The sequence below is a fragment of the Pseudomonas sp. GW821-FHT01D09 genome (assembly GCF_059422465.1).
Genome location: NZ_JBWKWY010000002.1, coordinates 1 through 115343, shown reverse-complemented (window position 1 = coordinate 115343; position 115343 = coordinate 1). Strand labels below are relative to the sequence as shown.

Here is a 115343-nt window from a genome sequence, read left to right as displayed (position 1 = left end):
GGCGGTCGACACCCTCAAGGAAAAACTCACCGAACTGCGCGGTGAAGTCGGCGGTTTGATCGCCCAGCAAAAAGAATTCCTGCAACAGCAGGAGCAATTGGCGACCCAACTCCAGGCCCTGGCACCCAGCCTCGAAGCCCACCCCTTGAGCGCCGCGCTGTTCAACCAGGACCGCACCAAACGCAGCGCCTGGCTGGCGCAGCAACTGGGCCAGCTCAACCAGAGCATCACCCAGGACGAACAACGCCAGGGCGCCCTGCTCAACCTGCAACAAAATGCCGGGCGCCTGCAGCAACAGTTGCAAGCCGCCCAGGATGCCAGCCAACAGGCGCGCCAACAGCTGATCGACCAGCAACGGGAACTGGCCAGCGACCGCGAGCGCCTGGACGAAGAACTGGCGGCCTTCGCCAGCCTGCTACCGGCCGAGACCCTGGAAGGCCTGCGCACGCAGCCGGCCGCCACCTTTATGCAACTGGACCAGCAGATCAGCCAGCGCCTGGAGCAGCTTGGCCAGCAGAATGATGAACTGGCCGAGCAGCAACAGCGCCAGCAAGCCATCGAAAAAGAACAGGACCGCCAGCAGCATCGCCAGCAACAGTTGGCCGTGCTGCACCAGCAATTGGCCGACCTGACCACCCAGCAACAGGCCGCCCAAGAAAAACTCGGGGCCCTGCTGGGCGGGCACAGCAGCGCCGAGCACTGGCAGCAGCAGCTCGACCAGGCCGTGGAACAGGCGCGCCACAACGAGGCCCAGGCCAATCAACAGTTGCAGGACACCCGCAACCAACTGATCCAGCTGGCGGCCGACCTCATGGCCCGCCAGGAACGCCAGCAAGCCCTGGACAGCGAATTGCAGACGCTGCACAACCGCATCAGCGAGTGGCGCGCCCAGCATCCGCAACTGGACGACAGCGGCCTGGCGCATCTGCTGGCCTTCGACGAGGCAGGGGTCGGCGAACTGCGCCAGCAGGTGCAGCACAGCGAAAAAGCCATCGAACAGGCCAAGGTCCTGCTGCAAGAACGCGAGCAGCGCCTCAAGGAGCACCAGGCCCTGCACAACGGCAACCTCGACGCCGAACAGCTGGACAGCGCCCTGGCCGATCTCAACCTGCAACTGCACAGCGGCGAAACCCACTGCGCCGAACTGCGGGCGCGCCAAGCCGAAGACCAGCGGCGCCAGGACGCCAACCAGAGCCTGGCGCTCACCACCGCCAAGGCCTATGAGGAGTGGCAGCGCTGGGCGCGGCTCGATGCGCTGATCGGCTCGGCCACCGGCGACAAGTTCCGCAAGTTCGCCCAGGCCTACAACCTCGACCTGCTGGTGCACCACGCCAACGTGCAACTGCGCCAACTGGTACGCCGCTACCGCCTCAAGCGCGGCGGCAGCATGCTGGGCCTGCTGGTGCTGGACACGGAAATGGGCGATGAACTGCGCTCGGTGCATTCGCTGTCCGGCGGCGAGACGTTCCTGGTCTCCCTGGCCTTGGCCCTGGGGCTGGCGTCGATGGCCTCCAGCACGTTGAAGATCGAGTCGTTGTTTATCGATGAAGGCTTCGGCAGCCTGGACCCCGAATCCCTGCAACTGGCGATGGACGCCCTCGACGGCCTGCAGGCCCAGGGGCGCAAGGTGGCGGTGATTTCCCATGTGCAGGAAATGCACGAGCGGATACCGGTGCAGATCCAGGTCAGGCGCCAGGGCAATGGGTTGAGCACCCTGGAGGTGAAATGAGCGAAGCCGTGTTGTATTCGTTTCGTCGCTGCCCCTACGCCATGCGTGCGCGCATGGCCCTGCGCTATTGCGCGGTGGCGGTGCAGGTGGTCGAGGTCAGCCTCAAGGCCAAGCCGGCGCAGATGTTGGCGCTGTCGCCCAAGGGCACGGTGCCGGTGTTGAGTGTGGGCGGCCAGGTGCTCGACGAAAGCCTGGCGATCATGCGCTGGGCATTGGCACAGCATGATCCCGACGATTGGCTGCTCAAGGCTGATCCGGCGGCGCAGGAGCTGATGGCAGCGTTGATTGCCGAGAATGACCAGGCCTTCAAGGAGCATTTGAATCGTTACAAATACGCCGAGCGCTACCCGCAGCAGCCGATGGAACACTATCGGGCCGAGGGCGAGGTGTTTTTGCGCAAGCTGGAAGGATTGCTGACACAGCGCGACTGCCTGCTGGCCGATCACCTGAGCCTGGCGGATGTGGCACTGGCGCCGTTTGTGCGCCAGTTTGCCCATGTGGACCGGGAATGGTTTGCAACGACGCCTTATGTGCATTTACAGCAGTGGCTGGAGCGGTTTTTGGCGTCGCCGCTGTTTGTCCAATCCATGGCCAAAACTCCGTAGCCACGGTGCAGCCTTGGCGTGTCAGCCTTGGGTCTTGTGATCCAGGGCGGCATAGAAGTTGGCGCTCTGTTGCAGGTATTTCTGGGTGTAGGCGCTGGTGCTGGATTTTTTGCTGCTGATCTCCACGCTGGCGCTGGCAGGCAAGGCCACGGTGGCGGAAACAGCGGAAGCGGCGATGATCGAGAACAGATTAAAGTTCATGGCGGTAACCCTTGTGTTCAGTTGGCTGGATGGCCTGTGAAGGCCTTGGAGCAAACTTACGCCTGGGTTCCGGTTGGCTGAAATGCTTTGAAACAGTAGCCGTTATCACCGGGATTAATACAAGGAGTCAGGCCCCGCATGGCGGGGCCTGTGGCTTATTGACGCACCAGAAACTTGAGGTCGCTGGGGGCATCAATCGGCAGTTTTTGTACGGTTTTGCCCAGTTGACCGGTCTGGGTGTCGCGCTCGATCACCACAATCTGGTTGCTCTTCTGGTTGGCGATCAGCAGGAACTTGCCACTCGGGTCGAGGCTGAACTCACGGGGATGATCGCCCTCCACCGCCCGCCGCTGGACTTCCTTCAATTGCGCGGTGGCCGGGTCGATGGCAAACACCACGATCTGGTTGGCGGTGCCGCGGTTGCTGACGTAGAGGAACCTGCCGTCACTGGAAGCATGCAGCGCGGCGCCGGCCTTGCCCGACAGCGGTTGCCCGGCGGCAAAGTCCACCCGTTGGCGCTCGGTCAGCTTGCCGTCCTGGTAGTCGTACACCGCCACCTGCGCGCTCATCTCGGTGGTCAGCCAGGCATGCTTGCCGTCCGCGCTGAACAGCAGGTGGCGCGGGCCGCTGCCCGGCGGCAACTGTACGAAGGCCGGATTGGCCGGGGTCAGCGGTCGTTCGGGGTTGGCCTTGGGGTCGTAGCGGTAGGCAAAAATCCGGTCCGCCCCCAGGTCCTGTACGAACACGTACTGGCCATCGGGCGACGAGACCACCGAATGCACGTGGTTGGACGCCTGGCGCTCGGGGTTGACCCGGCTGGCCGGGTGCGCGCTCAGTTGCACCGGCGGCGATAGCTTGCCCGCCCCATCCACCGGCAGGACGGCCAGGCTGCCGCCCGGATCTTCCAGCACCGAATAGTTGGCGACAAACAGGTAACGCCCATCGGCGGCCAGGCTGGAATGGGTGGGTTCGTTGCCCAGGCTCTGCACCTGGTTGACCAGGGTCAGTTGCTGGTTGGCCGGGTCAATGCGGTAGCTGCTGACGCGCCCCACCGGGTCTGGTTGGCCGGGGCCGTTTTCATTGACCACGAACAGCTGTTGCTGGTCCTGGGACAGGGTCAGCCAGGACGGGTTCTGCGCCTTGGCCGCCAGCACGGGCGCGCCGCTGAACTGGCCGGTACGGCTGTCGAACTGCAGGCGGTAGATACCTTCGCTGGTGCCGGCGGTGTAGCTGCCCACCAGCAGGGCAAAGGTCTCGAGCGGCGCGGCCTGGGCCGACATCGCGCCGACACTGCCGGCCATCAGCAGGGGCCAGAATTTACGCATCAACATGCTCGTCGTCCTCATCGTTATTGTTGCCGGTGAAGGCGCTCATACACACCAGGCGGTGCTCGCCCGAGTCAGCGCTGAGGGTCCAGCTTTGCAGGGTGTCATCGAACGTTGCCGCCTGCACTTGCGCCGCGCTGAATGTCCAGCGCTTCTGGGCCCGTCCGTCCATGCAGACAATCGACAGCTGTTGATCGGCAAAGGTGAACTCAAAGGCATGCAGCCCATCGATTACGAGCATGTCGCTGGTGGCAAGTTCAGTAGACAGGGTGGCAACAGTCATCAGGATCATTCATCAGTGGAAAAACGTTGATGATAGGCCAAACCGTGGTCGCCGTCGTGTCGCGATAACGGGCTACCACACCGTGCCAGCCGCGCCTTGCCATTCTGCAGACGAACCCATCTTGCAGAACGGAATCGCTTATGCCCGACACTTTATCCGCCGCGCCGCCTGGCCCCGTGCTTTTCACCCACCACAGCAACACCCCGGCCCTGGCGGTCGCCCAGCAGTTCGCCGATCGCCCGACCTTGCGTCAGGTGGTCGAACAGCACCTGCAGGAACGCCTGCTGGAACAATTCCCGGCGCTGGTCCTGGACCTGTCCACCGTCAAGCTGGCGACCCCCAACCACCGGCGCGGCTGGGACCTCAGGCGCCTGGGCGATGTGGTCCTCGACCACCTGGGCAATGGCACGCCCCTGAACCTGACCCAGGTCATCGACGAACGCCGCTGCTTTCTCTCCCAGCGGCCGCCCTCACGCCTGACCTACGAGGCCAATGGCCCGCGCGAACCGGACATGGCAGTCATCGAACGGTTGATCGTGGACCTGCCCTTTACCCTGCCGATCGCTTTCCAGCAGGCCCTGACGAACTACTGGAACCTCAGCGCAGATACCCGCGCCAGCCGCTGGCAATGGCTCGGCGACCTGTTGGCCGACAACCTGAAAAGCACCGCAAGCCTGCTGCCGGCCGGTCCAACCCAGGACATGCTGTTTGACCTGACCCGCCAACCTGACCGGCGCGAGCGCCTGGCCGGGCCCGCAGGCTTGCTGTACGCCTACTGTCTGGAGGCCTGCGTCGTCGGCCCGGGCAGCGATGCCCGCCTGTTGAGCAGCGACCTGCTGTTGGTACAAGGCCCCCGAATCCTGCTGTGCCAGGCCTCGGGCAATGTTGAGCCTTATGACTCATTGGAGGCCTTCACCCAGGCCTGGGGCCAACGCCTGGCCAGCCGCTTACAGATCGACAAAGTGGTGGTCAAGCGCTACGAACCCGATGGCAATCTCTTCGATACCCAGGCCGCGCTGCTGCTCAACCAGCAACTGAACGACCTCGAAGCCATCCGGCTGCCGGCCGCCGGGGGCATACGCGCCCTGGAGCAGCAGTTTGCCGAGGCCAGCGACCCGTCGCCCCTCTTGCGCGCCGCCCCCGCGCCAGACCCGACGCACCAGCCCGTCCTCCAGGCGGCGTTGCCGCCCTGGCTGCAGGCGGCCAGCGCCGAACAGCGCTTTGCCTATCGCCAAGAGCTGCTGGAACAGGCACGCCTGCAACGCAAAACCGCCGGTGCGTCCTTTCTGGACGGCGTCGAGAACCTGCCGGCCTTTACCACCCGCACCCTGCGCGAGCAGATGCGCCGTGACCACCCCGAGTCCAGCGTGGAGCCGGACAACCTGGAACTGACCTTCCATGTCCCGGTGGGTGACATACACAGCGGCTACCTGGCCCCGGTGCGCATGAGCCTGACGGCACTGGCCATCAACAACCTGGCTGCGGCGCCACAGGGCCGCCTGACCCTGCGGGACACATCGGGGGTGGCCGTCCCGGGCTGGCTGACCGAGGACTACATACTCGGGGAAAAAAGCCTGTTCCATAGCACCCCCGGGCTGATCCGCCAGGTGGATGTTGGCCAACACTATCCGCAGAAAATCCGCGAGCTGCTGCTGGGGGACAGCCCCGAGGTACGCCGGCGCGAGGTGCTGTTCGGCGAGGAACTGGCGGTGCAACTGCCACGCCAGGCCCTGGAACTGGCAATACGCGGGCAACAGGGGTTCACCTTCCTCGGTTATCGCTACGTCAAGGCCGTGCTGCGCAGCAGCGCGCCGCAGCGGGTGGTGGAGGCCCAGGACATTGTGATCCGCCCGCTGGCCTTCGCCCGCAAGCCCGGGGCGCTGCCGGATATCGTCAGCAATATATTTATCATCGAGCCCCGGGATATCGACACCGGGCCAACGATTCTCTACCGCCCGCTGTACCAGGACGCGTTGCAGCAATTCAGCCAGCGCGCGGCCCTGTTCGACGCCATCGCCGCACCCGGGGCCTTGCAAGACAGCGTGCTGGCCTGGATGTCGGACAAGGCCCGGCCGATCTACAGCCACGGCGGTTTCCACAGCCCGCATATCCTGCGTTTCGGCCAGGGCGACGACACCGTGCAGTGGCCCGCGCCGCCCCCGGCACAGTTGGCGCAGGACACCAACGGCGGGCAAATCCCCGGGTCCCTGGCCCAGTCCCTGGCCACCGGCAACCTGGCTCAGTACCTGTACGGCAGCAATGCCCGGGCACTGGTGGACCTGGCCGACCGCGATGCGGTGTCCAATACCGAAAGCCGCTGGGCGGTGTTGCTCGAAGGGGGTTGGCTGCTGTTCAACGCCTTGCTGTTGCCATTGCTGCGCGGGCCGGCGATGGTGGCGGGCTGGATGGTGCAACTGGCGGTGAGCCTCCAGCGCGACCTAGCGGCCCTGCAAGGCGAGGGAGACGCCGCCCGGGAGTTGGCCTGGGTCGATGTGCTGCTCAATATCGGCCTGATCCTGTTGCATGTGGCCTCCCGCCCTCCTGAATGGCTGGCGCACGGCAGCGAGCCGGCCTTGCCGCTGACCCTCGCGGCGCTACGCCGCCCGCCGGGCGCGGCCCCGCCGGCCATCCCGATCGAGCTGGGCCCGGTGGGCCTGCCCGCCGAACCACCAGCCGGCGACCAGACCCTGGTGGATTTTGTCCACTCCAACGCGCGCGACAGCAGCCGCCGCCACCTGCTCGATGCCCTGCGCGAGCTGCATGTGCCCTGGCCGGTGCCGGCCCCGTTGCCCCTGGAGACCGGGGGGGTCAAAGGGTTGTACCGCATCGGGCAACAGTGGCATGCCTCGGTGGCCGGCCTGCTGTTTCGAGTGCAGGTGGTGCCCGAACTGGGCGAAGTATCGTTGATTCATCCACAAAAACCGCAACACCCAGGATTCGCGCTTACGCGTAATGCCCAAGGCCAATGGATCCTGGACCTGGGCCTGAAACTGCGGGGTGGCGGGCCGAAAAACCGGCTCAAGGTCAAGCTCGCGCAAATCGACCAGAAACGCACCCAGGCCTCGGATGAGATCAATCGCATCAGTGACGAGGTCAGCGCCCTGATCAAACGCCTGCAACCCATCGACCAGGTGCTGGATGCCGCCCGACTGAAGTTCGAGCACGCCCACAATGCCCTGGGCGAGGCCCGCAACCACTTGCGCAGGGCCCCTGACGACCCGGCGCGGGTGGCCGAACACCGCAACAGCGTGGCTCAACGCTCCCGGGCCAGGGCCGGGTTCCAGGCGTTTCAGGAGCGCTTTGACCAGGTCGCCGCCCAGTTGCTACAGCAACGTCGCCAACTGATCGAGGCCTATGGGCAGATGAAGGCCGTGGACAGCCGCTTCGACTATGAGGGGCAGTGCGTAGAGCAATACCAGTCGATGCTGGCCACCGATGAGATACGCGTCAGCCAACTGGCTTCCCTGTACCTGGCAACCTTTGTTTCCGAGCAGGGCGAATCGCTGATCGAACTGCAAGGCACGGCGCACGATGCGGCGGCGGTGCACTATGTCAAAGACCTGCTGGAGACCAATTTTGCGGTTTCCGAGCATCACGCCCAGGCAATGATTGCCATCGAGAACACCCTGGAAGAGATGGCCGCGCGCTTGAAGACCGGCCCGGCCCAGCGCCTGAATTACCTCAATGGCCACCCCAAGCGCCGGTTCTACAACCGCCTCAATGCCACCCTCGAATCCCTGGATGTGCTGACCGAGTTGAGCATTGACCAGACGGTTGCGGCCACCACTCCCCAGGAACACTATTTCCTGGCCCGCCATGACCACTTGCAATCCTCGTTGTCGTCCCTGGAAGACTCGCACCTGGACCTGCTGACCACCGAGGGGTTCACCGCCACCGAGCGCAAGGAGGTGCTGACCAACCTGATCCGGCACTACAACCGGCGCCTGCAGATTTATCAGAGCTTGCTGGAGCTCGACTCGCCCCTGGCCCACCCACGGTATATGCCGCTGTTGATCGAGCGGTTGTACACCGTGCGTGACAGCGCCGAGGCTGATCTGGCTGCGCTGTTGCGTGAAGATGAGTTCCTCCCGCCCCCACCGGGCGCCTTCAAGCCGGTACGGGCACCGTCAAGGACCAAACGCGTGTTCAAGTCACGGGACAAGGGGGCCCTGGTGGGCGATCTGGAACCGGCCCAACGCGACCAGCCCTTCCCCACCATCGTGACCCGCAACCCCATCACCCAGCAGATCAGTGGGCGTTTCATGGAGCACCCCCAGGAAGGCTGGGTGGAGATTATCGAGGCCAAGCCCACCCCACCCGCCGAGTCCGCCCAGGTGCCGGCGCTGGCGACCTTGCGCAGCCAGGCGCAACGGCTGCTGGAGGAAGTGCCGGCGATCGAGCGCTCCATCGAGTTCCAGAAAAAGAAACTCAGCGACCCTTCGCGCCGCGACGAACTCAACCCCCAGGACTGGCACGACATGCTCGCGCACCAGGCCGAACGCCTGGAAACGGTGGCGGCCGGGCTGGCCCAGCACCATGCAGACAAGCCCGACATGCTCCAGACCGTAGAACGCCTGCGCCTGCGGGCCGGCGAGCTGCGCGCACAAGGCACACAACACTGCATCGAGGGCTACAAGGCCCAACGCCCGCGCCAGGAGAATATCGAATTCCTGCGCGCCCACGCCGCGATCGATATCGGCCTGGTCCACGGCCCGCAACGCACGGCGGCCAAGGACTACGTGTCGGAGTTCGCCGTGCGCGAGAAGAACCGCCTCACGGTGCTGTGGTATGCCCACTTTCACTACCCCCAGGCCGACAGCCTGCCAGGCGCCTACACCGCCGCGCACCTCAAGCGCCCCGAACAGCGGTTTGTCACCCTCAGGGACTTGATCGCCGAGGCCGGGGCCGACAGCCGCAGCATCGTGCGCGACCTGTACCACCCGATCACCGCGCCGCTGGATCAACGCCTGTTCCTGAGTCTGTTGCCCGCCTAGCACCTGGACATAAATGGCATCACCCGCCCATAAAAGGATGTTTATGCAAGCCCCTAATGCCTCTTCTATCGCCCAGGCCGTCAGCGCACGCTTCGCGGATCGCCCGGCCCTGGAAACCGTGATCCGCCAGCAACTGGCCCAGGCCATCAGCGACCGCTACCCGTCCCTGATACTGGACCTGAGCCGCACCCGCCTGGCCCGGCCGCAACGCCGCAGCTGGCTGCTGCAACCCCTTATGCCTGTGGTGTACGACGCCCTGGCCCGTGGCGTAGCGCTGGATTTGAACGACATCGACGGCTCGCCCTGGTACCTCTCCGATGAGCCGCCCAAGCGGTTGAAATTGCCCGGCCTGACCCGGGAAAAACTCGACATGCAGGTCATCGCGACGCTGATCGACGAACTGCCCCAGACCCTGCCCATCGCCCTGCAAAATGCGCTGGCCGCCTATTGGGACACCGGTAACTGGCACTGGCTGGCCGAGATGCTGGCAGATACCTTGCGCGTCGGTGCCCTGCGCCAGGCGGGCCTGGATGAACAGGCCCGGCAGACCGTCGAACAACTGGTCGCCACCCCCGAGCGGGAGGCGCGGATCGCCCGCCATGGCCAGGGTGCGGTATTCGCCTATGGCCTGGAGGTCACCCTCAAGAGCGGCCAGCGCAGCGCCAGCCTGCTGGGCCCGGAACTGGTGCTGATCCGTGCCGTGAACGGCAAGGCCCCCGTGCTGCTGTGCAGCCCTCGGGGTGGGCTTGAGGTGTTCGCCTCCATCGATGCGCTGATCCAGGCCTTTGGCCAGCGCCTGGCTGAGCAGTATCAGGTCGATGACATCCTGGTCCAGCGCTACGAACCCGACGGCGATATCTTCGAGCATCAGGCCGCGATGCTCCTCAACCGCCAGTTGGAAGACCTCGGCAACCTGCGCCTGCCCACCGGCCAACCCTTCAGCGCCTGGCTCGCGCTGTATGGCGACATCACCGACCCGGGGCGGTTCTTTCTCGAGACGCCCCTCGCGGCGCCCCAGGCCCTGGACCTCTTGCGCCCGCATCTACCGGCCTGGCTGCAGCAGGCCAGTACCGACGACCGGGCCGCCTACCGGCGTTACCTGCTGGCCCTGGCCAGCCTCCAACGGCGCCACGCCGGGCACAAAGCCCTGCCGGAGATTGACGACCTGCGCAGCTTTACCGTCAAGCGCCTGCTGCAAGCCCTGCAACACGATGCCGTGGCCTTCGACACCCTGGCGCCAATGCCCCCCTCCGTTGCCGCACTGCACCCCGACGACCTGCAACTGACCTTCGCCGTCACGGCTGGCTACCCCGGCACCGCCGGCATCATCCGCCACGAACGCATGAGCCTGACGGACCTGGCGATCGACAACCTGTCCAGCCGCCCCAGCGGCAGTGTGGTGCTCGCCAATCGCCATGGCCTGCCGCTGCCGGCCTGGTTGACCGCCGACTACCTGATGGGCGCCGGTGGCCTGATTGAGCGGGTGGACATTGGCCAGCACTACCCGCGCTTGCTGGAGACGTGCCTGTTGGCAGACAACGCCGAGGCGCGCCAGCGTGAGGCGCTGTTTGCCGATCAGCAGGCGGTGCAATTACCGTTGCTGGCCCTGGAGCTGTGCCTGAAACAGCAATCGGGCCTGAGCCGCCAGGGGGCACGCATGGTCGCGGCCCTGATGGCCCACGATGCCAGTGACCAACGGGTCGATGAGCGTCAAGTGGTGATCCGTCACTTGGCCTTGCTGCGGGCGCCTGGCGCCCAGCCGGACTGTGTCAGCGCCATGTACCTGATCGAGGCCCAGGATGCCGGCGCAGGTCCCCACCTGCTGTATCGGCCGCTGTATGCCGAGGCGCTGTGCGAGTTTGCCAGCCGCGCCGCGCTGCTCGAAGCCATCGCCCAGCCCGGCGACTTGCAAGACAGTGTGCTGGCCTGGCTGGATGACAAGGCCCGGCCGATTTATGCCCATGGGGGGTTCCGCGAACCGCACTACCTGCGCTTCGGCCAGGGCGACGAGTTTGCGCCCCTGGACACGCCGGCACCGGCGAGCCTGGCCAGCGACGGCATCAACGACGAGCTGCAGCAATGCCTGGTGACCGGGCGCCTGATGCCATACTTGTTCAGCGACCATGCCCGGGCCCTGGTGGAGCAGGCGAACCGCGAGTCGGTGTCCAACAGCGAGAGCCGTTGGCGCGTGCTGCTGGAGGGTAGCAGCCTGTTGTTCGGCAATCTGCTGCTGCCACTGTTGCGCGGGCCGGCGATGCTCACGGGCTGGCTGCTGGGCCTGATGGCCAGCCTGGGCCAGGACATTCCGGCGCTGGCCGCCGAGGATCAGCAGCAGCGCGAGCTGGCAGCGGTTGATCTGCTGCTCAATCTCAGCCTGCTGCTGTTGGAGGCCGCCCCGCTGGTGACGGCATCGCCACCGGCCCTGGCCGCCGGGCTCAGGGAGCAGGCACTGCCCGCGCCCATGGCACCGAGGGTCGCCGAGCGCTGGCCCGTCCCCCCACCACCCGGCATCCGTGAAGGCGCCGTCACCCTGCCGGGCGTGCTGCCGGCCCCGGACAAAACCGCATTGGACTTCAGCTTCTCACGCACACGCCAACGGCTGACCCCCACCCAACGCACGCGCTTGGGCCGTTTCAAGGCAAACCGTCCAACGCCCCTGCCCCAGCAGGTACTCAATGGGCCGCGCCGCGGGCTTTACCTGGTCGATGGCACCTGGCATGCCTTGGCCCACGGCGAGTGGTTGCAACTGGTCCTGGAACCGGAAGGTGACATCCGGGTCGTCGCCCCAACCGATGCCACCGACCTGGGGCCTTACCTGCACAGCGATGCCAACGGCGTGTGGTCGATAGATATGCGCCTGCGCCTGCGGGGCGGCATGCCGCTCAAGCGGATTGCTGCCGAGCGCCAACGTCAGGCGCAACGCATCCGCGAGCTCAAACTCAGTTTTGAACAGTTCGTCCAAGGACAAGTGGCCCGTCAGAACCGGATCGAAGTTTTCTTCGCGGTGATGACCAAGAGTGCCGAGGACTCACGGTTCAGCGAGGCACAACTGGCCGACAGCCGCCAACAATTCGACAGTGCCCTGCTGGAGCAGACACAGGAATATCAGCAACAGCTGGACAGCCTCAAAGAGCGCAGCGAACTGGGGATTGCCCTACCGCCCCACTCGGTGGCGAGCCTCTTGGAAAATATGGTCAACAACACACGCAAACATGTGGTGATCTCCGAAAAAGACCGGGCAGCGCTGTACCGTAACAACCGTCGCTTCACGGCCAAGGGGGGGGCCCTGGCGGAAGCCGTTCTCAGCGACTTTGCGGCTTACCAGCAGTTCATCTACGCCATGATTGCCATCAATGAGCGCTCAATTCACTGGATCGAGCTGCGTGATCGCTACCTTGACCAGTTGTTCGCCATGGGCAACGCCGGCAGCGAGTATTACCGCCGCCTGACCTGGGAGCGCCCGCAGGAAATCAGTGCCTTGGCCATCAAGGACCTGCTGATGCGCAACTATGAGCTGATGACCCATAAACACCCGGCTCACCCCTTGGTTGCCGTGTTGATCGATATCCTTGAACCGCTGCAAGAGCACTTGCGTACCCACAGTGACCTGAACGACCTGGAGCTCAAGACTGAGGAGCGCATCAGCGTGCTGGAAAGCCTGGTAGAGCACTATGGCCGAGGCCTGGACTCGTTGCAGGGGCTCGGTATCGTCAATGCCGATGAGTTGGAAGGCGAGTATCTCGCCAAGTTGATCAAGCTGGTGGAGGGGCTATACCAGGATGCAGCCCAGCAACTGGCCAGCGAAATCAAACCCGTCGCCCAGCCGCCCAGGCGCGCGAGCCGACGCAACCCGGCAGCGGCCGGCAAACCGCTGAAAAAGGTCATTCGCACTCCGAAAAAAGGCACGTTTATCGGTGAAGTCAAACCGGTGGGCAACGTGGAAACCGTCGAGGTGCGCTCCCAGGTCAATAACGAGTTGCTGGGCCTGTATTCACAACGGGGCGAGCAGTGGATCGAATACAAGGAAGCGCCGCCGCCGCGCTCTCCGGCGGCATCGCGCGCGCTGAACCTGGTCAAGGGTGAGGCCCGCAAGCTGCTGGCCATGCTTGAAGAGCACCTCAAGCGTGGCGAGCAATACAAGAAGATTTCCCGGCACCCGGAAGAGGTCCAGGAGGTGCTGCAGTATGAGTCGACGCGCTATGACAAGCTGGCCACCGAGCTGCACCAGGCGATCCAGGCCCAGCCCGTCGAGGCCCGCACACTGGCTGACCAGACCCTGGAAAATGACATGCGCCAGGCCGCGGCCCGCCTGAGTGAACGCGGCCTGGCGCTACGCATTCAACTGTGCCTGGAACTGCCGCCAACCCACGGCAACCTGGAATACCTGATCGAGCAGAAACACGCCAATATGGCGTTGCTGGGCGAGCGTATCCAGTTAAGCGGCGAGCGCCGGGACTTCGTGCAGGAGTATGCCGTCAACGACCCGCACGGTTACCCGTTGTGGTACGCCCATTTCCACTACCCGGCAGCCGATACGCCCAAGGAACAGTACACCGCCGCCCACCTCAAGACACGCGAGCAACGCCGGGTCAGCTACTACTCGCAACTGGCCAGGGCACAAAGCCCCCAGGCCGTGGTGGATGTACACCGTGGGTTGATTGGCAAGGCGTTGGCCGAGCGGTGGTTCCTGCCATTGGCCACCTGACAGGGCACACACGCTCGCGGATTAAGGCTCAGTGGGCAAACAGCGAATTGCCCTTCTGCCCCGCCAGTTTCTCCGGCTTGATCAGGAACCGCGCCAGGGCCGGCAGCAGCCACAGTGCACCGAACATGTTCCACAGGAGCATGAAGGTCAGCATCAGGCCCATGTCGGCCTGGAACTTGATGGCCGAGAAGATCCAGGTGCAGACGCCGATCGCCAGGCACAGGCCGGTAAACAGCACGGCCTTACCGGTGGACTTGAGCGTTTGGTAATAGGCTTCCTGCAACGGCAACCCCGCACGCAGGAAGCTTTCCAGGCGGCTGTAGATGTAGATACCGTAGTCCACGCCAATCCCCACCCCCAGTGCCACCACCGGCAAGGTCGCGACCTTGACGCCGATGCCCATGAACGCCATCAGCGCGTTGCCCAGCACCGAGGTCAGCACCAGCGGCAGCACGATGCACAAGGTCGCCGCCCAGGAACGGAAGGTGATCATGCACATGGTCGCCACGCACAGGTAGACCAGGATCAGGATGGTCAGCTCGGCTTCCTTGATCACCTCGTTGGTGGCTGCTTCGATCCCGGCGTTACCGGCGGCGAGGATGAATTCCAGGCCGTCCTTGTTGTTTTCCTTGGCGAAGTCCTGCACCGCCCGTACCGCGCGGTCGAGGGTCTCGGCCTTGTGGTCGTTGAGGAACACCAGCACCGGCGCCAGGGAGCAGTTGTTGTTGTACAGGCCATCGGCGCGGGCGATGGAGTTGTTCAGCACATCCGGGTTACGCGACAGGGTTTCCCATTTCAGGTTGCCCTCGTTCATGCCCTTGATCATCTGCTTGGACACGGTCACCAGGGAGATCGCCGACTGCACGCCCTCGGTGTTCTGCATCTTCCACATCAACTGGTCGATGGGCGCCATGGCTTCGTAGCGCGAGCAGCCTTCGGCGCGGGTCTTGACCATCACCACCAACACATCGGAGCTGGTGGAATAGTTGCTGATGATGAAATTGTTGTCTTTGTTGTAGCGCGAGTCCGGGCGCAGTTCCGGGGCACCCTGGTCGAGGTCGCCGATCTTCAGGTTCTGGCTGTACCACAGGCCGCCACCGAAGGCGACCAGGGCCAGGGCAATGGAGATGGGTGCGACTTTGGCGCTGGCGAAGTTCGACAACAGGCGCCAGAACGGATGGTCGCGGTTGGCGTCCTTCTTGCTCTTGGCAATCGCGCGTTTGCTGATGCCCACATAGGAGATCGCGACCGGCAGCAGGATCAGGTTGGTGAACACGATCACCGCCACGCCGATGGAGGCGCCGATGGCCAGTTCCCGGATCACGCCGATGTCGATGATCAGCAGGGTGATAAAGCCCACGGCGTCGGCGAGAATCGCGATCATCCCCGGCAGGAACAGTTGCCGGAACGTACGGCGCGCGGCCGTCAGGGCGTTGTCGGCCTCACTGGATTGCAGGGCGATACCGTTGATCTTCTGCACCCCATGGGAGATGCCGATGGCGAAGATCAGGAACGGCACCAGCATCGAATACGGATCCAGGCCAAATCCGAAAAAGTGCATCAAGCCCAGTTGCCAGACCACCGCCACCAGGGTGGTGATCAAGACCGCGACGGTGCTGCGCAGGCAGTTGGTGAACCACAACAGCAGCACCAGGGTGATCACGAAGGCGATACCAAAGAACAGCACCACCATGATCAGGCCGTCGATCAGGTCGCCGACTTTCTTGGCGAAACCGACGATATGGATCTGGACGTTGGGGTTCTGCTCCTGGAACTTGCTGCGGATCTTGTCTTCCAGTTCATGGGAAAACTTCTGGTAGTCCAGGGCCAGCAATTTGCCCTGGTCCTGCGGGTCGGGGTAGGACTCCAGCAGCGGGATATCGACGATGCTCGACTTGAAGTCGTTGGCCACCAGGCGCCCGACCTGGCCGGACTTGAGCACGTTGTTGCGCAACTGGTCGAGGCTTTCCGGCGAGCCGTTGTAGCTCTGCGGGATCACTTCGCCGCCGGCAAAGCCTTCTTCGGTCACTTCGGTCCAGCGTACGCTGGGGCTCCACAGGGACTTGAGGCCAGAGCGGTCAACACCGGAGATGTAGAACACCTCGTCGTTGATCTGGCGTAGGGTCTCCATGTATTCCTTGCTGAAGATATCGCCATCCTTGGCCTCCACCGAGATACGCACGGTGTTGCCCAGGTTCGCCAGGTCGTTGCGGTGCTCCATCATTTTTTCGATGAAGGGGTGCTGCAGGGGGATCATTTTTTCAAAGCTGGTGGAGGGCCGGATCAAGGTGGCCTGCCAGAACAGGAAAATGCTCACCAGCAGGCAGATGACGATCACTGCCGGGCGGTTATTGAAAATCAGGCGCTCAAGAAAGGTCGCTTTATCGTTGTGATGACTGCTCATTCTATCCCCGCCTTCTTATTGTTTTTTGCGTTCGGCGCCGGTTGGCTCGGCGACGCGCACGCCACCCTGCCCCACCAGAATCAAGTCGCCATTGCCCGCCGCCGTCACCGCCGAAAGTGAAATGCGGTCCGGGCGGTTGAATACGCTGAAGGTCTGGCCATCGTCGTGGCTGACCACCACGCTGCCGCCGTTGCCGACCACCACCAGGCTGCCGTCGTCGAGCAGGGTCGCGCCCGACAGGCCAAACTCCAGGGCGCCCCGGGCGGCCTTGAGCTCCACCGGTTGCCAGGTGTCGCCAAAATCGGTGGAACGGAACAGGTTGCCGCGCAAGCCGTAGGCCAACAGGGTCTTGGGCTGGGCGGTGCCGATCACGCCAAACAGCGAGCCCTCGTAGGGGCCTTCGAGTTTTTCCCAGGTCTGCCCCTGGTCGCTGGAGCGGAACATGCTGCCCTGCTCGCCAACGATAAACAGGCCGGCGTCCTTGACCTGGGCGATGGCGTTGAGATGGTATTGGTCTTCGTTGTCGAGGCGGTCGCTGACATCCTCCCAGGTCTTGCCCGCGTCAGTGGTCTCGATCAGCGCACCGTAGGCGCCCACCGCAAAGCCGTGGTTGGGGTCGTTGAACAGCACATCCAGCAGCGGCGCCTCACGGCTCAAGTCTTTGAACTGCTCAGTCCAGGTAGCCCCGGCATCGCTGCTGGCGAGGATCTTGGCGTCATGCCCCACCGCCCAGCCATGCTGGCCGTCGATAAAAAACACCGCCGTAAGCAACTGCCGGGTCGGCACCTTGGCCTGCACCCAACTCGCGCCCTGATCATCGGAATAGAGGATATGCCCACGATCACCGACCGCCACCAGGCGCTTGCCGGCCTGCACGACGTCGATCATCAGGCCTTTTTCGGCCCTGGGCGATTCAATGGCAAATGCCGCAGGTTCTGCGGCGTCGGTTGCAGCCTGGGCAGCCGTCGACAACGCGACAACCCCCAGCAGCGAGAGCGCTGTAGCCAGCACCGCGACCTTGCGCGATGCGAGCGGGCGGCAAAAACCCACACCCATGACAGGCTCACTCATAGACCTTTCTCCCATTTATTATTGTTAGGTCGTAACACCTTGCAGGGTGTTCGCAGTGCGCAAACCTGCAATCTAGAGCCCCTTGAGGAAGCAGGGGCCATCCTATCGGGCTTTGGAATCGTCTGACAATCGGCGCTACGTTATCTTTTGTTAACTAGAGGCCTTTTGCCTTCGCGCTGAATATAGCTGCATTCGCTGGAATGATGAGTTGCCCACACCTGCTTGGCGGTATTTTTATTCCATGGATTGATAATTAGGAATTTTTATTCTATTAATTGCCTTCCTGAAAAAATAATTCAAAAAGGACCACCGCCATGCGCGCACTTGGAATCGGCCTGATCGGTACAGGCTTTATGGGCCGTGCCCACGCACTGGCGTTCAATAACGCCCGTGCGGTGTTTGACCTGCCCTGCCAACTGACGCTGGCGGCCCTGGCCGATGCCGACACCGAGCGCGCGCAACGCTGCGCCAGCGCCTGGGGCTTTGCCAAGGCCCATGGCGACTGGCAACAGTTGATTGATGACCCACACGTGGACCTGGTGGCCATCACCACCCCCAACCACCTGCACTACCCCATGGCCATGGCCGCCCTGGCGGCGGGCAAGGCGGTGTATTGCGAAAAACCCCTGGCGACCAGCCTGCAACAAGCCGACGCCATGCGCCGCGCCGCTCGCGAGGCCGGGGTGGTGACGCGGGTCGGCTACAACTACCAGCACAACCCGATGATCATCCTGGCGCGGCAGATGATCGAGGCCGGCGAGCTGGGGCAGATCATCAGTTTCCAGGGCGAGTTCAGTGAAGACTTTATGGCCGACCCGGCGTCGCCCTGGTCCTGGCGTTGTGAGGTAGAGCATGCCGGCGGCGCCCTGGCGGACCTGGGCAGTCATCTGCTGGCCATGGCGCGTTACTTGCTGGGCGATGTGAGCAAGGTGTGCGCCGACAGCCAGACCGTGCATGGCCAACGCCCGGCCAGCCCTGGCAGCGCCGAGATGCGCTCGATTGCGGTGGACGATCAGGTGCAGGCCCTGCTGCGTTTTACCAATGGCGCACGCGGCACCCTCAGCAGCAGTTGGCTCAAGCACGGCTATAAGAATCACCTGAGTTTCGAGATCAGCGGCACACGCGGCACCCTGGCCTTCGATCAGGAGCGCTTGAATGAGTTGCGCCTGTTTCGCACCGGTGACCCGGGTTTCCAGCGTTTACTGGCGGGCCCCGCCCTGCCCGGCTATGCCGCCTTCAGCCCGGCGGCGGGGCATCAGCTGGGGTACAACGAGTTGAAAACCCTGGAGGTGCAGGAGTTGATCATGGCCCTGGCCGGGCAAGGTGCGGCGGGGACTGATTTTGAGGCGGCGTGGGAGGTGGAGCGGTTGGCAGCGGCGATTCGTATCGCTGCACGGGAAGAGCGCTGGGTCAACCTCAATGAGGTCTAAAATGTGGGAGCGGGCTTGTGTGGGAGCGGGCTTGCTCGCGATAGCGGTGGGTCAGCCAACAAATCTGGTACTGATACACCGCCATCGCGGGCAAGCCCGCTCCCACACAAGCCCACTCCCACATTAGATCGCGTGCACCTCAGCGCAACGCCCGGCGCAGGACCTTGCCCACCGTGGTCTTGGGCAACTCTTCGACGCGGAACTCGACAAACTTGGGCACCTTGTACCCGGTCAGGTACTCCCGGCAATGGGCTAGCAGTTGTTCCTGGGTCAGGGTCGGGTCGCGGCGTACCACCACTATTTTCACCTTCTCCCCGGTCACCCCATCTTCCACGCCAATCGCCGCCACTTCAGCGACGCCCGGGTGCAAGGCCACCACGTCTTCGATTTCATTGGGGTACACGTTGAAGCCCGACACCAGGATCATGTCCTTCTTGCGATCCACCAGGCGGATAAAGCCCTGTTCATTCATCACCCCGATATCCCCGGTCGACAGCCAGCCCTCGGCGTCCAGCACCTCAGCGGTTTCCTTGGGGCGTTTCCAGTAGCCCTGCATCACTTGCGGGCCGCGCACCTGCAACTCACCCGGCTCACCGATGTCGGCGAGTTCACCGTCCTCGCGGATAAAGCGCACCCAGGTCGACGGCAAGGGCACGCCGATGCTGCCGGTAAATTCCATGTCGCGCATGCGTGAGATATCGATGGGGCTGATGCTCACCACCGGCGAGCATTCCGTGAGGCCGTAACCTTCGATGATCGGCAAACCGGTGACGTCTTTCCAGCGCTTGGCCACCGCCGTGTGGGTGGCCATGCCGCCGGCGATCACCAGGCGCAGGTCGGAAAAGTCCCGGGCGCGGAACTCGGCGTTCTCCAGCAAGCCGTTGAACAGGGTATTGACCCCGGCAATCCCGTTGAAGCGCTCCTTGCGCAGGATCATCTGCACCCGTTTCACATCCCGTGGGTTGGCGATCAGGATATTGCGCCCGCCCAGGCACATGAACATCAGGCAATTCACGGTCAGGGAAAAGATGTGGTACAGCGGCAGCAAGGTAACGTTGGTTTCCTGCTGGTTCTGGTCCAGTTGATCGCCCACCCAGGCCTTGGCCTGCAACAGGTTGGCGATGATATTGCGGTGGCTGAGCATCACGCCCTTGGCATCGCCGGTGGTGCCGCCGGTGTATTGCAGGAACGCCAACTCTTCACGCGCCAGCGGCACCGGGGTGTGGGTCAGGCCCCGGCCCTGCTTGAGCGTCTGGTTGAAGCGCAGCGCACCCGGCAGGTTGAAGGCCGGCACCTGTTTTTGCACGCGGCGCAGAATAAAGTTCATCGCCGCGCCCTTGAAGGTGCCCAGCAGGTCGCCAATGGCCGCAATGACCACGCGCTTGACCGTGCTGCCGGCCACGACTTTTTCCAGGGTGTGCGCGAAGTTCTCGAAGATCACCACGGTCTCGGCGCCGCTGTCCTTGAGCAGGTGCTTGAGTTCATGGGCGGTGTACAACGGGTTGACGTTGACCACCACCGCCCCGACAAGGAGGGTGCCCAGCAGGCAGATCGGGTACTGCAAGCAGTTAGGCATCATCAACGCCACGCGATCGCCCTTGCGCACGCCCTGGGCCTGCAGCCAGGCGGCAAAGGCGAGGCCCTGGGCCTGCCAGGTAGCGTAGGTCATTTCGGTGCCGATGCTGACGTAGGCCACACGGTCGCGGTACTTGTGCAAGTGCTCGAGGAAGACCTCGCGCAACGACGGGTATTCCTCGATGCCGGCATCGATGTCGCTGGGCACGCCAGGCAGGTAGGCGTCCAGCCAGATACGTTCGGTTTGGTCCAGGCTTACAGCATTCATCGCAGTCTCCTTATTGTTGTTGTACGGCTACTTTTCAACGATGGCGGTAATGCCCAGGCCGCCGGCGGCGCAGATGGAAATCAAACCGCGCCCGCCACCGCGCAGGTGGATGGCCTTGGCCAGCGCCGCCAACTGGCGGCCACCGGTGGCGGCAAAGGGATGACCGCAGCCGAGCGAGCCGCCATTGACGTTCATTTTGGCGCGGTCGATAGGCCCCAGCGGCGCGTCCAGCCCCAGGCGCTCCCGGCAGTAGTCGGCGTCTTCCCAGGCCTTGAGGGTGCACAGCACCTGGGCGGCAAAGGCTTCGTGGATCTCGAACAAATCAAAGTCGGCAAAACCCAGGCCTTCACGCGCCAGCATGCGGGGCACGGCATAGGCCGGGGCCATCAGCAGGCCCTCGCTGCCATCGACGAAGTTCACCGCCGCGGTCTCGCCGGTACGCAGGTAGGCCAGCACCGGCAGGCCACGGGCGGCGGCCCATGCCTCGCTGGCCAGCAGCACCACCGAGGCGCCGTCGGTCAGGGGCGTGGAGTTGCCGGCCGTGAGGGTGCCGTGCTGCCGGTCATAGGCCGGGGCCAGGCTGGCGAGCTGCTCCAGGCTGGCGTCGGCGCGCAGGTTGTTGTCGCGGGACAGGCCGCGATAGGGGCTGATCAGGTCGTCGAAAAAGCCGTTGTTATAGGCCGTATCGAGGCGCTGGTGGCTGCTGAGGGTCAACTCGTCCTGGGCCAGGCGCTTGATCTGCCAGCGCTTGGCCATTTCTTCGCAATGTTCGCCCATGGACAAGCCGGTGCGCGGCTCGCCATTGCGCGGCAGCAGCGGCTTGAAAAACATCGACGGGCGCACCTGCAACAGACTGCGCAATTTGTTGCCCGTGCCCTTGGCCCGGTTAGCCGCCAGCAGCGTGCGGCGCAGGGACTCATTGAGGCCGATGGGCGCGTCGGAGGTGGTATCGGCGCCCCCGGCAACCCCCACTTCAATCTGGCCGAGGGCGATTTTATTGGCCACCAGCAACGCCGCCTCCAGGCCAGTGCCGCAGGCTTGTTGCAGGTCGTAGGCCGGGGTCTCGGGGGACAGGGTGGTGGACAGCAGCGATTCGCGGGCCAGGTTGAAGTCCCGCGAGTGCTTGATCACCGCACCGGCGGCGAACTCGCCCAGGCGCAGGCCATGGAGGTGGTAGCGGTCCACCAGGCCTTGCAGCGCCGCCACCAGCAAATCCTGGTTGCTGTCGTGGGCATACACCGTGTTGGAACGGGCAAACGGGATGCGGTTGCCGCCGACAATCGCCACGCGGCGGGTGGGGGCCGGGTTGAAACTGTAGTCACTCATCGGTGGTTCTCATTCCAGATAAACAGGCCACGCATATGGGGTTTGTCACCGTCCAGGTTGCGCACCTCGAACGCACGGCGCGGGCCGTCTGCCGGGGCATTCCACAGGGCGACCTGGCCGGGCAGGAAGATCGGCAGCTTGAACTCGCAATGGGCCTCGGCCACATCCAGCCCGCCTGGGGGTTGCTGGGCGGCCAGGGCGCGGCCCAGGGTCCACATGCCATGGGCGATGGCCCGGCGAAAGCCGAACAGCCGCGCGCCGATCAGCGAGGTGTGGATCGGGTTGAAATCCCCCGACACCTTGGCAAAACGCCGCCCCAGATCGGCCGGCAACACCCAGCGCTGAGTGCGCCGCACGCCTTCTTCGGGCAATGCCAGGGTGTCGCCCCAAGGCTCGCCCACCGGATTGGCCACATCCCGGCGCAGGTACAGGCTGTCGCTGTGCCACACCAACTCGCCAGCGCTGTAGGCATGGGTGGCGATGCTCAAGGCCTGGCCCTTGGCATGGGCCACCCAGCGCTCGGCAAACACTTCCAGGCGCAGGGCCTGGCCTTCCTGCAGGCGCCGGTGCTGGCGGATGCGATTGGCCAGATGCACCATGCCGCTGGCCGGGTACGGGAAGCTCGGGCGCGTCAGCAGCATCAAATGCAAAGGGAACGCCAGCACATGGGGATAGGACAGCGGCACCCCTTGCTCGCGCCGAAAGCCACAGGCCCGGCCATAGGCGGCAATTTCCTTGGCGCTCAACGCCACCGCCGAGCGCACCAGGCGTTCCCGGGGCAACGTGGGAGCGCCTTGCAGCTTGGGTTTGCGCAGCGCCAACAGGCCGGCCAGCAGCAGGCGCTGGCGCGACGGTGGCGGGTCGATAATCTGCGTCACGTCGTCCATGCTCAGGCTCCCAACAGGCTTTGGCCGCACACGCGCACCACCTGGCCATTGACCCCGCCCGAGGCCGGGTGCGCCAGCCAGGCGATGGTTTCGGCCACATCAATCGGCTGCCCGCCCTGGGACAGGGAATTCATGCGCCGCCCCGCCTCGCGAATCAGCAGCGGGATTTTCGCGGTCATCTGGGTCTCGATAAACCCCGGCGCCACGCCGTTGACCGTGACCTGCTGCGACGCCGCCACTGGCGCCAGGCCCTGCACCAGGCCAATCACCCCGGCCTTGGAGGTGGCGTAATTGCTTTGCCCCAGGTTGCCGGCGATCCCGGAGATCGACGACACACAGACAATCCGCCCACCGGCCTTGAGCCCCTGCCCTTGCAACAAGGCTTCACTCAACTGCAACGGCGCTTCAAGGTTGACCGCCAGCACACTGCGCCAGGCGGTTTCGGTCATCTTGGCGATGGTCTTGTCGCGGGTGATCCCGGCGTTATGCACCACCACATCAAACGCACCGCGCTCGGCCACATAAGCCTGCAACTGCTGCACCGCATCGGCGGCGGTGATGTCCAGCGCCCAGGCCTGGCCGCCGACGCTGCTGGCCGCCTGCTCCAGGGCTGGCAACGCTTGCGGCACATCCACGCACACCACCTGCGCGCCGTCACGGGCCAGGACCTGGGCGATAGCCAGGCCGATGCCGCGGGAGGCGCCGGTGACCAGGGCGCGACGGCCGCTGAAGGGCTTGTCCCAGTTGATGGCGGGGGCGGTATCGACCGGTTGTTCCAGGCGCACCACCTGCCCCGAGACATAGGCCGAACGCCGCGACAGGAAGAAGCGCAGGCTGCTATCCAACGCCTGCTCGGCACCCGGCGCCACATAGATCAACTGCACCGTGATCGCCCGCCGCAGCTCCTTGGCCAGGGATCGCACCAGCCCCTCCAGGGCGCGCTGGGCGATGGCCTGGGGCAAGTCCTGGCAGTGTTCGGGCGCGGTGCCCAGCACCACCACCCGTGCGTGTTGCCCCAGGCGCCGGACGTTGGCATGGAAGAATGCGTAGAGTTCGTCCAGTTGCTTGAGGTCGAGCACGGCACTGGCATCGAACACCGCACCCTGGACCTTGACCGTGGACGGCGCCTTGAGCGTGGCGGCCTGGGCCGGCACGGTGTCGGTGGCCTTGAAGAGGCGCCGCACCTCGTCCGCCAGGCGCCCTGCCCCGGCGATGATCACCGGGTTGGCCAGGCCTGGCTGGCCGCTGCGGTGGCGTTGCAGGGGTAAGGGTTGCGGCAAGCCAATGGTCTGGGCCAGGCGACGGCCCCAGGCAGAATTAACAAAAGAGAGGTAGCTGTCGCTCATAAATCGATCCGTTTTCCTGACCTGCAAACCCAATCTCCTGTGGGAGCTGGCTTGCCTGCGATGGCGGTGTGTCAGATTGCATCTTTGGCACAGACACACCGCCATCGCAGGCAAGCCAGCTCCTACAGGGTGCGTGTTGGTCTTTAGTTCACCGGGGCGTTTTCACGTTTTTTGCTGCTGGGTTTGGCTGCTTGCTCCAACGCCTGCTGGCGTTTTTGCAAGGCCTCCAGCAACCCGAAGTCCTGCGGGAAGTCGTCCACCTGGATACCGTGGTCGGCGTACTCCACGTAGCGCGCCAGCAAGGCGTCTTCGTCGGCGCTGATCAAATCCAGGGCCCGGGCCTTGATGCGCCAGGTGGTAAAGGCCGTGGCGCTGATCGGCATCGGTTCGAGGGTGCCTTGCTTGACGGCCGCCTTGAGCCGCCCTTCGATCAACTCCACCTGGGGCAGCAGGCGGAACGCCAACTCGCCATAGGCCAGCTTGTCGACTTCCGGGCGCGGGATATAGGAATTGGCCAGCAAACGGTCGCGGCTTTCGCCCGGGGTCTGCACCAATTCGGCCACCTCGGCCAGCAGGCGGTCGGAGGGTTTGCGCTGGGGAATGCCCAACGGGAAGCTCAAGCCACGCATCACTGCCGCCGCCGACTTGGAGGGGTAGTTGTCGAGCACTTCGGCCAGGGCTTCATGGGCCCGCAACAGCGCATCCTGGGCCGACCAGTGAACCAAGGGCAGATCGGCCTGGGGCCGGCCATCGTCCTCAAAGCGCTTGAGCACGCAGGACAGGATGTAGAGCTGGGAAAGAATATCGCCCAGGCGCCCGGTGATGCTTTCCTTGCGCTTGAGCGCCCCGCCCAGCACGCCCATGGAAATATCGGAAATCAACGCCAGCACCACCGACAGCCGATTGGCCTGGCGGTAGTAGGACGCAAGCGAAGGGTCGGTCTTGGCCGGCACGCCAAGCAGCCGCCCGCCTGTCAGGGAATGCACCGCCGCACGTACGGTATTGGCCAGCACAAAGCTCAGGTGACCGAACAGAGCACTGTCGAACGCCAGCAACGCCTGGCGCTTATCCGGGTTGCGCGCCGCTTCCATTTCACGAAACACGTAGGGATGGCAACGGATCAGGCCCTGGCCATAGATGATCAGGCAGCGGGTCATGATGTTCGCGCCTTCCACCGTGATCGCGATGGGGCTTTGCTGATAGGCGCGGGCCAGGAAGTTGTTGGGGCCCATGCAGATGCCCTTGCCGGCGACGATATCCATGCCGTCGTTGACGATGATCCGCGCACGCTCGGTGACGTGGTATTTGGCAATTGCCGAGATCACCGAGGGCTTCTCGCCGGCATCCAACGACGCCACCGAGACCTTGCGCACTGCATCGCAGGCATACAGGTGCCCGGCCATGCGCGCCAACGGCGCCTGCACCCCTTCAAACTTGCCGATCGGCAGGCCGAACTGCTTGCGCATCGCCGCATAGGCCGTGGTGCCGCGTACCGCCACCTTGCCCAGGCCGACGTTGGCCGACGGCAAGGAAATCGCCCGCCCGGCCGCCAGGCATTCCATCAGCATGCGCCAGCCGTTGCCCACTTGTTCGCGGCCGCCGATCACCCATTCCAGGGGGATAAACACGTCCTTGCCGGTGGTCGGGCCGTTCTGGAACACCGCATTGAGGGGCCAGTGACGGCGACCACTGTTCACCCCGGGATGGGAGGTGGGGATCAACGCGCAGGTGATGCCCAGCGAACCGGGCTGGCCCAGCAGGCCGTCCGGGTCTTCGGCGCGAAAGGCCAGGCCCAGCACCGTGGCGATGGGGCCGAGGGTGATATAGCGCTTGTCCCAGGTCACGTTGAAACCCAGCACTTGCTGGCCTTCATGCATACCCTTGCAGACGATGCCCAGGTCGGGAATCGCCCCGGCGTCGGAACCGGCATAGGGGCTGGTCAGGGCAAAACACGGAATGTCTTCGCCACGGGCCAGGCGCGGTAGGTAGTAATTGCGCTGGGCGTCGGTGCCGTAATGCAGCAACAGCTCGGCCGGGCCCAGGGAGTTGGGGACCATCACCGAAATCGCCGCCGCCGAGCAACGGGTCGACAGCTTCATCACCACTTGCGAGTGGGCATAGTGGGAGAAGCCTTTGCCGCCGTATTGCTTGGGAATGATCATGCCGAGGAAGCCGGCATCCTTGGTGTACTGCCAGCCTTCGGGCGACAGGTCCTGCCAGACCTGGGTGGTTTCCCAGTCATTGGCCATGTCGCAGAGGGTTTCCACTTCGTTGTCGAGGAACGCCTGCTCTTCGGCGCTCAAGCGCGCCGGCGCGGCTTGCAACAGGCGCGGCCAATTGGGCTTGCCGCTGAACAGCTCGGCGTCCCACCACACGGTGCCAGACTCGATAGCCGCGCGCTCAGTGTCGGACATGGCCGGCATGATCGTACGAAACAGACCCAGGACCTTGCTGGTCAACAACGTACGGCGCAGGGGCTTGATGCTCAGCAGCAGCGCCGGCACCACCACCAGCAGCGCGGCAACGCCCAGGCCAAACCCTGCGACTACATTGAACAGATAACCCGCCGCCCACCACACCAGGCCAGCGCCCAGCCACAGGGTGGCTGCGGCTTGTCGATACGCCAGGGCAGTCGCCGCGGCAAGTCCCGCCAATAACCAGATAACCATCAAGATACCTCTACTTGTTCAGGGCGCGGCACGCCTATCAGCAGGTCGGTATGGCCTGCGACTGATCACCACACTACAAACTTGAAAAGACAAATTCAAATTTTGTTTTGAAATTTTTATTTAATTGGTTTGCGAAATAATTCTCGGCCGAACGCGTCAGCCGAAATGCCAATAAGGGAAGGAAATCACAAGGGGTCGCGTGGGCGACCCACCGGTGCAGCACCCGGTAAACGCAGTAGAAAGATGCGCTGACTACACGTTTACCCTGGGACTACGCAGAGACAACAACAGGTCAGAAAGCGTAGGTGGCCGACAGGCTGACCACTTCGCCCTTGGCCTCGGACTTGCCATCCAGCGACGCCGCGCCCAGACGATCAACGTTCTTGGTCTTGAGCTTGACAGTTTCCACAAACTGGCGGGAATACGCGCCGTCGATGCTCAGGCCAGGAATGGCGCGGATGTTGTAGCCAAAGCCCAGGGAAGCGAAGGTGCGGTCCCCATCCGGGATACGCGGGTCACGGGTGGAGTTGCGGGTTGGGGTCTGGTCGAAGGCCACACCGGCGCGCACGGTGAAATCATCCGTGAGTTTGTAGTCGCCGCCGAACGAATACATCCAGGTGTTCTTGTACTTGTACGGGATCGACACAATGGTGCTGCCATTGGACTTCAAGGTCAGCGCCTCAAAGGACGACCATTGGGTCCAGGTCACGCTGGCGCCCAGGGTCAGGCGGTCAGAGAAGTCGTGTACCCAGTCCAGGGACGCATTGGCAGGAATGTCCAGTTGCGTGGACGCATTGGCGCCGCCCGGATACAGCTTGAGCCCAGGGTACGCCAGTTCGACCAGGGTTTTACCGTCGAGTACAGGGGTAGTCATCAGCCCTTCCGAGCCCGGATCGGCGTACATGTTGTACTTGCCTTCCAGCTTGTTCTTGATCTTGGCGTGGTAATTCAAGCCCAGGGTGTCTTGCGCCGTGGGTTTCCAGGTCATACCTGCAAACCAGCCCAGGGAATTGTTGTCGACCTTGACGCGCATCAAGGCGAAGCCCTGGCCAGCCGGGAACGGAATCATCCCGAAGTCCGGCGACTGCGCGGCGGCTGCATACAGGTCGACGTTCTGGCTTACAAAACCTTTGGTGTGCTGGAGAATGGCACCGCCGCCGATGGAAAACTCATCATTGACCTTGAACGACAGGGAACCGGTCAAGCCAACGGTTTCGATGCGGGTATCCACTGCAAAATCGCGGCCTTTCCAGTCTTCATCCCAGGTTGTGCGGGCGCCCATGGGCACCACCTGGCTCAGGCCAAAGGCAAAACGGTCGTTGATCGGGATCACCATAAAGCCGGTGGGTACCCATGCCTCAAAGCCGCCTTGGCCACCGTCACCTGTGCGAGGTGTCGATGTTACTTCACCGGTATTGGGATCAAAGACCGTGGTGGAAGACGGATTACCCGCGTAGTCATACGCCGCCCCCTTGTATTTGATATCGATGTTTGCGTAGTTGATGGTGAACTGCGAAATAGTCTTGTCAATAAAGGCCATCGCAGCCGGGTTGTTGTAGGCGGCTGATGGATCGTTCTTAAACATCGACCCACCACCAAATGCACGTCCCCAGCCAGCAGTGTTGGCGGTTGGCGTCATGAAGCCTCCCGCCTGAACGGAGCCTGCTGAAGCTATCAGCCCGCCCAACAATGCCAGGCCTAACAACGCCTGGGCCTGCTGCTTCTTATTATTCATGCGTCACTCCTTATTGTTTTTATTTGTCACAGCCAGTTGGACCGAACGGCTTTACCTCAACAGATGCCTCTGACGAGGCACCTGTTTTTCACGGGTGATCAACCCTATTTAGGAAGTCCCAACCTCAAGGAATGATCGTGACGCCGGTAGCGCTCACGTTCAGCGTCACCACCGTGCAACTGCCGCTAAGCGGTTGGTTGTTCGCAGCGAGAGTAATGCTTGGAAATGGTGTTGGGGTTGATGCCAGCACTACATCAATAGATGAAGGGCCGCAGTTGGTTGGAGGGAACGAGGTGATCGTGTACCCCACGTTGTGAGCTTTCCCGGCGGTTGTGCTGGTGGCTTCCAGCAACCAAGGCAAACCAGTGATATTAGGCAGGTTGCACAGTGCACTTGATCCTGGAGAGATGGTTACTTTGGTGATGTCGGCCTTACCATCAGGACGCACCTTGCCTTCAAATACCGCCTTACAGGTCACCGGCTGCTGGAACGAGGACGGCGATTTAACAATGATAGTACCAGCGGCATCGGTGACGAACGTCGCTCCAATTGGACTAAAAGACGCCGCACTGGCCATCGAAGCCGCGCCAAAGCACAAAGCAAACGAACTTACACAAACGAGGGTTTTCAAACTTTTCATTATTTTTCCTCACATGTATGGCGAGTCATTTCGCCGGGGTAATGGCCATGATCGAGAGGTCACGGAGAAACAGCAGAACTTCCCTTTCCAGCCAAATTTCAATGCAATTACCACTACAAATTCGGGTACTTACTCGACAACTTTGAACGTCGGCGGCATCTTGATCGATACCGTTTTGATCTTGCAGTCTTCACCGATTGGCACATTGGCCGCTTCCAACTTGCCGGTGGCGTTATCCCAGGTGCCCTCGGCGGTAGACGGGCCGCACTTGCCGCCCAGGCCAAAGGCGTGCACATCGACGCTGATCTTCGACATGGAGCCGCTCTTGGCATCCTTGGCCACCAGGATCCACGGCAAGTTAGTGGCTTCGACGCGGCTGCACTTGAGGCCGCCGTCGAACTCGACCTTGTCGACATTGACGTGCGAACCATCCGCCGCGACCTTGCCCGCCACCTTGATGGTGCAGTCGGCGCTGATCAGCGCGCCCTTGGAAAAACTGATGGGGCCCTGGGCAGTGAAGGCGCTGCCGGCGGGTTCGATACGTGCGGCCTGGGCCTGGTGATAGGCAATAAGACCCAGTACAGCGAGCACGATATGCGTTGTGAACTTGGCAGGTGTGTGCATGGTGTACGCCCTTCCCTTGATTTTATTTTTGTTAGGGTCAAACAACTTTCTTGCAACTTAAAGCACTCGAAACCGGCAAACCGTGGGCGATGAAAACCTGCGCGATACACAGACCCCGAGTGCGCCTTACAGCAGTTGATTCACATTAGAAGGTGCTGGTCTTGCCGTACTTCTCCAGTATCTTCAAGCGTTTGGATGGCTGGATATTGGCCAGGGTGACATCCCCCGAATAATGCCGCAGTACCCGATGATCCATGCGTCGGCGCCACAAGTAAGGAACATAGGCCCAGACAATCATGCTCGCGTAGCCATACGGCAGTTGCGGCGATTCATCAAAGTGGCGCAACGACTGATAACTACGGGTCGGGTTAGCGTGATGATCGGAGTGGCGCTGCAACTGGAACAGAAAGATATTGGTGACAATACGGTTACTGTTCCAGGAGTGGCGCGGCGAGCAACGTTCATAACGGCCATTGGGCAACTTCTGGCGTTTAAGCCCGTAATGCTCGACATAGTTCACCACCTCCAGCAACGAGAAGCCGTAAATGCCCTGGATCAACAGGAAGGGAATCACCGCCGCACCCAGCCAGGCGATCATCGCGCCCCACAACACCACGCTGTACATCCAGGCGCTGAGTACGCCGTTCTTCCAGTGCCACGCCGGCAGGCCGAGCTTGCGCAGGCGTTCGCGTTCCAGGTTCCAGGCCGAGCGCGCACTGAACCACACCGAGCGCGGCAGGAAGGCCCAGAAACTCTCCCCCAACCGCGAGCTGGCCGGATCTTCCGGGGTGGCGACGCGCACGTGATGGCCACGGTTGTGTTCGGTGTAGAAGTGCCCGTAGAAGGTCGGCGCCAGGGTGATCTTGGCCAGCACGATCTCCAGCAGGCGCGGCTTGTGCCCCAACTCATGGGCAGTATTGATCGCGATGCCAGTGGCGGCGCCGGTGGACATGGCCATGCCCAGGTAGGTGAACCCACTCACCTCGCCATGCAGTTGCACCCGGGCGGTCAGGAAGCTGGCGGTTTGCGCCATCCAGCTCGATGGGTCCATGGACGCCGTGAGTTGCAGCAGCCCCCCGTTGATCATCCAGTCGATGCCGCTGACCGCCAGCCAGCCGGTCATCACCAGGGATGAAATAACCAACGACACCCCGGTGTAAACGATCCAGCGGTAGTACTGCTGCGATTCAAGACCGCTGACAGCGGATTCCGGCGGGTTGCTGACGTCTTCGCCGAGCAGGCCGTCGATCAACGGGATCAGCCCGAAAATCACCAGTACACCGACCCACCACAGTTGTTGTACACCGGTGGTGATGGCCAGGGCGCCAGACAGCAGCGGGGTTGCCAAAGGCATGATGCCGAGCCACCACAGGTGGCGCTTGCCGTCGGTCCAGACGTGCGGGGCGGCCAGGGTCTGACTCATGACAACCTCCGGCTGCACTGCGCGGCAGGGAGGGAGAGCGAAGCAAAAGAGACAGGAAACAGGTTCAGGCGGCACTGAAGGCCACTTGAAATAAACCATGCGATAAAAGGCGTTTTTTTCATTATTTTATTCGCTCTTAGGCATTTCAAAAATCATTTCAAAATAAATATTGAAATATTTTTTTAAATAAATAGCGCGGAACCAATAGGTCGTCAACTACTTTTTCGAGGCCTTTTTTACGTGACCGGACAGTCTCTTTTTCATCCGTTCGGTCAGGTGTCTAGGGCAAGCGTTACCGACTCTCGACCACGCCGTGGGGCCCACGATTATTTACTCGCCAACGCAAATGGCGGATGCAGGACGGTGGCGCTTGCCACCGGCTTGCTGCGCTTGGCCACCTGCTCGACCAAGGCGGCCACGCGCTCGGTGGCGGTGATGGGCAACATATGGCCACGGCCTTCGACCAGTTGCAGCTTCAGCCCCGGCACCTTGTCCGCCAGGGCCTGGCCATGCTTGCGAAAGTCCAGGACCTTGTCCCGCGAGCCATAGATCAGGCCGATGGGCAGGCGTAGTTGTGGATAGCGCTTGACCATCTCCGGCAGGTAATCGTTGACCAGGCCGATTTCGGTGGAGGCGGCATAGAAGTTGTCGGGGCGCATCCCCAGCAGGCCGCCGCCACGGCTGGCGAAGTCGGCCGGCGCCGGGTCAGGAGCGAACACGCCCTTGACCACCGCGCCGCTGGTGAGCAGGCCGATGGGCACCGTCAGCGTGCGCGACACCCAGCGCCGCAGCCAGGCCGGGCGCACCGCCAACGATAGAAACACCAGGGGAAGCATGCGCTGGGGATGGGTCAGGGGTGCCACCAACACCAGCCCGGAGACCGCATGGGGATGGTCCAGGGCCAGCGCCAGGGAGATCGCTCCGCCCAGGGAATGCCCCAGCACCAGGGGCTGGCCCAGGTCCAGGGTCTGGATAAAGGTCGCCACTTGCCGGGCCTGGCTTGGCAGGTCGGCGCCGGTGCCTGTGTGACGGGTGGAATAGCCTGAGCCGGGGCGGTCCAGGGTGATCACCCGAAAGTGCTCGCGCAATTGCGCGGACAAGGCATAGGTCAGGTTGCGACTGCTGCCCATCAGGCCGTGGATCATCACCAGCGGCGGGCCCTTGCCCTCGTCTACATAATGAAAGCGCTCGCCATCGACCTCCAGAAAGCGCCCGTTGCTTGGAACAACCGCTTCGATACGGCGCGTCATCCAGGCACTCAAGCCCCACAACAGCGCACTGACAGCAATAAACACAGCCGCAGCGACAACCCATTCGACAGCCATAGCTCGGTCCTCTGCTTCCCTGCTGCTGGCGATCCGACCGGTATTGGTCAAGACCTCAGCTATCGTCCACACCCTGGACTTCAACTGCGTGCGTAAAACGTTCGTCCGTCGGACAAATCGCACATAAAGGACAAGGTTCTAGCGTAGACGACATTTTCAGGTAGATTATTTAAAATCTTTTTTAAAATAATAAATACAATTTTTCTTTGCAATGGTGTTCTATCTAAAAGCCAAAAACAAAAAAAGGAGCACATCCGATGTCAATACCCGTCAGGCGCCTACAGCCCACGAGGGACACCCTATGAATGCCTCTACCCAGCCGGGCGGCCCGGCAGATTGCGTGGATATCGCGATCATCGGCTCAGGCTTTGCCGGCCTGTGCATGGCGATCAAACTCAAGCAGGCCGGGCTCGACGACTTTTTCATTGCCGAACAGGCCGACGCCCTGGGCGGCACCTGGCGCGACAACCACTACCCGGGCTGCGCCTGCGATGTGCAATCCCACGTCTATTCGTTTTCCTTTGCGCCCAACCCCGACTGGACCCGGCAGTTCGCCCCCCAGGCGGAAATCCGCGCCTACCTGGAACACTGTGCGCAGCGCTTTGAACTGGCGCCGTACCTGTGTTTTGGCATGGGGCTTACACGGGCGGTGTTCGATGAGCAACTGCAACGCTGGCAATTGCAGTTCAGCAATGGGCGCCAGGTCAGTGCGCGGGTCTTGGTGTCGGGGATGGGCGGCCTGTCCCGCCCGGCACTGCCGGATATTGCGGGGCTGGACAGTTTCAAGGGCAAGCGCTTTCACTCCCAGCAGTGGGACCATGACTATTCACTCAAGGGCAAACGCGTGGCGGTGATTGGCACTGGCGCCAGTGCCATCCAGTTCGTGCCGCAGATCGCCCCGCAGGTGGCGCACCTGGACCTGTTCCAGCGCACCCCGCCGTGGATCATGCCCAAGCCCGACCGCCCCATTTCACCGGTTGAACGCTGGGCCTTCAAACATCTGCCGTTCACCCAGCGCCTGGTGCGCGGGGCCCTCTATTGGGCCCTGGAAGGTCGGGTGGTGGGGTTTGCGCTGCACCCGCGCCTGATGAAAGTGGTGCAAAAAATCGCCCTGCGCCACCTGCACAAACAGGTGGCGCGCCCTTCCCTGCGCAAGGTGTTGCGGCCGGACTACACCATCGGCTGCAAGCGCGTGCTGATCTCCAATGACTACTACCCGGCGCTGTCGCGCAGTAATGTCGAGGTGGTCACCGAGCCTGTGCTGCGGGTCGAGGCCGATGGGGTGATCACCGCCGATGGCATCAAGCACCCGGCCGACTGCCTGATCTTCGGCACCGGGTTCCAGGCCGCCGATCCCCTGCCCCGCGACTGCATCATCGGGCGCGGCGGCATCGACTTGATGGACGCCTGGCACGACGGCGCCCATGCCTACAAGGGCACCACCGTGCCGGGCTACCCGAACCTGTTCCTGATCGTCGGGCCCAATACCGGCCTGGGCCACAACTCGATGATTCTGATGATCGAGGCGCAAGTCACCTACATCCTCGACGCGCTGCAACAGATGCGCCGCCAGCAAATCGCCACGGTAGAGGTCAAGCCAGCAGTAGAACGCGCCTACAACCAGCAAATCCAGGCAAAACTGCAGCGCACCATCTGGAACACCGGCGGCTGCCGCAGTTGGTACCTCGACCCGCGTACCGGCAAAAACACCACGTTGTGGCCCGGTTCGACCTGGCGCTTCAAACAAATCACCCGTCAGTTCGCCCTGCGTGATTATCAAGCCATCCCACAGGTAGCCGGCGCCACACTGCGCACCGTCACACCACCCCATGCCACCGCAGAAGGAAGCCTGTCATGAAGTCATTCAATGGCCGTGTGGCGGCCATCACCGGTGCCGCGTCCGGCATGGGCCGCGCCTTGGCCTTGGCCCTGGCCCGCGAGGGTTGCCACCTGGCCCTGGCAGACAAGAACCAGGCCGGGCTGCAACAAACCGTGGAGCTGATCCAGCGCAGCACCCTGGCGCCGATCCGCGTGACCTCCCGGGAGCTGGATGTTGCCGACCGCCAGGCCATGGAGGATTGGGCGGCCAGTTGCGCGGCCGAGCATGGCCAGGTCAATCTGATTTTCAACAATGCCGGGGTGGCCCTGTCGAGTACCGTGGAAGGCGTGGACTATGCCGACCTGGAGTGGATCGTCGGCATCAACTTCTGGGGCGTGGTCTACGGCACCAAGGCCTTCTTGCCCTACCTCAAGGCCAGCGGCGACGGGCATGTGGTCAACACCTCCAGTGTGTTCGGCCTGTTCGCCCAGCCCGGCATGAGCGGCTACAACGCCACCAAGTTCGCGGTGCGCGGCTTTACCGAAGCCCTGCGCCAGGAGCTGGATTTGCAGCGCAGCGGGGTCTCGGCCACCTGCGTGCACCCCGGCGGGATCCGTACCGACATCTGCCGCAGCAGCCGGATCGACGCGAACATGACCGGGTTCCTGATCCACAGCGAACAACAGGCCCGCGCCGACTTCGAGAAGCTGTTTATCACCGACGCCGACCAGGCCGCCAAGGTGATCCTGCAAGGCGTGCGCAAAAACAAACGCCGCGTGCTGATCGGCCGCGATGCCTACGCCCTGGACTGGCTGGCGCGCTGCCTGCCGGCGGCCTACCAGGCACTGGTGGTGTTTGCCAGCCGGCGCATGGCCCCCAAACAGCGCAAGGCCCCGCTGCCCAACCCCCTCTCTGAACAGGAGTCGCCATGATGCTGCCCATTCGCCGCGACCTGCATTTCACCCTGCCCGCCGAACGCATCAAGGACTGGCACGAGCAAGGCCCGTTTATCACGCATTTTTTCAATGCCCTGTCGCTGCTGTTTCCCCAGGGCGAGCTGTTCTTCATGGACAGCGTGCGCCACTATCGCCAGCGCATCGACGACCCGGCGTTGAAAAAGGAGATCCAGGGCTTTATCGGCCAGGAAGCCATGCACAGCCGTGAGCACGTGGCCTATAACGACCTGCTGCAAGCCGCCGGGCTGCCGGCCCATCTGCTCGACCGGCGCTTGAAAATGTTCCTCGACCTGCAAAAGAAGCACCTGCCGCCGGCCTTCAACCTGGCGGTGACCATCGCCCTGGAACACTACACGGCGATGCTCGCGGAAATCCTGCTCAGCGACCCCACCCGCTTTGGCGATTCGCTCAAGGGCTACCAGCAAATGTGGTACTGGCATGCCCTGGAGGAAACGGAACACAAGGCCGTGGCCTTCGATGTGTGGAACCGCGTGATCAAGCCCGGGCCCGGGCGATATCTGCTGCGCACCGGGGCCATGTTGTCCACGACGGTGATTTTCTGGTTGGTGGTGTTTGATTTCCACCTGCGCCTACTGATCGCCGACCGCCGTGCGGGCGGGCATCTGAAGGGGTTCTGGCGGATGCTGAAGTTTCTCTACGGACCCAAGGGTGTGTTCCCGCGCATGGCGCGGCCGTGGCTGCATTATTTCAAGCCGGGGTTTCATCCGTGGGATCACGATAACCGGGTGCGACTGGAAGGGATCGATAAACTGGTGGAAGAAGTGGAGCGCACCAACTCGGTTGCCGGAACGTAGCCTTGCAGGAGCCGGCTTGCCGGCTCCTGCAGCACGCCAACGGCTCAGACCGTACGCGAAAACTGCCCCTTCTGCTCCCCGCCCAAGTACGCATCAAACGCCATCGCCACACTGCGCACCATCAGTTGCCCCTGGGGCAACAGTTGCACCCCATCGTCCTGGATATGCAGCAAGCCATCCGCCACTTGCTCATCCAGGCGCGACAGGGCTTGGGCAAAGTACTCGCTAAAGCGGATCGCATGCCCGGCCTCGACCCCGGCAAAGTCGATGCGCCCATGGCACATCAAGCCGTTGATCACGTCGCGGCGCAGCACGTCATCGGCGTTCAGGCGGTAGCCGCGCTGCACCGGCAACAACCCGGCGTCGATCCGCGCGTAGTACTGGGACAACTCCTTGACGCTCTGGCTGTAGCTGTCGCCCACCTTGCCGATGGCCGACACGCCCAGGCCGATCAGGTCGCAATCGGCATGGGTCGAGTAGCCCTGGAAGTTGCGCTGCAAGGTGCCATTGGCCCGGGCCAGGGCCAGTTCGTCGTCGGGCAAGGCGAAGTGGTCCATGCCGATATACACATAACCGGCCTCGGTCAGCCGGCGAATAGTCAATTCCAGCAGTTCCAGCTTGCGCTCCGGCGGGGGCATGTCTTCGGGGCGGATCATGCGCTGGGCGCGGATTTGCGTGGGCAAATGCGCATAGCTGTAGGCCGCCACGCGATCCGGGCGCAGGGCAATCAGCTTGGCCAGGGTCACGTCGAAACTGGCCACGGTCTGCAATGGCAGGCCGTAGATCAAATCCACACTGATCGACTTGAACCGCGCCTCACGCGCCGCCCGGACCAATTGCACGATCTGCTCTTCGCTCTGCACGCGATTGACCGCCGCCTGCACAGCGGCATCAAAGTCCTGCACGCCAAAACTCAGGCGATTGAAGCCTAGCCCGCGTAGGTTGTGGATCCGTTCGACGCTGATGGTGCGCGGGTCCACTTCAATGGAAAACTCATGATTGTCACTGGTATCCAGGCTGAAGCCTTGGGCCAGGCAGTCCATCAATTCGGCCAGTTGCCCATCGTCGAGGTAGGTCGGCGTACCGCCGCCCAGGTGCAACTGGGTCAGGGGCCGCGCGCGGTCGAACAGCGCCGCCTGCATCTGGATTTCGCGCTTGAGGTAGCCCAGGTATTCCACGGCACGGTGGGTCTTGCGCGTGATGATCTTGTGGCAACCGCAGTAGTAGCAAAGGCTCTGGCAAAACGGCACGTGGATATACACCGACAACGCCTTGGGTGCCAACGCCTGGTTGCTGGCCGCCACCGCCTGCTGGTAATCGTCCAGGGCAAAGGCTGAGTGAAACTGCGGCGCGGTCGGGTACGAGGTGTAGCGCGGCCCCGGGCGGTCGTATTTCTGCACCAGGGCGCGGTTGAACTCAAACGCTTTCATGATCGATGGTCTCATCGTTGGAGCAAGGGGGAACCGCGCTGCCTGCCCGGTCAAACAGTGCGCATAGAGCTTCGACCCGCTGCCGGCCCGCTGGCAGTACACAGAGGAAGCGCTCGGACAGATCAATCAGGCCGTCCTGGTGCAGATGCTCCAGCAGCGGCCAGATCGCCGAAAAATAGCGGGGGAAAATCACCCCATAGCGGCGCTCCAGGGCCTGGATATCCAACTCCAGGTCACAGGCCAGGCGCTCCATGACGTGCTGGCGGATCTGGTCGCCGGCCTCGCAGCGCCAGCCGCGGGCGGTGGGCAGCAGGTCGCTGTCCAACTGCTGGCGATAGCGCGCCAGGTCCTCGGTGTTTTGCGCGTACAGGGTGTCGAGCTGGCTGATGGCGCCCAGGCCAAAGCCGATATGGTCGCAGTAGCCGTGCCGGGTAAAGCCCTGGCAATTGCGGCTCAGGCGCCCGCGTTCCTGGGCCAGTGCCAGGTCGTCATCGGGACGCACGAACTGGCCCAGGCCGATGTAGTGATAACCGGCGGCCTCCAGGCGCTGCCAGGCGATGCGGCGCATGCCATATTTGTCGGCATTCGACAACAGCGCACGCGGTGGCTGCTGCTGGTAGCGCCGGGGGGCCTGGGCATAATCGAACACTTGCAGGCGGTCCGGCTCCAGGGCGATCAGGCTGGCCAGCTTGGCTGCAAAGCTGTCGCAGGTCTGCCAGGCGTGGCCATAACCGAGGTCGACATTCACCGAGCGAAAGCCGAAGGTGCGCGCCGCGTCGATCAGCGACTGGATCGGCGCCGGGTCCTGGTAGCCGGCCACCGACGGCGCGGCTTCGGCACTGGCGTCCGGCACGCCGATATTGATGTGGTTGAACCCCAGGTCCCGCAGCAGGCCCATGGTCGCCCAGTCGGTGTGCAACGGGTCGAGGTCGAGGCTGTAGTCGCCCTGGTCGTGCTCCAGAAAGTGCAGGCGACTGCGCAAGTGCGCCATCAGCCGTTGCAGGTCGGCAATCGCCGGAGTGGTGCCGCCCAGATGGAATTGGTCCACCGGTTGCCGGCCGCCCACGTGGCAACCGACCAGGTGGATTTCCTGCTCCAGGGCGCGCAGGTAATCATCCGTCACCAGGCCTGCCGGCCATTGCAGGTTCAGCGCCAGGGGGCGCTGGCGCTGACGGCTGCTGCGCAAGGCGCGCAGCAGGTCGAGGGAGCCGATACCCGGATGGAATTTGCCGATGTCGACCTGGCCCTGGTCCAGCACGCTTTGGTCACGGCGCAGGCGCCACTCGCGGGCGGGATGAATGACAGTGAGCATGACGGCCTCCGGGTCTGGCTACGGTGGCCCATTGTGCGGTGCGACCGGACAGCGCACCTTGATATGCATCAAGCGCCGGCGTTTACCAGGTGATGTAGAACATGCTCTTGGCCAGCAACACAATGGCGACCATATGGCAGAACAGGCTCAGATGGACAAAGCGCAGATAGGCCGCGCTGACCTGCCCGCGGCGCATCAACCACACCGTCAGCAAAAAATGCATCAGCACACTGGCGGCGAGGATCAGTTTGAGGGTCAGCAAGGCACCGAATGCCGAGCTCGACGGCGCGGCCAGCACTGGCAGGTAACGCAACCAGACCATGCCGATACCGGCGCCAAACAGTACCAGCAGCACCCATGGCATCAAGGCCCTGGCGCGACGGCCAATGCCCTGCTCCACCAACAGCATGACGCGGGCCGGCAGTTGCTTGTGCACACTGGCAAGGATCAACACTTCAAAGAACACCGTGCCGATAAACACCAGCGCGGCGAACAGATGGGCCAGCAGGAACAGGAGATAGAGCATCAGCGCCTCACAGTGGGCCGGTCCGTGTAGCATGACTGTGCCCCAGGGCGGGGGGACGCTGCCTTGATACGGGTCAAGGGCCCTGATAATCGTTGAAACATTTGCCCCAAGCCTTGTGCCACGGGCCTTTCATGGTGTCTGCGACAGTGTGCCACAGACGCAATCAGCGCCCTGGCTGGTAAGGTGGCCATCGCCCCTGTGGCAGAACGTCGCAGATTATCAAGCGTGATCAAGGCCGGTAGACTACCCACCCTGCCTGTTCACCGCTTTTCAAAGCCTGACTGACCTGTTATGCGCAGCCGTCAGGCGCTTCACGGGACGCCCACTTCATGAGTACGTTATTTACCCGTCGCAAGGTCCTTACCGGGATGGGCCTGCTGGGCCTGGGTCTGTTGAGCGGCTGCGACACCGGCCCCAAGCTGAACTTCAAGTACGGCAAGGACCTGAGCAACAAGATCATGGGCCGCACGTTCAAGCTCAAGAACACCGCTGGCGAAACCGTGACCCTGAGTTCGTTCCGCGGCCTGATGCCGGTGGTGTTCTTCGGGTTCACCCAGTGCCCGGCCGTGTGCCCCACCACTCTGGCGCGCATGGCCCAAGCCAAGAAACTGATGGGCCGCGACGGCGAAATCATGCAGGTGATCTTTATCACCCTGGACCCGGAACGCGACACGCCCCAAGTGCTCGACGCCTACGTCAAGGCCTTCGACCCCAGCTTCGAGGCGCTCTATGGCACCCCGGAAGAAATCGCCGTGGCCGCCAAGGAATTCGGGATCTTTTATGAAAAAATCCCCGCCGGCGACACCTACACCCTGTCCCACACCGCCACCAGCTTTGTGTTCGACACCCGCAGCAACCTGCGCCTGGGCCTGTCGGCATCCCTTAACGCCAAAGAGTGCGCAGAAGACCTGCTCACCGTCATGGAGGTCTGCTAATGACTGCTGTCCACACCCTCAAGCGCATCGCCCTCGGCCTGTCCCTGCTGGGCCTGGCCGCCCACGCCAGCGCCCAGACCCAGGTCAGCGACGCCTGGGCCCGCGCCACCGTGCCGGGGCAGCATTCAAGCGGAGCGTTCATGACCCTTACCGCCGACAGCGATAGCAAGCTGCTGAGCGTCAAGTCGCCGGTGGCCAAGGATGTGCAGATTCATGAAATGAGCATGAAGGACGACGTCATGCGCATGGGCCCCGTGGACGCCGTGGCCCTGCCGGCCGGCCAGGCGGTGAAGCTCGACCCCGAGGGTTATCACGTGATGCTGATGGGCCTGACGGGGCAGATCAAGGAAGGCGACCAGGTGCCACTGACCCTGACCGTGGAAGATGCCAAGGGTGACAAGCAGACCATCGAAGTCCAGGCCCCGGCCCGCAGCCTGAACAGTGCTGACGGCCCTCATATGAACCACTGATCCTGAGGGTGGGAGCGGGCTTGTCGGATCGCCGCATCGCTGCGATGGCGGTGGGTCAGTCACCGAATGTGCAGGCTGAGCCACCGCTATCGCGGGCAAGCCCGCTCCCACAAGGGATCTTGGCCGGACGCGAGGTTTTGGCCACACCACACATCAAATGTGGGAGCTGGCTTGCCGGCGATGGCGGTGGATCAGTCACCGAATATGTTGCCTGAACCACCGCTATCGCGAGCAAGCCCGCTCCCACAGGGGGGCTTGGCCGGGCATAGAGTTTTGGCCACACCACAAACAGGGTCTGGCCGGACGTTCAAACAGTCAGGCGCTTGACCATCGGCACACACGCTAGCTCCAGCCCCGTCGGTGAATGATAGATGGACTGTTCACAGCCTTCATAACCCCGGCTGCGATAGAACTGCGCGGCATTCAACGTGGCGTCCAGCACCACCGCCTCAATCCCCAGCTCCAGCGCCACTTGCTCCAGGTGCTCAAGCATCTGCCCACCAAACCCGCGCCCGATAAAACCAGGCAGCACAAACAGTGCCCCCACTTCCCGAGGGCCCGGGTCGAGCATACCAGTGGCGACCGGCTCGCCATCGACGCACCCCAGGTAGAACGGCTTGGCCATCAGCGCGGTATAGCCGTCCTCGGCCGCGCCGCGGGTCCAGGTCAACATCTGCTCGGCGGTGTAGGCGCCGATGCATTGGCTGCGGATCGCCTGCAGGCGGATATCGAAGGCGATGGGGCCGTCGTCGAGGGTGGCGCGTCTGATTTGCAGCATGTGAATCTCCCTGAATAAACCTGTTTACCGTGACCTCAATATGCCATTAGCACACTTGTGCTAATCGACCCGACAGGCCCCCGGCGCTATATTCCCCGGCACCCCAATGCTCCCCGCCAGCACGTCGAACCCGCCGTGCAAGGGATCGTTGTGCGTTGAAAACACCCAAACAACCCCAAGGAAGACGCGCCATGAAACTGCACTCCCCTGTCACCCGCCTCGCTCTGCTGGGCGCCCTGATGATCGGCGTTGCCGGTTGCAGCAATATCAAGCCCACCGAAGACCACCTCAAGACCCTTTCAGAAACCAACCTCGGCGAGCCGGTCAAGCGTGTGTCCAATGTGCGCAGCGATTCCATGACCACCTATTACATCGCCAGTACCGCTTCCGGTGACTACAACTGCTCCGTGCCCAGCGGTGCCAGCGGCGGGATGTTTGCCGTGGCCAGCTTCGGCATGATGAAGCCCGCCGCCTACTGCCAACCCAAGGGTGCCCGGGGTAACGGGTTGACGCCGTTCAACCAGTAACAGCCCCCTGGCTGAGGTCGCGCAGGGTGCCCCGTAGTTCAGCGGGGCGCACTGGCTTGGACAAAATGGCGATCTGCCGGTCGTGCAGCGCCGCCTGGATCTTCTCCACATCATGCCCGGTCAGAATCAACGCCGGCACCGCCACGCCGCGCTGGGCGCGCAGTTGGTCAATGCACTCGATACCGGTGGCATGGTTGCCCAGGTCATAGTCGGCGACGATGATGTCGCAATCGCTGACCAGGTCATGCCCGCTCAATTGCGCCTGCACCTCGCACCCCCAACGCTCCAGCAAGGCCTGGGTGGCCAGCAGCACGTTGTGGTCATCTTCCACCAGGCACACTTTCAAGCCGGTCAACAACCCGGCCTGGCGTGCATCATCGCGCACCAGGGGTTGATGGGGCGCGGGCGCCAGGGGCAAGCCGCGCAGGCTGACGGAGGTGCCATGGCCCACCCGTGAGCGCAGAGCCACGTCCATGCCCATCAACAGTCCCAGGCGCTTGACGATGGACAAGCCCAGGCCGACGCCTTCAACGTCCTTGTCGCGCAACTGGCGCACGCGATAGAACTCCTCGAACACCCGGGGCAGATGCTCCTCGGCAATCCCCCGTCCCTGGTCGTGAATCTCCACCCTCACCTCGCCGCCCCGCTGGCGTACGCCGATCAGCACTGGGCGCTGACCGCCGTACTTGAAGCAATTGGAGAGCACGTTCTGCACCATGGTCGTGAGCAGTGCCGGATCCACCCGCACCCAGTGGGCACTGGGGCGCAGGCGCAGTTCCACCCCGGCCCAGCGGGCGGCTTCGGTGTTCTGGCGCAGCAAATCCGCCAGCAACTCCCCCAGGTGCACAACCTGGTATTTGGGCAGCAACTGGCCGTTGTCCAGGGTGTAAAGATCGAGGATCGAGCGGAACAACTGCGAGACGTTGAGCAACGAACGGTCGATATTGTCCACCAGGCGTCGTTCTTCATCGCCCAAGCGCGCTTCACGCAGGCAGGCGGTAAACAGGCCGATGGAGTGGATGGGCTGGCGCAGATCATGGCTGGCCTGGGCGAGGAAGCGCGACTTTTCCAGGTTGGCGGCGATGGCCTCTTCGGACGCCTTGCGCGTGCGCTCCAGCAACAGGTGGGCGTAGATCGGGATCACCGTGCTGGTGATCATCAGCATCAGCACCATAAACGGCTGCGCCTGCCACAGCGGGGTCAGCCGATACACAATCAACAGCGCCAGCAACGCCAGGCCCGTGGCAATCGCCAGGTAGCGCGAGCCATAGCGCATGCCATTGCCCAGGTTGACCCAGACCATCACCGCATACAGCGGCAACGCCGCCTCACCACCCACCACCAGGCCGAACGAAGTGCCGGTGTAGTCGTGGATCATGCCCAACACCCGGCGCGCCGGGTAATGCCCGGGCCAGCGGGCAATCACCTGGCGCAGCACGATGGAGGCCAACAGGAACAGTACGATATACAGGATCACCGGCAGGTAGGTGTCTAGCGACTGCCCTGGCAAAAAGCCCAGCAGGCTGATGTAAACAATGGCGATAGCGGCGACCACAATGCGCAGGTTGGCTTGGTCCAGTTCGGCGTCTTTCACGAACTTCATGGGCAACATCCTTGTACGGTCTTCGTCAGATCCGCCGCACCGGCAGGCAGGCGGCGAGCGGAGTGTTAAAGTAGCACGCCACAGGACAACCTGGCCCAAGGGAGCAACACACCATGACATGCCGGATCATCATCGCCGACGACCACCCCATGTTTCGCGAAGGTATGCTGCGCACCGTGCAACGCCTGCTGCCCGAAGCCCGCGTGGAGCAGGCCGGCGACCTGGATACAGTGCTGCAGATGCTCAAGAGCGGCAGCGAAGTCGACACCCTGATCCTCGACCTGCGCTTCCCCGGCCTGACCTGCATCAGCCAGTTGGGCGAACTGCGCCAGCAACTGCGGCGCACCACGCTGATCGTGGTGTCGATGGTCGATGACCCCGTGTTGATCGAACAGGTGATGGCCCTGGGCGCCGATGGGTTTATCGGCAAAAACATCGCCCCCGACGAAATCGGCCAGGCCCTGCTCGCCATCCGCCAGGGCGAAGTACTGGTCAAGTTCGCCCCCTCGGGGCTACTGCCCCTGGACACCAACACCCTGACCACGCGTCAGCAAGAGGTCTTGCGGCTGATCGCCCAAGGCAAGACCAACAAGGAAATCGCCAAGGCCCTGGATATTTCGCCGTTTACCGTGCGCATCCATGTGTCAGGGTTGTTGAAAAGCCTGAACGTGCCATCGCGGGCAGCGGCGGCCGTCAAATACAGCCCCCCTCTATAGGTACTGCATGAACACCCAAGTCAGAGTTGCCACCCCGGCAGACGCCGCCCGCTGCTATGCGATCGAAACCAGCGCCTACGAGGGCGATGAAGCCGCGACCCTGGAGAAGATCGCCACGCGGATCGCCCTGTACCCGGAGGGCTTCCTGATCCTGGAAGCGGACGGCCAAGTGGTGGGTTTTATCAACTGCGGTTGCGCCCATGAGGTGGTGATGTCGGATGAGGCCTTCAAGGAGTTGGTGGGGCATGTGGCGGATGCGCCGAATGTGGTGATCATGTCGGTGGTGGTGGACCCGGCGCACCAGGGCCAGGGCTACGCCACGCACTTGATGACGGCCTTTGTGCAGCGCATGCGCGGGATGGGCAAGCAGGCCCTCCACCTGATGTGCAAGGAGCAGCATGTGCCGTTGTATCAGCGGATGGGGTATGGGTATGTGCAACCTTCAACATCTGACCATGGCGGCATGGCCTGGCATGAGATGGTGATGCGGCTCCAGGGGCCTTACTGCCCGGGAAAGTCCGACTGATAGCACACGGGCGAACTCCCCTCCCCGCGCCGATCCAGCTCGTCTTCCAGCCATTGGGCAAGGACCACGGCGTTGTTGGCCACTTGGTCGTGGGCCGAGTAGACCAGCGTCAGCGTACCGGCCTGGGCGATATCCACCAGTTTCCACCAGGCGCCCGGCCGGGCTGCGAGTTCCTGGCGATAGGCCTTGGAAAACTGCGCGAAGTTCAGCCCGCCGGACTTGAATGCCTTGCGCAGCCCGGTACTGGGCGCCACGTCCGGCAGCCACTCATCCAGCACCAGGGAGTCCTTGCGACAGTTGCGCGGCCATAGGCGGTCCACCAGGATACGCGTACCGTCGTCCGGCCTGGCAGGGGTGTAGGCACGCTTGCACTGGATCATGGTGGGCGACTCATGGGCAACGACATCTGTTCAGCATAGCCTCACCAACTCCCCGAAGCCCCACCGCCGCCACTGGAGCCGCCGCCGCCGGAAAAACCGCCACCTGAGCTTGAGCTTGAGCTGGAACTGGAGCGGTCGCTGGAACTGGAGCCTGAGCTCGATCCGCCCGTCCCCTGACCATAGATGAACAGCGCCGCGAACGAGCTGATGGGCAAGGCGAACAGCCAGCCATCAAGCCCCATCTCCAGCATGTACCCCACCGCGCCATACGCCCCCAGTACCATCGCCGTCTGCACGCAAAAGCCCACGCGGCTTTTGCTCCAGGCGGCTTTCATCACCGCGAACAGGATCAGGTACAGGCCCAGCACCACCAGCACGGCCAGCGGCCAGGCCAGCCAGTTCATAAAGGACACTTGCGTCAGGTAGTGATCCACCAGCCCCAGGCCGACGCTGTAGGCCATCAGCCCCAAGACGCAATAAAACACCACCCTGGCCTGCCACAAGGCGCCGAAGATGGCCGCGCTGATGGACATGCAAAACGGCAGCGCCAGCAAATAAAAGGGCCAGGCCTTGCCATTGATCGCGGCCAGCGCCGTCAGCAGCACACTCAGCCCCAGGGCGGCGATCAGGCCGCGTCGCCAATGCAGCTTGCCCGAGGCCAGCAGCACGCCACCAACCGCGCCGAAGATCAACGCCAGCAACGCCGCCGACTCATCCACCGTTTCCCGGGTATCGTCCACGGCCGGCAAATCCCCCCCCTCGACCAGCACGCTCAGGGCATCCACAGCATGTTGCACACCGGCGGCGTAATCGCCCTGGCGAAACGCCGGGGTCATCTGCTCCGTGATAATCCGGTGGCTCAACAGGTCCGTGACCACCCCTTCCAGGCCGTAACCGACTTCGATCTTCACTGTGCGGTCGTTCTTGGCCACCAGCAGCAAAATACCGTCGTCGATGCCCTTGCGCCCCAGTTTCCAGGCGCGCAACAGTTGGGTGGCGAACGCTTCGATGTCAGTGTCCCCCGTGCTCGGCAGCAGCATCACGGCAATCTGCGCGCCCTTGCGCTGTTCGAGGTCGGCCAGTTGGGCGCTCAGGCGCTCCTGGGTCGCTGTGTCCAGGGTGTGGGTCAGGTCGATCACCCGCTGGTTCAGCGCCACGTTCGCCAGCTCTGGCGGCGCCGTTTCGGCCAGGGCCAGCGCGGTGAACACCATGACCAGCAGGCCCAAGGCCGATTGCCGTAAAAACTGCCGCATACTTTGTTACCTGACGTTTCATCCTGAAGGCGCCGACTTTACCCTATCAACGCTATATCGAGTGACCCCCTGCGGTTGACTCTCTAAACTGACGGCAAACCCTCATAGCAACACGCCATTACGAGTGCGCCCATGGACCTTCGCCATCGCAACAACGTCAACGTGATGGGCAATGGCGCCTCGACCCTGGTGTTTTCCCACGGTTTTGGCTGCAACCAGGCCATGTGGAATGACCTGCTACCCCATTTCGTCGAGCGTTTTCGCGTGGTGCTGTATGACCTGGTCGGGGCCGGCCTGTCAGACCCTGCGGCCTACGACAGGGACAAATATGCCACCCTGGGCGGTTACGCTGCGGATCTGAACCAGATCATCGATGAGTACGCCAGTGGCCCGGTGATTCTGGTGGGACACTCGGTCAGTGCCATGATCGGTACCCTGGCCGACCGCGCAGCGCCCGGGCGCATCGCCGCCCATGTGATGATCGGTCCCTCCCCCTGCTATATCGACACCGACAACTACGTGGGCGGGTTCAAGCCCGACGATATCCAGTCGCTGCTCGACACCCTCGACAGCAACTACCTGGGTTGGTCCAGCACCATGGCCCCGATGATCATGGGCGCGCCGGGGCAACCGGCGCTCAGTGAAGAGCTGACCAACAGCTTCTGCCGCACCGAGCCCGAGATCGCCAAGCACTTTGCGCGGGTGACGTTCCTCTCGGATAACCGCGCCGATATCGCGGGCCTGCCCACCCCCACGCTGATCCTGCAATCGACCGATGACCTGATCGCACCGGTGTGCGTGGGCGAGTACCTGCACCGCGTCTTGCCCCACAGCACCTACGGCCTGATCGACAATGTGGGCCATTGCCCCCATATGAGCGCGGCACCGGCCTGCGCGGCCGCGATGGAAAGCTTCCTGCAGCCATGGACCGTTGCCCATGCCGCTTGACGAACTGCCCGACTCCCAGGCGCTGTTCGACGGTGCCGCCTGTGCGCTGGCCGTCACCGCCGAAGATGGCACCCTCCTGCGGGTCAACCGCTGTTTCTGCGACTGGCTGGGCATGGCGGCGCACGAGTTGCACGGGCGGCGTTTCCAGGACCTGCTGACCATGGGCGGGCGGATTTTCCATCAAACCCACCTTGCACCGCTGATGCAGATGCAAGGCAGTATCGCCGAGGTCAAGCTCGACCTGCGCCATCGTGACGGCCATGCCGTGACAATCCTGCTCAACGCCGTCAAACGCGACCACCCCAGCGGCGTACGGCATGAACTGGCCCTGTTCGGCACCACCGACCGCGACAAGTACGAGCGCGAGCTGCTCAACGCACGCAAGCTGGCCGAAGCCCTGCTGCTGGAAAAGACCGCGGCCCAGACCGCCCTCCAGCAAGCCCAGGCCGAGCTCAACCAGGCCTATATCAAGGCACAGCGCCGGGCGCAGTTTGCCGAGCAGATGGTCGCCATCGTCAGCCATGACCTGAAAAACCCACTGACCGCGATCAAGATGGCCTCCGACTTTCTCGCCCGTGGCGAGCGCACCGCCAAAGAAACCCAATTGATTGGCCATATCGGCCAGTCATCGGAACGCGCGCAGCGGATGATCGCCGACCTGCTGGACTTCACCCAGGCGCGGGTCGGCGTTGGCATCGGCGTAAGCCCCATCCCGCTGGACCTGCATGAGGTCACCCAACGCGCGGTGGATGAGCTGCGGGTGGCCTTTCCCCGCGCCACCCTGGTGCATCACCCCATAGGCGCTGGCGCGACCTGCCTGGACGGTGACCGCCTGCAGCAAATCATCGGCAACCTGGTGGCCAATAGCGTGACCTATGGCGACCTGCAACAGCCGATCACCATTACCTCACAGTTGAACCACAATGGGCCGAGCCTCTCGATCCACAACCATGGGCCGGTGATTGCGGACTCGCTGATGGGCGTGCTGTTTGAGCCCATGACCCGAGGCACCGACCAGGACTGCGACGTACGCAGCGTCGGGCTGGGGTTGTTTATCGTGCGGGAAATCGCCAAGGCCCATGGTGGGGATGTGGCGGTCAGCTCCCAGGTGGGTAGCGGTACCACGTTTACTGTGTGCTTCCAGGCGCCTCATTTGCACAAGTGTTGACCGCGCGAAAAAACGCAATAATGGAGCACACCATGCGCAATGAAACCGCATTCGTTCATGTTTGCTTCAACCCCTCCTAATCTTCGTTATTTATTAGCGCATGTTCTCCTGAGTGCTTCAGACTTTCCTTATGCCGTCCATTCAAAATGGCACGTTATTATCCAAGACACTCTTAGACAGGATTAACTAAAAACCTAAATGGAAGTCGCATGCAACTACCAAAATCTTCCAGTGACAGTCATTCAGGCGCAAATCCAAAACACACAAAATTAATTGTGACTCTCGCCAGTACGCGGCAAGAAATACGGGAAATACAGCGCCTGCGCTACAGCGTATTCATCGATACTTTCCGCCTATCCAAACTGAGCAATACCGACGAATTAAATACCGACGAATTTGACGATTATTGCGACCATTTGATTGTACGCGATACTAAAACCTCACAAATAGTTGGCACCTATAGGCTGATGAGTCCGACTGTCGCCCAACGTATTGGATATTACTATTGCGAACAGGAATTTGACCTGAGTCGGATAAATCTTTTACAGCAGCGCATTATCGAATGCGAGCCATGCCTGCGTGCACCCGGATTACCGCAGCGGCAGCGTCATCATGTTGTTATGGTCAGGCCTGGCCACCTATATGCAACGTGAACGCTGTGATTACCTGGTGGGGTGCGCCAGTGTGAGCTTGGCGGACGGTGGCCACAATGCCTCGGCGTTATGTCACGCTTTCACTGCGCAAAACTTTGCCCCCAGCGAATATCGCGTCACCCCACACAATCCATTCCCCTTGCATGAGCGCAATGCCGGGCATGTGCCACAGATGCCGCCACTGTTAAAAGGCTATTTGCGTAGTGGCGCCTGGGTGTGCGGCGAACCCGCGTGGGACCCTGAGTTTAATACTGCGGACTTCTTTATGTTGTTGCCGCTGTCCAAGTTGGATAGCCGTTACGCGCGTCATTATTTAAAAACAGACAAGACAGCACAACTACCCTAAACCTTAAAGAGCCAAATCAATATGTTTTTACAAGAAGAAAGAACCACTGCCTTTGAGCTAATACCGGAAATGGCCCTGTGCCTTGAAACAACCTCGCTTCTTGATTTTGAGCGTGGAGAGTCGCAACGGTTAGCCGATATGTTGCGAAGAGTCGGCCAGCCCGCACTCACCATTGCCAAAGAACTCGGTGGAGCTGGCGCCAGCGCGCTGAGCATGGCGCAATTGCACACATGGGTCGGCGCACATTGCCCCTCCCTGGCAATTATGATGACCATGCATCACCACACTGTCGCCGGGATGATGGCTGCCAGGCATTTCTTTCCGGATATTCAGGGTCTGCTGGGCTTGATTGCGCGCGATAACTTACTAGTGGCCTCTGGGTTTGCCGAAGGGCGTACAAATACGCATATTTCAGAATCGACAATGGCCGTGGAAAAAACCCTCGACGGCTACCTTGTCAACGGCAGCAAGAAACCTTGCACAATGACCCATCACTTCGACGTCATTACTTTTGGCGTCAACTACCTGGACCCTCAAGGCCAGACCCAAATCGGCATCGGTGTGGGGTTTGCCGAAGACCCGAGTATCGAGCGGAAAAAATTCTGGTCCGTGCCGTATCTGCAAGCAGCAGACAGCCACGAAGTTACGTTCAATAACTTGCTGGTTCCTGAAGCCATGATGTGTTTCAGCACCGCCATCGATGATCAACTCGATGATGCGCAACAAGGAACCGGCAACCATTTGTTCGCCATCTGGTTTCAACTGCTGGCCAGCGCTTCCTATCTGGGGATGGCATCGGCCTTGGCAGCACGTGCATTGGCAGGCAATAAAGGCTCGCCAGATGATCGAGCCCTGCTGCTCATTGATCAGCAGGGCGCCACCATGGCGTTGCGTGGCCTGGCGGCTTCGATTGACGACAACCGGTTCTTGCGCAGTGACTTGGCGCGAGCGCAAGCAACCCGGTTCTCTATCCAGGAAGCCGTGAACCGCATCAGCACTCGCGCCTTTGAAATTCTGGGCGGCATGGCCTTTATGTCCAGCGAGGATGTCGCCTATCTAAGGGTTGCCACTGGTTTGCTGGCATTCCATCCGACATCCAGGCTTGCCAGCACACACTTCCTGTGTGAGCAGCTCGGCTAACCTGACTTATGGGTAAGTCAGCGTCACCAGGTAAGCCCCTGAGCGCAACGGCTTGCCCGCCCCATCGCTCAAGCGGTATTGGCGATTGTAGTAACCGCCGTTGCCGACCGTCTCGGTCACCAGCTTGACCTTGACGGGCGAGTGGTCCGGCGCACTGAGCGTACGCACCGGTTCAACGCTATAGGCGCTGATGTTGCCCGGGGATGCCGGCATCGGGCAGCCGCTCAGGGCCAATGTGGACCCCGTTCGGTCCCCTGCCTCGCAGGTTGCCTCGACGATACTGCCGCGAAACTGGATAACACCCTGGGCCAGGGGCGTCGCCGCCTGGCCGCCACCACTGGCGAGCGCAAGAAACAGGCTGATACCAACTGCCACATGTTGACTGCTCATATTGAACGCTCCTGGGTATGTACCCATCACGTCGGCAAGTCGGGTTGGTTTCTTGAATATTTAAGAAATAGCTGATGGCTATTCGTTCAGGGATGCCAACGGCGTCTCATCCTGGAGGGATCGATGGCCAGCCGACGCCTACAGGACCGCGCCCAGGGCCTTCAACAACACGCCATCGCGGCCATAAATATCCGGCGCGTACAGCAAGGCCCCCTGGCTATCCACCTGCACCGTCCAATACCCCAGCAACACCGGCACCGGCGTGGCCAGGCGGAACTCATGGGTCAGCCCGGTCGCCAGCAGCGCCTCGGTCCGCGCCTTTTCCTCCGGGCTCACCAACAGATCGCGTAATAACATCGGCTGTTCTACCCGCACACAACCCGAGCTGAACGCCCGCGGCCCCTTGCTGAACAGCGGCTGGCTGGGCGTGTCGTGCAGGTACACAGAAAACGGGTTGGGGAAGCGCAGGACAATCCTGCCCAGCGGGTTGCGCGGGCCGGCGTCCTGGCGCAGGAGGATATTGCCGGGGTGCGACCAGTCCACCTGCTCGGGCGACAGCGCGCGCCCCTCGCTGTCGAGCACTTTGAGGTTCTGTTGGCGCAAGTACTCCGGGTTCAGGCGGATGGCTGGCAGCTTGTCCTCGCGCATGATGGTCGGCGGGATGGTCCAGGTGGGGTTGAGGGTCAACCGCGTGATGCGCGACTTGAGCAGCGGCGTCTGCCGTTCGGCGCGGCCCACCTGCAAGCGGGTCTGCCACACGGGGATGCCGCCCTGGTAGACGCTCAACTGCGCGGCTGCGACGTTGACCAGGATGCCATCGGGCTCCAGGTCCTGGGCCAGCCAGCGAAAACGTTCGAGGTTGACCCGCAGTTGCTCGCGGCGCACCGCCGGGCTGACGTTGAGCTCGGCCACCGTGCCCGCGCCGATCACCCCGTCGGCTTGCAACGAATGGCTGGCCTGGAAGCGCTTCACGGCCGCCACCAGGTCATCGCCGTATTGATGGCCCTTGGGCACGCTCGCCAGGTAGCCGCCACTGACCAGGCGCCGCGCCAACGCTGGCACCCGCGGGTCTTCGCGGCCGGGGCGCAGCAATGGGCCGTCGGCAATCACGCCCCACTGGGGCAAGGGTTGTCGGCGTTGCGTGGCGTAGGCGGCGCGCAGGCTGCGGTACAGCTCGGCACTGGGCCGGGCCCGCTCGAAGGCTGCCGGCATGTCGGCAAGCCCGGCGGTGGCCAGGGCCAGCACGGCGACGGCCGGGTCCTCGCTGGGCGGCTGAGCATGCCACAACGGTTCGTAATGGGCCTGCTGCAAGCGGCCATAGTGCACGTCATGCAAGGCTTGCAGGTAGTGCTGGCTGGTTTCGAAGTCAGTGCACAGGACATTGCGGCTGGCCGCCACGTCGGGCAGCCGATAGTGCGCCGGGTCCAGGCCATCGTCGGCCAGCAACTGCAACTGGCCCTGCAACGCCGTGCGCCGTGCGTCCTCCGACCACAGGGCGATATTGCCCTGTTGCTGGTAAAAAGCCTGCAGCCGCAGTTCGGCCGGTGTATCCAGCTGGGTCGCCAAACCGGGGCAAACGCTCGACAACTGCCCAAGTGCCAGCTGTACTGGGTTTGACGGTTCGACCGGCACTTCATCGGCCATGGCGACCAATGGTGCTACGAGCAAGCAAAGGCTCAAGTAACATGCGTGTTTTTTGAACAAGGGCTTAGCTCCAATCTACGGCGGAGATGCTATATACATGCTGAATATTGACTGCCGACTCGGCCTGATCGCCGCCACCCTTGCCGCGTTCTGTACGGGTGCCTTCGCAGAGAATGCCAAACCTCATGCCTTGTATAGCAGCCTGGCGCGCTCGGCTCCAGAACTCAATCCCGCAGTCCTTAAAAGCGCCCTCGGTGCCATGCAGTGTGCCGTCAATAACGGCCAGGAACGCGCCGAACGCCTGGCCGTGATCGACTACTCGCAACCTTCAACCGCCCGTCGCCTGTGGATTTTCGACCTGCGCCAGAAAAAGCTGGTACTGCGCGACCTAGTGGCCCACGGGCAAAAATCCGGGGAAAACTTCGCCACCCAGTTCTCCAACAGCGAGGGCAGCCATCAATCCAGCCTCGGCCTGTTCCGCACCCAGGAAAGCTACCAGGGCACCCATGGCTACTCGCTGCGCATGGACGGCCTGGAGCCGGGCTTCAATGACCAGGCCCGCGACCGCGCCATCGTGATCCATGCCGCCGACTACGTCAGCCCCCTGTGGAGCAAGCGTGAAGGCCGCATTGGCCGCAGCCAGGGCTGCCCCGCCGTGCGCCCGCAAGTGGCACGCCAGGTGGTGGACAAGCTCAAGGATGGGCAGTTCATGTTCTCCTGGTACCCCGACCAGCGCTGGCTGAAGTCCTCGGCCTACCTCAATTGCAAGCCGCGCCAGATCGCCAGCGCCGGTTGAGGTAGTATCTGGAGGGCCGAGCCTGACCAGAGAGAGAACTTCAAATGCTTTTGCACCAGTCAACGTGGATCGAGATTGGCCAATTTCTCGACCGTAGCCGCACCGTGGTGATTCCCATCGGTTCCAACGAACAACATGGCCCTACCGGCCTGTTGGGCACCGATTGGATGTGCCCGGAAATCATTGCCCATCACGCGCAAAAAGGCGCCGACATCCTGGTCGGCCCCACCTTCAACATCGGCATGGCCCAGCACCACCTCGGGTTCCCCGGCACCCTCTCCCTGCGCCCGTCGACATTTATCGCCGCCATTGGTGACTGGACCCGTTCCCTGGCGGCCCATGGCTTTGAGAAAATCCTCTTTCTCAATGGCCATGGCGGCAATATCGCCACCATTGAAGCGGCCTTTTCCGAGCTGTACGCCGAAGCCAGCTTCGCCCGCCGCCCCGCCGGCTTCGCCTTGAAACTATGCAATTGGTGGGACCTGGAAGGCGTGGGCGAACTGGCCCGGGCGCAATTCCCCACAGGGCATGGCACCCATGCCACCCCTTCGGAGATCGCGATTACCCAGTGGGCTTACCCCGACTCGATCAAGACGGCGGACTACTCGCCAAAAATTGCCCCCTCCGGCCCGATCCGCGAGGCCCAGGACTTCCGCGCCCGCCACCCGGACGGGCGCATGGGCTCCGACCCGGCCCTGGCAACCCCGGAGAAAGGCGGTGAACTGGTGGCCCTGGCGGCCAGGGGGCTGGTAGCAGCGGTTGAAGCCTTCAGCCGTGAAGCCACGCCCAACTGACGCTTGCGACACAGGCACACAATAAAATCTATAAGAAGGACCTCTCCATGAAACCCCATCAGAAGACCTTTGATCGCATCCGCAACGCCGTCCTGCCGGAGTTTCGCGAGCGTGTTGCCGACTATTTGGTCGAGTACGAAAACATCCTGCAGGCCCCCGCTAACGACACCGACCAGGCCTGCGCCGCCGCCCAGCAACTCCGCGGTTACCTGCGCGGCCTGAACACCACCCGGGTGCTCGGCATGGAAGACTGGGAAGACCTCGACCGCCGGGTCGCACAGGCGTGGCCGCTGGGCGCTACAACGAAGGACGTGCCTGGTTGACCCAGGCCTGTACCGATGGCCGCTGCCACTGCCGCCGGGCATACGCCACCAGCCGTGCGGGCAGCGGATCGCCGTTGAGGATCAGCCGGTTGAGCATCACGGCCAGGTCCAGGTCAGCAATCGACCATTGGCCAAACAGATAGTCATCCCCCTCGGCCAACCACTGCTGCGCCGCCGCAATCAGTTTATCGGCCGCCACCTGGGCCTGGTGTGACAACGGACCATATTTGGCCGCGCAAAACACCACCAGCGTGGAGCGTTCCTGGCGGATCGGCAGCAAGTCACTGCGCAGCCACGCCTGGATCTGCCGCGCCCGCGCCCGTTGGCGCGGCTCCCTTGGATACACCGGCACCTGTGGGAATACATCCTCCAGGTACTCGGTAATCGCCGACGACTCGGACAACGCAAACCCACCCTGCTCCAGGGTCGGCACGCGCTGCGTCACGGACAGCCCGGCAAACACCGGCGCCTGCTGCTCCAGCGCGTCCAGGTCGAGGGTGCGCACCTCAAACGGCAGGCCTTTTTCCCGCAGGGTCACAAACACCGACATCGCATACGGGCTGGTGAACTGGGCATCGACATGCAAGCGCATCGGCAGGTTCGTCACAACGGCATCTCCTTGGGTGAGCAGCCACGCTACGAAATGTGCGGAGATAAAGACAATGCCGCTTTTTTATGGGGGCATTCCTCGGCGGAATACGGCCAGTTCCTACACCCTACCCGGAAAACCCACCACCGCTGAGGAACGCCTGCTCCTCCTCGGTCGTCACCCGGCCCAACGCCGCATTGCGATGGGGAAACCGGCCGAACCGCTGGATGATCTCGGCATGCTCCTTGGCCCAGTGGTAGGTATCGGCATCCAGCTGTTTGTTCAGTGCCAGGGAACGCTGCTGGTCCTCGGGCTGCTCGGAATGCTCGAAAGGCAAGTAGCAGAATGCGCGCAATGCCGGGTCGACCAGGCGGTCCATTCCCGCATCGACCATACGCCCGGCGTAAGCCCTGGCCAGTGGGTCGGTGGCAAACATATGGGCAGTGCCGCGGAAGCTATTGCGTGGGTATTGATCGAGCAGGATCAGCAGTGCCAACGCGCCTTCGGGCTCGTTCAGCCAGTGCTCCAACTCGCCCCTGGCCGCCTGGAAGTGGGCCTCCTGGAAACGTGCGCCGAACTCGGCATCGAACTGTGCATCTTTCTTGAACCAACGGGATGGGCCCGCCGCCGTCCAGAATTGCACGACAGCTTTGAAATCAATCGGGGCGCTCATAAGTGACTCCTGGGTCGTCAAGGTCTATGGCCTACCCTAGCATCTGAATGATCTGATTCCGACTGGGAAATCCATGGGCGCCAGCCAATACAAAACAAAGGTGGGAGCTGGCTTGCTGGCGATGGCGGTGTATCTGCCGCCAGAAATGTTGGCTGGGCTGGCGCTATCGCGGGCAAGCCCGCTCCCACAGGGGATTTTGGCTGGGCACAAGATCTGCGCCGCGCCACATAAGCCCGCTTCCACAATGGGATTTGTGTCAGCAGCCGTTACGCCAATTCAGCCCGCAATTGCCGCGCTGCCGCCACCATATGGATCAACGCCGCTTCCGTCTCCGGCCAGGCGCGGGTCTTCAGGCCGCAGTCGGGGTTGACCCACAGCCGTTCGGCCGGGATACGCCGGGCGGCCTTGCGCAGCAGGTTGGCCATTTCCGAGGCGTCCGGTACCCGTGGCGAGTGGATGTCGTAGACTCCCGGGCCGATGTCATTGGGGTAGTCGAACGCTTCAAACGCGTCCAGCAACTCCATATCCGAACGCGAAGTCTCGATGGTGATCACATCGGCATCCATCGCCGCAATGGACTCGATCACATCGTTGAATTCGCTGTAGCACATATGGGTATGGATCTGGGTTTCATCGCGCACACCCGAGGCGCACAGGCGGAAGACTTCGGTGGCCCAGTCCAGGTAGTGTTGCCACTGGTCCCGGCGCAGGGGCAGGCCTTCACGGAATGCCGCTTCATCGATCTGCACGATCTTGATGCCCGCCGCTTCCAGGTCCAGCACTTCATCGCGGATCGCCAGGGCCAGTTGCCGGGCCTGCACTTCGCGGCTCACGTCCTCGCGGGGGAATGACCACATCAGCATGGTCACCGGGCCTGTCAGCATGCCCTTCATCACCTTGTCGGTCAGGCCTTGGGCGTAGCGGATCCACTCCACGGTCATGGCGTTCGGGCGGCTCAAGTCGCCGAAGATCACTGCTGGTTTCACGCAGCGCGAGCCGTAGCTCTGCACCCAGCCAAAGCGGGTGAACACGTAGCCATCGAGTTGCTCGGCAAAGTACTCGACCATGTCGTTACGTTCGGCTTCACCGTGCACCAGCACGTCCAGGCCGAGGTTTTCCTGCACTTCAACGGCGTGCCTGATCTCGCTGTGCATCGCCTCGACATATTCGGCTTCGCTCAACTTGCCGGCCTTGAACGACTGGCGCGCCAGGCGGATCGATGCGGTCTGCGGGAACGAGCCAATGGTGGTGGTCGGGAACAGCGGCAGGTCGAGGCCGGCGCGCTGCTTGGCGATGCGCTGGGCAAACCGCGACTGGCGCTGACTGTGCTTGGCGGTGATGGCCGCAACACGAGCTTGGACCGCCGGCTTGTGGATGCGTGGCGAGGCTGCACGGGCCGCCTGCACGGCACGGCTTTGGGCCAGGGCATCCACCACGTTCGCGGCTTCTGGCTGGTTGATGGCCTGGGTCAGCACGGCCACTTCTTCACATTTTTGTACGGCGAAGGCCAGCCAGCTTTTCAATTCGGCGTCGAGCTTGTCTTCACGCCCCAGGTCAACCGGGCTGTGCAGCAGCGAGCAGGACGGCGCGATCCACAAGCGATCACCCAGGCGCTCTTGGGCGTGCTGCAAGGTGGCCAGGGCATTTTCCAGGTCGCAGCGCCAGACGTTGCGCCCGTTGACCACCCCCAACGACAACACTTTATAGGCCGGCAGGCGGTCGAGAATGGTCGGGTATTGTTGCGGCGCACGCACCAGGTCAATGTGCAGGCCATCGACCGGCAAGTTGGCCGCCAGGCCCAGGTTCTCTTCCAGGCCGCCAAAGTAGGTGGCGACCAGTTTTTTCAGCGGGTCACGCTGGATCAGGTTGTAGGCGCGCTCAAAGGCATTTTTCCAGGCCTGGGGCAGGTCAAGCACCAGGATCGGCTCATCGATCTGCACCCACTCCACCCCCAGCTCCGCCAGGCGCTGGAAGATCTGGCCGTACAGCGGCAGCAGGCGGTCGAGCAGGTCGAGCTTGTCGAAGTCGCCGCCCTTGGCCTTGCCCAGCCACAGATACGTCAGCGGCCCGATCACCACCGGCTTGACGGTGTGCCCCAGGTCGCGGGCTTCCTGGACTTCTTCAAACAGTTGGTCCCAGCCCAGGTGGAACTGCTGGTCCGCGCTCAATTCTGGCACCAGGTAGTGGTAGTTGGTGTCGAACCACTTGGTCATTTCCTGGGCGTGGGCGCCGCCGCAGCAGCTGTCGCTGACGCCACGGGCCATGGCAAACAGGGTATCGAGGGTGGCATGCCCATCGGCCGGGCGGAAACGCTCGGGGATCACGCCAAACATCAGCGAGTGGGTCAGCACCTGGTCGTACCAGGCAAAATCCCCGGCCGGCAGCAGCTCGATACCGGCCTGTTTCTGCAAGGCCCAGTGGGTTTTGCGCAGCTCACGGCCGACGGCGCGCAGGCCGGCTTCGTCCAACTCCCCCTTCCAAAACGCTTCCTGCGCTTTTTTCAGTTCACGATCGCGTCCAATGCGCGGAAATCCAAGGGAATGAGCGACAGCCATGACAAAAAACTCCAATGTGTGGGGATGGGAGCTATTGTCGGCAGCGCAGTATAGTGAGACAAACTCATTTTATTGCAGATGATCGCGAATTTAACTCATGATCGAAACGCCCCAGGCTTTTCAAGAAAACCGGTGAAGTCCAGCAGTGATGTATTGCCCATTACGTCGTACTTCGGCGCTATAGGTTCCACTGGGGCCATGACAAGAATTTACGGGTGGCCAGAGCACGACCTGAATACCGAGCAAGCCAAAGCCTGCAAATTCCGCTGACGAACCTTTCGATCCTGAGCAAGTGCGGGCACAATGCCTGTCCTTTTTTGGCAGGCTCCGCCACAGGCTCTGAAAAATGATCAAAACCCCGTATTACCTCATCGATAAACAGAAGCTTCTGACCAACATGCAGAAGATCGCCTACGTGCGCGAGCAGTCCGGCGCCAAGGCGCTGCTGGCACTCAAGTGCTTTGCCACCTGGTCGGTGTTCGACCTGATGCAGGAGTACATGGACGGCACCACGTCCTCGTCGCTGTATGAGCTCAAGCTCGGTCGCCAGAAGTTTGAAGGCGAAGCCCACGCCTACAGCGTGGCCTGGGCCGACGATGAGCTCGAAGAGATGCTCGACAACTGCGACAAGATCATCTTCAACTCCATCAGCCAGTTGCAGCGCTTTGCGCAGCGCAGCGAGGGCAAGACCCGCGGCCTGCGCGTCAACCCGCAAGTGAGCAGCTCCGACTACCTGCTGGCCGATCCGGCGCGCCCGTTCAGCCGCCTGGGCGAGTGGGACCCGGTGAAGATTGAAGAAGTGATCGGGCAGATCTCCGGTTTCATGTTCCACAACAACTGTGAGAACGGTGACTTCAGCCTGTTCGACCAGATGCTGAACACCATCGAAGAACGCTTTGGCGCACTGCTGTACAAGGTCAACTGGGTCAGCCTCGGCGGCGGCATCCACTTTACAGGTGAAGGCTATGCCATCGACGCCTTCTGCCAGCGCCTCAAGGCCTTCTCGCAGAAGTACGACGTGCAGGTGTACCTGGAACCCGGCGAAGCGGCGATCACCAACAGCGCTTCCCTGGAAGTGACTGTGCTCGACACCCTGTACAACGGCAAAAATCTCGCCGTGGTCGACAGCTCCATCGAAGCCCACCTGCTGGACCTGCTGATCTATCGCCTCAACGCCAAGCTGGCGCCGAGCACCGGCGAACACACCTACATGGTGTGCGGCAAATCCTGCCTGGCCGGGGATATCTTCGGTGAGTATCAATTTGATCAGCCGCTGGCCATCGGCGATCGACTGTCGTTCATCGACACGGCAGGCTACACCATGGTCAAGAAAAACTGGTTCAACGGCCTGAAAATGCCGTCCATCGTAGTGAAACAACTCGACGGTACAGTCGAGGTGGTTCGTGAATTTGGTTACGACGACTACCTGTCCAGCCTTTCGTAAAGCGGACAGATAAAGGAGAGATAAAGCAATTGAAAAAGAACGTTCTTATCATTGGTGCAGGAGGTGTCGCCAAGGTGGTGGCCCACAAGTGCGCGCAGCACAACGACGAGCTTGGTCGTATTGCTATCGCGTCGCGCAACATCTCCAAATGCCAGGCCATCATCGACAGCGTCAAGGCCAAGGGTAGCCTCAAGGTACCCGCCCAGATCCAGGCCTTTGCCCTGAACGCCCTGGACGTGGAAGCGACCAAGGCACTGATCCGCGAGACCGAATCGCAGATCGTCATCAACGTCGGCTCTGCCTTCCTCAACATGTCGGTACTGCGTGCCTGCATCGATACCGGCGTAGCTTACCTCGACACCGCCATCCACGAAGAGCCGGGCAAGGTCTGCGAGACCCCGCCGTGGTACGGCAACTACGAGTGGAACCACCTGGAGGAATGCAAGCAGAAGAACATCACTGCGATCCTCGGTGTGGGGTTTGACCCCGGTGTGGTCAACGCCTATGCGGCGCTGGCGCAACAACAGCATTTTGACCGCATTGATTCGATTGACATTCTCGACGTCAATGCCGGCAGCCACGGCAAATATTTCGCCACCAATTTCGACCCGGAAATCAACTTCCGCGAATTCACCGGACAGGTGTGGAGCTGGCAGGACAGCCAGTGGACCCGTAACACCATGTTCGAGGTCAAACGTACCGACGACCTACCGGTAGTGGGTTTGCAGAACCTGTACCTGACCGGCCACGATGAAGTGCACTCGTTGTCGAAAAACCTCGACGTGCCCAACGTGCGGTTCTGGATGAGCTTCGGCGAACACTACATCAATGTGTTCACCGTGCTGAACAACCTCGGCCTGCTCTCCGAAAAACCGGTCACCACTGCCGAAGGCCTGCAAGTGGTGCCTTTGAAACTGGTCAAGGCCGTGCTGCCTGACCCGTCCTCGCTGGCACCGGGCTACACCGGCAAGACCTGCATCGGCGACCTGGTCAAGGGCACCAAGGATGGCCAGCCACGCGAGCTGTTCATCTACAACGTGGCCTGCCACGAAGCAGCCTATGCCGAGACCGACAGCCAGGGCATCTCCTACACTGCCGGCGTACCGCCGGTCGCCGCTGCGCTGCTGGTGGCCCGTGGCGAGTGGGACGTGCAACGCATGGCCAACGTTGAAGAACTGCCCGCCGAGCCGTTCCTCAAGGCGCTGGACGTGATGGGCCTGCCGACCCGTATCAAGGACGAAAAAGGCGACCGCGCCTGGGATGCTATCGCCTGATAGCGTCTTGATTGACGGATCGCTCCCACGTCCTGTGGGAGCGATCAAAAACATTGCCCGGATCGTTGCGAGGGCGGATATCAATGTTGCCAGTGCCTACAACTCCTACATTAGATCTCCATGCCCGGTTGCATGCCCGTGCGGCATCTGAAATGCAATCCCCCAAACAATGAAGATCAAGGTGGGAGCTGTCTCGCCCGGCGAGGCTGCGATGGCGGCGGCACTGCTGGCATTGATGTTGGCTGAACCACCGCTATAGCAGCCTCGCCGGGGCTCGACAGCTCCCACAGGGTTTCTCGGTGTTTGCCGGATCTGCGCAGCTTAGCGCTGGCGCACCAGATGCTTCCTACATCTGTTTCAAGTTGTCCCTCGGAAAGGTGCTGACTAACCTTCCCGTTGCCGCTGCCAAATCAGCGGCCGGATTTGACCGTCCGACTAATTAAAGTACTGCTACGCCAAAACCTATTTCAGGCGTTTTTTTTGTGCCTGATGTATCGTGTCGCGGCGGCTGTGCGCGGGATACCCTCGGGTATGCCGGGTTTCTTTGATTACCGGTCGGTCAACCCGCGTACAGCTGCCACCCTAATTCGTTTGACCGCGGAAGGTGGCGGCTCCATTAATCAAAGGAGCTTCACCATGATCAAACACAGCCCCAACCCCCCACCCAGCTACGATGCCAGCCTGCTGCGCGATGCGGCGTATCGTGCGATCAACCACTATCTACACCCTGAAAACCCCGCCCCCAGCGACCCGGCCTCAGCCGCATTATTTACCGTACGCACCGACCTGGACGCCGAAACCCTGCTGATCAATGCCTCGCAAGACCTGGCGTCGATCAACGTGCTCGCCACGCACCTGGCCTTTGAAATCGACGGCACACCCCGCAGCATGGCCCTGGGTATTTGCCGGATGCTCGAAGGCGTGCAGATGCTGGTCGACCAGGCGCTGGATGGCTGCGTACAACCGGCCCTGTAGAGCTGTGCTTGATCGGCCGTGGCGTCCTGGCGGACGCCATCGCTGGCAAGCTGGCGCTACTTGCCCTGTTCGTTCGATCCGCCCTGCCCAAACCGATAAATCGACAGGCAATACACCCCCAACGCCGCCACCGCCAGCAAGCCCCCCGCCGCGCCGATCCAGGCAAAGCCAAAGTGCCCGCCGACCCAGCTGCCCAGCAAGGCCCCGCCGCCAATGCCGATGTTGTAGATCCCGGAGAACATCGCCATCGCCACATCCGTCGCGTCCGGCGCCAGGACCAGGACCTTGGACTGCAACGCCAAGCCAAAAGCCATGATCGCCATGCCCCAGAACACGCTCAGCACCACCAGGTACGACACGTCGCCACTCAAGGGCAACAGCAGCCCCAGGCACAGCGCCAGCACCGATACGGCCACCAGCAAAAAACGATAAGGGCTGAAACGGTGCAACAGGCTGAACAGCAACGAACCGATGATCCCCGCCCCGCCAAACACCAGCAGCACCAGGGTCACCGCATTGCCACCCAGGCCCGCAACGCGTTCGACAAAGGGTTCGATATAGCTGTAGGCCGTGAACTGGGCGGTGACCACCATGGCCGTCAACACATACAACGCCACCAGCGCCGGGCGCTTGAACAGTATGGGTAGGCTACGCAGCGAGCCGGAGTTCTGGCTCGGCAACAGCGGCAAGGTACGCGCCAGCCACAACACCAGGGCCGCGGCAAAACCGGCGATCACCAAAAAGGTGGTGCGCCAGCCCATGGCCTCCCCCAACAGGCGCCCCAGGGGAATGCCCAACACCATCGCCAGCGAGGTGCCGGTGGCCAGCAAGCCCAGGGCCTGCACCTGCTTGCCCGGGGGTGCCAGGCGTACCGCCAGGGAGGCGGTGATCGACCAGAACAACGCATGGGACAAGGCGATGCCGATACGGCTGACCATCAACAGACCAAAACTGTTGGCCACGCTGGAGAGGATATGGCTGGCGATAAACAGACCGAACAGCACAATCAGCAACTTGCGCCGTTCGACGTTACGGGTCAGCAACATCACCGGCAGCGACGTCAATGACACCACCCAGGCATAAATGGTGAGCATCAGGCCGACCCGGGCGATCGGCATGTCGAAACTGGCGCCGATGGCACTGAGCAGGCCGACCGGCACGAACTCGGTAGTGTTGAACACAAAGGCGGCCAGCGCCAGGGCGATGACCGGTTGCCAGTTGGCGGCGGGGGTTGCGGTGGAAGTGCTCATCGACAGGTCGTTTTACTCGGTTGCGCGCCGATCCTGACGGCCCGATGCCTGCCCTTGAGCGGCGCCGAAAAATAGTAACACGATGGTTCAGGGATCGACTTGCGCCATGATCTCGGGAATCGACTCCGGGCGATTGGCATAGCGCTGGGCCAGCACCGCGCAGACCATCAACTGGATCTGATGGAACAGCATCAACGGCAGGATCAACACGCCCATGGTGCTGCCGGCAAACAATACCTGGGCCATTGGCACACCGGTGGCCAGGCTTTTTTTCGAGCCACAGAACAGGATGGTGATGCGGTCCTCCTGGTTAAAGCCCAGGGCCTTGCCCAAGAAGGCGGACGCCACCAGCACCAGCGCCAGCAAGATGCAGCAAGCCACCACCAGGCCGCCCAGTTCCCACAGCGGAATCTGGTGCCAGATGCCTTCGTTGACCGCCTCGCTGAAGGCGCCGTAGACCACCAGCAGGATCGAGCCCTGATCGACGAATTTCAGCCAGTTCTTATTGCGCCCCACCCACGCGCCAATCCAGCGCCGGGCGATCTGCCCGGCCACAAACGGCAGCAACAATTGCACGCTGATCTTGAGGACGGCATCCACAGTCGAGCCGCCGTCGCCATGCACATTGAGCAACAAGGCCACCAGCAACGGCGTGAGGAAGATACCGAACAGGCTGGAGGCCGCCGCGCTGCAAATCGCCGCCGGGATATTGCCCCGCGCCAGGGAAGTAAAGGCAATCGCCGACTGCACCGTGGCCGGCAACGCGCACAAGTAGAGCATGCCCATGTACAGGTCTTTGCCGATCATCGGCGACAACAGCGGCTTGAGCGCCAGGCCCAGCAGTGGGAACAGCACGAAGGTCAGGCTGAACACCAGCAGGTGCAAGCGCCAGTGCCCGGCGCCGGCGACGATGGCCTGGCGCGACAGCTTGGCGCCATGCAGGAAAAACAGCAGCGCGATGGCCAGGTTGGTCACCCAGCCGAACGCCACGGCGGCCTGGCCGCCAACCGGCAACAAGGAGGCGAGCACCACCGTGGCAATCAGGATCAGGGTGAAGTTGTCGGGTAAAAACCGTGGGCGTTTCATCAGCTGTTCTTCCAGGGGTTGCCAGGGCGTCGTGGCGACTCTAACGTAACAGCCGCTTACCGACTAACGCCAATAAGCCAGTAAATGCCGCCAAAAGGACATGAAAAGGCTGTTCGCCGCAGCATCCCCGGGCTCGCCAGCCTGCCGCGCCCGGTGTATGGCCGCACCGAATCCCTGCCCAACCGCGCCCTGACCCGCCGCCATAGCCACCCGTGGGTGCAGTTGTCGTATGCGATTTGCGGGGTGCTGGAGATCCACACCAGCGCCGGGCGCTTTGTCGCGCCACCGCAGCGCGCGGTGTGGATCCCGGCGGGGGTCGCGCACCGGGTGTTCAGCTCGCCCCACACCGAGATGCGCAGCCTGTACCTGGACTGCAGCGTAACGACCTGGGCCGTGGAACGCTGCCAGGTGCTGGCGGTGAGCGACTTGCTGCGCGAGTTGATCCGCCGCTTTAGCGAACTGCCGGTGGAATATGCCGAAGACGGCCCGGATGGGCGCCTGGCCCAGGTGCTGCTGGACCAATTGGCCGCCGCGCCGCAGGTCGACCTGATGCTGCCCCTGCCCCACGACAGCCGGTTGCGGCAGGTCTATCGCAGCTTGAGCCTACACCCGGAACAGGCGACGACCTTGGGGCAGTGGAGCCAGAAGCTGGGGGTCAGTGAAAAAACCTTGAGCCGGTTGTTCTTGAGCGATACCGGCTTGACCTATCGCGCCTGGCGCCAGCGCCTACGCCTGCTGGGCGCGCTGCCGGGCCTGGAACGCGGGGAACGGGTGACGGATGTGGCACTGGGCTGTGGCTATGAGTCGGTGTCGGCGTTTATTGCGGCGTTTCGCCAGCAGTTTGCTGCGACGCCGGGGGAGTTCTTTCGCTGATTGCATGCTGCGGCTTTTGACTGTCCACAATCCCCCCTGTGGGAGCGGGCTTGCTCGCGATAGCGGTGGTTCAGTCACTGAATTTATCGACTGACACACCGCTAGCGCAACAAAGACGAACTGGCGCGCACCTGCAACTGCGGCGCCACCCTGATCGACTCGACAGCCTCGCCCGCGATGCGCTTGAGCAACAGTTCAACCGCATGGCGGCCCATCTCCGCCAACGGCAGGCGCACGCTGGTCAGGGGAACCATCAGTTCATTGGCCAGCGGTATGTCATTGAAACCCACCACGGCAATGTCTTTACCCGGCATCAAGCCCTGGTCACGCGCAGCGCCCATCAGGCCGATGGCCAGGAAGTCATTGACCGCGAAAAACGCCTGGGGTCGCGGGCTCAGGCCCAGCAGATACGCGCCCTGGCGGTGCCCGGTCTGGCTGTCAAAAGGACCATTGAGCGTCCACTCCGGGCGCAACGTGATGCCTTGCTCACGGTAATAGCGGGTAAACCCACGGGTGCGGTCCGCGCCGGTCGAGGCATGCCGCTCACCCGCCAGGATCGCCACATCGCGACAGCCCAATTGGTACAAGTGCTCGGCCGCCAACCAGCCGCCCAACTCATCGTCACTGCATACCGCCAGATGCCCGGCAATCTGCCGGCTGACCAACACGTAGGGAATGTGCTTGCGCGCCAACAGGTCGAGCAGCGGCTGGCTTTCGCCTACATGGGAGTCGCCGACGATCAACCCCGCCACCGAGCGGCGCAAGGCGTGCTCGGCACGCGCCATCTGCCGGGGTTGCTGGTCGTCGGTATTGGAGACGAAGGTCAGGTAGCCGGCCTGCTCGGCGGCACTGTCGATGCTGTCATAAATGGTCGCCATCACCAGGTCGGTGAGCCTGGGCATCAGCACACAGATTTCCTGGCTTTTGCGCAGTTTCAGGCTCGATGCCTGGGTGTTTGGCCGGTAATCCAGCTCCTTGGCCAATGCACGAATGCGCGCCACCACGTCGGCCGACGCCGCTCGCTCGACCCCGGCCGGGTCGCCATTGAGTACCCGGGATACCGTGGACACATGCACGCCCAGTGCAGTTGCCATGGATTTCAAGGTGGCTGGGCGAGAGGGGCTCGACATGCTTGAGGGGCTTCCAACGGTCTGTTATTTAGCGCGCAGAGTCTACCCGAACAGGCGTGTCGCAGCCGCAGATAAATCCTGACCCAAACGTTTGACTAAACATTTGCCGCGCCTTACATTTCGCCAACCCAAACGTTTGGGCAAACAATAAAAAATACGCCGGGTGCGCCCAAGTGGTCGCCAGGTAACCCTACCCTCTACACCCGCCGTTACTGGATGGAGTTGCTGATATGAGCCTGGTGAAGCCTACCCACGCTGGATACTTTCTTGGCCTATCGATCGTCACGCTGGCCGAGCGCCTGCGTACTGGCAGCGTGACCAGTGTCGAGCTGACACAAGCCGCCCTGGACAGCATCGAACGCTTGAACCCGATCCTGAATGCCTTCGTGCAAGTCGATGCCTCCATCGCCCTGGCCCAGGCGCGCAAGGCTGACGCGCTGTTGGCCCAGGGCCGGGACCTGGGCCCGCTGCACGGCATACCGGTCGCGGTCAAAGACAACATCGACACCTTTGACTACCTCACCACCTATGGCTCCGCGCATTTCGACGGTTACCAGCCGGAGCGCGATGCCCTGTGCGTGCACCGCGTGCGCGCGGCCGGGGCGGTGATTATCGGCAAGACCTTGACCCACGAGTTCGCCTACGGCCCGACCGGCGACCGCTCGTTGCAGGGCGCGGCACGCAACCCGTGGGATGCCCGTTGCATCACCGGCGGCTCCAGCGCCGGCAGTGCGGCGGCAGTGGCCAGCGGCATGGTGCCGCTGGCGCTGGGGACCGATACCGGCGGCTCGATACGGATCCCTTCGGCCTTGTGTGGCACGGTCGGCTTCAAGCCTTCGTTTGCCTGCGTGCCGGTGGACGGCGTGTTCCCGCTGGCCTCGAGCCTCGACCATGTCGGCCCCATCGCCAATCACATCGAAGATGCGCGCCTGCTGTTCGAGGTGCTGGCCGACCGCCCATGTGCGCCAGCGGCCACTGCGCAGCCGCTGCGGGTGGGCTGGCTCACCGGTGGCAGCTTCGGCCCGGTCGATGCCGACGTGAACCAGCAGGTGTATCAGGCGGCGCAGCAGCTGTTTGGCGACACGCTTGAGCACACCGACGCACTGCAAAAAATGGCGCCGGGCATGAAAGACACCCTGCTGACCCTGCAACGTGCCGAGGCCTTTGAGGTGCATGCCGAACGCATGCAGGATGCGCCACACCTGTTTGACCAGGAGGTACGCGAACGCCTTGAGTTATCGGGCGAAGTCAAAGGCTGGCAATACATTCGCGCGCAGGCCAGCCAGGCGCAGTACCAAGCGGCAATGGCGCGTCTATTCGAGCACTATGACTTGCTGGTCTCCCCCAGCGTGCCGATTACCGCCACACCGATCAATGCGCGCACAGTCCGGGTTGGCGAACAGGACATTGATGTACGCGCCACCGTGCTCAGCCACACCAGTGCCTGGAACCTCACCGGCCTACCCGCGCTCAGCCTGCCGGTGGGGCACGTACGAGGCCTGCCGGTGGGGTTGCAGGTGGTTGGTGCCGCTGGCGCGGATGATCGGTTGTTGCAGGTGATGAGCCGGTTGCTTGTTCTGGGCCAAGGGCAAGATCGCACAGATTGAATGTGGGAGCTGTCTCGCCCTGCGAGGCTGCGATGGCGGCGGCATTGCTGGCATTGATGTTGACTGAACCACCGCTATCGCAGCCTCGCTAAAGCTCGACAGCTCCCACAGGGTTTCTCGGTGTTTGCCGGATCTGCGCGCCTTAACGCTGGCGCCCTCCAGCGAACACGGTATGCCTGCTGGCCCAAAATAATGTGGGAGCTGTCGAGCCCCGGCGAGGCTGCGATGGCGGCAGTATTGTTGGCATTGATGTTGGCTGAACCACCGCTATCGCAGCCTCGCTGAAGCTCGACAGCTCCCACAGGGTTTATCGGTGTTTGCCGGATCTGTGCGCCTTAACGCTGGCGCCCTCCAGCGAACACGGTATGCCTGCTGGCCCAAAATAATGTGGGAGCTGTCGAGCCCCGGCGAGGCTGCGATGACGAGGTCATGGCCAGCATTGATGTTGGCTGATCCACCGCTATCGCAGCCTCGCTGAAGCTCGACAGCTCCCACAAGGGATCAGGTCTTCAGCTTACTCGCGCGACGAAGCCAGAATCGCCTGCAACAGCACATCGGCCCCGGCCGTGGACCAGTGCGGGTGAATCGCTTCCGCCTCGTTATGGCTCAAGCCCTCCACACACGGCACAAAGATCATCGCCGTCGGCGCGACCTGGTTCAGGTAGCAGGCATCATGCCCGGCCCCGGAAATCATGCGCCGATGGCTATAACCCAAAGCCTCGGCCGCAGCCTGCACCACGGCCACGCACTCTTTGTCGAAGGCAATCGGCGCGTACTGGAAGATCTGCTTGACGCTGGCCTGCAAACCAATGCCCTCGGCGATCCGCGCCACCGCTGCGTGCAGTTGCTGATCCTGCACGGCCAGCACCGCCTCGTCGGGATGGCGGAACTCGACGCTGAAAAACACCCGCCCCGGCACCACATTGCGCGAGTTGGGGAAGATATTGGCCATGCCCACCGTCGCCCGCCCTTCGGCGCCTTGGGCCAGGCCGATCTGGTTGACCGCCTCCACCACCCGGGCAAAGCCCAGCAGTGCATCCAGGCGGTGATCCATGGGCGTGGTGCCGGCATGGGCGCTGCGCCCGCTCAACTCGACTTCATACCAGCGCTGGCCCTGGGCGCCGGTGACGACGCCGATGGTCAGGTCCTGGGCTTCGAGGATCGGGCCCTGTTCGATATGCAGTTCATACGCCGCATGCACCGCCTGGCCGCCCACCGGGTGCGGGCCGGCATAGCCGATCTGTTGCAGCGCCTGGCCGATGGTCACGCCGGCCTTGTCTTCGCGGGACAGGCCGTACTCCAGGTCGAACACCCCGGCATACACCCCCGAGGCAATCATCGCCGGGGCAAAACGCGAGCCTTCTTCGTTGGTCCAGTTGACCACCTCGATCGGCCGGTCGGTCTCGATGCCCAGGTCGTTCAAGGTGCGCAGCACTTCCAGGCCGGCGAGCACGCCATAGATGCCATCGAACTTGCCGCCCGCCGGTTGCGAGTCACCGTGGGAGCCGGTCAGCACCGGGGCCAGGTGGTCGTGGCGGCCGGCGCGGCGGGCGAAGATATTGCCCATGGCGTCCACGCGGATGCTGCAGCCGGCCGCCGTGCACCAGGCCACGAACAGGTCGCGCCCACGCCGGTCTTCGTCGGTCAGGGCCAGGCGTGACACGCCGCCCTTGGGCGTGCCGCCGATCTGCGCCATTTCCATCAGCGAGTCCCACAGGCGCTCGCCGTTGACCCGTGCCAGGGCGCTCACGAGCGTGGCTCCCGGGGCTTGGCGTGGTAGCGGAAGTCACAGCTTGGCGCGCCGCCCATGATGGTCTGGGTGCGCGTCAATTCGATATTGGGGTTGTAGCCGACGATAAACAGCTCGTCGCGGTTGCACGACAACAGGTGGCCGATCTCGCCCAGGCCCATCTCGTGGTACATCTCGGCATAGCGGCAGCGCTTGACGTCATAGTCGTAATGCTCGGCGTCGCTGGCGATGATCTCGACTTTCAGCGCGTCGTCCTTTTCCCACAGCACTTGCAGCTCAACGAAGCTCTTGAGGTCGGCGCCCTGCTCTTCCTGGGCGGCAAAGTGCTTGCCGGCCTGGATCGCGGCGTTGCCCACCGCTTCACCAATCACCGCGGCGGCAAAGGCCTTGCCCTGCTCGCGCACGAGGATTTCGTAGATCGGCTTGATGATCTCGGCTTCGATACGCCGGCGGGCCAGGATGCCCAGTTCACCTTCAAGTTTGCTCATGGTGTGCCTCATCTAAATGCTTGCGAAGATCCAGTGTGGGTGCTGCCAAATGTAGGAGCAGCCTCGCGGAGCGAGACAGCTCCCACATGGGACGCTCCTACGCTTAGATCCAGCGCGTTACTTTTTACCGCCCGCCACGCTTACCGGCTGCCATTGATTGGCCTTGACCTGGTAAACGGTGAACGACGGGTTCTGCAGATTGCCCTGGGCATCGAACGCGAGGGTTCCGGTCACGCCTGGATAGCTGATGGCGCGCAGGACCGGCAGGTACTTCTGCGGGTCGGTGGAGTTGGCCTGTTCGATGGCGGCGATCAGCACACCCACGCCGTCATAGGCAAACGGCGCATGCAGCTCGATATTGCTCTTGAAGCGTGCCTTGTAGGCCTCTTCAAAGGCTTTGCCACCCGGCATCTGTGCCACGGCCAGGCCCGGCTCCAGGGCGATCACGCCCTCGCCTTCGTTCTGCGCCAGTTGCAAAAAGGTCTGGCTGACAAAGCCGCCCGCGCCCATCAACGGCGCCTTGATCCCCAACTGCTTGATGCGCCGGGCCAGCGGTGCAGCCTGGGAGTCGACGCCGCCAAAGAAGATCAGGTCCGGGTTCTGCCCACGGATATTGGTCAGCACCGCACTGAAGTCGATGGTCTTGTCATCCACATATTCGCGGGCAACCACCTTGGCGCCACCGGCCTCGATGGATTTGACGAACTGGTCCGCCAGGCCCTGGCCGAACGCGGTGCGGTCGTCGATCACGGCGATACGCTGCGCCTTGAGGGTCTTGAGCGCGTAGTCGCCGGCAACCTGGCCGCCGTCATCGTCATGGCCCATGATCCGAAAGCTGGTGTCGAAACCTTGCTGGGTATAGGCGTGACCGGTGGCCACCGGTGCGACCTGGGCAATCCCGGCGTCATGGTAGACCCGCGCCGCCGGGATGCTGGTGCCGGTGTTCCAGTGGCCGACCACACCGACTACGCCTTCGTCTACCAGGCGCTGGGCCACGGTGACGGCGGTGCGTGGGTCGGACTGGTCGTCTTCGGAAACCAGTTTGTAGGTCACTGCCTCGCCGTTGATTTTCGGGTGCTTGGCGTTGGCCTGGTCAATGGCCAGTTGCGCGCCGTTTTCCAGGTCTTTGCCGATCCGCGCCGACGGGCCGGTCAAGGGCCCGGCCAGGCCGATCAGGACCGTCTGGTCGGCCTGGGCCACACCGCAGAGGGCCAGGCTCAACAACAGTACGCGTTTGAAGGGGGCAGTCTTGTTCATCAGTTTTTCCTGTTTCTCATCAGGCCCTCATGGCCTGTGGGGTGGGCGAAACACGCCGGGCGTCCGGTGGCGTTTGTCATGGGTTATTCACCGAGGTAGGCACTGCGCACCTCGGGGTGGTCGAGCAATTGCGCGCTGGCGCCGCTGAGGCTGATGCGCCCGGTGTCCATCACATAGGCGCGGTCGGTCACTTGCAGCGCCAGGCGCGCATTCTGCTCCACCAGCAGCAGGGTCATGCCCTGGCGGCACACATCATCAATCACCTGGAACAGTTTTTCGACCATGATCGGCGCCAGGCCCATGGAGGGCTCGTCGAGCACCAACAACCGCGGCTTGGACAGCAGCGCACGGGCCAGGGCGAGCATCTGCTGCTCGCCGCCGGAGAGCAAGCCGGCCGATTGCTGCAAGCGCTCTTCCAGGCGCGGGAAGTGCTCGAACAACTGGCGGATTTCCAGGTTCACCTGCTGCGGGTCGCGGCGCAGGAAGGCCCCGGCCTGGAGGTTTTCCAGCACGCTCATGCGCGCAAAAATGCCGCGCCCTTCGGGCACCATGGCAATGCCCAGGGTCAGGCGCTCATGGGGTGCCAGGCTGAGGATCGAGCGCCCGGCAAAGCGGATCTGCCCCGCAGCGGCCGGCAGCAACCCGGTCAGGGCCTTGAGGCTGGAGCTTTTGCCGGCGCCATTGGCGCCGATCAGCGTCACCCGCTCGCCTTCATCAATATGCAGGTCCAGGGACTTGACCGCCTCAATGGCGCCGTAGCGCACCTTCAGGCCGTTAATCTGCAACAACGCTTCAGACATGGGCGCCGGCTCCCAGGTAGGCCTGGATCACTTGCGGGTGGCGACGCACTTCGGCCGGCGCGCCCACGGCGATCACCCGGCCATAGTCCAGCACGCTGATGCGGTCGCACACACCCATCACCAGCTTCACGTCATGCTCGATCAGCAGCAGGGTGTGGCCGTCGTCGCGGATTTTTTCCAGCAGGCTGCGCAGTTGCACTTTCTCGCTGGCATTCATCCCGGCAGCCGGCTCGTCGAGGGCTAGCAGGCGCGGTTCGGTGGCCAGGGCGCGGGCAATCTCCAGGCGCCGCTGATGGCCGTAGGACAGGCTGTCGGCGCGGTAGTGGGCAAACCCGGCCAGGCCCACATAGGCCAGCAGGCGGTGGGCGTGGGCGCGGGTCTGTGCTTCTTCCTCGCGCCCGCGCGAATGCCCGCTCAAGGCTGCCCACACGCCGTTATGGGTGCGCACATGGCGCCCGACCATGACGTTTTCCAGGGCGCTCATGGCGTTGAACAGGCGGATATTCTGGAACGTACGCGCAATGCCGGCACGGGCCACCTGGTGCACCGCCGTGGGCTGGTACTCTTCGCCGTCGAGTTGAAAGCGCCCGGAATCCGGGGTGTACAGCCCCGTCATCACATTAAAGAAGGTGGTCTTGCCGGCGCCATTGGGCCCGATCAGGCCGTAGATTTCCCCGGCCTCGATACTCAAGCTCACGTCATCGAGCGCGGCCACGCCGCCAAACTGTTTATTGACCTTCTCGATCTGCAATAACGGATGATTCAAGGTGCACCTCCTGTGCGGCTCGGCCAGAGGCCGGCGGGTCGATACAGCATCGCCAGAATCAACGCCAGGCCGTAGAACAGCTGGCGGATAATCTCCGGGTCCACCAGCACCTGGCCAAACAGCGCCTGCTGCAAGGGGCCCATGCTGGCGCGCAACGCTTCGGGCAGGGCCGCGAGCAACACGCAGCCCAGAATCACCCCGGGGATATGCCCCATGCCGCCGAGCACCACCATGGCCAACACGGCGATGGACTCATTGAGGGTGAAGGATTCCGGTGAAACAAAGCCCTGGAACGAGGCAAACAGCGCCCCGCTGATACCGCCGAACGCCGCGCCAATGGCAAATGCCAGCAGTTTCAGGCGCAGGGTATTGAGGCCCATGGCCTGGGCCGCCTCTTCGTCCTCGCGGATCGCCATCCAGGCGCGGCCGATGCGCGAACGCTGAAGGCGGATGCAGGCAAACAGGATCAGCACCACCAGCGCGGCAAACAGGTAGTAATAGAGGTAGACCGAGGGCAAGCGCAGGCCGAACAGTTCCTGGGTGCGCCCCAGGTTGACCCCCAGCAGCGTCACCGGATCGACCTGAGCGATGCCCTTGGGGCCGTTGGTGAGGTTCACCGGGCGGTCCAGGTTGCGCAGCAGGATGCGGATGATTTCACCAAAGCCCAGAGTGACGATGGCCAGGTAGTCGCCGCGCAGGCGCAGGGTCGGCGCGCCAAGGATCACGCCGAACCCGGCCGCCAGCAGCGCCGCCAGCGGCAAGATCAGCCAGATCGAGGTGTGCATGCCCTCCGGCATCAGCGCCAGCAAGGCCGGGAACTGTTGCAGCAGATGGGGCGATGACAGCAATGCCGCCAGGTAGGCGCCCACCGCGTAGAAGGCGATAAAGCCCATGTCCAGCAAACCGGCATAACCGACGACGATATTCAGGCCCAGGGCCAACATGATGTACAGCAGGGCAAAGTCCAGGGTGCGCACCCAGGTATTGCCGCCGGCATGCCCGACAATCCACGGGGCCAAGACCAGGGCCAGGGCGAACAGCAGCAACCCCAGGCTGGCGCGCTTGCTCGAAGGACTCACAGCGGTAGCCAGGCTCATGCGCGGGTCGCCAGTCGTTCGCCCAACAACCCCTGGGGCCGGAACACCAGCACCGCGATCAACACGATAAAGGCGAACACGTCCTGGTAGTTGCTGCCGAACACGCCGTTGGTGGCGGCCCCCAGGTAGCCGGTGCCGAGGGCCTCGATCAGCCCCAGCAACAGGCCGCCGAGCATGGCGCCCTTGAGGTTGCCGATGCCGCCCAGCACCGCCGCGGTAAACGCCTTGATGCCGGGCAAGAAGCCCATATAGAAATGCGCGCTGCCATAGTTGCTGGCCATCATGATGCCCGCCAGCGCGGCCAGGGCGCCGCCGATGGCGAAGGTCAGGACAATGATGCGGTTGGGGTTGATGCCCATCAGGCTCGCCACTTGCGGGTTCTCGGCCACGGCGCGCATGGCCCGGCCAAAACGCGTGCGCTCGACCAACAGCAACAGCCCGACCATCAGGCTTAACGCCACGCCAATGGTGGTCAACGCGGTGGCATTGGTCACGGCGGCATGGGTGGCGTCGCCGGCCAGTACTTCGATGGGTTCCAGGGGCAGCAATTGCGGGAACATCTGCGGGTTACGGGTCCAGACCAGCATCGCCACGGTCTGCAACAACAGCGACACGCCGATGCCACTGATCAACGGCGCCAGGCGCGGGGCGTTACGCAAGCGCCGGTAGGCAATGCGCTCGATCACCACCGCCAGCACCGCACAGAAGGCCATGGCGATCATCGCCGCCACCAGCAGCAACAGCACCGGCGGCATATCCGGCCAGGCCGCCTGCAACACCCGGATCACCGACAGGCCCACCAACGCGCCAATCATCAACACGTCGCCATGGGCAAAGTTGATGATCCGCAAAATGCCGTAGACCATGGTGTAACCCAAGGCCACTAGCGCGTAGAGACTGCCCGACAGCAAGCCGTTAAGCAGTTGCTGGATAAACGCATCCATGGGAACCATCAACTCCATACACAAAAGGCCAGCGCTCAAGGGCGTCGGCCGGAAACCAGATCGCGGAACACTAGTTATTTATTCTAAATTTATCAAATATCCGATAGGAATATTCTTATACCCTGCCAATAAAGCGCTATATACGCCAAATTAATGGCAAATACGGCACTTTCATTGCGATCAATGTTAGTATTTAATTCAACACATGAATAATTTAGAACAGTTAGCCAATGACCCACCCTTGCGTGCCGTGCGCACCTTCGAGGCCTTCGCCCGCCATGGCGGGGTGAATGCCGCCGCCCGCGAACTGGGGGTTTCGCCCTCGGCGGTCAGCCATCAGTTGCACTTGCTCGAAAGCTTCCTGCAACAACCCCTGACCCTACGCCAGGGCCGTAACCTGGGGTTGACCGAAGAAGGCCGCGAGTACTACCGGGCGATTCGCTCGGCATTCGCGGTACTGCGCAGCGCCACCGAACATGTGCGAGAAAAAAGCGCGACGCGCCAGGTCACCATCAGCCTGATCCCGATGTTCGCGACCCACCTGTTCATTCCGAACCTGCCGCAGTTCTTGAGCGCCAACCCGGCGCTGGATATCAACATCACCTACGCCAACCACCGCAGCTACCCCAGCGATGCTGCCGACCTGTCGATCCGCTTTGGCACCGGGCACTGGCCGGGCTATCACAGCGAGCCACTGATCAGCGGCGCGGTCACACCGTTTTGCAGCCGCGAGTTCCTCCAGCGCCACGGCCCTCTCGACCGCCCCCAGGCCCTCAGCGAACTGCCACTGCTGCACGACGAAGAACGCGGTACCTGGGGCCAATGGTTCGAGGCCGCCGAGGCCAACCACGCCAACTCGCACAATGGCCTGCTGCTGGAGGACGGCCAGTTGACCCTGGTCGCCACCCTCACTGGCCTTGGCTGCTCGCTGCTGCGGGCGCCGTTGGTGGCGCCACTGGTAGCCAGGGGTGAGTTGGTGCAATTGTTTGACGTGCCGGTGGACGACGGGCGCCAGTACTACTTGTGCCGCCGGGCCAACAGCGAGCTGTCGAGCGAGGGCAATAACCTGTACGACTGGATCAAGGGCCGCCTGGGCCAAACCGCCACAGACCCCGGTAGCAGGGATTTGTGACCTGAAGAATAAGGTGTTCCCTGCAAGCTGGTATGATGTCGCGCTTTGAAAAACCAGCTGTAGACCTGCGAGGAAATGCACCTTGAGTAACGACGCAAAAATAACCGGCGACCTGTTCGAGGTGGACAAGCGCCTGTCGCTCAAGCCCGTAGTGGACTTCAATAGCTACCTGCAGGCGGCCTTTGGCGAAGGCCCTTGCACCTGCGTACGCTGCGTTGCCAGCGCGGGTGACGAGAAAGGTTACGAGTATCAGCACAGCTTCAACTTCCAGGGCCAGGTGGCCCACCGGCGCTTTGCGTTGACGGCGGGCAGTGATGTGTTGCAGATGCTGAAAAAGGCCTGGTTGTCCTATACCAAGGCCGAATTGCCTGGCAGTGGCGACTTGGCGCTGGAGACGGTGAAGGCGTTTGTCGAGCCGCAGTTGCACAAGCGTTTGCTGCCGCTGTTGCTGGCCAGTGGGCTGGTCAAGGATGTCGAGGGTGCGTTGCAGCTACAGGCTGTGGCGGCCTGACAGCCAACCTGATCCTTATGTGGGAGCGGGCTTGCCCGCGATAGCGTCGTGTCAGGCAGTCAATCTGGTACTGATCCACCGTAATCGCGGGCAAGCCCGCTCCCACATTTGATCTTCGCTGCCTTACAGGGAAGCAGATGCGCACTACCTCAAACTCAGCCAAACCACTCCCGCCGTTCCTCGAAGGTGTTGACCACCATCGTCACCATCATCTGCACCGCCTGCGGATGCGCTGCCGCGGCATTGACCGCCATCCATACCTGGCGCTGCATGTCCTGGGCAAACAACCCCGGTAACGCCAGCAAGCCCCGGTCAAAGCAACTCATGTAGCGCGGCAATAACCCGATGCACGCGCTGCAACGGATCATCTCCAGCATCAACGGATACGCCTGCACCTGCACTACCCCGGCCACGCGCTGCTCCACCAGGCGGTTCCACGGCGCCAGCGCCTCGACCAAGCCGTCGGGCTGCCATTGCACCAGCATGTAGTCCGCCAAGTCATCCACACTGTCTGGCCGTGCGGCCAGGCGTGAGTAGCGCTTGGCGATATGCGGCACGTAATCCAGGCAGGCCAGCGCCTGCGGTGGGTGGGTGGCAAAACCCAGCCCCGGCTGCGGCGAGTCGACGCCCGCCAGCCACAGCACCACATCGGCCTCTACCGCCTGCAGCGCCTGCGGGCTGTCGATGCTGACAATCTCCAGGCGCACACTGGCATTGCGACGCAGCAGGGCGATCAGGTCGCGCCCGAGGATGTCATGCAAGATGGTCTCGGCCACCGCCAGGCGAATCAACGGCTGCTCCTGCACCGGCACACGCCGTTCATTGGCCAGGGTCACCAAGCGCGCCTGTAGCTGCTGGCCGTCACGGCTCAGCGCCAGGACGTTGCCCTGGTAGCTGAACAGTGAACGGCGCATCTGTTCTTCCAGCAGCGCCAGGCGTTTGCGCAGCAGGGTGGCCTTGATATTCAGGCTGCGCGCCGCCTGCATAAAGCAGCCGCAGCGGGCGCTGATCAGAAAGTAGCGCGCCACCTCCGGGTCGATGCCGGCGGCCAGGGCCAGCCAGGCTTCCCGGGGTTCGCCGGGCGCGCGGTAGGGCATCATGCCGTGGGGTGATGCGGGCTCTAGATAGTCCATGGGGAACTCCCTGTCTTATTGGGTCTGTGCATCCATGCAGTCAGTCGTTGCTATTGCAGTACCTGGTTCAGCTGCGCACCGTCGATGCTCAAGGTGGCGGTGTTGAGCATGCCTTCCAGGTAGGCCTTGGCAATCTGCTCCTGGCGCTGGGCCCGCAGGGCCTCGGTCAGGCGTGGGCGCAGTTCGTCGAGGCTGGCGGTGCGCGCCGGTTGGTGCTCGGTCAACTTAAGCACATGGAACCCCGCCGCGCTTTGCACCGCGTCCGAGACGGCGCCCGGTTTAAGGCGCGCGACCACCGTGCGCACCTCGGGCACCAGTTGCTGCAAGGGTTGCAGGCCGGTATCCCCGCCGCGCCCGGCACTGCCTGCGTCCTGGGAGTACTGGCTGGCCAACCCGGCAAATTCCGCCGGCGCGGCCTGGGCCCGGCGGCTCAGGTCCTGGGCCTGGCGCCGCACGGCCTCGGTGCCTTGCGGGCCATCCACCGCCAGGAAGATCTGGCTGACCCGGTACAACGGCGGCGTCATCCACTGCGCCTTGCCGCTGTCATAGGCCTGCTGCAACTCGGCGGCGCTGGGGTAGTCGGCCGGCACTTGGCTGACCGACAGCAGGTAGTCGCGAAACACGATCTGCTCGGTGGCGGCGCGGGTCTGCTGCTCCACCTCCGGGCGTTGTCGCCAGCCCTGGGCATCGGCTTGTTCAAGCACGGCCTTTTGCGCCAGGCGCGAGCGGATCCAGGTTTCCAGGGCGCCACGATTGGCGCGCAATTGCTCGCGGGACTCGGCCGGCAAGGTCGCCAGCAGCGCCTGCAGCTCCGCTAAGTCCACCTGTTGATTGCCCAGGCGCGCCACCGCCGGGCCATCCGGGGCGATCACCGGGGCGGGCTGCCGGGCCGGCTGCTGGGCCGCCACCGGGTCGCTGCCCGAGCGCAGGCTCAGGCCGAGGCCCACCGCCACCCCCAACAAGACCAGTGCCCCCACCACCAGGGTTGGTTTTTTCACAGTGCCGGCGCCTCTTCGCGGGTGTCGACGCCCGGTGCGTCCTGGGCCTGCAATTGCGCAGCGGTATGGCTGTATTCACGCAGGTAGACGATAAATTCCTGCAGCAGCCGGTCCCACAATTCCAGCTGGCTGCGCAGATGCAGGGCACCGACGCCCGCCACCACCACATCCATTTCCATCAGCAGGAACTCACCCTGCACCGACAACCGGGCAAAGCGCCGCGAGGCGTTCCATACCTGGGCCAGGCCTTCGGGCAGCTCGCCCTGGACCCGCAGCGCGCAGCTGTAGGTGAAATCCACATAGGCGCCCTGCTCCGCCGCCGGGTTGCCGAAGCGCACGGCAAAGCCGATGCCCTGGCTGGCGCTGAGCAGTTGCACGATGCCGTTCTGCTCGCTCTGGTTGACCCGGTAGCCGGCCTCTTGCAGCAACTCGGTGAGGCTCTGGGGGGTCACGCTGTTCATCAATTCGCTCATGTGCGTCTGGTCCTTGGTTGATCAGTGAGTAAGCGCCGCCTGGGGCGCATCAAAACGGCTGTTGTACAGCCCGTCGCCAAAGCCCTGGGCCAGTTCCTCGAACTTGACCCGCGCGCCGCTGGCGAACGGTTGGCGAATGCTCATGACCTCGGCCACGTCGATCTTTTCGTAGGCCGCGAGCAACTCCTGGGCCACGCCATACATCTGTTGATTCTTGGCTGAACATTGCTGCACTTGTGTGTCACGTTCGCTCAATTGCGCTTGCAAGCGGGCGCGTTCGGTTTCTTTGCCACGGGCCAGCACCAGCAGGTCCTCATAGGCCTTCTTGAACTTGCCGGTCTGCTCGGCACTCGCCGCCACTTGCGCCTGGGCCTGGCTGTAGAGGCTCTGCTGCTGGCCGGCCAGTTGCTCGGCCACACCCCGGGCCTTGTCCAGTTCCAGGCTCAATTGCTTGATCTGCACCTGGGCCTGCTTGGCCTGGTTTTCGGCGGCAAGCCTTGCGGCGGCGGCCTGGGCCTGCTCGCTTTGCAGCGCCTGCAATTGCGCGGTGGTGCTGCGCAGTTGAGTGCGCAGGCGCTCTTCCAGGCCTTCGGCCGAAGCGCCGGTGGCGACCAGGGCCAGGACCAGTCCGCAAATTCGCATGTTCATGGGTTTCTCCCGACGCGTCAGAAGCGCGTATTCAGTTCCAGTTGCATCACATCGACTTCAAACGGCGCGCCATATACCTCTGAGGCGCTCAGCCAACGGGCGCTGGCGTAGATGTTCTTGTCGATGCCGTAGTTGCCGCCAATGAAGTAGCCCTTGGCGTTGGTGCCCCCGAGGTGGAACGACGAGTCGTTGAAGCCGTCCGGCAAGGCATCCGGCTGGATGTACTTGTAGCCGGCCAACAGGTTCCAGTCGCCGGCCTTGTTCATCTCCAGGGCGCTGCCGAGGGTGAACTGCACCATCAGCGCATTGCCGCCACTTTCAAACTGGCCCTTGCTGTTGAGGTTGTTGACGATCTCGCCTTCGCTGCGCTTGAGCATCTCGTCCTTGTCGTAGGCCAGGTTGTGAATGAAGTTGGCCTGGCTGCGCAACTTGAAGTCCTGCGGCAGTTCGCTGTCCCACACCAGGTTCAGGTCCAGCACATCGAACTTGGAGGCCAGGCCCACGTATTGCGGTTGCGGGGTCAGGCCCGGGGTCGCCGGGTTGGCGCTGATATTGCGCAGCAGGAACACGCTGTTGCCCTTTTGCATAAAGGCCACGCGCGAGCCGTCGGTGTCGCAACCCGGCGCGCCGGCCCACGGCGAGCAAGGGCTGGAGCGCTGGCCTTCGATATCGTCGAAGCGGTAGTAGGCCAATGCACCCTTGAGGCTGTTGCTGCGGTTGATCTTCCAGTTGGCGCCGATCTGCCCGCCGAACAGCCATTTGGTGTCGCTGTCTTCCTTGTCGAAGCCGTTGCTGCTGGCAGTGTCGGAGGTGTACTCCACCGGGAACGCGCCCAGCGTGCCGAACAGGCCCCATTCGTTGCTCAGGCTGTGGTTGAAGATCGCCGCCACGCCGTCGAAGTTCAGGTCGCTGGAATACATCATGTCGGTGGAATAGAACGGGTTGGCGATCCGCCCGCCGGTCAGGGTCAGGTCCTGGGTGGCCTTCCAGGTCAGGTAGCCCTGGTCGAGCCAGATATCTTTCTTGCCAAAGCCGCCGCCCAGGGTCTGGGTGGTGGACACCGGGTTATTGTCCGAGCCGGTGCCGATGCGGATGCCGGCGGTCCACTGCGGCGCAATGATCGCCTTCATGCCCAGGCGTGCGCGCAGGCGGAACAGGTTCCCGCGGTCTTCCCGGGTGTTGAGCAAGGGCGGCAGGCGGGTGTTGGTGTCTTTATTGACATCGTAGGGGCCATTCTCGTTGAGCTTGGCGTAGTCGACGATTTCATTGCTGTTATTGCCGGAGAAAAACCGCGACTCGTCACGCAGGCGGATATCGCCGTCGAAGCTGATACGCGAGACCCAGTCCGGGAAGGTGTTGGGCTGGGCCCAGTTTTCCTGCTTGGCGGTGGCCATGACTTCGGCCTTGACCTGGTCGCGGATCTGGTCACGCACGGCGGCCGGCACGTACTGCACCCGCACATCCCCAGGGGCCGCCGCAGGCCCGGTGGCGGCCACTGTGCTCTGGCGTGCCTGCACCGCCTCTTTCTCGGCCTGGGCGATCAGCCCGTCGGCCTGTTCCTGCTTGAGCACGCCTTGCTGCACCAGCAGGCGGATCAGGTTGATCGTGGCGTTTTCCGAAGGCGCGGCCGGGGCGGCCGTTGCCTGGCCGACCAGGGTCGCGATGACCATGCCGACCGCCAGGGTCAATCGATTCACGTGGGAAATCATCTGCACACAACTCCTGTAGAAAACTGCAAAAAGGTTGGCTCACTCCGGGCGTCGGCCCTTGAGGGACAGGCGCACCGGCAACGTCAGGGAGGCCGGTGTGCGTTCTTTCAAACGGGGCGTGGCCCGCAGTGCCGCCAGCACCTGGGCGTCGGTGTCGGCATCGCCGCTGGACTGGGCCAGCTCCACCCGCGTCACCTCGCCGTCGCCGCTCAGCCACAGGTCGGCCTGCACCGCATAGGCCTTCTTGCGCAACTCCGGGTCTTCGCGCAGCAGGCGCTGGAACACCCCGGCCAGGTACTGCTTGAACGTGCCCGTGCCCAGGCCGCCCCCACCGGACCCCGCCATGCCGCCGCCCTTGCCGGCGCCGACGTTGAAACCGTCGTTACCGGCCTGGGCATCGCCGTCGATCTGCATCGGGTTGGCCAGGTCGTCGGCGGGACTCGGCGGTGCCTGCTCCTCGGGCTTGACCTCCTCCGGCGCGGGCGTGGGCTCCGGCTCCGGGATCTTTTCCTCGACCTGGGGCTCGGGCTCCTTGGGCGGCTCCGGGGGCGGCGGCGGTGGGGGCGGCAACGGGATAATCATCGGCACCTTGGGCGCTTCGCGGCGCACGCCGCTCATGTCATTGGCCCACTGCCACAAAAACCACGCGGCCACGGCGCCCACCAGCAGGCCGGCGCCCCACTTCAGCGGGCGCAGCGGCGACTGTTTCACCGGCGTGGGCGGGATCGGCATCTGTGCGGTCATGATGGTTTGCCAGTGACCAGGCCGACCTGGGACAGCTCCAGGCGGCGCAGCAGATCGAGCACCTCGATGACCTTCTGGTACTGCACCGTGGCGTCGCCGCGCACGATCACCGGGAATTCCGGGTTCAGGGCCTTCTCGATGCGCAGGCGCTCTTCCAGTTCCCCCAGGGTCACCGGGTAGGCGTCGAGGAACACCTGGCCGCCATCATTCACCGAGATCGCCTTGGTCTTGGCCTCGGACAACGACACCGAGGCACTGGCCTTGGGCAAGTGGATCTGGATCCCCGAGACCTGGGCCGTGGCGGTGAGGATAAACATCACCAGCACCACCATCAGCACGTCCACCAGGGGCGTGATATTGATGCTGTCGACGGCGGCATCGTCGTCATCGTCGTGGGAGGCATTCACAGAAGCCATACGGGTTCTCCTCAGGCCGGTACGTGGGCGGGCTGGACGCGCCGATGCGCGGCCTCGCTGGACTGGCTCTCGCCGTGCATCTCGGCCAGGCGGGTGATGAACTCATCGACGAACACCCGCATATCGGCACTGACTTCCTTGTTGCGGGTAATCAGGCGGTTGTAGCCAAACAGCGCGGGGATCGCGACGAACAGGCCCATGGCGGTGGCCAGCAAGGCGGCGGCCATGCCCGGGGCGATCGCATTGATGTTGACGTCGCCGGCCATGGCCGTGCCGAGGAACACCACCATGATCCCCAGCACGGTGCCGAGCAGGCCGATGTACGGGCCGCCGGCAATGGCGTTGGACAGGGTCGAGAGTTTGGCACTGAGCTGCTGGTTTTCCCGGGTGCGCACGCCGTCCATGGAGCAGCGGATGGCTTCGATGGTGGCCGCCGAGACCGAGCTGGTGTCGGCGCCCTGGGCGCGGCGGGTGCGGATCTCCTGGACCGCGACGCGGTACAGGCGCCATAACGACGAGTGGCTGAGGCGCTCGGCCAGGACCTGGTCGTCGTAGTACATCTCCAGGCGGGTGCCGATCTGCGCGAATTGCTCGCGGAAGATCTCGTTGGCACTGCTGACCCGGCTGACCATGCGGTTCTTGCGGATCATGATGACCCACGACTGGACCATCATCGCCACCAGCACCAGGATGATCACCCAGGCATCAATGGGCACGGCCTTGAGCAAAAAGCCCAGGCTGCCGAACCCAAAGCCCGACTGTTCCTCGTCCACGCCATAGGCCAGCAGTTTCGACTCCGACCCCTGGGCACTGGCATCGGCCAACAACACCCCCGCCGGGCGGGCGACCTTGGACAGGCGCAACTCGTCCAGAGCCCCGGCAAAGGGCAGCAGGCCGCTGGTGGCGTCCGGCAGGTCGGCGCCGATGGCCAGTTGCGAGTTGAATGCCGGCATCGCCAACGCCAGGGTCGCGGTTTCGTGGCCGTTGACATACAGGGTCACGCTATTGCCAGCGGCGGTGAATGCCAGGTGTTGCCATTGGCCGGGGTTCAGCGGCTGGCTCGAGACTGCGCGCTGGCCGTCGATTTCGACAAACGGCGTGCCCTGGTTCAAGCCCAGCAGCAGGCTGGCGCTGCCTTCGCGCCGGGCCAGCACCACTTGCTCGCCACCGGCCTGGTCCAGACGCAGCCAGGCGCTGAAGGTAAAGGCGCCGCTGGCGGTGTGTTGCAGCGACGGGCTGGCCGGCAACAACAACGGCTGGCCGCTGAACTGCAAGGCCCGCCCGATCACACCGTCGACACTCGCCCCGGTGGCGTTCAGCGCAGTGTTGCCATAGGCCGTGGTGTCACGGGCCGGCGTGCCGTTGGCGCCATCGAAATGGTAGAGCGCGGTGTAGCTCGGATCGAACGTCAGTTGGCCGTTGCCGGTCGCCGGGGCCTTGTCGTTGCCGTAGTACATCCACAGGTCCTGGCGCTGGCCGCCTTCGACCTTGGGCACATCGACCCAGATCAACGCCATGCCCATCAGCGGGTCGAAACTCTCGATCTGGTGATTGAACACAGTCTTGTCGTCGGCGCTGACAAAGCGCAGGTCGGCCCCGTCTTCCTTGACCCCGTCAAAGGTGAAGTTGCCGGTGTGCAGGCGCACCAGCAAGGCGGTACGGCCCAGCGCCTGATTGATCGCGGCGCCTTGGGGGGTGGTGTCCACCGAAATCTGCTTGCGGTAGTGCCAGTCGTCCTGCCACCAGGCATGGGCGGTGGCCGGGAGCGCGAAGCCCAGGCAGATCAACAGGCTCAGGAATAGGCGTTGCATGTGAAGGGTTCTCCGGGAAAAAGGGTCAGAAAGTCGCCTGCACACTGAAGTGCAGTCGCGAGTCCTGTTTCTGGGTGTTCGGTCCATCGAGCAGCGGGTAGCCCCAATCCAGGCTGCCGGACAGCCACTTGCTCAAACTGGCGCGGGTGCCGAGGCCGACGCTGGCCAGGCTGTATTCGTCTTCCTGCTCGGGCAGCGGGTCTTGCAGGCGCAGGCGTGCGCCTTCGGCGAAGGCGTAGAAGCGCCACTCCTGCACATAGCTGCCGAGGAACTTGGCCAGGGACGGCGTGCGCAGTTCCTGGGACAGCAAGTAGCCTTCATCCCCGGTGCGCTCGGCGGCCAGGTAGCCACGGATCGACGTGGCGCCACCGGCCGAATACTGCTCGTTGGAGACCAGCGGGCCAGAGGCCAGTTGGAACGCGGTCTTGGTCGCCGATTGCCAGTCGCCGGTGAAGGTGTAGGTGTAATTGAGGTCGCCCTTGAGCACGGCAAAGCTGGGGCTGGCCTTATCGCGCTTGTATTGGAATTCTTCGGCGTCGCTGCCGTAGCCAAAAAACGCACGGGTGCCCACCACCAGGTTCAGGCCCAGGCCCAGTTGCGCCTGTTCGGTGTAGCGGTAGCCGTTGTAGCCGAAGGTCAGTGGCGCGTATTTGAGCGGGATCTGGTCGCGGCTGGCGCCGAACTGCATCTGCTCCTCGAAGTCCTTGAAGTCCACGCCCACCGACAGTGAGTTGGCCCAGGCGCCACTGGCCGGCAGGTTGTAGATCGCCGCCACACCGTAGGAGTGGCCCTTGCCCAACACGTTGCTGCCGCCGATGGTGGCGATATTGCTGTCGGACTGGTAACCGGAAAACTGCAGCGTCCAGCGCTCGTTGAGCGGCGCGCTGTAGGCACCCGACCAGACCTTGGCGTTTGCGCTGTCCTGGGGCGCGGTGAAATAGGTCAGGGACACGCTGTGGCCCAGTTGCCAGAGGTTGTCGTAGCCCAGGGTCGCGACGCTGCGCAGCTTCTCGGTGTCGGCGCTGTAGTCGTTGTTCAGGCCGAGGCTGGCGTGCCAGGGGTTCTGGTCTTCGACTTGCAGGTCCACATCCATGGTGCCGGGGCGCTGGCCCTCGCGCACCAGCGGTGTGACCTGGCGCCCGGCGCCGCGATTGAGGCCGGCGAGCTGGGTCTGCACCGTGGCAAAATCCGGCACCGCCCCCTCCTTCAGCGCCGAAACTTCTTCGCGGATCTCTACCGGCGAATAGTGCTTGGCCCCCACCACCCGCACTCGGCCGACCTTGGTCTCGCTGACTTGCAGGTAGACGATGCCGTCATCGACCTTCTGCTCGGGCAATTCCACAAACACCGACTGATAACCGCGCGCCTGGTAGATCTTCTGCAAGGCATCGCGGGCGCCTTCGATGTCGCTCAAGGTCTTTTGCGGGCCCAGGAATGGGTACACCGCCTCTTCGATCGCCCGGGCGTCGAGCACCGTATTGCCGCGTACAAAGTACTCATTGACGTCCACCCGCCGCACCGCGGCCTCGGACGCGCCACCTGGCTCATCGGCTGATACCGGCAGCGCCAGTGTCAGCCAGCACAGCGCCAACGTTGATTTGAACAGATGCGTCACACCGCCCCCTGGATTACTGGAATGGTTGGCCTTCACGCTTGTTGGCACAGCGTTTGGCCGACTCAATTGCTGGATGTCGAGGTATGGGCATGCCGTGCCAGCCAGGTGTGCATCAGCGCGAAGTTCAAGGAGAACTCCGGCATGTGCAGCAAGGCGCCACAGAACACTTCACCGATGATTTTCTGGATCAATTGCACCGCCCGTGGGTTGCCCAGGAGCGTGGCGATATCCCGTTGCAGCACATGGATGCCCCACACCCGTTGGGTCAGGTCGAGGCCGACGAACCAGCGGAACAGCAGGTTGTAGTTGAGCTGTTCATGCAGTTGCTGTTCGCTGGGCACCGAATAGAGCAGTTGCAGCAGCAGGATCTGCAACACCGTGCGCGGGGCGATCAGCATGCCGGGCTCGGCACTCAGGGCCTGCAACAGGTCGCGGTGCTGGTCGAGCACCTCGTCGATCTGCGGGCGTAGCAACACCAGGGAATGGCCGGCAGGTATATAGCTGGACACTTCTTTCAAGGCGCCCTGCCAGTCGTCCTGGGACACGATCCAGACCCAGGGCGCGCCATAGCGATACACCGAGACCGGCTTCTTGCGCGCGGCCTCGACAATCTTTGACAGGCGCTGGTCGAGCTCCTGCATGCCTACTTTCGAGTAGCGTTCCATAGTTCCCATCCGCCCCACTCCTGGCCTGTGTCGCGCGCTTGAACGCGTTACATAGGCAAGACGGGGGCACGGGAGGACTACCGAACTTTTGTCATAAAAGCTTCATTCGCCAGGCTGGATTGTCAGGCGCTACACCTCCTGCAACGGCAGTTCATAAGACTTCTTCACCGTGCGCACCACCAGCGTCGACGAATAGGTGCGGATCGGAATATCGCGGTAAGTGTCCAGGAACCGATAGATATACTCGGTGTACTCCGTGGCATCGCGAAACTTGGCCACCATCACAAAATCAAACTCCCCGGTCATCAGGTAGCAGTCCTGTATCTCCGGGTGGTTGACCAGGATGTGCTGCATCTTGCGATCAATGTCGTTGCTGTCCTTGTCGAGCTTGATCAAAAAGAATGCCGTGACCTGGATCCCCAGCTTTTTCTCATCCAGCACCGCCACTTTGGCCTTGATGATTCCCGCGCTCTCCAGGCGTCGGATGCGCCGGTAGCAACTGGTCGAGGACAGCCCCACGCTGTCGCTGAGCAGGTCCAGGCTCTGGGTGCAATCCTTCTGCAATTTGCCGAGAATTTTCAAATCCATGGCGTCTGTCATTATTTCCACTTCTTCCTTGAGAAAACTGCAATGAATCCGCCGTAACAGGGGGCCAATTTGCACAAATCCTGCGCAGTGGCCCGTTACTATCAATTCCAGCTTAGCAGCCCCGCAAGATCCAGCATGGGGGCGCATGAGAGGGATCTTATGATAGTCGCGAAACCGACATGGACCGCTGATATCCAAGGGCTTTTCACCGCGCCTTACTGGATACCGCCCGCCGACCGCGCCAAGGTCGCAGGTTCGTGGGTGCGGTGCATGAATGCCTACGACGTGTTCCTGGAAGACCCCGATTCGGTCAAGACCTGGTCCGAAACCATCTACCAGCACCTGGCTTCGCGCAACATGCCGCTGACCCTGGATGACCGGCAGTTCTGGCCCATCGACGCCCTGGAAACCTTGCGTTTGTGGGTCAACCAAGGCTGGCGCCTGAACAGCTTTTCGCCGTTCGATATCGCCGAGCGCATTCCACCACCGGACCTGCCGCACCCGGTCAAGCGCGTGCGCCAAGACATCCGCGCCTTGAGCCAGGAACAACTGGACCTGTACCGCGCACGGCTCGACGACGTGATGCAGATCGGCAACCCGGACAGTGGCTCGCCGTGGCAGCGCTATGCCTATATCCACACCAACTGGTGCCTGCATTACCAAGAGGCCTTTGCCCTGTGGCATCGCGCTTACCTGCTGTACCTGGAGGCGTTGATCGACTGCCCGATCCCGTATTGGGACTGGATGGCCGAAGACGCCAGTGTCGATGGCAGCCCCCAGGCCGGCCTGCCCCAGGCCTTCCTCGATGAAACCTATGTGCACCCGCACAACGGCGAAGTGCGGCGCAACCCGTTGCGGTATGCGGCGGCCAAGGATGGTCGCTCGAAGGTCTGTGCAGCGGGCAATGTCGAAGGTGTGGACTGCCAGTTTGTGCAGCGCAACCCGCTGTTCTACACCCAGGGCGACGAACAACGTGCCAAGCGCACCCAGCTGTATGGCATGAGCCGGATTTTCCAGCAGCAGGTGGTGGATGCCTTGACGTTCAAGACCTTCAGCCAGCCCCAGGGCGTGCCGGGGTATCCCTGGGCCAATATCACGGTGTTCGATCCGCCGCAACAGGACGCGCTGTACCCCAACCGCACGCTGAATTTCGATGGCCTGTACGAGCAGCCCCACGACAACTATCACGGCTGGATCGGCGGCGATATGGCCGACAACGCCTACACCGCGTTTGATCCGGTGTTCTGCTCCTATCACGCCAATATCGACCGTGTGCTGGAGATCTGGATCCGCGCCAACCCGGCGGCGCAGTACACCACCCAGTGCCTGCTCCAGCCGTTTGCCGGCAGCCAGGCCGAGACGGTCACGTTCACCAGTGCCGATGCCTGGCGCTATACCACTTTGGGCGATATGGCCCAGGACAGCCGGCATATCGGCTACGACTACGCCACCCCGGTGGCGCCGCCGTTCGGTGCACGGCGCGCCAGCGCGAACGCGTGCTGCCCGCACAGTGCCGCACCGGCCCAGGAGCAGGCCCAGGCCAGCGGCCCGTGGGTAGTGTTCGACCATGTGCGCTGCACCCACGACACCTACCTGATCGATGTGTTCCTCAACCAACCCGACGCCACCCCCCAACAGGCCAGCGCTGATAACCCGCACTACGTTGGGCGCTTCAGCCGCATCGGCATGGGCCTGGTGGACGACAAGGACCGTTGCATCACCCAGGGCGTGTGCCGTGCGCTGAATGCCGCGCGCAGTGCCACGGCGTTGCACCTGGGCCCTACGGATGCCGTGCAGTTGAGCCTGCTGGTCACCCATCTCGATAGTGCCCGGGTATTGGCGCCGCAAGAGTACGCGCCGCTGCCTGGCTTTATCGCCCAACTGGTGTGGGACGACCCACGCCAGACCGTTGCCGACCCTCCCCCGAGTGCCGGTTGCTGCTCCGTTTCTACCCCCCATGGAGATCTGACATGAGCACGCCCTTCAAGCAATTCACGTCCCCCGCTGGGCAAGCGCCAAAGGACTACAACAAGCTGGGTCTGGAAAACCAGTTGCCGCAATTTGAAACCGATTGGAACAACGACATCACCGGCTGGACCGAAGCTGCGATCATCGGCAACCCGTGGTCGGGCCTGAACGACGCGCCGCGCTCGGCCTATTACAACCCGCTGGTCGAGGGCTATGGCGACACCACCCTGCCAGCGATTACCTGGCAACCCTTTCCCAACCGGCTGTGGACCTTTTTCTACGACAGCGGCAAGGCGGTGGTTCCGCAACTGGGTGGCAAGGCCATGACCCTGCAACAGGTCATGGAGCTGACCGACAACGGCCAGATCACCCTCAACAACACCCTCTACACCCTGTACGACCCGGACAAGAAAGGCACCCTGCTGCAATTGCCGGTGACCCGTTGCCCGACTATCGACTGGAACGGCAAATACAAGGACTTCTCGCCCTCGGGGCCACGGGGCTGGCTGGATGAATACTGCGAGTGGTCGATTGTGCGCGATACCAATGGCCACATGCGCAAGATCACGTTCACCAGCGAAAACCCGGCGTATTTCCTGGCCATGTGGCGCATCGATCCGAATGCCGTGCTGGGGCTGTACCGCGACTACATCGACCCGGCCGTACAACTGGAAGACCTGTACCTGCGCTACACCAGCAAATGCAAGACCGGCAACCCCGGTGACGTCGTGATTGACCCGACCACGGGCCTGCCGGCCTACGACACCGTCAACAAATGGAACGCCGGCACCGCCTGTACCCCTGGGAAGTTCGGCGGCGCAATGCACCTGACCTCCGGCCCCAACACCCTCAGCGCCGAGGTGTACCTGGCGGCGGCGGCCACGATCATGCGGCCCCTGCAAAGCAGCCAGACCCCTCAGGCCCTGATCTGCTGCGCGCAATATGGGCAGAACTATCGCAACTCCGACCCGCATATCGGCTTTGCCGCCAATGGCGCGACCAATGATGGGACCCCACCCAGCCGTATCTCCCTGACCAACCCTATCGCCCTGTACCTGCAACAACCGACCAATTTCAATGCCTGGAAAGGCCCACAAGGCCAGGATGTGAGCCAGTACTGGCGGATTACCCGTGGCACCGCCAAATCGGCGGCCAACGGCTCCGACCAGATCCTGCAGGCGGTGTTCGAGGTGCCGGAAAGTGCGGGGTTCTCGATCAATGACATCACCATCAACGGCCAGGCCGTGAGCTATGTCTGGGTGATTGCCCAGCAACTGCTGGTGGGCCTGAGTGTCACCACCATGCCGAGCACCGCGCAACAGCAATCGTCTTGCGTGCAGGACCGGGTCAATGGCCTGCAACCCTGGCCGGTGCAGCTGTTGCCGGTGGACCTGTTCTACGGCCTGTCGCCCACCGACCTGCCGGCCTGGCTGGCCCCTGGCAGCAGCGGGCAGTTCGCGCTGGTGGTCCAAGGCGCCGACCTCAAGACCACCCCCGCCACCGCACGGGTACAGTTCAGCAACCCCGGGGTGACGGCGCAGATCGAGGAGTTCTGGCCCGATGCCACGGCCATTCCCGGCCAGACCAACGCGGGCGGCACCCAGTGTTACATCATGACCATCACCGTTGCTGCGGACGCTGCACCGGGGCTGGTGACGGTACGCGCGCTCAACCCGGGCGAGGCGGATAACGTCAGCGCGGCGGACCATCCATGGGAGTCCGGGCTGGCGCTGGTGCCTTCCACTTAAGGGCAAACACCATGCCCTGCAGGCGCTGGCTTGCCGGCGCCTGCAGAACGGCTAGAGGCTTCACCTTCTTGCAAGGAGCGCGATGATGTCCAGGTATCGCTTGAGTAATCTGCTGCTGGTCGGCACGCTGCTGTCCCTGTTTATCCTGCCATCGGCCCAAGCGTCGGAGGCCGATAACTGTGTCCAGCAGCAGCTGGTGTTCAACCCCAAGAGCGGCGGGTTTCTGCCGGTCAACAATTTCGGTACCACCGGCCAGGGCTTTATGAATTGCTTTGGCTGGCAATTGTTCATTGCCCTTAACTGGCCGGTGGACCCCGGCTGGCCAGCCGATCCCAACCTGGCGGGCGAGCCGGACAGAAGCATCACCGTCGAGCAATTCGGCGTCCCCACCACCGCCGGCAAACCCATGAGCGTGGCGCCGGTATGGGCCAGCTACAAGGACGCCAATGATATTTTCCTGCCCGGCGCACCCAAGCCCAGCGACTGGGGGGTGCAAACCCTGGTGCCGTCCAATTGCAGCAACCAGAACAACCTCCAGACACTGTCGGTGGGGGCGCGCAAATTCATGAACGCCACCTCGGAAAGCGCGACCAACGCCCAGCATCGCTTCCACTTGTCCAGCGGCACCCTGGCGTCGATTCCCGACCCGATCATGGAAGCCGCCGGCGGCTGGCTGACGGACCAGACCGGCAACCTGGTGTATTTTGAACGCAAGGTGGGCAAGGCCGAGTTTGACTACATCGTCGACAACGGCCTGTACGATGCGGCCAATCAACTGATCGTCGCGCAAAACAGCGATGGTCAGCACCCGGCCGGCCTGTCGCTGCCGGCCGGCGAGATGATGCGCTCGATGCCCACCCACCCACTGCGCCAGGAACAACTGGGCGCCCTGGAACTCAAGGCGGCCTGGCGCATCCTCACCGGCAAGCCCCAGCTCTACGGGCGCTACCTGACCACCCTGGCCTGGCTCAAGAACCCCGCCACCCTGCAATGCACCCAGCAAGTGGTGGGCCTGGTGGGCCTGCATATCATCAACAAGACCCAGAGCGAACCGAACTTCATCTGGACCACCTTCGAGCAAGTGGACAACGTACAGGAACCGAACCAGGTGCCCGCGCAACAGACACCGCCGGACGGCTACACCTTCTACAACCCCAATTGCACCGGTGGCCCTGACGTATGCACGCCGAACGTGGCCCGCATCCAGTGCAAGCAGCACCACCCTGATCGGGAATGCACCGAGCCCTATCCCCGCGACCAACCGGTCCAGACCACCCGCGAACACCCTCTGCCTTCGGACATACAAGCCCTCAACGCTGCGGTACAGGCCAACTTCGCCCAACAGACCAACGGCCAGTCGGTGTTCCAGTACTACAAGCTGGTCAATGTGCTGTGGATCACCTCGCCAACCGCCCCGTACCCTGTCGAGCCCGGGGCGGGAGCGACGGTGCCGCTGTCCTATGGCGCCTTTATCAGCGATAGCAACGTACCGGTGGCCAACACCACCCTGGAGACTTACGTCCAGGGCATGAGCTGCAATCAATGCCATCAACAAGCGACGATTGCCGGCAGCCCGACCCTGGCTTCGGACTTCTCGTTCCTGTTCAACAACGCCGACTCGGCCCAGCAAAAAGGCCTGATCAAACGCGTACATGCCTTTGAAACCCTCAAGGACGGCCAACCATGAAACGTTCCCTCGCCACCCTAATGCTCGCGCTGTCGATACTCCTTGCGCCCCAGGCCTTTGCCCATTCGGCCCATGAACTGCACGCGGTGAACAACGGCGCCGATGCCGATGCACCGGGTAACCACGGCATGTTCATGGTCGGTTCGCAGACCCTGTTCCTGGTGCATATGCCGATGTTCACCACGGAAAAGCACAGGTACCAGATCGTCCTGCAGGCCAGCCTGCCCGCCGACGTGATGGCCAAGTACCAGGCGCTGCGCGCGGCCAACCCGAGCAAGCCGTATAACCTGATCAACGTCGATAACGACACGTTCACCCTGCCCCAGCTCAAGGCCGGTGAAGTGACCGCGTTCAAGGCAACGATCTTTGACGGCTACTCCAATGACGGCGGCGGCACCCCGGGGCCGGTGCTGTTTGACAACGTGCCGGTGACGGTCGAGGCGGTGGTGATCTACCGGCCGTTCAACCTGGGTATCGAGCGGCCCAAACAGCTGGTGTACACCTTGTTTGGCCGAGGCAATGAGGCGCACTTGACGCACTACATCGCCCAGGACCCGGACTTCCAGGAAATCATTACCCTGCCTGGGCCGCCGGCACCGTTTTCGGCGGCGCAATTGGTGTCTACGGTGGATTTGAACTTCACCACGGTGCAGTCGTTGCCGATCGTCTGCCAGTCGCCGCTCAAGCCTGGGGTGTATCCGACACTGCTGGAAGGCCGTGCGGATGCGCCGGTGGCACTGGACCTGGGGCCGGCGGCGCAGCGTGTGTGGTATTCGACGGGGAATCTGTTGAACAAGACCGATCCTTGCCAGCCTTGAGTGGAGCGTAGGTCTACTCCTGTGGGGTTGCTGGCGATGGCGGCGTATCAGTCACCGAATATGTCGGCTGAACCACCGCTATCGCGGGCTAGCCCTCACCCAAGCCCGCTCCCAAACAAGTCGGTTTCCACAGTTTGATCCGGGTAAGTCCCTACAAACTGATCTGCCCCCGCTCCTCATCCGTCAACTGCGCCTTGGCCTGTTCGCTCAACGGCCCCGCCCCCAGCACCTGCACCGGGCTGTCGGGGTTATACGCCGGTGTCTTGCGGGCCTCTTGCTCCCGACGTTGCACCGGCTCGCTGCCAAACCCTAATACCTCGACCGTGACGATCGACGCCCGGCCCTGGCGCGCGGCGGCCTGCTGGTTGCGTGCCGCGTCTTCGGCGGCCTGGGACGCCGCCGCCCCCGCCGCGCTGGCCGAGCTCATGGCCCCGGTGTTGACCGCCGCAGACACCGGCACCCCGGACGATTTGCCCTGGGTCTGGATATTCGCCGCGTTGACCACCCGCAGCGCGGCAATGTTGATATTGCCCGACACGCGGATCCCCGCCTCGCCCGCATCGATGGTGCCCAACGGTGCAATCAGGTCGATATCCCCCGCCGGCACTTCCGGGATCGGGTTGAGGGTGGCGATGCCCGCGCCGGTACTGGGCACCGACGGTGACAGGCTCACATTGCCCCAGTTGTCATACACCCGCCGTGGCGGGGTATAGACCACGGTGGTCTTGGAACCCCGCCCGGCGTTGATGTCGCCCGCCGCCGACCAGCCCATGATCGAGCCGCCAAAGGTGGTCATGATCCGGCTCTGGCCCAGCAGGATGCTGTCCAGGGAATACAACTGGATATCCCCGGCGCCCTGGGTGATGACACCGGCAGTGGACGGCGGTGCCGCGCCTTCGATGCCAAAGGTCTGGCCGCCGCCTGGCGTAAGCATCTGGATCGAGCCGCCAAAGTTGGTGTGCACCCCGGCACCGCCAAACAGGGTGATATCGCCCTTGTAGGCAATGGCATTGCCGGCCACGTCCTTGTCCGGGAACAACCCGGCAATCGCCGCCCGGCCCCTTACATAACTGCCCTCGCGCACGCCGCCGGCCTGGTTGTACTCACGGCCGGCGGCCTTGAGCTCGGCAAAGTACACCTCACGGGCAAACACCCGCTGTTGCTCGGCCGGTAGCGCCGCGTAGTAAGCCCGGGCCTGTGCGCTGTCACCGACAAACCCGAAGCGCCCGGCCAGCCAGGCGGCCAGTTCATTCTCGTAGCTCTTGGCGACCTTGCCAGCGCCCAGGGTCAGGGCTTCACCCACCTGCACCTGGTTCTCGGGGTTCAGGTAGGCCTCGACAAAGCGCCGGTAGTCCGGGCCGTTGGGGCCTGCGCCGGCCTGCATGACGATACTTGCCCCCGGACGGCTGTCCCCCGGCACCAACGCACCGAGACTCGTCACGCTGACCCGATCCTCCATGAGGATATTGCGCCCGGCCATCAGCTCCAGGGTGCCGGGGCCGGCAACCTGGACGTTGCTGTAGAGGATGTCGCGCCCGGCGGACACGATGGAGATGTCATTCGGGTTGTTGTGGAGAAACAGGTTGCCCCGGGATTGAGACGCATCCGGGCTGGCCGTCAAGTCAAAAAGGCTGCCGCTGCTGACGATATCCCGCCCCGCCATCATCCATACCGGCCCACCGCCCTCGTACCAGGTCTGCCCCGAATGAAGCGCATCAACCGCGCCGCTGAAGGTGATGATCCGCCCACTGCTGACCCCCAGCAAATCCCCGGCCAAGGCATAGAAGCGCGCCGGGGTCGCCGGGACATAGGCCGCGCCCGATGCGCTGCCCGAGCCGAACACAAACAATGGCAGCAGGTTGGCGTTTTCAGGGTTGCCGTTGGGGGACAGGTTGCTGGCCACCGGGGTGGGGTTCTCGCCGATCCTGCCGACAAACGCCGGGCGCCAAGGCGTGGCCATGGTGGCGGGGTCGGCGGCTGACGGCGTCACGAACAGTCCGCCGGCATAGATCGAATCCTGGGCGAGGAACTGCAACTGGCCGTTGGGCCCTGGCGCCAGCAACAGCGGGTTGCGGTAGTTGACGTCCTCCGTCGCCAAAGCGCTCGCCTTGCCGTAATACAAGCTGCCACTGGCAGCGGTCGCGCGCAGGATCGACGGGTACACAATCGCCAGGTCGGAAGCCCGGTTCTCGGTGTTGGGCGTCAGGTTGCCGCCGGCTGAAAACAGGTCGATGGCGGTGCCCTCGGTCCACAGCGAGAACCAACTGCTACCGGGACCGTGCTCGCCTGCGCGCACAAAGGATGAGCTGTTTGGCAACAGGACCCGGCCCGGATCGAGCACATTCTGCACCACCAGGTCGCCCAGGGTCGCCAGGCTGAATGTCGCATCGCCCGGCACCAGCAGCATACCGCCGCCGGCCGTGCCGCGGGTGGCTTGCAACGAGTCGAACGGACGGGTTTCCCCAGGGCTGTGGGCGTAATAGTCAGTACCGTAGCCCAACTCGACCTGCCCCATGGCGCCGCCCAGCAACTGGGCATTGCCCCGCAGGTTCACCAGAGTGCCGTTCAGGCTACTGGCAGAGAGCTGACTGTCAGGGTTCAAGACCCCGCCGATACGCACCCGCAGGTCACCGCCGCCCGTCAACTGCAGGCTGCCATCGGCCGCCACACGCCCCGTGCCACCGACGGCCAGTACCAGCCCCTGGCTGCGGGGGCTGGTGGTAGACGACATGACATTGCCGGCCATGGCACGCAGCATCCCGGCGTCACCGGCGACCTGCACATCCACATCCCCGCCGCCCAGGGTGCCGATGCCGGTAAAGCCCACCAGTTGGTCAGCGGTGGCGGTGGCGGTATAGCTGCCGAAATTGATCCACCAGGCCGTTGGCTGCGGCGCCCCGCCGGTCTCGACAGCACCGCTGCCTTGACGCCATAGCCAGTTACCGACGCTGGCCGAATCCGTCCCCTGGTCCAACGGGTTAGGGCGTCCCACGGCGCTGGTCAGCGCGGTGGCGATATTGCCCGTCAGACTGCCCCCGACATTCAGGCTCAGGTTCCCCCCCCCTTGCGGATACCAGGCGCGGTACAGGCTGGTGGTGTCGGCGTTGACGAACTGTTCAAAAAAACTCCCGGCTTCGTTGAGGACGGTCTTGCCCCGGCCCAGGGACTTGGGCTGGTTGTAGGGGTCGCCCTCGACGGCGGCGGCAGAAGACGTACCGGCGGTATAGACGCCGTACAACGAGTCCATGCTCAGGTTGCCGCCACTCAACAACTGCAGGTCGCCGGTGCCCGTGCGGATCACACTGAAACGGCTGGCCGACGGCGTAGCTGCATACTCCCTGACACTCTGGGACAGGCAATACTCCGGGAGTGCGGCACACACCTCACCCACCGACGGATAGCTGATGCTTTTAAGGAACTCATCGGTGATCGGCGTCCCCGCCACCACGGTCACCCCCTGCCCCGCCAGGTCGGCCACCGCATAGTCGGTCCAGACAAAAGAGAGCCTGGGTGCGCAAAAATCAGGCGTCGCCGCACAGAACTCGGCAATCGTGCCCATGCCGAAACTGTCGAGGATGGCCTGGTCGACCGGGTCGCCCTCGACCACCGTGACACCGGCCAGCGCCAGCTCGATAACCACCTTGGCAGTCCAGGTCTGCACCGCCTGGGAGGGCAGCTCCTTGGCGAACATGCCGTAGTGAGTGTCGGCCAGGCGCAGGTCGCCGCTGCGCGGATGGGGTTGCAACAGACGACTGTCCGCCGCCTCGGTATCGGCACCGGCCACCAGGCGCAGCGACCAGGATTGCGAGCCTTCGCCCAGCATCGGCGCAATCGCCCATTGCTTGCCCTGGCGCCCGGATTCCTCTGGCCGCAGTTGGATCGACTGCGCATCGTTAAGCAACTTGACGCGGGTGCCGGCAGGAATCAGCGCGCCCTTGGGCAACAGCAGGTCGCGGTCGAGGGTCACCCCATTGAGGGTGGGGTTGGCGGCCTGGAAGTTCTGCGGCAACGGCACGCCCCGGGGCCAGGTCAGGGCCTTCAACAGCGTGTTCTGGGTGAGCAAGGTGCCCGCCTCCAGCTGCGTGCCACTGGCCAGGGTTTGCGCCTGGCTCAGCATCGTCCCGGCGGCAAACAGCACAGTGCCGGCGCTGTCGAGTACCGCCGCCGCCAGCACCGTACCGGCAGGCAGCACCAGTTCCTGGTTGAGGGTCGCCCGCACTGGCAAGCGGGTGCCGGCGCCCACGCCGATGTCGGTGAGCGGCACGTCGTAGTTCAACACCGCGCCCGCCGGGTAAACCGTGCCCTGCGCCAGGCTCACGCCCTGGCCCGGCACCACGGTGTCGCCACCGGTAAAGTCGATCCCCGATAACAAGACCCAACCCTTGTCGTCCACGGTTTCGGGCGGCGGGGCAAAGCCATCGTTGATGCTGCCATAGATATTCAGGTCGCCACCGGCGCGCAGGCTCAGGCTGCCGGCCTCGCCGGAGCCGTAGACCCCTTCGACCTGCTGGCTACGCGGGTTGAGGCTGGCGTAGCGAAAGCCGGACAGGTCCAGGTCACCTTGTACCACCAGGTCGCCGTCCGGGGTCTTGCTGACAATCTCCACGCCCGGGCGCAGGTGGAAGGCATCGGCATAGGTGGCGTTATTCAAGCCGGCCAGTTTGTTGTAGCGCAGGTCGTCGTTCTTCAAGGCGGCGTTGATAAACGCCACGCTGGCGGCATGCTTGTCATTCAAATAGCCTTGGGTGATCTGCTGATAAGGCTGGCCACTGGCGGTCGGGTCGGTTTTTACCGGGGCATCGTCGTAGCGGATCATGCCGTTGAGGGTGATCGAACGGGCGCCCTGGATCGCCAGGCGCCCGCTGGCGTCGATGGCGATGTCATTGCTGCTGCCATCGGCGTTGATCAACCGTGGCGCATTCAACTCCAGGGTGCCGCGCAAGCGCCCGTCATGGCCCTTGATCGCCGACGTGCCGTGGCGCAGGTCGATACGCACGCCGTCGCCCAGGGTCAGCAGGCCGTCGCCGGAGCCGAGCACCACCATGGCGCGGTTGGGCGAGTCGATGATCTTGCCGTAGCTGTCGACCCGCAGGACGCGGCCATGGGCATCGAGCACGGCGCTGCTGTCCAGGGTCAGGCCGTGCTTGCCCGCCAGGTTGATACTGCCGACCCGCTCGCCACTGGCATCCACCAGGCCATTGACCCGCAGGCTGCCGTTGTCCAGCGAGACGCTGATGCTGCCAGCCTTGAGGCCATTGCCGATGGTCAAGTCGCCCTGCTTGAGCTGGAAGCTGCGGGCCCCGAACACCTGGCCGTCGTTCAAGCGCTGGTTGAGGGCGGCGAACGGCTGGTCCAGGCCGCCGCTGCCGCCCAGGCGCTGGGCCTGGATTTCCAGGGTCCCGCCCAGGTACGGCAGCCGCGTGCCGCCGGCATCATAGTCACCACTGCTGCTACCGAGGACCTGACCCTGCAAGTCGACCACGCCCGCCGTCGCATCCACGGCGACGGCCCGCAGTTTGCCGGCCTGGTTGTGTTTGGCGGACAGGTCGATGATCGCCCCCGCGCCTTGCTGCACGTTGCCATGGCGACTGTCGAGCAGCACATCGCCGCCCCAGCCATATTGGGTCACATCGTTGAAGGTGATGGCGCGCCCGGCGACATCGATCAGCGCGGTGTCCGTCAGCACCACGTCGCCCAGGGCATTGAGGCTGACCTTGCCACTGGGTAGCACCACCGCACTGGCCAGGCGGATGCTCTGGCCCTGCAAGGACAATTGCGCGCCGTAACCGTTGGCCGTACCGCGTGTGCCCGGCGCAGCCGCCACATCAATCGCGCCACCGGCGGTGATGCGGTTGACCGAGCCGCCCTCGCCGGTCATCAGCGGCGTGAGGATATTCAGGTTGGCACCGCTGTACTGGAAGCCTTTGACCGCGTCATAACCGTCCAGGCGCTGGTACACCGACAGACTGCCCTTGTGGTTGGCCGTGATGCGCTCGCTGGCATTGAGGTTGACGTTGGCAAAGCCCAATGCCAGGCGGTCGAAGCTCTTGGTGGTGCTGGGCTGGGCAAAGGCGCCGTAGCCCAATTCGATCCGCTCGGCCTGGATGTCCAGGCGCCCGCTGCCGGTGCCGGCGCCGCCGGCAATCACGCCGCCGGGCGCGGCTTCGGCGCCCTGCCAGATAAGGTTGGCGGTGCGCAGGCTCGCCACATCGTTGGCGCCGCCGGAGCCGTAGATCGCCGGCATGGACAGCAACAGATTGTCCAGGCGCGACTTGCCGGTCTGTGGGTCGTAGGTGTCCAGGGTGGTGGTGCCGTAGAAGTTCAAGGCCTGGGCTGCGGACAGCTGCAGGGTTTCCAGGGCTGGCGCGCCGGACTGTGTGTCGCCACGCAACAGGCGATCGATGACCTGCTGGTTAAGGGTCAGGCCAGCCGGCAATACGTTGCGCGCGGCGGCATCGGCCAGGGCCTGGGCACTGCCGACGTTGATATTGCTCAAGGCCAGTGCCAGGTGACGGGTGCCGTAGCGCACCTGCTCGTCCAGCTCCAGGGCCTGGGTGGTCGAAATGACAAGGCTGCCCTCGGAGTACAGCGAGGTCTGCCCCGCACACTGGCCTGTAGGGCAGACGCCGATCTGAATGCCGCCCGCCTTGGCCGCGCCCTCAGGGTAAGGCAGCACATTGAGCAGGCCATTGGACACGACCAGCGTATTGGCCGCGCTGCTGTAGACAAAACCGTCGCGCGAATCATAGGCCGCCTTACCCTGGCCGAGGGTATTGATGGAGGCCCCTTGTTCAACCACGATATCGCCGCTGCGCGTGGCCAGGATTACCTCCGGCGCCGCGAGGGTCGCACCGCTGCGCAGGATGACCGTGTTCCCCAGTTCAATGAACCCGACGTTATTACCGCCCTGCCCATACACCACCTGGGACAGCCCGCCCACCAGCAGGCGCTTGGCCCCCATGGCGTTGAGGCTTTGCGCATCCACCGTCACGCCGCGGAATGTCTCGTCAATCAAGGGGCTCTGGGCATCGATAATCTGTGTGCTGCTGCTGGGGTTGGTGTTGTTCACCGCCACCGTGCCGCCATAGCCTCCCGGGGCGGCCTCGAAACGGCCAACACCCTTGAACACGAACGTGTCACGGCCACCACCGCCTTCCAGCGCCAATTTGAGCGTCTTGGCATCCACCGCCAGCATCGGCCGTGGCACGCCAAGCCGGGCGGCGTCGGCCACGGCGAACTGGGCGTAGCTGGTTTCGTTGTATTGGGAGTAACGGCGCAAGGTATCGGCCGAGGTCAGGATCACCTGGCTGGCGAGGCTGTTGTGGATGTCGGTATGGATAATCGACAGGCGCCCGGCGGTAGACCACGAGCCGTTGCGCATCGGGGTGGCCCCGGCATCGCTGCCGGTGCCGGCCTGGCCATTGATCTCGACCCGGAATGCCCCCGGCATCAGGGCGTAGGTAGACGGCAGCAAGGTATAGGTGCCGGCTGGCAGGCCTGGCACTCCGGCGCCAAGGGTGATCTGTTGCCCCACCAGCGGCGTGCTCGCGCCGCCTTCGCCGGCCACCGGTGCATAGCCCGCCTGGGCGCCCGGCACGATGGCGTACACCGGGTTGCTGGCCAGCCCTGGCAAGGTGAAGCCGCCATTGACGCCAAACTGTACCAACGGGTTGTAACGCGCATCGGTGGAGCCGCCACGCCCGGCCACAAACCCGGCGCCCAGCAGATCGCCGCCGCCGGACAGGTCCAGGGTGGCCTCGGGCAACACCGCCACCGACTTGCCGCCCAGGACCACCCCCACCGAGAGATCGCTGTTGACCACACCGCCCTGGCCGACAAAGGTCACGGGCTTGCCGTTATAGCGGTAGACCTGCCCGTCCAGCGTGCCGCCGTAGGGCAGCACCAGGCCCTTGGCGCTGACCGAAGTCAGGCTGCCGGGCAGCAACTCGACACGGGTGCTGCCCACGTTGCCCAGCTCGATCACCCCCAGCGGCGCCTGCAGCACGCCGCCCTGGCGGATGGTGGCCGCCCCCAGTTGCAGGCGGCCGAAAACGGCATCGGGGGCGACTGCGCCGGCATCGCCGACCTTTTCCAGGGCCAGGGTGCGGGTCGGGTCGAAGGTGAAACGGTTGATCGCACCGCCGGTCTGGCCGACCAGGACCCGCGCGGCCACGCCACTGCCGGGATAGATCCGCGCAGCGCGCAGCGTCATATCACCACCCGACTCCAGGAGCGTGCTGAAGACAGTCGTCGTCGCGCCGCCATCGCGCCCGGCAAGAAACCGCAGGTCGCCACGGCTTTGCAGGTTGACCCGGTCAAACCCCTGGTTCAGGGAGAAGCTCACCGCATCGCGGATCTCCAGCAGGTCGCTGTCGAAGGTAAAGACCCCCTGGCCAGGCTCCGTCGAAAGCGAGAGGCCACTGGGCAGGACGTAACCTTCCATGATGCTGCGGGGCGGTGTGAGCAGGCCGGCGAGCACCCCATGCGGCGCCGATAGGTTGACCCGCGCGGTGTTGGCAGCGCCTTCGGCCAGGTTCATGCCCATGCTGTACAACGCCAGGCCCTGGCCCATATTCAGTGAAATATCACCGGCAAAACTCAGCCTGCCGTTGCTTAACAGCGCCAGGTTGTCGAAGCCGCCAGCCGTGACCTGATCCACACCGAGCCGCCCATGGCCATAGAGCAGGCCATCGGCGGTGGTTGGCGCCTCGCCAGGCAGGCGGGTCTGGCTGACAATCAGCTCGCGACCGCGCAATACCCTCTCGGTTGCCAGGTTGCGCAGATAGGCCGGCGCCTCCAGCACCACGGCCAGGCGCCCGCCCGCTGCCCCGGCGCCGCCGGCCTGGGCGACAAAGCTGCCGTCCAGGTACAGGCCGTTATTGGACGCAAAGGCGATAGCGCCGCCATTGCTCGCCACCAGGGTCGGCCCCTGGCCTGGGATATTCAGCCGCGCCTGGCTGCCCGAAGCCTCTAGCCGCGCGCCCTCGCGCACTACCACAAACAGGTCACTGGCGGTCGCGACACCGGTGGTGGGATGCACATCCCCCCCCAGGGTGATCTGCCCGCCGTTGCGCACCTGGCCATAAACACTGCCGCGACTGTCCACGGCGGTCACCGCGCGTGCGGCCACATCGATCAGCGCCTGCTCACCGACCCAGATCGAGCGGCCATGCCCAATGGCGTTGACACTCTCCGAGACCGGCACGCTCAAGCCCCCCAGGCTGACACTGCCGCCCCAGGCGTTCAGGGTGCCATTGAGGGTCAGTTGGCCGACGCTGCGCAGGTTGATGGCCTGGCCGGGATCGACGTTGATCACTGCGCCCCGGCCCACGGTGAGCGCGGTGCTCGCCAATTGGGCGGCGGTGGATTCCAGATGGCCGGCAGTCAGGTTCAGCCCGGCGCCACGACGCTGGGTCAGCACGCCCCTGGCCCCATCTTCCTGGTACAGCTCGGGCGTCCAGCGCTCCAGCGCGGCGGTTGGATCGCTGCCGCCCGGGGTCGTCGTGGCCTGCTCACCGAGGCGATAGACCGGCATGTTCACATCGACCCTGGCCCCGTCGGCGACGAGCAAGCCTTCATTGCCGGTGATGTCGTAGGCCGAGAAGCCCTTGTTGAAGAAATCGCCGGCCAGTTGCAGGGTGTCGGCCGGCGCGGCGCTGGGGCCGATCAGCACCTTGTGGGCCTGCACCGCCAGGGTGCCGCCGCCGTTCATGCCGTAGCCGCGAATATCGCCGTCCAGGCCCAGCGCCCCCAGGGCACTCACCGTGACATCGCCACCCTTGCCGCCACTGGCCTTGCCATCCAGGCCGAGGGTCGCCCCGGATGAGGTATCCACCAGGCTGCCAGCCGCCAGTTTCAGTTCATTGCTGCTGCGCAGCGAGACCTTGCCACCCTTCACATAGGCCACACCGCTGCTGTTGCCAGGCTCCAGCGCCAGGTTATTCCAGCGCCCGGACGCATCGAGCCGGACCCCGGCGGCCACCACCAACTGCCCAGGCCCCGGCAGCGTCACATCGCTGATGCCATTGCTGCTCTGCAGATTGACCTGATTGAGCACGTTGCCGGCATTGATACTGCCGCCATGGGCGGTGAGATTGGCATTGATCGATACCTTCGGCCCGAACAGGGTGATATCGCCACCGTCCGCGACCTTGAGCCCGGCATCGACGCTGATCTGCTGCCTGGCCCCGACCTTGATCGCCCCCAGCTGGAAGCCATTGAGCTGCTCGCTGTCGAGCAGCAACTGGCCCTGGCGGGCGGGCGACAATGCACCGGTAAGGTCCAGGCCCTCGGCAATTTTCTGTGGGTTGTCCTGGATCGACACCTGGTCCAGGGTCGGGGTCAAGGCATGGCGCAAGGTGCCGGTGGTTTTATTGAACACCGGCGTGTACTGGCCAATGATCAACTGCGCGCGCTGGGCCATGGCCTTCTGTGACTGTTGGTAGCCATCGAGGTTGATACTTGGCGCCTGGGTCTGGCGCTCGCCCTGGAACACATCGCTGATCAACTGCCCTTCGAGCACCGCGCTGGAGGTGCCGACCACCAGTTTGCCGGCGTCGCGGCCCACGCTGTAGCCCGCTTCGTATCGGCGCTGCGGGGCGATCAACGGGTTGTAGTAGTGATCTGTACGGCCCCAGCGCATGCTGGAGTCCTCAAACCCTTTATAGAAACCGGTGTAGAGAATATCCCCCGGCGCTTTCGACAGTTCATACAAGCGCCCGTCCGGGCCCTTGAGCCAGCTCTGCTGAATATAGCCACCCTGCACATCGACGGAGCCACCCGACACGTTGATCTGCGCGCCCTGCCGGGTCACCACGTCGCGGCCGGTAAACGTCACCGTCCCGCCCTGGGCCATCCACTCGCCCACCGAGTGGCCCTGGGTGCCGAGATAACCGCCGACTTCCAGCAGGCCGCCAGCGGTGTACCAGCGATCCGTCGCATAGCCGTTGGTGCCGGCGGCGACAAACACCAGCTCGCGCAGATCGACCCAGACATCATTGTTGATCAACTGCCCGTTATCGCGGTTGACCGGTGCATCGCGCTGCTCGTTGCCCTGCACGTTGATCTTGATGTTATTGGCCTCCATCGCCACCTTGACGCCGATGGCCCCCGACACATCGATCATCGCCCCCTCGCGCAGCAGGCTGCGCTGACCCGCGCTGACGGCCACCTGGCCACCGGTGGCGAGGGTGATCGAGCCTTTCTGGAAGTCCACACTGCCACCGCTGACAATCTCGATACGCGACTGGTCGGTGCGGTCGGCGACGCTGCTCAAATTGTTGAACTGCCCGCCGATCAGGTTGCCGGGCTGGCCGTCGAGGTTGACCAGGCCATTGTCGCGCTGGCTGTTGAGGGCGCTGGCGCCGCTGCTGTCGAGCAGGATCGCGGTGGTACTGCCCTCCCCCAGGGTGACGCTGGCGGTGCTGTCGCTGGCCGAGTTGAGCAGGTGCACGGTGCCACGGGTGTCCACCGAGGTGCTGGCCAGGGCCACGCCGTTCTGGCGCACGGTGTGGCCGGTCAGGGTGATATCGCCGGTAGCGGCCATGATCAGGCCGCTGTTGCTCACGGTGCCGGCGCCGCTGCCGGTGTTGAGGCTGCTGGCCACTTCATTGCCGCGCGTGGTGGAGCGTGCGTTGCCGGTGGTGCCGAGGCCCTTGCGGATATAAAAACTGTCGCCGGCCGCCAGCGTGGTCTGGCCCTTGGCAGTGATAAGGGTCCCGGCGTTTTCCACTTCCGAGCCGAGGAGCAAGGCGTAGCCACCGGCGTCGGTGGAGGTCGCCGCCGCGTGCGTCTGGATCAGGGCGCCACGCTGTACTTCGACCTTGCCCGCCGCCTCGGTAAACGTCGGCTGGGTGCCATTGGCATCCACATAAAGCCCGCGCTGGGTGAACTGCTCATCGCTGATGTTGGCCGCTGCCGCCACCAGGTTGCGTACATTGACCTGGCTACTGCCGCTGAACACCACGCCGTTGCGGTTGATGATCATCACCGTGCCGGCGCCCTTGATCTGGCCCTGGATCTCACTGGGGCGCGCATTCGGGTCGTTGACGCGGTTGAGCAAGGCCCAGTTGGCCTGCTGCTGGAAATCCACGGTGGTGTTGCGCCCGACGTTGAAGGTCTCCCAGTTGAGGATCGCCTTGTCGGCGGTCTGCTCGATGTTCACCGTGGTCTGGCCGCCGGCCTGGCTCTGGGTCGGGCCTTTGGCGTTGATCCAGCCCTGGGTCAGGCTGTTGTCCACCTGCAAGCCGCCCTTGCCCAGGCCATCGGGAATGGTCGAGACCTGCCCCAGCGCCGCCTGGCGCCCGGCCGCCTGGGCCGCCTGCTGGGCGGCAATCGCCGCGACGCTGTTGTTGAGGGTGCTCAGGGAGCGCTGCATCTGCTGGTTGACCCGCGCCTGCTGGGACAACGGCGGCGGCATCCCCGGCACCGGCGCCCCCGGCCGCGCAGCCGTGGCCGCCTGGGACGCGCCCTTGGCCGCAAACCAGCCGGAACTGAACGCCGTGGCCCCCTGGGCACTGCCGGCCACCAGCAACAAGGCAATGGCATGGGCCAGTGGCTTGAGGCGCAAGACAGTCTGGCCGCTCGGGCCGCGGGCATTCAGGTTAACCGGTGGTTTGCAGCGGACCATCTGGAATCATCCTTCTGTATGGAGACGCACATCACGTATGAGAGGTAGGCAGTTGGCGAGGGGCGGGACTGAACTTCTGTCATGGAAAATTCATCTGCCGCCCAGCCCCCCCGGTAGCCGCTGCCGAGTGTCAGCGGGGGCCATGGGCAAATAAAAAATCAGCAACGGCACAGGCCGTTGCTGATCGGGTACAGCTAACCGAAGAACGCTTGAGTTACAGCGGGCGACCGATCTGGTTGCAGACGTTCGACTTGCCGATGCTCAGCTCATTGGTGGCGGTGAGGAAGGTGTCACGGACAGCGGTCTTCCAGTTGCCTGGCAACGGCACGAAGCGGTTGTCAGTGATGGCGGTGTCGTTATTGCCAAACGCGCCGTAGTGGCGGGCGAAGAAGTTACGCACTTGGGTTGTTTGCTCGGCGTCGGCGTAGCACTGGCTGAAGATCAGGTTAGTGAAACCCAGGATCGGGTAGCCGGTGGTTGGGTAAGCTACGATGCTTGGGTCGGTCGTGCTGGCGGTAGCCGCGAAGGTTGGCACCCAGGCGCCCGGCTGGCCACGGTTGATGAGCGCCGGCGGCTGGATAACCCCAATGGCTGCCGATACGTTGGCAGGCGCAGGCGAAACACCGGCAATTTTGGCGACTTTGGTCGCGTCATCCAGACCGGCCAAGGTCGCCGCCGCGTAATCCGGGCTCATGTAGGTGATGCGGCTGTCAGCAGCGTTGAGGGTGCTCATCACACCTTCGCTGGTGTCAGCGTAAAAACCACCGCCCGGCTTGGCTTGTTGCAGCGGGTTGATGCGGGTGCCGCGCACTGGCCCGGAGAAGCTGCTCTTGAAGTCCTGGGTCACGGCAAAAGTGCCGCCTTCCAGGGCCGCGTTGCACTTGGCGTTCAAGAAGCGGGTAAACAGCTCGGTGGTACCGCTGTTGCCGTTGCGGTAGACCACAGTGATCGTACCGGTACGGCCAGAACCCACGACCTCGCTCCAATCGCTGTAGCGACCGGAGAACACACCGCACAGTTGATCGACGCTCAGGTTGAGCCCCGCGCCAGCCTTGTTGAACGCAATGGCCACCGAAGTCGCCACCGACGGCACCTGGATCAGCTTGCCCCAGCCAGGCTGCTTGTCGGATGCGTAGGTGGACAATTCAGTCAGGCTGAGCTTGGAGTCGCTGCCCGCCCAGTGCACGTTCTTGTTGGTCACGCCGGGTACGAGCTTGTCGTATTTGTTTTCCAGGAACGCCGCTTTACCGTTGCCGCTGCCAACACCGATATAGGCGGCAAAACCGGCAGTCAGTACACCAGGCGTCTGGTACAGCGGCTGTGGCAGGGTTGCGCCGCCGCCGTTGACTTCAGCGAATGCAGCCTGGGCCGAGCAGAGGGCCGCGAGGGTCATGGATACCGCGAAAACGTTGCGCTTAAACATGAAGAAGCTCCTTTCGTCGTGTTCATACGTTGAGGTAGATGGCTCTTGCATGACGCCATGGCACTCGGTTCACACGCCGTGATCCAGCAGGCTTGCGGGGCGAGGCCATGGACACGAAGTTCGCAGCTTCCGATGACAGATAAGGGAAAAAACCTCGGGAGGAACAGCTTGATTTTTAAAAAGATTCTCGGGTGTTTTGGCAATGATTGTGGCTTTTATCGGGGTGAGTGACAGCGAGGTTTCAGGGCATTTTTCACGGATGGCGGGCGGGCCGTGCGCGGGGGTGCAAAGATGACGCAATGACGAACCCGAGGTTGGATAGGATTGGCTGTGAACACACATTCAAATGTGTGCGGGCTTGCTCGCGATGGTGGTGGTTCAGGCAACCTATTTTCTGCTATCTGACCGCCCCCTCCATCAGCTCACCGTAAGATAAGCCCCCTGAGATTCAAGTAAGCGAACTCTATGGTAATCCGCCGCAATCACCGTAGGGTCGGCATGTACCAGATAGACCGTCCCCGGTTGACTGAACACATCCTCGGTCGCGCCTATCTGTTGTCCGTTTTCAACGTAAAAGACCGCGTCGAAAAATGACTCCAGCTTGAGCAGCTCGCTCAAAAACCGGCCCTTATTGAAACAACCTTCAAAACGATTGATGAGACAGACGTTATAGGTATGTTGCAGGAGTCGATAATCGGTGTCCTTCGCCAACAACTGCGCGAATACCTCAGGCTCGGTGATGGATAACACCGTCGCATCAATCTGCCCAAGCCCAGTGGTCTTCCTAGAGACTTCGGGCAGCAGAATGCCGTCGGTTCGTGCGGCGACTTCCACCAGTTTCGGGCCATCGTCGGTAAACATGACCTCCGCGTGGCTGGGTCCGTTACGGATACCCAGGCATCGCACTACTGCTCGGGTGTAGTCCACCAGGATCGGGTAAACCGCTGAGTCGGGGCCGATCAGTTCGTCGATGTCATAGAGGACGCCCCCCCTCTGGGTGCGCTGCTTTTGGTATCGCACAACCTCGGTGACAAGTTGTTGACCATCAAGGGAAACCATATTCACAACGTATTCCGATCCTGCCAGGTACTCCTGAATCAAGACCTGAGTGTTCGCAATACTCAATCTGTTCATCGTCCCCAACAGCGTCTTCACGGCCGCTTCACAGGCTTCCATATCCTCACAAATAGACACCCCATCAGCCCCTGCACTTTCAAGGGGCTTGATCACTACAGGGAAGCATCCATGGGACTTGATCCAGTTATGTGCCAAATCCCAGGTATTCGCGATGAACTGTCGTGCGGCCGGTAATTGTGCATGGGTAACACATTGGATCATGTCGTATTTATTTCGACGGGCATTGGTTTGGTCGAAGTCATTGCGGTATGGCAACTGCATTTGCTCATTCAAGTGATCGGCGAGCAATACGCCTGTCTCGGCACCGGCGATGATGAACTGAGGCGCAAAGCGCATGACACTCGCCAAGGTAGTGGTGAAATCGGCATTGACGATCAACTGGTCATAGAGCGAGTGATCCAACCCCTTGTAATAGTAACTATCCAAGCTGCCTGACGAGGCCACATGCATCAGCACACACCCCCTCTCGCTCAACCGCCTTGCTACATATTTGCCGGATGAAAATCCATCGACTACAACAACCTTGGTCATGTGGCCTCCCTCTTCAGTGCATATAGCGCCCGACCCAACAGCAAAAATAAAATGATACTGACCGCCGCAATACTGGCCATCGAAAACTCTACCCTAGCATCAAAAAACTGGAGAAACAGGACAAATACCGGAAGGGTTAGCAACACCAGAGATACATGGATCGGCGTGAGGTGATAGATAGTTTTCTGGATTAGGTAGATCGGCAGCAAATGCCCAAACACAACCAAAACCACCATCGGCATAACTAATTCACCGTCAACCAAGAACCCGGCACCCGTTAAAGGAATGGCAATAACACACACACCAATCATCGCAATATTTCTAACGGCTAGAATTTCATAAACGGACCAACGCTGCTCAAACATCTGTTTTGAAAACACCGTATAGATGACCGTGCCCAACGCACACACCATGACACTGAGGATCCCCAGCAGACGCTGCTCCACAGTAGTGCTGGATATACCACTTTGCCCGACGAAGGAGTTGTACAGCATAACCCCAACCGAAGTGAGTACCAGGCACGAAACCAGTACATCCACAAAAGCAACCTTGATACCGCGCTTGTCGAAAAGAGAAATAATCAGAGTGAGTGCCGGACCACAGGCAACTGAAGCTACTCCAACCACGGCCGGTTCAAGGTATCGAAGGGCATAAAACAGCCCACCCCAATTAAGTAAAACCGCTAAATTTATGACAACTACGATTCTCCAGCCACCCTTAAGTCTTGAACATAAAAAACCCGAATTCCGGTATAGAGCACACGCAGCAAAAAAAGCTGCAGACGTTACAAAGCAATAAAAAATAACCAGGAGCGTATTGACAGCCTGCATTATGAACGCAACATATACGTCGAATGCTGCACTCAACAGGCAAAACACCACCCCTATTACTACACCTATTCGTTGCATAAGTTTAAACCGCCCATAAAACCCAACACCCCCACTTATATGACATCTACACCATTTTCGCGCACGACTATTTTCATAACGGTTTTTACAACAACCCCGGTTTCCCTCTGAACATTTTTAAAGCCATTATTCCCAACTTTCTCAACTGCACAAATAGCATCCACCACCTGACCGCCTCCAGCTCTTACAGCTTCGACTAAAGCAATCAGCGCCCCACCTGTACTTAAAGTATCATCAACAATGGTTACGCGATCTCCTACATCAATACCATTCAGGTAAACCTTCCCTCTAAAATATTCAGAATCAATATTGACCACCTGTTCGTTTATATCTCCCAGGCTGTACGGATACCACCGAGCCATAGCCATGGGAATACCAGTAAGCAAGGAGATGGTCGTAGCAAGCGCAGCGCCTTTGTCTTCTTCAGTCACAATCTTGGAAACATTAAGATCCATCAACTTTATTATTTTTTGAGCAACCTCTATTAAGACAGCGGGACGTAAGGCGGGGATCTGATCAGTAAATTCATTCACCGTGGTCAACGATCTACCAGAATTTACAACTCTTGCATGCTTATAGACTTCCTTAAGTAACATCGACCACCTCACTGTACTCAGGGTAAATACCATCCCAGCGACTCGCATATTTCCATGAACTGTCAAAAAACAAGGTAACAATATTTTTATTATGAAATTCCCGAGCAACCTCCTCGCAAATTAGCAGGTTCGCCCCACACGTCGGCCCAATTGGAGTGTTCTCTTCTGCTATAAATTTTTTCATTCGAGCCCAGGCCTTTGAGCCATCAACCAACCTCACCTCATCAACAAGCTCCGAAATTGTATTAGGCGACAACACTCCAGCACCCAACCCCATTAAATTATGGGGTCGATGTTGAAAAACCAAACTATTTCTTTTTGAATACAACGGAGCAGAGTTACAAACTTCAACCCCTACCGTTTTAACCCCACTGTATTCTCGCTTCAACACCTCAGCAATACCTGAAAAGGTGCCTCCGGTACCTATTGAACAAATAAAAAAATCGGGCACCACACCCTGCCTCTTCAGCGCCTCAACTATTTCCTCACCACAAACATTCCACGCCTGTTTATTCAAGACATTACTAGACTGATCTAAAAAATAATTCTCTTCAGCCGAATTGCCCACTAGATACTCCTTGGCTTTAAGGACTGACGCCGTCAAAAAACCCTCTCTGGGAGTTTCAATTACTTGTGCACCAAATGAGTAAATCTGTGCCTTTCGTTCCTCAGTCATTCCCTCAGGCATAAATATTTTTACTTTATACCCTTTCAATCGCCCTATCCAAGCGAGGGCAGCCCCTCCATTTCCAGTAGAACAGTCTATCAAGGTCATGCCTGGCTTAATAACACCCGCATTTTCCAACTCACTGACAATATTCAAATAGGTTCTGTCTTTATGACTTCCTGACGGATTAAGAAACTCACATTTTGAAAACAGCCGCCCCCCATTTATTGAGCAGCTCGCCAGTTCCACAAAAGGCGTACTACCAATATCTGCCAATTCCATATTTAGCCATCCATTTCAATCAACATATCCGGGACGCTAACTGATTCTCCTAAAGAAAAACAGCTAGCCAAACGGACAGATAGCAATCAAAACGTGTCGACCTAATACTTCAACTAAAAATTAAGGATTCGCCCGTCAAAAAAATAAGAATTATCGTACAAACAAATTCAAACATTATTAAAACGACAATTACCCTAAACGTTTGAGGATTGCCAACGCATCCGTCTCTCGCAGTCGCTACTCATCAGTGATCGGGTTCGGTCGGGTAGGCCACATGAGCGGTATTACCGTGTCCGCGTCATGGCCGGTTGTGCGTGGGAGGGTTTGGTGTGCCCCTGTGAGTTTGTGTATCAGGTCACCAGTTGGTTGATCTCAATAATCGGCAACAGCACCGCCATCACGATCACCAGCACCACCGCGCCCATCACCACGATCATCAACGGCTCCAGCAACGCGGTCATGCCCATGGCCCGCCGTTCGATATCCCGCGACAGGGTTTGCGCCGCCCGCTCCAGCATGGGCGGCAGGGAGCCGGTTTTTTCGCCGCTGGCGATCAGGTGGATCAGCACTGGGGGGAAGACTTTTTCCACTGCCAGGGCCGGCGCCAGGTTGACGCCTTCGCGGACCTTGGCCGTGGCCTCGCTGACGCTCTGGCTCAGGCGGTCGTTGGACAGGGTCTGGCGCGCCGCTTCCAGGGCGCGCAGCAACGGCACGCCGGCACCGCCGAGGATCGCCAGGGTCGAGGCGAAACGTGCGGTGTTGAGCCCCAGCACAAAACGCCCGAGCAGCGGCAGGCGCAAGACCCGGCTGTGCCAGTTCAGGCGCGCCACGGGGTTGCGCAGGTATAGGCGCCAACTCCAGAAGCCCGCGACCAGGGCGGCAAAACACAGCCCGCCCCAGGCGCGAATGAAGTCACTGGCATTGAGCATGGCCAGGGTCAGCCCCGGCAGGTCCTGGCGCGCCTGGGAAAAGGCGCTGACCACCTGCGGCACCACATAGCTCAGGAGGAAAATCACAATGCCGATGGACACCAGCCCCACCACCCCCGGATAGATAAAGGCCGTGAGAATCTTGCCCCGCAGGTTGTTGCGCTCCTCGATATAGTCGGCCAGGCGTTCCATGACCTGGGCCAGGTCGCCGGACTCCTCCCCCGCCGCAATCAACGCCCGGTAGATCGACGGGAAGTCCCGTGGCCGCGCGGCCAATGCATCGGCCAGGCGCATGCCGCTGCGCACATCGGCGCGCACCGCGCTGAGGGTCTGGGCGATGTGCTTTTTTTCCGCCTGTTCCACCGTGGCACTCAGCGCCGCCTCCAGCGGCAGGCTGGCACCGAGCAGGCTGGCCAGTTGGCGGGTGGCCCAGGCCAGGTCGTTGTCCGACAGCTTGGCGCTGAACAGGCTGCTGCCTGTCACGTTGGCGTTGCCTTCAAGCTGCACCAGCAACGCGGTCAGGCCACGGCTGCGCAGGCTGGCAAAGGCCGCGCCCTGGCTCTCGGCCTCCAGGTGCCCGGTCTCCAGCTTGCCGCTGGCATCACAGGCTTCGTAGCGATAGCGATTCATCAGGCGTCCCGTGTGACGCGCAGGATTTCTTCCGGCGCGGTGCTGCCGCTGCGCACCCAGCGTTCGCCATCTTCACGCAGGCTGAACATCCCGGCGTGGCGGGCGGCGACGCGTATCTGCTGCTCGCCGGCGCCCTGGTGGATCAGGCTGCGCACGGCATCATCGACGCAGAACAATTCATGGATACCGGTGCGGCCGCTATAACCGACCTGATTGCACTGGCCGCACCCCACCGGGCGCCAGGTGCCGGGGGCCGCCGGGTCGGGCTGTTTGCAGTGCGGGCACAGGCGACGCACCAGGCGCTGGGCCAACACGCCGAGCAGCGACGAGGCCAGCAGGAACGGCTCGACCCCCATGTCGATCAGGCGATTGACCGCCGACACCGCATCGTTGGTGTGCAGCGTGGCCAGCACCAGGTGCCCGGTGAGCGAGGCCTGCACGGCGATCTGCGCGGTTTCCAGGTCACGGATTTCGCCGATCATGATGATGTCCGGGTCCTGGCGCAGGATCGCGCGCAGGGCCAGGGCGAAAGTCATGTCGATCTTGGCATTGACCTGGATCTGGCTGATGCCCGGCAGGTCGTATTCCACCGGGTCCTCCACGGTGAGGATATTGCTCGTGCTGGCATCCAGCCGCGCCAGGGCGGCGTAGAGGCTGGTGGTCTTGCCGCTGCCGGTGGGCCCGGTGACCAGCACGATGCCGTGGGGCTGGCGGATCAGGCCATCGAGACGCGCCAGCAGGTGTGGGTCCATGCCTAAGGTTTCCAGTTGCAGGCGCCCGGCCTGTTTGTCCAGCAGGCGCATCACCACCCGCTCGCCATGGCCGGTGGGCACCGTGGACACGCGGATATCAATCGGCCGCCCGGCAACCCGCAGGGCAATACGGCCGTCCTGGGGCAGGCGTTTTTCGGCGATATCGAGCTGGGCCATGATCTTGATCCGCGACACCAGCGCGCCATGCAGGGCTTTGCGCGGCGACACCACATCGCGCAGGGTGCCATCGACGCGGTAGCGCACCACCGAATGGGTCTCGAAGGGTTCGATATGAATGTCGCTGGCCTCATCGCGGGCGGCCTGGGTCAGCAAGGCGTTGATCATGCGAATCACCGGGGCGCCGTCCTGGGTGTCGAGCAGGTCGGTGATTTCCGGGATGTCCTGCATCAGGCGGTCGAGGTCGACTTCATTTTCGGCGGCACCCACCACGGCGGCGGCGCTGCCGGTGTCGGCGTAGGCGCTGGCCAGCAGGCCGTCGAGCTCATCGTCGCGCACATGCTCGATGGCGGCCTGGCCGAATTGGCGCTGGACTTCGCTGATCGACCAGCCGGGGGTCGAGGGGCAGATGGTCAGGCGCGGGCCTTCGGGGGTCGGGTGCAGGAGGATGCGCTGGGATTTGGCCCAGGCGTAGGGGAGCAGGCTCATAGGGAGGCATCCGGGTGGATTGCGCTGGCCGCGCGGCCGTCATCGCGGCATGGGTATCTACACAACTCTCTTCTCGGTCTGTGTACATATCCATTGCTGCGGTAACGGCCACTTAGGGTTCCGCCCTGACGGCGGCTCACTTTTGAAAAGCGCAAAAGT

At 62.8% G+C, this 115343-nt stretch carries 88 protein-coding genes (1 of these 88 running past the window's edge); 32 read left to right on the top strand and 56 right to left on the bottom strand.

Annotated elements, in window-relative coordinates; translation table 11 throughout:
• Both AC07W7_RS03170 and AC07W7_RS03165 read left to right on the top strand, forming a co-directional pair.
• Window positions 1–1729: the 3' end of an AAA family ATPase gene (locus AC07W7_RS03170; protein ID WP_495038664.1), read on the top strand. Its footprint begins 1910 nt before the window's first position; the window shows 1729 of its 3639 coding nt (coding positions 1911–3639); its start codon lies beyond the left edge, outside the window; its stop codon occupies window positions 1727–1729.
• On the top strand, window positions 1726–2334 hold the full coding sequence (locus tag AC07W7_RS03165; RefSeq protein ID WP_169900608.1) for a glutathione S-transferase: 609 nt from the start codon (window positions 1726–1728) through the stop codon (window positions 2332–2334). Before AC07W7_RS03170 ends, AC07W7_RS03165 begins: the two co-directional genes overlap by 4 nt.
• 21 nt (window positions 2335–2355) lie before the next feature.
• On the opposite strand, the gene AC07W7_RS03160 is transcribed toward AC07W7_RS03165, so the two are convergent.
• The 3 genes from AC07W7_RS03160 to AC07W7_RS03150 all read right to left on the bottom strand — a co-directional run bounded on the left by AC07W7_RS03160 (window position 2356) and on the right by AC07W7_RS03150 (window position 4143).
• Window positions 2356–2535, bottom strand: a complete 180-nt coding sequence (locus AC07W7_RS03160; RefSeq protein ID WP_169955768.1) for a hypothetical protein — start codon at window positions 2533–2535, stop codon at window positions 2356–2358.
• A 155-nt stretch (window positions 2536–2690) separates the two neighbouring features.
• On the bottom strand, window positions 2691–3866 hold the full coding sequence (locus AC07W7_RS03155; protein ID WP_495038663.1) for a lactonase family protein: 1176 nt from the start codon (window positions 3864–3866) through the stop codon (window positions 2691–2693).
• Window positions 3853–4143, bottom strand: coding sequence for a DUF5629 family protein (locus AC07W7_RS03150; RefSeq protein WP_495038662.1), 291 nt, complete (start codon window positions 4141–4143; stop codon window positions 3853–3855). Before AC07W7_RS03150 ends, AC07W7_RS03155 begins: the two co-directional genes overlap by 14 nt.
• Before the next feature lie 140 nt (window positions 4144–4283).
• On the opposite strand from AC07W7_RS03150, the gene AC07W7_RS03145 reads away from it, so the two are divergent.
• Window positions 4284–9137, top strand: a complete 4854-nt coding sequence (locus tag AC07W7_RS03145; protein ID WP_495038661.1) for a hypothetical protein — start codon at window positions 4284–4286, stop codon at window positions 9135–9137.
• A gap of 43 nt (window positions 9138–9180) precedes the next feature.
• Entirely contained in the window at window positions 9181–13842 is a 4662-nt protein-coding gene (locus AC07W7_RS03140; RefSeq protein WP_495038660.1) for a dermonecrotic toxin domain-containing protein, read from the top strand.
• A gap of 28 nt (window positions 13843–13870) precedes the next feature.
• Here the strand turns inward: AC07W7_RS03140 and AC07W7_RS03135 are convergent, their stop codons facing one another.
• Entirely contained in the window at window positions 13871–16246 is a 2376-nt protein-coding gene (locus tag AC07W7_RS03135) for an efflux RND transporter permease subunit (RefSeq protein ID WP_099170336.1), read from the bottom strand.
• Between the two features lie 15 nt (window positions 16247–16261).
• Window positions 16262–17302 carry a WD40/YVTN/BNR-like repeat-containing protein gene (locus AC07W7_RS03130; protein ID WP_169898162.1) on the bottom strand — a complete coding sequence of 347 codons (1041 nt, stop codon included), beginning with the start codon at window positions 17300–17302 and terminating at the stop codon, window positions 16262–16264.
• 329 nt (window positions 17303–17631) lie between these two features.
• On the opposite strand from AC07W7_RS03130, the gene AC07W7_RS03125 reads away from it, so the two are divergent.
• Window positions 17632–18747, top strand: coding sequence for a Gfo/Idh/MocA family protein (locus tag AC07W7_RS03125; RefSeq protein ID WP_495038659.1), 1116 nt, complete (start codon window positions 17632–17634; stop codon window positions 18745–18747).
• Window positions 18748–18886: 139 nt separating this feature from the next.
• Here the strand turns inward: AC07W7_RS03125 and AC07W7_RS03120 are convergent, their stop codons facing one another.
• From AC07W7_RS03120 to AC07W7_RS03075, 10 genes are all read right to left on the bottom strand, one after another.
• The gene (locus tag AC07W7_RS03120; RefSeq protein WP_099170713.1) at window positions 18887–20590 is read right to left on the bottom strand and encodes an AMP-binding protein; all 1704 of its coding nucleotides are present in this window, start codon (window positions 20588–20590) and stop codon (window positions 18887–18889) included.
• Between the two features lie 27 nt (window positions 20591–20617).
• The gene (locus tag AC07W7_RS03115) at window positions 20618–21916 is read right to left on the bottom strand and encodes an acetyl-CoA C-acetyltransferase (protein WP_495038658.1); all 1299 of its coding nucleotides are present in this window, start codon (window positions 21914–21916) and stop codon (window positions 20618–20620) included.
• On the bottom strand, window positions 21913–22803 hold the full coding sequence (locus tag AC07W7_RS03110) for a MaoC/PaaZ C-terminal domain-containing protein (protein WP_495038657.1): 891 nt from the start codon (window positions 22801–22803) through the stop codon (window positions 21913–21915). The genes AC07W7_RS03115 and AC07W7_RS03110 overlap by 4 nt, the downstream gene beginning before the upstream one ends.
• Before the next feature lie 2 nt (window positions 22804–22805).
• Entirely contained in the window at window positions 22806–24149 is a 1344-nt protein-coding gene (locus AC07W7_RS03105) for a 3-oxoacyl-ACP reductase (RefSeq protein WP_495038656.1), read from the bottom strand.
• A 143-nt stretch (window positions 24150–24292) separates the two neighbouring features.
• Window positions 24293–26818, bottom strand: coding sequence for an acyl-CoA dehydrogenase (locus AC07W7_RS03100; RefSeq protein WP_495038655.1), 2526 nt, complete (start codon window positions 26816–26818; stop codon window positions 24293–24295).
• A 292-nt stretch (window positions 26819–27110) separates the two neighbouring features.
• Window positions 27111–28553, bottom strand: coding sequence for an outer membrane protein transport protein (locus AC07W7_RS03095; protein WP_169866500.1), 1443 nt, complete (start codon window positions 28551–28553; stop codon window positions 27111–27113).
• 124 nt (window positions 28554–28677) lie between these two features.
• The gene (praB, locus tag AC07W7_RS03090; RefSeq protein ID WP_495038654.1) at window positions 28678–29193 is read right to left on the bottom strand and encodes an alkane oxidation protein activator PraB; all 516 of its coding nucleotides are present in this window, start codon (window positions 29191–29193) and stop codon (window positions 28678–28680) included.
• A 129-nt stretch (window positions 29194–29322) separates the two neighbouring features.
• Window positions 29323–29817, bottom strand: a complete 495-nt coding sequence (gene praA, locus AC07W7_RS03085) for an alkane oxidation protein activator PraA (RefSeq protein ID WP_169866502.1) — start codon at window positions 29815–29817, stop codon at window positions 29323–29325.
• 145 nt (window positions 29818–29962) lie between these two features.
• Window positions 29963–31240: an alkane 1-monooxygenase gene (locus AC07W7_RS03080; RefSeq protein WP_495038653.1), complete on the bottom strand. Its 1278-nt coding sequence runs from the start codon at window positions 31238–31240 to the stop codon at window positions 29963–29965.
• Between the two features lie 326 nt (window positions 31241–31566).
• A complete protein-coding gene (locus AC07W7_RS03075) occupies window positions 31567–32565 on the bottom strand; it encodes an alpha/beta fold hydrolase (RefSeq protein WP_495038652.1) in 999 nt (332 codons plus the stop codon).
• A gap of 301 nt (window positions 32566–32866) precedes the next feature.
• Here AC07W7_RS03075 and AC07W7_RS03070 point away from each other — a divergent pair, with 301 nt between their 5' ends.
• From AC07W7_RS03070 to AC07W7_RS03060, 3 genes are read left to right on the top strand one after another with little or no spacing between them, the layout of a single operon-like run.
• A complete protein-coding gene (locus AC07W7_RS03070) occupies window positions 32867–34423 on the top strand; it encodes a flavin-containing monooxygenase (RefSeq protein ID WP_236309435.1) in 1557 nt (518 codons plus the stop codon).
• Complete coding sequence (locus AC07W7_RS03065; protein WP_099168221.1) at window positions 34420–35316, top strand: SDR family NAD(P)-dependent oxidoreductase; 897 nt, start codon at window positions 34420–34422, stop codon at window positions 35314–35316. Before AC07W7_RS03070 ends, AC07W7_RS03065 begins: the two co-directional genes overlap by 4 nt.
• On the top strand, window positions 35316–36155 hold the full coding sequence (locus tag AC07W7_RS03060) for a metal-dependent hydrolase (protein ID WP_169898160.1): 840 nt from the start codon (window positions 35316–35318) through the stop codon (window positions 36153–36155). The genes AC07W7_RS03065 and AC07W7_RS03060 overlap by 1 nt, the downstream gene beginning before the upstream one ends.
• A 44-nt stretch (window positions 36156–36199) precedes the next feature.
• Here AC07W7_RS03060 and hemN read toward each other — a convergent pair whose 3' ends face one another.
• From hemN to AC07W7_RS03045, 3 genes are all read right to left on the bottom strand, one after another.
• Window positions 36200–37585, bottom strand: a complete 1386-nt coding sequence (gene hemN, locus AC07W7_RS03055) for an oxygen-independent coproporphyrinogen III oxidase (protein ID WP_495038651.1) — start codon at window positions 37583–37585, stop codon at window positions 36200–36202.
• The gene (locus tag AC07W7_RS03050; RefSeq protein ID WP_495038650.1) at window positions 37572–38897 is read right to left on the bottom strand and encodes an oxygen-independent coproporphyrinogen III oxidase; all 1326 of its coding nucleotides are present in this window, start codon (window positions 38895–38897) and stop codon (window positions 37572–37574) included. Before AC07W7_RS03050 ends, hemN begins: the two co-directional genes overlap by 14 nt.
• Window positions 38898–38979: 82 nt before the next feature.
• Window positions 38980–39423, bottom strand: coding sequence for a CopD family copper resistance protein (locus tag AC07W7_RS03045; RefSeq protein ID WP_169866509.1), 444 nt, complete (start codon window positions 39421–39423; stop codon window positions 38980–38982).
• A 329-nt stretch (window positions 39424–39752) separates the two neighbouring features.
• Between AC07W7_RS03045 and AC07W7_RS03040 the strand changes: the two genes are divergently transcribed.
• Window positions 39753–40358 carry an SCO family protein gene (locus tag AC07W7_RS03040; protein WP_099168226.1) on the top strand — a complete coding sequence of 202 codons (606 nt, stop codon included), beginning with the start codon at window positions 39753–39755 and terminating at the stop codon, window positions 40356–40358.
• Window positions 40358–40828, top strand: coding sequence for a copper chaperone PCu(A)C (locus AC07W7_RS03035; protein ID WP_169866510.1), 471 nt, complete (start codon window positions 40358–40360; stop codon window positions 40826–40828). The genes AC07W7_RS03040 and AC07W7_RS03035 overlap by 1 nt, the downstream gene beginning before the upstream one ends.
• Window positions 40829–41135: 307 nt before the next feature.
• Here AC07W7_RS03035 and AC07W7_RS03030 read toward each other — a convergent pair whose 3' ends face one another.
• Window positions 41136–41606 (bottom strand): GNAT family N-acetyltransferase, encoded by a 471-nt coding sequence (locus AC07W7_RS03030; RefSeq protein ID WP_495038649.1) that lies wholly within the window; start codon window positions 41604–41606, stop codon window positions 41136–41138.
• A 191-nt stretch (window positions 41607–41797) separates the two neighbouring features.
• On the opposite strand from AC07W7_RS03030, the gene AC07W7_RS03025 reads away from it, so the two are divergent.
• On the top strand, window positions 41798–42133 hold the full coding sequence (locus tag AC07W7_RS03025) for a hypothetical protein (RefSeq protein WP_099168230.1): 336 nt from the start codon (window positions 41798–41800) through the stop codon (window positions 42131–42133).
• Here AC07W7_RS03025 and AC07W7_RS03020 read toward each other — a convergent pair.
• Window positions 42123–43736: a hybrid sensor histidine kinase/response regulator gene (locus AC07W7_RS03020; protein WP_495038648.1), complete on the bottom strand. Its 1614-nt coding sequence runs from the start codon at window positions 43734–43736 to the stop codon at window positions 42123–42125. The genes AC07W7_RS03025 and AC07W7_RS03020 overlap by 11 nt on opposite strands.
• Window positions 43737–43849: 113 nt before the next feature.
• Between AC07W7_RS03020 and AC07W7_RS03015 the strand changes: the two genes are divergently transcribed.
• Both AC07W7_RS03015 and AC07W7_RS03010 read left to right on the top strand, forming a co-directional pair.
• Complete coding sequence (locus AC07W7_RS03015; protein WP_099168232.1) at window positions 43850–44452, top strand: response regulator transcription factor; 603 nt, start codon at window positions 43850–43852, stop codon at window positions 44450–44452.
• Between the two features lie 7 nt (window positions 44453–44459).
• Window positions 44460–44978 carry a GNAT family N-acetyltransferase gene (locus AC07W7_RS03010; protein ID WP_099168233.1) on the top strand — a complete coding sequence of 173 codons (519 nt, stop codon included), beginning with the start codon at window positions 44460–44462 and terminating at the stop codon, window positions 44976–44978.
• Here the strand turns inward: AC07W7_RS03010 and AC07W7_RS03005 are convergent.
• Both AC07W7_RS03005 and AC07W7_RS03000 read right to left on the bottom strand, forming a co-directional pair.
• A complete protein-coding gene (locus AC07W7_RS03005; RefSeq protein WP_099168234.1) occupies window positions 44954–45358 on the bottom strand; it encodes a DUF488 domain-containing protein in 405 nt (134 codons plus the stop codon). The two genes, AC07W7_RS03010 and AC07W7_RS03005, sit on opposite strands and share 25 nt — an antisense overlap.
• Before the next feature lie 41 nt (window positions 45359–45399).
• Entirely contained in the window at window positions 45400–46611 is a 1212-nt protein-coding gene (locus tag AC07W7_RS03000) for a TPM domain-containing protein (RefSeq protein WP_495038647.1), read from the bottom strand.
• Between the two features lie 132 nt (window positions 46612–46743).
• On the opposite strand from AC07W7_RS03000, the gene AC07W7_RS02995 reads away from it, so the two are divergent.
• The 5 genes from AC07W7_RS02995 to AC07W7_RS02975 all read left to right on the top strand — a co-directional run bounded on the left by AC07W7_RS02995 (window position 46744) and on the right by AC07W7_RS02975 (window position 50866).
• A complete protein-coding gene (locus tag AC07W7_RS02995; protein WP_495038646.1) occupies window positions 46744–47559 on the top strand; it encodes an alpha/beta fold hydrolase in 816 nt (271 codons plus the stop codon).
• Window positions 47549–48727 carry a PAS domain-containing sensor histidine kinase gene (locus AC07W7_RS02990; protein WP_495038645.1) on the top strand — a complete coding sequence of 393 codons (1179 nt, stop codon included), beginning with the start codon at window positions 47549–47551 and terminating at the stop codon, window positions 48725–48727. The genes AC07W7_RS02995 and AC07W7_RS02990 overlap by 11 nt, the downstream gene beginning before the upstream one ends.
• Window positions 48728–48936: 209 nt before the next feature.
• Window positions 48937–49380, top strand: coding sequence for a GNAT family N-acetyltransferase (locus tag AC07W7_RS02985; protein WP_495038644.1), 444 nt, complete (start codon window positions 48937–48939; stop codon window positions 49378–49380).
• The gene (locus AC07W7_RS02980; RefSeq protein WP_495038643.1) at window positions 49370–49726 is read left to right on the top strand and encodes a GNAT family N-acetyltransferase; all 357 of its coding nucleotides are present in this window, start codon (window positions 49370–49372) and stop codon (window positions 49724–49726) included. The genes AC07W7_RS02985 and AC07W7_RS02980 overlap by 11 nt, the downstream gene beginning before the upstream one ends.
• A gap of 21 nt (window positions 49727–49747) precedes the next feature.
• A complete protein-coding gene (locus tag AC07W7_RS02975) occupies window positions 49748–50866 on the top strand; it encodes an acyl-CoA dehydrogenase family protein (RefSeq protein WP_236310026.1) in 1119 nt (372 codons plus the stop codon).
• Window positions 50867–50872: 6 nt separating this feature from the next.
• On the opposite strand, the gene AC07W7_RS02970 is transcribed toward AC07W7_RS02975, so the two are convergent.
• Window positions 50873–51256: a fimbrial protein gene (locus tag AC07W7_RS02970; protein WP_169866750.1), complete on the bottom strand. Its 384-nt coding sequence runs from the start codon at window positions 51254–51256 to the stop codon at window positions 50873–50875.
• A gap of 138 nt (window positions 51257–51394) precedes the next feature.
• Entirely contained in the window at window positions 51395–52960 is a 1566-nt protein-coding gene (locus AC07W7_RS02965; RefSeq protein WP_099168241.1) for a L,D-transpeptidase family protein, read from the bottom strand.
• A gap of 37 nt (window positions 52961–52997) precedes the next feature.
• Between AC07W7_RS02965 and AC07W7_RS02960 the strand changes: the two genes are divergently transcribed.
• The 3 genes from AC07W7_RS02960 to AC07W7_RS02950 are packed head-to-tail and all read left to right on the top strand — an operon-like array spanning window position 52998 to window position 54813.
• The gene (locus AC07W7_RS02960; protein WP_099168242.1) at window positions 52998–53696 is read left to right on the top strand and encodes a murein L,D-transpeptidase catalytic domain family protein; all 699 of its coding nucleotides are present in this window, start codon (window positions 52998–53000) and stop codon (window positions 53694–53696) included.
• 44 nt (window positions 53697–53740) lie between these two features.
• A complete protein-coding gene (locus AC07W7_RS02955) occupies window positions 53741–54490 on the top strand; it encodes a creatininase family protein (protein WP_099168243.1) in 750 nt (249 codons plus the stop codon).
• Between the two features lie 47 nt (window positions 54491–54537).
• Window positions 54538–54813, top strand: coding sequence for a hypothetical protein (locus tag AC07W7_RS02950; RefSeq protein ID WP_495038642.1), 276 nt, complete (start codon window positions 54538–54540; stop codon window positions 54811–54813).
• Here AC07W7_RS02950 and yfcF read toward each other — a convergent pair.
• The 3 genes from yfcF to metE all read right to left on the bottom strand — a co-directional run bounded on the left by yfcF (window position 54788) and on the right by metE (window position 58630).
• Window positions 54788–55405, bottom strand: a complete 618-nt coding sequence (yfcF, locus tag AC07W7_RS02945; RefSeq protein WP_495038824.1) for a glutathione transferase — start codon at window positions 55403–55405, stop codon at window positions 54788–54790. The two genes, AC07W7_RS02950 and yfcF, sit on opposite strands and share 26 nt — an antisense overlap.
• Before the next feature lie 124 nt (window positions 55406–55529).
• Complete coding sequence (locus AC07W7_RS02940; RefSeq protein ID WP_099168246.1) at window positions 55530–56075, bottom strand: DUF924 family protein; 546 nt, start codon at window positions 56073–56075, stop codon at window positions 55530–55532.
• Window positions 56076–56341: 266 nt separating this feature from the next.
• Complete coding sequence (metE, locus tag AC07W7_RS02935; RefSeq protein WP_495038641.1) at window positions 56342–58630, bottom strand: 5-methyltetrahydropteroyltriglutamate--homocysteine S-methyltransferase; 2289 nt, start codon at window positions 58628–58630, stop codon at window positions 56342–56344.
• A gap of 346 nt (window positions 58631–58976) precedes the next feature.
• Between metE and AC07W7_RS02930 the strand changes: the two genes are divergently transcribed.
• The 3 genes from AC07W7_RS02930 (at window position 58977) to AC07W7_RS02920 (ending at window position 62323) form a co-directional block, all read left to right on the top strand.
• Window positions 58977–60074 (top strand): carboxynorspermidine decarboxylase, encoded by a 1098-nt coding sequence (locus AC07W7_RS02930; RefSeq protein WP_169900576.1) that lies wholly within the window; start codon window positions 58977–58979, stop codon window positions 60072–60074.
• 29 nt (window positions 60075–60103) lie between these two features.
• Window positions 60104–61348: a saccharopine dehydrogenase family protein gene (locus AC07W7_RS02925; RefSeq protein WP_099168249.1), complete on the top strand. Its 1245-nt coding sequence runs from the start codon at window positions 60104–60106 to the stop codon at window positions 61346–61348.
• Window positions 61349–61984: 636 nt separating this feature from the next.
• Window positions 61985–62323 carry a DUF6124 family protein gene (locus tag AC07W7_RS02920; protein ID WP_495038640.1) on the top strand — a complete coding sequence of 113 codons (339 nt, stop codon included), beginning with the start codon at window positions 61985–61987 and terminating at the stop codon, window positions 62321–62323.
• A 56-nt stretch (window positions 62324–62379) separates the two neighbouring features.
• Here AC07W7_RS02920 and AC07W7_RS02915 read toward each other — a convergent pair whose 3' ends face one another.
• Window positions 62380–63573, bottom strand: a complete 1194-nt coding sequence (locus tag AC07W7_RS02915) for a sugar transporter (RefSeq protein WP_099168251.1) — start codon at window positions 63571–63573, stop codon at window positions 62380–62382.
• An 87-nt stretch (window positions 63574–63660) separates the two neighbouring features.
• Entirely contained in the window at window positions 63661–64659 is a 999-nt protein-coding gene (locus AC07W7_RS02910; RefSeq protein WP_495038639.1) for a bile acid:sodium symporter family protein, read from the bottom strand.
• A gap of 84 nt (window positions 64660–64743) precedes the next feature.
• Here AC07W7_RS02910 and AC07W7_RS02905 point away from each other — a divergent pair, with 84 nt between their 5' ends.
• Complete coding sequence (locus tag AC07W7_RS02905) at window positions 64744–65532, top strand: AraC family transcriptional regulator (RefSeq protein WP_495038638.1); 789 nt, start codon at window positions 64744–64746, stop codon at window positions 65530–65532.
• A 101-nt stretch (window positions 65533–65633) separates the two neighbouring features.
• Here the strand turns inward: AC07W7_RS02905 and AC07W7_RS02900 are convergent, their stop codons facing one another.
• On the bottom strand, window positions 65634–66626 hold the full coding sequence (locus AC07W7_RS02900; RefSeq protein ID WP_236310087.1) for a LacI family DNA-binding transcriptional regulator: 993 nt from the start codon (window positions 66624–66626) through the stop codon (window positions 65634–65636).
• Window positions 66627–66892: 266 nt separating this feature from the next.
• Between AC07W7_RS02900 and AC07W7_RS02895 the strand changes: the two genes are divergently transcribed.
• Window positions 66893–68269, top strand: a complete 1377-nt coding sequence (locus AC07W7_RS02895) for an amidase (RefSeq protein WP_495038637.1) — start codon at window positions 66893–66895, stop codon at window positions 68267–68269.
• 514 nt (window positions 68270–68783) lie between these two features.
• Here the strand turns inward: AC07W7_RS02895 and AC07W7_RS02890 are convergent.
• The 7 genes from AC07W7_RS02890 to AC07W7_RS02860 form a co-directional block, all read right to left on the bottom strand.
• Window positions 68784–70019 carry a Zn-dependent hydrolase gene (locus AC07W7_RS02890; protein ID WP_495038636.1) on the bottom strand — a complete coding sequence of 412 codons (1236 nt, stop codon included), beginning with the start codon at window positions 70017–70019 and terminating at the stop codon, window positions 68784–68786.
• Window positions 70016–70507, bottom strand: a complete 492-nt coding sequence (locus AC07W7_RS02885) for an L-2-amino-thiazoline-4-carboxylic acid hydrolase (RefSeq protein WP_057438692.1) — start codon at window positions 70505–70507, stop codon at window positions 70016–70018. Before AC07W7_RS02885 ends, AC07W7_RS02890 begins: the two co-directional genes overlap by 4 nt.
• Before the next feature lie 117 nt (window positions 70508–70624).
• Window positions 70625–71764, bottom strand: a complete 1140-nt coding sequence (locus tag AC07W7_RS02880; RefSeq protein ID WP_099168258.1) for a branched-chain amino acid ABC transporter substrate-binding protein — start codon at window positions 71762–71764, stop codon at window positions 70625–70627.
• 83 nt (window positions 71765–71847) lie between these two features.
• The gene (locus tag AC07W7_RS02875) at window positions 71848–72564 is read right to left on the bottom strand and encodes an ABC transporter ATP-binding protein (RefSeq protein ID WP_099168259.1); all 717 of its coding nucleotides are present in this window, start codon (window positions 72562–72564) and stop codon (window positions 71848–71850) included.
• Window positions 72557–73330, bottom strand: a complete 774-nt coding sequence (locus tag AC07W7_RS02870; RefSeq protein WP_099168260.1) for an ABC transporter ATP-binding protein — start codon at window positions 73328–73330, stop codon at window positions 72557–72559. The genes AC07W7_RS02875 and AC07W7_RS02870 overlap by 8 nt, the downstream gene beginning before the upstream one ends.
• Window positions 73327–74427, bottom strand: a complete 1101-nt coding sequence (locus AC07W7_RS02865) for an ABC transporter permease subunit (RefSeq protein WP_099168261.1) — start codon at window positions 74425–74427, stop codon at window positions 73327–73329. Before AC07W7_RS02865 ends, AC07W7_RS02870 begins: the two co-directional genes overlap by 4 nt.
• Window positions 74424–75371 (bottom strand): branched-chain amino acid ABC transporter permease, encoded by a 948-nt coding sequence (locus AC07W7_RS02860; protein WP_099168262.1) that lies wholly within the window; start codon window positions 75369–75371, stop codon window positions 74424–74426. Before AC07W7_RS02860 ends, AC07W7_RS02865 begins: the two co-directional genes overlap by 4 nt.
• Before the next feature lie 205 nt (window positions 75372–75576).
• Between AC07W7_RS02860 and AC07W7_RS02855 the strand changes: the two genes are divergently transcribed.
• Both AC07W7_RS02855 and AC07W7_RS02850 read left to right on the top strand, forming a co-directional pair.
• Window positions 75577–76503: a LysR substrate-binding domain-containing protein gene (locus tag AC07W7_RS02855; RefSeq protein ID WP_495038635.1), complete on the top strand. Its 927-nt coding sequence runs from the start codon at window positions 75577–75579 to the stop codon at window positions 76501–76503.
• Between the two features lie 82 nt (window positions 76504–76585).
• Window positions 76586–77014, top strand: coding sequence for a hypothetical protein (locus tag AC07W7_RS02850; protein WP_099168264.1), 429 nt, complete (start codon window positions 76586–76588; stop codon window positions 77012–77014).
• A gap of 155 nt (window positions 77015–77169) precedes the next feature.
• Here the strand turns inward: AC07W7_RS02850 and AC07W7_RS02845 are convergent, their stop codons facing one another.
• The 11 genes from AC07W7_RS02845 to AC07W7_RS02795 form a co-directional block, all read right to left on the bottom strand.
• A complete protein-coding gene (locus AC07W7_RS02845) occupies window positions 77170–78147 on the bottom strand; it encodes a LysR substrate-binding domain-containing protein (protein WP_495038634.1) in 978 nt (325 codons plus the stop codon).
• Between the two features lie 50 nt (window positions 78148–78197).
• Complete coding sequence (locus AC07W7_RS02840; RefSeq protein ID WP_495038633.1) at window positions 78198–79145, bottom strand: peptidylprolyl isomerase; 948 nt, start codon at window positions 79143–79145, stop codon at window positions 78198–78200.
• A complete protein-coding gene (locus AC07W7_RS02835) occupies window positions 79142–79618 on the bottom strand; it encodes a YbjN domain-containing protein (RefSeq protein WP_099168267.1) in 477 nt (158 codons plus the stop codon). Before AC07W7_RS02835 ends, AC07W7_RS02840 begins: the two co-directional genes overlap by 4 nt.
• A 21-nt stretch (window positions 79619–79639) precedes the next feature.
• Complete coding sequence (locus AC07W7_RS02830; protein ID WP_495038632.1) at window positions 79640–80266, bottom strand: DNA repair protein; 627 nt, start codon at window positions 80264–80266, stop codon at window positions 79640–79642.
• A 17-nt stretch (window positions 80267–80283) separates the two neighbouring features.
• Window positions 80284–81975 (bottom strand): putative porin, encoded by a 1692-nt coding sequence (locus AC07W7_RS02825; protein WP_495038631.1) that lies wholly within the window; start codon window positions 81973–81975, stop codon window positions 80284–80286.
• 39 nt (window positions 81976–82014) lie between these two features.
• The gene (locus AC07W7_RS02820) at window positions 82015–82719 is read right to left on the bottom strand and encodes an energy transducer TonB family protein (protein WP_169866737.1); all 705 of its coding nucleotides are present in this window, start codon (window positions 82717–82719) and stop codon (window positions 82015–82017) included.
• Window positions 82716–83135 carry an ExbD/TolR family protein gene (locus tag AC07W7_RS02815; RefSeq protein WP_169866736.1) on the bottom strand — a complete coding sequence of 140 codons (420 nt, stop codon included), beginning with the start codon at window positions 83133–83135 and terminating at the stop codon, window positions 82716–82718. Before AC07W7_RS02815 ends, AC07W7_RS02820 begins: the two co-directional genes overlap by 4 nt.
• Before the next feature lie 11 nt (window positions 83136–83146).
• Window positions 83147–84946 carry a DUF2341 domain-containing protein gene (locus AC07W7_RS02810; protein WP_099168272.1) on the bottom strand — a complete coding sequence of 600 codons (1800 nt, stop codon included), beginning with the start codon at window positions 84944–84946 and terminating at the stop codon, window positions 83147–83149.
• 25 nt (window positions 84947–84971) lie between these two features.
• Window positions 84972–86561, bottom strand: coding sequence for a ShlB/FhaC/HecB family hemolysin secretion/activation protein (locus AC07W7_RS02805; protein WP_495038630.1), 1590 nt, complete (start codon window positions 86559–86561; stop codon window positions 84972–84974).
• 62 nt (window positions 86562–86623) lie between these two features.
• Window positions 86624–87226 (bottom strand): transposase, encoded by a 603-nt coding sequence (locus AC07W7_RS02800; protein WP_099168274.1) that lies wholly within the window; start codon window positions 87224–87226, stop codon window positions 86624–86626.
• 129 nt (window positions 87227–87355) lie between these two features.
• Window positions 87356–87814 carry an Lrp/AsnC family transcriptional regulator gene (locus tag AC07W7_RS02795; RefSeq protein ID WP_099168275.1) on the bottom strand — a complete coding sequence of 153 codons (459 nt, stop codon included), beginning with the start codon at window positions 87812–87814 and terminating at the stop codon, window positions 87356–87358.
• 159 nt (window positions 87815–87973) lie between these two features.
• On the opposite strand from AC07W7_RS02795, the gene AC07W7_RS02790 reads away from it, so the two are divergent.
• The 4 genes from AC07W7_RS02790 (at window position 87974) to AC07W7_RS02775 (ending at window position 94035) form a co-directional block, all read left to right on the top strand.
• Entirely contained in the window at window positions 87974–89788 is a 1815-nt protein-coding gene (locus AC07W7_RS02790; RefSeq protein ID WP_495038629.1) for a tyrosinase family protein, read from the top strand.
• Entirely contained in the window at window positions 89785–91530 is a 1746-nt protein-coding gene (locus AC07W7_RS02785) for a DUF8225 domain-containing protein (protein WP_495038628.1), read from the top strand. Before AC07W7_RS02790 ends, AC07W7_RS02785 begins: the two co-directional genes overlap by 4 nt.
• Before the next feature lie 85 nt (window positions 91531–91615).
• A complete protein-coding gene (locus AC07W7_RS02780; RefSeq protein WP_495038627.1) occupies window positions 91616–93217 on the top strand; it encodes a hypothetical protein in 1602 nt (533 codons plus the stop codon).
• Window positions 93214–94035, top strand: a complete 822-nt coding sequence (locus AC07W7_RS02775) for a hypothetical protein (RefSeq protein WP_495038626.1) — start codon at window positions 93214–93216, stop codon at window positions 94033–94035. The genes AC07W7_RS02780 and AC07W7_RS02775 overlap by 4 nt, the downstream gene beginning before the upstream one ends.
• 151 nt (window positions 94036–94186) lie before the next feature.
• Here the strand turns inward: AC07W7_RS02775 and AC07W7_RS02770 are convergent, their stop codons facing one another.
• The 8 genes from AC07W7_RS02770 to gspE form a co-directional block, all read right to left on the bottom strand.
• Window positions 94187–106663 carry a filamentous hemagglutinin family protein gene (locus AC07W7_RS02770; RefSeq protein WP_495038625.1) on the bottom strand — a complete coding sequence of 4159 codons (12477 nt, stop codon included), beginning with the start codon at window positions 106661–106663 and terminating at the stop codon, window positions 94187–94189.
• Window positions 106664–106877: 214 nt separating this feature from the next.
• Window positions 106878–108086, bottom strand: a complete 1209-nt coding sequence (locus AC07W7_RS02765; protein WP_099168281.1) for a substrate-binding domain-containing protein — start codon at window positions 108084–108086, stop codon at window positions 106878–106880.
• 417 nt (window positions 108087–108503) lie between these two features.
• Entirely contained in the window at window positions 108504–109754 is a 1251-nt protein-coding gene (locus tag AC07W7_RS02760) for an ATP-grasp domain-containing protein (RefSeq protein WP_495038624.1), read from the bottom strand.
• Window positions 109751–110662 (bottom strand): EamA family transporter, encoded by a 912-nt coding sequence (locus AC07W7_RS02755; RefSeq protein ID WP_495038623.1) that lies wholly within the window; start codon window positions 110660–110662, stop codon window positions 109751–109753. Before AC07W7_RS02755 ends, AC07W7_RS02760 begins: the two co-directional genes overlap by 4 nt.
• 35 nt (window positions 110663–110697) lie before the next feature.
• Window positions 110698–111258: an adenine phosphoribosyltransferase gene (locus tag AC07W7_RS02750; protein ID WP_495038622.1), complete on the bottom strand. Its 561-nt coding sequence runs from the start codon at window positions 111256–111258 to the stop codon at window positions 110698–110700.
• Entirely contained in the window at window positions 111248–112207 is a 960-nt protein-coding gene (locus AC07W7_RS02745) for a cysteine synthase family protein (protein ID WP_495038621.1), read from the bottom strand. Before AC07W7_RS02745 ends, AC07W7_RS02750 begins: the two co-directional genes overlap by 11 nt.
• 350 nt (window positions 112208–112557) lie before the next feature.
• Window positions 112558–113766, bottom strand: a complete 1209-nt coding sequence (gspF, locus tag AC07W7_RS02740) for a type II secretion system inner membrane protein GspF (protein ID WP_169900549.1) — start codon at window positions 113764–113766, stop codon at window positions 112558–112560.
• Window positions 113766–115184 carry a type II secretion system ATPase GspE gene (gene gspE / locus AC07W7_RS02735; RefSeq protein WP_495038620.1) on the bottom strand — a complete coding sequence of 473 codons (1419 nt, stop codon included), beginning with the start codon at window positions 115182–115184 and terminating at the stop codon, window positions 113766–113768. The genes gspF and gspE overlap by 1 nt, the downstream gene beginning before the upstream one ends.
• Window positions 115185–115343 lie beyond the last annotated feature (159 nt).

Coding starts and splice junctions, on each gene's coding strand:
- AC07W7_RS02770 (WP_495038625.1), bottom strand. CDS start 106,663: ATGGTCCGCTGCAAACCACCGGTTAACCTGAATGCCCGCGGCCCGAGC.
- AC07W7_RS02975 (WP_236310026.1), top strand. CDS start 49,748: ATGTTTTTACAAGAAGAAAGAACCACTGCCTTTGAGCTAATACCGGAA.
- metE (WP_495038641.1), bottom strand. CDS start 58,630: ATGGCTGTCGCTCATTCCCTTGGATTTCCGCGCATTGGACGCGATCGT.
- AC07W7_RS03000 (WP_495038647.1), bottom strand. CDS start 46,611: ATGCGGCAGTTTTTACGGCAATCGGCCTTGGGCCTGCTGGTCATGGTG.
- AC07W7_RS02760 (WP_495038624.1), bottom strand. CDS start 109,754: ATGACCAAGGTTGTTGTAGTCGATGGATTTTCATCCGGCAAATATGTA.
- AC07W7_RS02755 (WP_495038623.1), bottom strand. CDS start 110,662: ATGCAACGAATAGGTGTAGTAATAGGGGTGGTGTTTTGCCTGTTGAGT.
- AC07W7_RS03155 (WP_495038663.1), bottom strand. CDS start 3,866: ATGTTGATGCGTAAATTCTGGCCCCTGCTGATGGCCGGCAGTGTCGGC.
- praA (WP_169866502.1), bottom strand. CDS start 29,817: ATGCACACACCTGCCAAGTTCACAACGCATATCGTGCTCGCTGTACTG.
- AC07W7_RS03145 (WP_495038661.1), top strand. CDS start 4,284: ATGCCCGACACTTTATCCGCCGCGCCGCCTGGCCCCGTGCTTTTCACC.
- AC07W7_RS03050 (WP_495038650.1), bottom strand. CDS start 38,897: ATGCTCACTGTCATTCATCCCGCCCGCGAGTGGCGCCTGCGCCGTGAC.
- AC07W7_RS02950 (WP_495038642.1), top strand. CDS start 54,538: ATGAAACCCCATCAGAAGACCTTTGATCGCATCCGCAACGCCGTCCTG.
- AC07W7_RS02995 (WP_495038646.1), top strand. CDS start 46,744: ATGGACCTTCGCCATCGCAACAACGTCAACGTGATGGGCAATGGCGCC.
- AC07W7_RS03140 (WP_495038660.1), top strand. CDS start 9,181: ATGCAAGCCCCTAATGCCTCTTCTATCGCCCAGGCCGTCAGCGCACGC.
- AC07W7_RS02900 (WP_236310087.1), bottom strand. CDS start 66,626: ATGGCAACTGCACTGGGCGTGCATGTGTCCACGGTATCCCGGGTACTC.
- AC07W7_RS02785 (WP_495038628.1), top strand. CDS start 89,785: ATGAGCACGCCCTTCAAGCAATTCACGTCCCCCGCTGGGCAAGCGCCA.
- AC07W7_RS03065 (WP_099168221.1), top strand. CDS start 34,420: ATGAAGTCATTCAATGGCCGTGTGGCGGCCATCACCGGTGCCGCGTCC.
- AC07W7_RS02830 (WP_495038632.1), bottom strand. CDS start 80,266: ATGAACATGCGAATTTGCGGACTGGTCCTGGCCCTGGTCGCCACCGGC.
- AC07W7_RS03095 (WP_169866500.1), bottom strand. CDS start 28,553: ATGAATAATAAGAAGCAGCAGGCCCAGGCGTTGTTAGGCCTGGCATTG.
- AC07W7_RS02955 (WP_099168243.1), top strand. CDS start 53,741: ATGCTTTTGCACCAGTCAACGTGGATCGAGATTGGCCAATTTCTCGAC.
- AC07W7_RS02875 (WP_099168259.1), bottom strand. CDS start 72,564: ATGTCTGAAGCGTTGTTGCAGATTAACGGCCTGAAGGTGCGCTACGGC.
- AC07W7_RS02895 (WP_495038637.1), top strand. CDS start 66,893: ATGAGCCTGGTGAAGCCTACCCACGCTGGATACTTTCTTGGCCTATCG.
- AC07W7_RS02905 (WP_495038638.1), top strand. CDS start 64,744: ATGCCGCCAAAAGGACATGAAAAGGCTGTTCGCCGCAGCATCCCCGGG.
- AC07W7_RS03130 (WP_169898162.1), bottom strand. CDS start 17,302: ATGGGTGTGGGTTTTTGCCGCCCGCTCGCATCGCGCAAGGTCGCGGTG.
- AC07W7_RS02860 (WP_099168262.1), bottom strand. CDS start 75,371: ATGGATGCGTTTATCCAGCAACTGCTTAACGGCTTGCTGTCGGGCAGT.
- AC07W7_RS03060 (WP_169898160.1), top strand. CDS start 35,316: ATGCTGCCCATTCGCCGCGACCTGCATTTCACCCTGCCCGCCGAACGC.
- AC07W7_RS02930 (WP_169900576.1), top strand. CDS start 58,977: ATGATCAAAACCCCGTATTACCTCATCGATAAACAGAAGCTTCTGACC.
- AC07W7_RS02980 (WP_495038643.1), top strand. CDS start 49,370: ATGCAACGTGAACGCTGTGATTACCTGGTGGGGTGCGCCAGTGTGAGC.
- AC07W7_RS03030 (WP_495038649.1), bottom strand. CDS start 41,606: ATGCTGCAAATCAGACGCGCCACCCTCGACGACGGCCCCATCGCCTTC.
- AC07W7_RS02775 (WP_495038626.1), top strand. CDS start 93,214: ATGAAACGTTCCCTCGCCACCCTAATGCTCGCGCTGTCGATACTCCTT.
- AC07W7_RS03100 (WP_495038655.1), bottom strand. CDS start 26,818: ATGGTTATCTGGTTATTGGCGGGACTTGCCGCGGCGACTGCCCTGGCG.
- AC07W7_RS02970 (WP_169866750.1), bottom strand. CDS start 51,256: ATGAGCAGTCAACATGTGGCAGTTGGTATCAGCCTGTTTCTTGCGCTC.
- AC07W7_RS03150 (WP_495038662.1), bottom strand. CDS start 4,143: ATGACTGTTGCCACCCTGTCTACTGAACTTGCCACCAGCGACATGCTC.
- praB (WP_495038654.1), bottom strand. CDS start 29,193: ATGAAAAGTTTGAAAACCCTCGTTTGTGTAAGTTCGTTTGCTTTGTGC.
- AC07W7_RS02960 (WP_099168242.1), top strand. CDS start 52,998: ATGCTGAATATTGACTGCCGACTCGGCCTGATCGCCGCCACCCTTGCC.
- AC07W7_RS03010 (WP_099168233.1), top strand. CDS start 44,460: ATGAACACCCAAGTCAGAGTTGCCACCCCGGCAGACGCCGCCCGCTGC.
- AC07W7_RS02835 (WP_099168267.1), bottom strand. CDS start 79,618: ATGAGCGAATTGATGAACAGCGTGACCCCCCAGAGCCTCACCGAGTTG.
- AC07W7_RS03040 (WP_099168226.1), top strand. CDS start 39,753: ATGAGTACGTTATTTACCCGTCGCAAGGTCCTTACCGGGATGGGCCTG.
- AC07W7_RS02885 (WP_057438692.1), bottom strand. CDS start 70,507: ATGAGCAAACTTGAAGGTGAACTGGGCATCCTGGCCCGCCGGCGTATC.
- yfcF (WP_495038824.1), bottom strand. CDS start 55,405: ATGCGCTTGCATGTCGATGCCCAGTTCACCAGCCCGTATGCGATGTCG.
- AC07W7_RS03115 (WP_495038658.1), bottom strand. CDS start 21,916: ATGAGTGACTACAGTTTCAACCCGGCCCCCACCCGCCGCGTGGCGATT.
- gspF (WP_169900549.1), bottom strand. CDS start 113,766: ATGAATCGCTATCGCTACGAAGCCTGTGATGCCAGCGGCAAGCTGGAG.
- AC07W7_RS02855 (WP_495038635.1), top strand. CDS start 75,577: ATGAATAATTTAGAACAGTTAGCCAATGACCCACCCTTGCGTGCCGTG.
- AC07W7_RS02880 (WP_099168258.1), bottom strand. CDS start 71,764: ATGAACAAGACTGCCCCCTTCAAACGCGTACTGTTGTTGAGCCTGGCC.
- AC07W7_RS03045 (WP_169866509.1), bottom strand. CDS start 39,423: ATGCTCTATCTCCTGTTCCTGCTGGCCCATCTGTTCGCCGCGCTGGTG.
- AC07W7_RS03165 (WP_169900608.1), top strand. CDS start 1,726: ATGAGCGAAGCCGTGTTGTATTCGTTTCGTCGCTGCCCCTACGCCATG.
- AC07W7_RS03035 (WP_169866510.1), top strand. CDS start 40,358: ATGACTGCTGTCCACACCCTCAAGCGCATCGCCCTCGGCCTGTCCCTG.
- AC07W7_RS03120 (WP_099170713.1), bottom strand. CDS start 20,590: ATGAATGCTGTAAGCCTGGACCAAACCGAACGTATCTGGCTGGACGCC.
- AC07W7_RS03110 (WP_495038657.1), bottom strand. CDS start 22,803: ATGGACGACGTGACGCAGATTATCGACCCGCCACCGTCGCGCCAGCGC.
- AC07W7_RS02765 (WP_099168281.1), bottom strand. CDS start 108,086: ATGTTTAAGCGCAACGTTTTCGCGGTATCCATGACCCTCGCGGCCCTC.
- AC07W7_RS03125 (WP_495038659.1), top strand. CDS start 17,632: ATGCGCGCACTTGGAATCGGCCTGATCGGTACAGGCTTTATGGGCCGT.
- AC07W7_RS03075 (WP_495038652.1), bottom strand. CDS start 32,565: ATGGCTGTCGAATGGGTTGTCGCTGCGGCTGTGTTTATTGCTGTCAGT.
- AC07W7_RS02810 (WP_099168272.1), bottom strand. CDS start 84,946: ATGCAACGCCTATTCCTGAGCCTGTTGATCTGCCTGGGCTTCGCGCTC.
- gspE (WP_495038620.1), bottom strand. CDS start 115,184: ATGAGCCTGCTCCCCTACGCCTGGGCCAAATCCCAGCGCATCCTCCTG.
- AC07W7_RS03025 (WP_099168230.1), top strand. CDS start 41,798: ATGAAACTGCACTCCCCTGTCACCCGCCTCGCTCTGCTGGGCGCCCTG.
- AC07W7_RS03070 (WP_236309435.1), top strand. CDS start 32,867: ATGAATGCCTCTACCCAGCCGGGCGGCCCGGCAGATTGCGTGGATATC.
- AC07W7_RS02750 (WP_495038622.1), bottom strand. CDS start 111,258: ATGTTACTTAAGGAAGTCTATAAGCATGCAAGAGTTGTAAATTCTGGT.
- AC07W7_RS02790 (WP_495038629.1), top strand. CDS start 87,974: ATGATAGTCGCGAAACCGACATGGACCGCTGATATCCAAGGGCTTTTC.
- AC07W7_RS02940 (WP_099168246.1), bottom strand. CDS start 56,075: ATGAGCGCCCCGATTGATTTCAAAGCTGTCGTGCAATTCTGGACGGCG.
- AC07W7_RS03135 (WP_099170336.1), bottom strand. CDS start 16,246: ATGAGCAGTCATCACAACGATAAAGCGACCTTTCTTGAGCGCCTGATT.
- AC07W7_RS02990 (WP_495038645.1), top strand. CDS start 47,549: ATGCCGCTTGACGAACTGCCCGACTCCCAGGCGCTGTTCGACGGTGCC.
- AC07W7_RS02745 (WP_495038621.1), bottom strand. CDS start 112,207: ATGGAATTGGCAGATATTGGTAGTACGCCTTTTGTGGAACTGGCGAGC.
- AC07W7_RS02780 (WP_495038627.1), top strand. CDS start 91,616: ATGTCCAGGTATCGCTTGAGTAATCTGCTGCTGGTCGGCACGCTGCTG.
- AC07W7_RS03080 (WP_495038653.1), bottom strand. CDS start 31,240: ATGAGTCAGACCCTGGCCGCCCCGCACGTCTGGACCGACGGCAAGCGC.
- AC07W7_RS03005 (WP_099168234.1), bottom strand. CDS start 45,358: ATGATCCAGTGCAAGCGTGCCTACACCCCTGCCAGGCCGGACGACGGT.
- hemN (WP_495038651.1), bottom strand. CDS start 37,585: ATGAAAGCGTTTGAGTTCAACCGCGCCCTGGTGCAGAAATACGACCGC.
- AC07W7_RS02820 (WP_169866737.1), bottom strand. CDS start 82,719: ATGACCGCACAGATGCCGATCCCGCCCACGCCGGTGAAACAGTCGCCG.
- AC07W7_RS02910 (WP_495038639.1), bottom strand. CDS start 64,659: ATGAAACGCCCACGGTTTTTACCCGACAACTTCACCCTGATCCTGATT.
- AC07W7_RS02865 (WP_099168261.1), bottom strand. CDS start 74,427: ATGAGCCTGGCTACCGCTGTGAGTCCTTCGAGCAAGCGCGCCAGCCTG.
- AC07W7_RS03020 (WP_495038648.1), bottom strand. CDS start 43,736: ATGAAGTTCGTGAAAGACGCCGAACTGGACCAAGCCAACCTGCGCATT.
- AC07W7_RS02985 (WP_495038644.1), top strand. CDS start 48,937: ATGCAACTACCAAAATCTTCCAGTGACAGTCATTCAGGCGCAAATCCA.
- AC07W7_RS03105 (WP_495038656.1), bottom strand. CDS start 24,149: ATGAGCGACAGCTACCTCTCTTTTGTTAATTCTGCCTGGGGCCGTCGC.
- AC07W7_RS02825 (WP_495038631.1), bottom strand. CDS start 81,975: ATGATTTCCCACGTGAATCGATTGACCCTGGCGGTCGGCATGGTCATC.
- AC07W7_RS02915 (WP_099168251.1), bottom strand. CDS start 63,573: ATGAGCACTTCCACCGCAACCCCCGCCGCCAACTGGCAACCGGTCATC.
- AC07W7_RS02920 (WP_495038640.1), top strand. CDS start 61,985: ATGATCAAACACAGCCCCAACCCCCCACCCAGCTACGATGCCAGCCTG.
- AC07W7_RS03015 (WP_099168232.1), top strand. CDS start 43,850: ATGACATGCCGGATCATCATCGCCGACGACCACCCCATGTTTCGCGAA.
- AC07W7_RS03160 (WP_169955768.1), bottom strand. CDS start 2,535: ATGAACTTTAATCTGTTCTCGATCATCGCCGCTTCCGCTGTTTCCGCC.
- AC07W7_RS02845 (WP_495038634.1), bottom strand. CDS start 78,147: ATGGACTATCTAGAGCCCGCATCACCCCACGGCATGATGCCCTACCGC.
- AC07W7_RS02795 (WP_099168275.1), bottom strand. CDS start 87,814: ATGGATTTGAAAATTCTCGGCAAATTGCAGAAGGATTGCACCCAGAGC.
- AC07W7_RS02800 (WP_099168274.1), bottom strand. CDS start 87,226: ATGGAACGCTACTCGAAAGTAGGCATGCAGGAGCTCGACCAGCGCCTG.
- AC07W7_RS02815 (WP_169866736.1), bottom strand. CDS start 83,135: ATGGCTTCTGTGAATGCCTCCCACGACGATGACGACGATGCCGCCGTC.